Origin of the sequence: Psychrobium sp. 1_MG-2023 (assembly GCF_030689115.1) — a bacterium.
Classification (GTDB): domain Bacteria; phylum Pseudomonadota; class Gammaproteobacteria; order Enterobacterales; family Psychrobiaceae; genus Psychrobium.
Genome location: NZ_JAUYVJ010000004.1, coordinates 1 through 115343 on the forward strand (window position 1 = coordinate 1; position 115343 = coordinate 115343).

Below are 115343 nucleotides of genomic sequence, written 5' to 3' on the forward strand. Positions count from 1 at the left end.
GAAGAACGTTATCAGCTACGACAAGAAAAAGCGCAACCCGTGCTTGATGATTTTAAAGAGTGGCTTGATAAAACGAATGAACTGCTGACCAAAGATAGCTATATAGGCAAAGCGATACGCTACACACTCAATCAATGGGAAAAGCTTATCCGTTACATTGATGATGGTGAACTTGGCATTGATAACAATATCACCGAACGCGATATCCGCCCGTTTACCACGGGACGAAAGAACTGGATGTTCTCACAATCAGTTCAAGGAGCAGAGGCAAGTGCGATACTCTATAGTCTAGTGATGACTTGCCGAGCAAACGATATTAACCCCTATAATTACTTCCTTCACTTGTTCAAGGTGATACCGACCTTGGATGATAACGCAGACTTAACGGCACTCATGCCGTGGAATGTGCAGCTCGATTACACGTCAGGCTAGGCACAACGGGTTAGTTGCGCGTTTACTTTTATATGACTACATATCAAACCAACAACGTTCATAGATTATTTTGTTTTTATTCAACACGACAACTTTGTGCACTTGGTTAAACTTATCAGTAGCTGTTGAGTCAGTTCCATGGCTATATTTGAAAAAAGAGCTTTCAACTAGAGAGTCGTCAATTTTTACAACAGCTAAATTTCTCAGTAAACTTTTTTCAAAAATGGCCTGATACCCAATCACTGTTTGAATTGCTACTTCATAGTTTTCTTGTGGTATTTTGTCTGGCCAAGACCACAGGCTTTCACTATCTATAAGCTCATCAATCTCAATATCATTCAAAGAGTTTAATATATTTGTTTTAACCAGTTTTAAAATGGAATTGGCATTATTAATATTTTCTTTTGTTAATTCAATGGCATCCTTAACAGGAACAATTACAGTTGAATTATCTTTTCGATAATAAATAGCTGGAAGGGAATATGAAGGTGGGTGGGTCAATTTTCGACTGTTTTTTATCGGGTAATTATTCGTATCACAAGGGTCTTCACTTGCAGAGGATATGAAGGCTAAAAATGATATGAAACAACCTAGAACTATACGCATAAGTATCCTTAGCTAATGCTTCAATAATAAGTGAGCCAAATGCTGGCGGGTGATTTTCTACGCAAATGGCATGAGAGATTTGCGAATGTTAATTGATTGACTTGTGAGTATCCAGCTTCTGGTGAATCGTAACACCATTACACTGCCCACCATAAGCCGCTAAAATCGTCATGTTTTTTGGTAACTCTTTATAAAATACGCTAGCGCGAAATGATTTAGCGTCATCTATTACGTTTACCCGTAAAGGTATCCATACTTCTGGCATAGAGTAGTCTCCGACAAGAAGAACTAGATCACCCAATTTAAAGTCATCTATTTTCGCTGGAACTTTAATATAATACCACTGACCAAAACTATATCGTTCTACCACAATAGTAGCGCCTGTTTTTATCATTTTTCGTTCCGCATTTTCTGTGCAAGCTATTGTTGTAGAGGCAACAGGGAATGAAAAACAAAATAAAAGCGAGAGTAATAATTTCATAATGGCGAAGCCGCGCTGCGTTTGTGTCCCAGCGACCGAAGGGAGCGAGTTTAGCGCCTTGCTATGTTTCATGCTTATACAACCTCGTAAACGTATGCAACGAATGTTTTTAGTAAATAGACTGAGTAAAGGATGCAGCCTAAATAGGGAAAAAATAATACATAGCCAAGCCAATGTACTTCCTCTCTTTTATCGTGTCTTGAGGGAATAAAAAACTTCTTCCCTACAACCTTAAGGCATAATTTATTGCACAAATAAAAATATGCAAAAGAAAACCAAATGAAGCTTACATAAGCCCCTTCTGGACGCATGAATGCAAATAGGATGCAGCAAAGTAAGAAGCCCCACTGAAAATACGGATAGGGTTTAAATGGAATCAAACTTGACCTCAATTATTCCTTTGAAACATAACATTATATTATAGATGGGCATAGTAATCACAGTAACCATCACAATTGAAATTTCGAACTAATATTCCATCTTTTCATGTGGTTATCAACCTAAATCTATGGAATTAAAGTATTAAGAACGTAATTGCTATGACGGCATAGTAATTATAATGCCAAGCGAGATAAGAAATGGTTTTACAGTCAATTAATCAGCTCTCTTAATTAAGTCTACTCTCGTTCATTTATGAGCGTTACTGTACGGTCAAAATAACACGCAATCCAATGTGCATTAAGTAAACGCATTAATGAATGTGAATTTAACCGTTCGATGCAACACTCTGGTTAAATCGTTGAACAGGTGCTTAAGTCTCCTTCATCCACATCTCATATTTTCAATCCCTATTCTGATTGCCAACTTTTGAAGTGAATCTACTATCTCAGAACCAACTCTCCTAACTCAGAATAAAAGGTTCAAAGATTCTCACTGTTTCTCAGAATGGCGTGGAAATAAGGGGGGTTAGACTTGTGCTTACAATTCTGAATGCTAAGAGGCAGTATAGGTCACAAAATGGACGTTGGTGAATTGATATTAACACCGCAGTCTCCTTTGGGTAATTATCTACCGTATGTATCTACGCATTTTATAGATATTTTTGATGCATGCGAAAGTTCACATTGCTTGAATACTTTAGCCATTAAGCTTGGTTCAGTAGAGCTATCATAAATAATTAATACATTTATAGCTTTAAATGTCTTGATAAAAGACAGCAGATCACGTTTTGTTTCAAAGGTTCTATCATTGAAACAATAAGAGCTACAAATTAATGATATTGCATTAGTTCCATTTTCAACCCATTCCTCATCTTCCAATGAATGATACTTAATTGCTAACTCTTTCCCTGACAATGCCATCATACTCCCTAAGGCCCTTTTAACAGAACTAAATATAGTTGGCTAGTAAGCGACGAAGGAGCAAAAGCCAACTGTATTTTGCCCTTTATTAACAGTTTGTTAACTGCTATTGCTAATGATTACCACCGTTTCCTGTCAACATTAAATTGTACCGTGCTAGCTGCCACCACAAGTGCAATCGCCAGTACGGTCAAAAGGCGAGAGGTTTTCCTGTACAAATGTTCGTTATTCCGTTTGTCGAAATGGTCGATGATGGTGACGAATAAATTGGCCCCGCCGATCAGTGCTGCAACAATGAATAGTAATAATGCATCCCCTACAAAAGTAATTCCATCTGATGATTCTTTATCCGGAAGGTGAAGCGATTGTTCAGTTTATCCCACATAAGCGAGGCCAAGTAATACAAACCCCCAAACAAAATTGAATATACGCTCTCTTATTGGTATGTGGTTAGCCTTGTAATTATCCATGTGCTCCTTGGCAGTTATATTTTTTATTAATTGGGGCAGTTAGTCAGGTACTGACTGAACTAATTTAATTAAACGTGAAATGGCTTCGGCATTTGAAATTACACCATCAGCGAGGTCTTCTGCAATTCGAATTGTTTCGTTGCGTGAACCAAACGGTATTGCTTCTAATGTATTTACATCGCCACCTACTTTTGAAAAAGCGTCATAATAGTTATCAAATTTGTCAGAAGCTAATATTCTAAGAATTTTTACTTTTCGGTCACAGTTTTTCATATTCGTCCTTTGTTGAGGCGCTTGTTAGTTACCATTTTCACGAAACTCAACTATTCTCTGCTTTGCAAGTTCGAGCGAATTACCTTCCCAGACATCTACTTTGCTGCCTTCAGCAAAATAGTTTTCAAGAAAACTCTGAGCAAAATGCCAAGGGTGGTATTCCCAGCCGTTATTTTTAGCATTGGCGGAATTACGAATCCATAGATCCCAAATTGCCACTTCAATTGTGTTTGATAAGTTAAGCTTTTGTTTTACGTAAGCTCTCCAGCTTCCATTAGTTGATTCGAAAAAGCTTGGATGCTTCTTATTAAACTCTTCGAGTGCAACTTTACTGCAATTCGGCAGTTTTTCTAACACCCTAATGATATAGAGTTCAAAAAAGTAGTCTAACGGTCGCTCTGCTTGATAATAAGGGGCGAACGTAGCCATAACACCTTCATATGACTCAGGATAAGCTGGCATTGATGGTGGAATATACTGCTCTTGGTTCAATTGATTCCCTTTTTCAATAGCTTCAACACTGAAGATAAAAATTGCAAAGGCTAAAAATAATACTCGTAGTTTTAGCATGAGCTTCCTTAGTTAACTAACGCTTGCCGTAAACGACACAAAATAGCAGACTAAAATTGGCGACGAAGGAGCACAAGCCTGCTGTTTTGTGTCCATGGTTTAACGGCCTTGTTAGTTGCCGTTAATCAAATTTTTTACTGTTATTCCTTTGGTGAACTTATTGAATAACATATAAATAGGATATCCAATTGTAATATGTAAACCAAAAAGGAGTGAACAACCCAATGGTAATAGTAATACTAAAACTACGGGTGGTGTTTCACCGGGAAATAAACCAAGTAACATAGCTACACCCAAAAGAATCATCCACACTATTCCTGTGCAAAAGCCAAATAAAAAAGCTAGTTTTACTACAGAAGTAAAACTGAGCTTAAGTTTATAAGAGTGCATCAAAACTTCCTTGGCAACTAACATTATATTATGTGATGGGCATAGTAATCACAGTCACCATCACAATTGAAATTTCGGACTAATATTCCATCTTTTCATGTGGTTATCAACCTAAATCTATGGAATTAAAGTATTAAGAACGTAATTGCAATGACGGCATAGTGATTACAATGCCAAGCGAGATAAGAAATGGCTTTACACTCAATCGATTGAATTACTTATTTAAGTCCATTCTCATATATTTAGGAGTGTTACTATCCGGCCATAATAACATGCAATTCAATGTGCATTGAGTAAACGCATTAATCAATGTGGATTTAACCATTCGATGCAACACACTGGTTAAATCGCTGGGCTGGCGTTTAAAGCACCGTCATCCACACCTCATATTTTCAATCTATGTTCCGATGGCTAACTTTGAAGTGAATCACCTATCTCAGAACCAATCCCCGTATCTCAGAATAAATTCCCCGTTCTGGCTCTCAGTGAGAATCTCTACTCGCTCAGAATAAATCCCTTGTATCAGTTAAAAAAAACGTTAATATACCTAAACGTAATTTTATATGTCGTTTAGTTATATCTAATTGGGGTTAACCAGTCATGTCGAAACAAAGTTCTAATACGGGCGCTTTAAGCCAAATCTATCTTGATTCAAATGCCACCACACCTGTGTTGCCGCAGGCGGCCGAGGCGGCGTTAGCTTGTATGGAAACATTATTTGGTAACCCAAGTAGCAGCCACATCACGGGGCTGCGGGCTAAACAAGTGATGGATAACACTCGCCGAAATGCTAAAGAGGTCATTGGTGCGGGTCAAGGGGAGGTTATCTTTACTAGTGGCGCTACTGAAGGTATTCAAACGGCGATTATCTCGGCATTGCACCAAGCTAAACAATCGTTAAACCCCGAGACAGATTATTGTGTGTTGTATGGCGCGACAGAGCATAAAGCGGTGCCTGAGTCTTTAAAGCACTGGCTTAAAGTTCTTGAAATTGACGCGACGTTGATGGCGATCCCTGTAGATAAGCAAGGCTTACTCGACACTGAGTTTTTAGCGCAACATGCCCCGAATGCGTTACTTATTTGTACCATGGCAGTGAACAATGAAACGGGGGTGTTTCAAGATCTAGAACTGATTGAGCAAGTGATTCGTGCCAATAACCCTGATGCTTTTTGGATGGTCGACTGTGTTCAAGCGCTAGGTAAGTTAAATCTTACTTTAGCTGATACAACAATCGATTACGCGCCATTTAGTGGCCATAAACTTTATGCACCAAAAGGGATTGGTTTCGTTTACATTCGTGAAAACGCACCATTTACACCGTTTATCGCTGGTGGCGGTCAAGAAGGGGGTTTACGCTCAGGCACAGAAAACCTACCGGGCATGGCGGCACTTAATGTGGTGTTTGAAATGTTACTGGGCAAGCATGAGCAGCAGTTTGCTTGCCATGAGGTGCTAGCTGGTTTTCGCCAACAGTTGACACAAGCACTGCGCACGGCGTTTCCGGCGATCGTGTTTAACCATAACTTTGATGTATCAGTGGCAACCACACTTAACTTTTCAATTGCTGGTTTTAGCTCAAAAGAGATGATGGACTTATTTGATGCCGCTAATATTCGAGTGAGCTCAGGCTCTGCATGTAGCTCAAAGGTCACACGTAGCTTCGTGCTTGATGCGATGGGGCTTCCTGCTTGGCAAAGTGAGTCGGCAATTCGTTTATCATTTGGCCCTGCGATGACTCAGCAAGACGTTGATGCTGCTTGTCAGCGCATTGAGCAGTCAGCAGCAGCGCTAACCCATAGTTGCTTGGCACTAGCTGATGATGCACAAAATATGACAGACAAGGCTGAGCTTAATGGTTTGATGCAGTTTAAAGTGGGTGGTAGCTGCACTTGGCTTTATGTTGATCAGCAGCATAAGCAAGCGGTGATTATTGATCCGCTACCGCAAATTAGCGAGCGTTTAGCAACCCTATTGCAATGTCAGGGGTTATCGTTAGTTGCAGCCATTGATACTCATGGTCATGCCGATCATCAATCAAGTCGGGGTGAGTTATTAAACTTGCTTGGGCTAGAACAATACACCGATCACTTAGGCTGGCCCGAGCAAACTAAAACGACTTGTTTAAATGGTCAGCGTTATCCTTATATCACGGTTGGCGAGCAGCAACTGATTGCCGTGCCGAGTAAGGGGCACACCAGTGATAGCATTAGCTTGTTATTAACCGCACCGAATCATAAAGAGACGGCAACTAAGCTACGTTATGCCTTTTGCGGTGATACCATTTTAATGGGCACCTTAGGTCGCTCTAATTTTGAGTGCAGTGATAGTGCAGCGATGTATCAGACATTAATTCAGTTGGAGCACTTGATTGGTCAAAACACCTTAATTTGTCCAAGTCATGATTATAATAATGAATTTACCACGACCATTGGCGCGGAAATGGAACGAATCCCTTTACTAAAACAGGTTATTGAGCTGAAAATTAACCAAGCACAGTTTGTGTTACAAAAATCACAGCTTGATCAACACATTGTTGACAGTGCCCATAGTGAAATCATTTGTGGTGCATTAACAGGGCAGTGTCAGCAACAGCACATTACAGAATATAATGCTGAGACGCTGGCTGCTGTGATGGATAAGCCAAACAACTTAATGTTGATTGATATTCGTGAGCCTCATGAGTTTGCGCTTCAACATAATGCTTCATTTGATCATAATGTGCCTTTAACGCGCTTAGTTGATTTTATTGAGCGTCAGCAGCTCAACAAAACGCAGCCCTTTGTGTTGGTGTGTCGCAGTGGCAGTCGCTCTCACGTGGCGGCACAAGCGTTATCCCGTTTGGGCTTTAGCCAAGTGGGGCATCTTAAAGGTGGCTATGCGTTGAGTGCGTAATTGCCCCGTTGATATATTTTAAAAGTGATTGAAAGCCAATAGTTTTTACTGTTGGCTTTTTTGTTTGAGATACCTACATGCCGTTAGTCGGTATCTCTTTGTGAGTTAAAAGCGAGGTCCTGAATAAAACACTTTCAGGACGACGATTGGTGGGTAAAGCGAGGTCCTGAATAAAATACTTTCAGGACGACGAAATCTTGTGATCGGCTATGCTTAAACAAAGTGTATTTAATCAACAGGAGAAGATATGGGCTTAAAGTGGATAGATTCTTTAGATATCGCGTTAGATTTAATGGAGCAGCACCCTGATGAAGACCCAACGCAGCTTCATTTTACTGAGTTAATGCAATGGGTGTTGGCATTAGATAACTTTGATGATGACCCTGCACATTGCGGTGAGCGTGTCCTAGAGGCGATTCAGCTGGCGTGGATAAGTGAAATGGATTAACCGTTTTGAAGTTTTAGACACAAAAAAGGTGGTTAAGTGAGAGCGCTTAACCACCTAGTGAGTTGTTCGGTTATGAAATGAATCTTAACCTTTGCTGTTTGGTACCAAGTCTAGCGGGTCAAAATCATCAACGTTAATTGATTTTAAGCGACCTTGCTCGGTCTTACGTAAATGTTCCGCTTCTTCTTCAGTAATACAACCAATTTCAAGGGCTCTGTTAGCAAGCTTATCTAAGAAAATTAGCTGCTCTTTTTGACCTGTGGCTTTACTGATTTTAGCGATAATTGCTTCAGCAGCAATCACATCAAGCAGCGTTTCTTCTTGAATACCTACCGTGTTGTATTGAGTTGGTTTCCAATATTGACCTGCACCTAAACGGTCACGAGTCACGCCTGGTGCTTGTAACAAGCGAGAGATCTCGTGGTCTAGTTCGTCATACGGTGCCACTAAGGTAATACCAGTAGGGTACATGACATAGCGCAATAGCTTACCTACCCATTTGATTGGGAAGTTACGTAATAGCTCATCGAGTGCCGTTTGTGCTTTAAATAATGAATCACGAGCCGCCCAGTGAACTAAGGCTAAGTCACCTTGTTGACGACCTTCATCATCATAACGCTTTAGTGTCGCACTAGTGAGGTATAGTTGACTTAAAATGTCGCCAAGACGCGCTGAAATACGCTCTTTACGTTTTAAATCGCCACCTAAGCTAGCCATTGCAATGTCAGATAAAAACGCTAAATTAGCTGAGAAACGGTTCATGTGCTGGTAATAACGTTTCGTTTCATCTTTAAACGGTGCTGCAGAGAAACGGCTGTTGGTCAAACCAAGCCATAAGCTGCGTGCAAAGTTACTAATTGCAAAACCGATGTGACCAAATACTGCTTTATCGAACGCTTCTAGTGCAAGACGATCATCTTTTTCGTTTGCAGCATCAAGTTCAGCTAACACGTATGGATGACAGCGGATAGCGCCTTGACCATAGATGATTAATGAACGGGTTAAAATGTTCGCCCCTTCAACGGTGATCGCAATTGGCGCACCTTGATAACCACGGCCAACGTAGTTATTCGGACCTAAACAAATACCTTTACCGCCGTGAATGTCCATTGCATCGATGACACAACTTTGCATACGGTCGGTTAAGTGATATTTAACGATGGCAGAGACAACCGATGGCTTTTCGCCTAAATCAATGGCTCCTGTTGTCATGGTTGTTACCGCATCCATTAGGTAGGCGTTACCACCGATACGAGCTAGCGGCTCTTCAACACCTTCCATTTTACCGATTGGTAATTTGAACTGACGACGAATACGGCTGTATGCACCACTTGCTAGTGCCAGTGTTTTAACACCGCCTGCAGAGTTTGACGGTAGGGTAATACCACGACCAACCGATAAACATTCAACTAGCATTTGCCAGCCACGACCCGCCATGCTTGGGCCACCAATGATGAAGTCTAATGGGAAGAATACATCGTTACCGCGTGTAGGCCCGTTTTGGAACATTACGTTTAATGGGAAATGACGACGACCAATTTCAACACCTTCGACATCTGTCGGAATGAGGGCACAGGTGATACCAAGATCTTTCTCATCACCTAATAAGTTGTCTGGGTCGTCTAGTTTAAAGGCTAAACCTAATACCGTCGCTACAGGCGCAAGGGTGATATAACGCTTGTTCCATGTAATACGCATACCTAGCACTTCTTCACCGTTCCACATGCCTTTACACACGACACCGCGATCGGGAATCGCACCAGCGTCTGAACCCGCTTCTGGGCTGGTTAATGCAAAACAAGGGATTTCACGGCCATCTGCTAGGCGAGGTAGGTAATGATCTTTCTGCTCTTCCGTACCATAGTGTTGTAAAAGCTCACCCGGGCCTAATGAATTAGGCACACCAACAGTTGAGGCTAATACGGTGCTAACACCTGATAGCTTTTGTAATACACGTGATTGTGCGTAAGCAGAAAACTCTAAACCGCCATATTTTTTCTTGATGATCATGGCAAAGAAGCCATTGTCTTTTAGAAATTGCCATAATGGCTCAGGTAGGTCGGTTTGTTCATGACAAATTTCATGTTCGTTTGCCATCGCACAGGCTTCTTCAACAGGGCCGTCGAGAAAGGCTTGTTCGTCAGGGCTCAAACGTGGGGCTGGATAGTTATGTAGTTTTTCCCAGTTTGGTGAGCCCTTGAATAAATCAGCTTCCCACCACGTTGTTCCGGCGTCAATTGCTTCTTTCTCGGTGCGAGACATTTCAGGCATGATTGAGCGGTACAATTTAAGTAGGTGTACGCTGATGTACTGTTGGCGAAATGAAGTAATATTAAGTGGCACAGCGATCACAACAAATGCAATCCATACCAAGTTATTTACCCCGTGGGTAAAGGTTAAGACACCCAATGCTAATGCAATGGCCCCAGTAAATGAGATTAACGAGGCACGCTTATAAGCTAAAGCGCCTAAGCCCACGATAACCGCTAGGGTGAATAATAGAGTCGACACGTGAAATTCTCCTATAAATTGTCACTATTTTGATCTCGTCGTACCAGTTTAACCTAAGTTATAAAAAAAGCGCTAGTAGAAATCGACAAACTTCGCTAAATTTTTGTTTTTAAGAAATAAAGCTTAATTAAAACATGTGTTTGTATCGATTGTTTAAATTAAAATAATTTTACCTAATGTTAATAATGTTAACCAAATTGCTAATTGATACACCATACTGTTTAAAAAAGCGCCACTGTTATCATTCTTTATTGTAGACCCTTGTTAGTAATCGACACCGAGCAATTGCAGTCGTTGTTAGTTTTTTATTCAATTGTTACGATTTGGCTCAGTTATTTTGGTTCGATGATTGAGTCTTAATAAAAAGTCCGTATGATGCACGGCTTGTTAAATTCTCCACCATCATTTTAGGTGTTGATCATAGGATTCTGTTTGTGAAAAAATTGTTAGTCTCTCCGTCTCAAATGTCGCTCTCTGCTCATGAAGCAGCGCTTTATCAAAACGCTCTAAAACATGTGGCTGAGTTAAGCCTTAATCTGATGGCGGTAAAAGTCACTAACCACCCAAGTGATTTTAATGGTTGGTGCTTGGAGCTAATTGATGTCTGTAAAAATAGAATCAACTTTGATTTGCTTGATGACCATCAATTAAAACCATTAAAAAAATTAACAGAATTATTAGCCAGTGGGATTGGGGTGAGTCAATTTCGCATGGCAGGCATTGCACCGTGGCCGTTTTATGTTGAGTTTTTAACAGGTCAACAAACCAATCATGCTTTAGAAGAGCGTTTGCGTCTGCTTAACTTTATCAGAGGGATTAAAACTCAGCCGCTTAATTCGCTAATTAAAGAAGACCGTTTAGCCTTTGTCGGTAAGCATACGGCAAACCACGACCCTAAAGTGTTTGACTTTGATGTTGAATGGTTTGGTGCGACTAAAGGCGCTAAAGCTTTCCAACAGATTATTGATACAGACGCTTCATTGATCGAGCAAGCACTTGAACACATACCATTAGAAGGTGAGGTTAATCGCGAGCACTACCAAGCGTTTGTTGATGATTACTCTAAAGCGTTTACTGCCATCAATGAAAAGCCATTGTTATACCCGGCAACACGTCTGCTTGCGATGCGACGTCCTGATCAGTTTGTGGTTTTAACGAGCGCTAAAGTTGATGATATTTGTCAGGGTTTAGGTATTAGTAAATTATCGACGACAGATTTTTCAGGTTACTGGAGCGGTATTGTTTCTGCAATTCGTGCTATGCATTGGTGGCGCAGCGAAGAGCCTGAGCTTGAAGAAGAAAAAGCGTTATGGCACCACCGTGCTATTTTACTTGATATGCTGCTTTACGCTGATGAAGCAACAGCGCAAAAATCAAATTATTTAAAACTGCTAAACAAACCGACTCGTGCTAAGGCTTCTGGCGGTTCTCGTACTGTGAAGAAAACCAAAGAGTCGGCTGAAGCGATGGTCGATCGCGTGTTGGCCGATGAGGAAATTCCTGATTTTATCAAAGCACAGCGTGATTCAATCGTTGCTCAAGTGCAAGCTGGTAAGAAGATTGATGAGATCATTGCATTGCTGAATAAGATTTTCGGTTAATACATTTCGCAAACGGAATCTTATTTTGCATTAGTTTTACTTGATTAAAAACTAATGTAGATCATTTAATGAACACATAAGCCGATAAGCGTAGTTTCGCCTATCGGCTTTGTTACTTTTGGCTTAAAACCGAGCCAAAAATTGACTTAGATTAAGTTATTCCAAAGTCTAACTCTATATCCTTGCCTCATTAAAAAAACATAGAAAAAGAAGCACTTTTTCTATGTTTAATTTTTAAGATACAAGGATTCACCACTATGTCACACCGCCATTCAACAAGCAGAAAGCACAACGGCGCGCACAAAGTTTATATTTCAAATAACTCTCGAGACAATCAATATTTATTAGCTAATATTGATATTACAGATGAATTAATCTTATCAATCGATCCTGAGTTTTCGCTTGATAACCCACAACCATATAAAACATTTTATAAGCAAATTCGTAATAAATTGTTCTCGCTATGCCAAAAGCATGAAGTGACAAACGTTAATTATCTGGCTAACGGTAAAACGCCAATGGTTCGTTTTAACTACGAAGCAGAAGCCATTGAAACAGAAGATAAGGTGATATTTTTCTATCATCCAAAATTTCATCAAAGTCAAAAGTACTTCTATGATTTTGATAAGCGTGTAAAACGTATTTCAATTTTATTTTTAGCCAACGGTGAAGAGATTCGTAGTAATGCTGCGAGCTTCCATCAGCAAGTCTCAAATGTGTTAACTGACTTATCAGCACATTTTAAATTAAGTGAAGGTACGATTCGAATTCGTGACCATCAGCATCTCACTTATGATTTGTTGGGACAAACGAAAGACCGAGCGAATACGCAAGCGCACAAATTCCGCCCAATGCATGTGCGCTACCATGCCAATGATGTAGAGCTACCTGAAACACATCGTGCACTAACTTATGTCATTGCTGATGTATCGATTAATGCAAAAATCCGTAAATTAGCGAATGTCGATTATGATGCGCCAGCACCGTATAATCCGTTGTACACAATGATTACTGACACTTTTGTTATGGCGATGAAAGCAAACAACCTGCAAAACGGTGCGGTGATTGCTAATGGCTTAACTCCATTGGTTCGTTTTAGCACTAACGAAGAAGTATCGGTTAACAAAGGTTGTCAAATGCTAGGGTATGATCCGGCGCAAAGCGGTGGTGGCATCATCAGTAAATGGAACCCTGATGAGTTTGTGGACACTGTACGTTTAGTCTTCATGGCAACAGATAACGACTGTACTGACCGTGGTTATGGTAAATACGTCAATCAAATTACAAAAGTGTTAGAGACTATCGCAGATAAACTAGAAGTTGATGCGCAAAGTGAGCAATTGATGGTACGTGTTCATCAGCACATTGCTTATGATATGTAAGCTGTAAAGCTACTGTACTAGGACTCTCGTTCTATTTACTGTAGATATTTAGCGACGATTTTATCGAGCTCCCCAGCATCTTTTAACTCAAGGATTGCTTGGTCCATTTGCTTGATAAAGTCGTCTTTGTAAGTAAAAAGGTAGCTGGGGCTGTTGACATAGCCTATGTGAGCAGTTCTTTCCATCACGACAAATGATTGCTCTATTTCGTCGAAGTTCATTTCAGGGCTGTCTTTTTGTAGCTTCTTTAATATCCATAACGTCGATAGGCTATCATTGATATAACAGTCCATCCGCTTAAGCATCAGCTTATTGACATTCGCTTGTGTATTTTTGTGCTCCCATACTTTTATTTTGTTGTTGTGTTTAGCACGAATTAATCGATCGTTAAGAATAAGATAGCCAGCATTGATGCCGATGTTTATGGGGCGATTTAGTGCAGTGGTGTTTTGTTTTATCAGCTCGATTAAATTAATGTCCTTGTGGCAAAAAGCCACGACTTTTTCTGAGAGTAAAGACACCGAATATGGCTTGATATAGCGCCGACTTTTTAGGTGTTGATAAGGCGGGATTATCGCAATATATTTCCCATTTTTAATCTCATTTAATGCACGCTTCCACGGTAGCGGCTTTATTTTAACGTAATACTTATCTGCTATTTTTTGTGCTGCTTGGGTGATTAAATCAACGTAAATACCAGTTACACGCCCATCTTTGACATAAGAATAGGGTGGATAACTATCATCTGCGAGAATGATCACCAATCGAGGAGAGTCGGCCTGACTGTTTATGGGCCAGAGTAGCAGTAAAGCAATAAACAGAGGGCGTATTTGCTTCAATTGGCTTATATCGCCCATATAAGTTTAAAACGTCCATTGTTTTGAATAGTCATAACGAAAACCAATTGTCCATGAAGAAAAATCACTTTGATGCGTTTTATCTCGCTTTAAATATTCAAGATGAAAACGCAAATGAGGGGCAGGTTGCCACTCAAGTGTCGTATTAAAACCATTAAACTCTGCTGTTGTTTGCGTTTTATTGCCATCGTCAAACTCGAAATAACCAACCTTTAATTTATAATGCTCTGCTAACTGATAAGCTGATGAGACATCCAATGTAGATCCCTTAAGCTCATTTTCTGCTTGATGTTGATAGGTACGGTCTTGGTAGCCAAATGCTAGATAAAAGTTATTGTTAAATTGATAGGCTAACGATGCGGCATAAACTTCATCTTCACCCGATTTCTTACCGTCACTGAAGGTATCTTGGGTTAAATAGGTGATGGCACTATGCAAGCCTTTGTGATCATAACTCACACCAGCATTAACTAAGTCGCTACTTTCATTACCACTATATTGTGCGGCAGCCATCCAGGTTAAATTACCAGTGTTTAATCGATAAGTTAATAAATTATTGACGAAAAACAAGCTCTCAGGGTCATACGCAAACGGACTGTTGCTGTGATTAAAGATATCAGTGTATTCAGCGATAAAGAGGTATTGAACAGGTCGTTGCTTGCCAATACCAAAGCGACCTATTGGACTGTTTAGTGCAACATAGGCGCGGCGTGCCTTACCAAAGTCGCCATTGTTTGATAGATCAACCCCCCATTCGCCATGAAGTTCAGCACTCCATTGTTGTCGAAACTGTGACGTTGCCTTGATGCCGACATGCGAAAGTGCATCCCTGACATCGTAGATATCTTGATCATTTTCATCAATGTAACCAAAAGTTGGCCTAATGGTGGCATAGGCCTTGAATGTGTTGTTTTGCACTTTGTTGTTATTGACGATAGAGGTGCCTGTTGTCGGTTGTGTCTTTTCTAGGTTGTTTTCTAAATTTTTTAGTTGCTTTTTCAATGTTTCAAGCTGCTGTTTTAACGAGTCGGTTTCTGAGGCACTGGCAGGTGAGACAACTAAACTGGCAGAAATGATACAGATTAGATAATGATAAATACGCATTTCAACCTCGTTAGAGCATGTATGGCCCTGTGTTGTCATTGATGAAAATACAGCAAAATAAATCTACTGATTTAGTGGTAATTAGCAATACAAATTAAAGTTTAGACTATCTTTAATGGGTGACATTAAATTTATTGATAAGAAAGCCATTATTGATTAAGTAGATAGTTAGGAGAAAAAATGAATATAAGAACTAAGTTTTCTATTGCCTCTGGGGTTGTTGTTCTTGTCGTTATTTCTCTGGTGTCGTTGTCTACTTTTGTCTTGGTTAATAATACGGTCGAACAAAAGACCAAGGCTTATGTTGAAGACAGCGCACAATTGCTCGCTCAGGGTATTGACCATTGGCTGTCTGGACGGGGCACACAGGTAGATGTACTAAAAAGTGTTATCGAGAGCGACTTCTCAAGTGATAACTTCCAGGCTGCGTTGCAATTAGATGTTTTTCGTGATGATTTCTTATTGATGTTTGGCACACTAGAAAATGAATCAGATTTACGTTCTAACGATCCTAATCGTAAAAATCCACCGAATGTGGACTTTAGGCAGCGCCCTTGGTATTCCTTTGCCAAAGAGCACTCTGGCGTTTCTTTTACTGCTCCTTATCGCGATGCTGCAACGAATGAATTGTTATTATCTGCTGTGGTGCCTATTTATGACGGAGACACATTCAAAGGTGTTGTTGGTGGGGATTTAAGTCTTGATTTGATAGCTAAAAGCGTTAATACCATCAAGTTTAATAATACAGGGCTAGCGTTTATTGCTAATGGCCAAGGCGAGTTTATTACTCATCCAAACAAGGCGCTTAACGGTAAAAACACCAAAAGCACTTATCAGTTGTTACCAACAACACATCATAAGTTATTTGAGATTGAACATGAGGGCATTGATAAGCTTCTCTATTTTCATCCTTTAGAGAAAAACGCTGGGATGGAGTGGTATTTGGGGATTATTCTAGAAAAAAATAAAGTCTATAAGTCATTACATGACTTAATGATACGAAGTGTGATCTTTGCGGTAGTGAGTATCATTATTTGTATTTTCCTATTAAGAAACTTAGCTAAACGGTTATTACAGCCGTTAAATACGCTTGGGTCGGCTATTGCTCAAATAGCCTCTGGTGGCGGTGACTTAACACAACGTTTACCGATTAAAAATGACGATGAGTGTGGAGCTGTTGCAAATAATTTCAATCAGTTTCTATCATCTTTACAAACCCTAGTGAAAGATATTAAGTATCGCGCTAGTAGTGTCGTTGATAACAGCGATGTTTCTCGAGGTTTATCGACAGAGACAAGTGAACAACTACGCGAGCAAATTACCTTAATAGAAAGTTTAGCCACAGCAATGAATCAGATGAGTTCTACTTCCAATGAAATTGCTTCTAGTGCACAAGATGCTGCAACAACCATAACTGATGTGAATAATAAAACGGAAGAAGGGCAGTCGTTGTTTGCTACAACGAGTAATAATGTCATTGAACTCTCTAGGGCCATTGAATCATCAGAAGTGATGAGTGATGAACTGGCTAAACATAGCGCGCACATCGAACAGGTGCTATCTGTCATTAATGGTGTTGCTGAGCAGACTAACTTATTAGCGCTAAATGCGGCTATTGAAGCGGCAAGGGCAGGTGAACAGGGTCGAGGCTTTGCCGTTGTTGCAGATGAAGTTAGGACGCTAGCATCGAGAACACAAGAGTCAACCACTGAAATTCGAGCGATGGTCGAGCAGATCCAAGGCTCATCGGGTCAGGTGCAACAAGCAATGACTGAGAGCCGACAAAAAGCGGAGTTGTGTGTTGAACATACACAAATAGCCAGCCAATCACTGGAAGATATCTCAGAGGCAGTAAAAGGTATTATGGATCGCAACATTCAAATTGCCGCTGCTATTGAGCAACAAAGTATCGTTATTGAAGAAATTAACGTCAATACCACCCATATTAATGACATTAGTGTGCGTGTTGGTGATTTCTCGCAAAAACAATTCGACTCAAACCAATCACTTGTAGTCGAAGTGAACGCCCAACAACAGCTGCTCAATAAGTTTATTGTATAACGAGAGCACTAACATTCGTTGTACTGGCGGAGGTTATTCAGCACCTTTGCTTGGTCGACCGTTCAATTAGCTGTAAAACGAGATTCCGGCTAAAAGCCTGCCGGAATGACATGTTGGAGATGTGGCACATAGTCGCCCTTAAGTTATTTTATTCAGGGCTTTGCTTTCTCATCAAAGTCACTGACCGCGATGTCCATTAAGCCCTTTAAACTTAGTTGCTTTACCGTGAACTTTATGTTCAACCCCTTTTAGTGCCCTTGGACGGTAGCCGTTCATCTCGATAAAGCGTTTGATGACAGTAGGGTGAAGTACTGGTAAAGCGTCGTCAGCATTTTTTACACGTACAGTGCGAGTACTTAAGGTGGCTTTTTGAATTGGCCACCATCGATCTTGCGCATGACTTTTACCTAAATGATTGGGCAAAATAGTTAAGTCTTCTTCATCCACTTTATAGGAGCCGTCAGGGGCGACTAATACTGAGAAATCGATATCGGCGACAGGACTAAGTTTCACATTGCCGTGATTTGATTTTATCCAATCGAGCATAAATTTTAATGCAATATCCGATAACCCGTCATACCAAAAACCGCCGCCGACATCGGCATGAGCGCCAGCAAACCAAAGCTCAGTAACTTTATCTTCTTGATTCATCAACGTGGGTAAAAAGGCGGTGCGTTTTTCATCAAGGGCTAACAGGTGTAGGGCACTTTCAATACTTGTAGCTATGGTGTGGTTTTCAAAGACTACATCGGAGATGGGTTTATCATCATTGTCTAGATTGGGGATGCCAATAGAAGCGACGGTGTCAAAAACGCCAAGAAATTTAATCGGCGTTTTATCGGTGGTCTCGATGTAGTCACTAACTAGCGTTGCAAAACGCCTTGCAATAGCTGCACCGCGGCTAAAACCAAAGATATAAATACAGTCGCCTTGTTGGTAATGTTGGATTAAATCTTGTTTAGCATTCTTAATAATACGGCTTACATCAAGTTTTTGTGGTGCAAAGCCAGCGTTAAAAATACGCTGGATTTTATTACCATAGGTTCCAACGCCTGAATAATAAAAGCTCTGCTGTGCAAGGTGGCCGTTGGTTTTATCGGCTTTTAGTTTAGCTTGGTTTTGCAGATCGCCACCAAAGAGTAGGTGTAACTTGAGAATGTTAGTGATGCCATTATCTTCAATGTCACCATAACCAAACCATTTACGCTCTTGTTTGGCATCTTTGGGGTGGTTACAAGTACCATCAAAACAAATCATGATATTTTTAGCCATGAGTTCTCTCCTTGTGATGTTATATGCTTCACGGTGTCCAGAAAAATACTTCGTACTAATGATTGTTAATCTAGTTCAACGTGTTGTTTGTTCGGTTGTTGTGGCAAGGCATCTCGAAAATAGCCGCAGCTCCACAATGTGTTTTGAAGAATAATGACATCGGGGTCGGGTTGTAATTGCTTTAATGTTTTCATGTGTCAAACCGCTTGGTTAATTGGCAAGTATACAATCAATAAACACACTTGCGCTTGCCATCATTAAACGTAGAGCAAAAAACTCAACTTCGCCAAAAGTCGAGTAAAATAGTTGCCTAAACAGATTGTGCGGTTTATGCTGGCGCCACTTTTTTAGGTAGTACAAGGCAGCATAATGGCAGCATATCCAATTGGCACTCCAGGTGAAGTTTGGGGTGAAACAGAAAAGCAAACGTGGCTAGCGCAACAACATATCAAGCGATCTTATTTAGAGCAAGTGGTGTCTAAAATCACCACATTAAATGACAGCCTTGATGTTGAGCAGTATGGTGCGCTTTCTTATGATGAAGCGAAATACCCACTGTTTGTGATTAAAACTAAACACTGGGATAGTGCCAAGCCTGTTGCCTTAGTCACTGGCGGTGTGCACGGTTACGAAACCAGTGGTGTTCATGGTGCTATTGCTTTTGCAGCCACCAAAGCAGCAGCTTATAGCAATGATTTTAATGTGATTGTTGCACCTTGTGTCAGTCCTTGGAGCTACGAAACGATTAACCGCTGGAATCCTGACGCGATTGATCCAAACCGCTCATTTTATCAAGACAGCCCAGCCCAGGAATCGGCGAAGTTAATGGCGTATGTCGCATCGCTTAATGTTGATATTACCGTGCATGTTGATCTTCATGAAACAACCGACACGGATAACAGCGAGTTTAGACCGGCACTGGCCGCGCGTGATGGCGTGACTAACGTCAATTGGAATATCCCAGATGGTTTTTATTTAGTGGGTGATACCATTAAACCGCAACCAGCATTTCAAACTGCAATCATAAAAGAAGTCGAACAAGTGACTCACATTGCCCCAGCTGATGATGAAGGTAAATTAATCGGTGTACCACTTGAACAAGAGGGCGTGATTAATTACGCAACAGTTGAGTTAGGCTTATGTGCAGGTTTTAGCAATAGTGAGTTTTGTACCACCACGGAAGTCTATCCAGACAGTCCACTAGTGGATGATGAAAACTGTGTTAACGCACAGGTTGCTGCGATTGTTGGCGCGCTTGATTACGTTAAAACAGCGCTTAGCACTTAATCACCGTCTTTTATGAGTAAACTAAATCGCAATGTCCGTAACCATAATCCTCTGAACATCGAAAGCCGTGATGATTGGTTAGGACTGGCACCACAGCAAAACGATTCTCGTTTTGCTGTATTTAATTCCCCTGAATATGGGTTTCGCGCCGCTTACATCATTTTATTGCGTTATCTTGAACGTAATGACGATACCGTTATTAAAATAATCAACAAGTGGGCTCCCGCTAGTGATAATAATCATGTGGGAAATTATAGTCAGTTTGTCGCTAAAAGAGCGCAGTTGGATGTTAAAAGCCGTATTACTGTGAACGAATTACCACAGGTTATCTTAGCGATGGCAGATTTTGAAGGCGCTCAAGGGGCCTATAGTTTAAGCCAAGTGTATCTCGGTGTTGAGCTTGCTCATCAGGAGTCTTTTGTACAAGCGCGCTTAGCAAAACTTGGACAAGGAATTAACACCGCGCCATTGGGCAAGCTAAAAAAAGCAAAGACTAAGTTCTTTCACGATAAAAAAGACAAAAGCAGTAAAAAGCGCAAAAAACCGTGGTGGCAAAAACTGTTTTCTTAAACAAAACTTTTAGCAACGAACTAACGGTAACTAATAAATATACAATCAGATTAAAAGTGGATTGTTTTAATTGAATCTTTCGTTTAATCCTCTGTTTTTTAAGGTATAGTGGTTGCCTTTTTATAGTAACCAACTTCGCAAGGATAGCCGTTGACCATTCAAATTAGGCACTTAGAGCAAGCTGACCTTAGTGACATTGCCACCATTTACAGTTTCACTTCTGTTAATGAAAATACATCGCAGTTGCCATACATTAACAGTACCACCGTTGAGCACCTGTTCAGCAATAGCAACAACTACACACTGGTTGCTGAACTTGATGGAAAGGTGGTGGGGCATATCACCTTAATATTAAGCACCAAGCCTCGCGAAAAGCACAGTGCGACTATCGCTATTGCCGTTCACCCTGAAAGGCAAGGGCAAGGTATTGGCAAACACTTAATGCAAAACGCCATCGACCAAGCCGATAATTGGCTCAACTTAACTCGCCTCGAACTTGAAGTGTTTCCAGATAACCAAGCGGCCATCGCTCTTTATGACCAATTAGGTTTTGAACGCGAAGGTGAAAAGCGTTGTTGTACTTTTAAAAACGGCAAATTGGCTAACATTGTGATGATGGCGCGGCTGAAGTTGTGATGATTGTGTTTTATTTTAAATTATGTGAAAAGAGGTAAGTTTTGTTTAAGTATGTAGTTTTATGTTGTGTATTAATTCTTAGCGGCTGTAGTACAACGGGCGACTCTCCAGATTGGAAAACACCTTCGGCTGAGCTTTATGATGCTAGAGTTAAATTTAAAAACTCTAACTTTCAAATTTTATTCTTATTGATGGTTAATAACCGTGGCGATGTAATCAAGTCTCGAGTTCTAAGTTCTAAAATTCAAGATGATAGAGCTGTTAATATGTTTAAAAAGCATACTCGAAATGTTCGTTTCCCAACAATTTCAGACACCAAAGAGCAATATCGTGAAATTATTTACCCTTATCGTGTCAATACCATTATTAATATATAGAGGAAGTTAAATGATGGAGACATTCAACAGGCTATTTATTTTATTTGTTATTATTACCTTATCTGGTTGTGCAAGTCGTGAAACGTACCACGCGAGAGATGGTGGTGAGGGCTATAAGGATAAGGCGTTATCTTCACCGCATAATGCCTATAACGTTGTCTATATTGGCCGCCCTAAAACTGATTTGAAAACTAATGCTGATATGGCGTTATTGCGTGCAGCGACGATTGCTAAGCGAAAAGGCTTTGAGTCATTTACCGTCAAGTATCTAAAAAATGATCACTCTTTAATTTACACGAAAACTAGCTCTGACAGCGGAGAAGAACAGGTAATGTTTGTTAGTAAGCCGTTAACTGAAATTGAAATGGTGTTGCTGTCAGATGAAAATATTGAAGCGACAGTGATTAAGACTCAAGAAACAATTGATAGGCTTGCTCCGCAATTTATTATTGATGACGCTGAGTCATGTGTAATTTTAGATTGTAGAAATTAGCTCAAGGGGGTTTTATTAGCTGGCCGCTGTTTTTACGATAATGTTAAATATGAAACTTCAACACAATATCAAGAGACAGTCTTAAATTTCCGTGCGCAAGGCAATAATTGGCTCAACAGAACTCGCCTTTTTTTGAAGTGTCTTGCTTCATACTCCCACATACTCCAGCATCAAAAGATGATGCTGGAATGTGTCTGCCTTTATCTTTTTAATTCATGCGATTCGCTAAAAAGATATTTTAGGCTGAGTCAGTGATTTACAAAAATCTTGATTAACGGCTGGTAAGAAATAATCTCGCGGCATCACGGGGTAGCCGCCTGCTTGCACTTGACTGATTGCTTTGGCACTAAACGATAGTCCGAACATTTCAAGGTATGATTGCAGATTGTATTTTAAGATAAAACTCATACTCACGAGTAAGAAATCATTGCGGCTTAAGCTACTGAGCTCTGAGCGTGCGTATTGGCTAAAACCTAACTTTGCTTTGCCGGCCTCCCAGTCTGTGTCATTACCATCGATGCGGTCCAATTCACGTTTTAGGATATGTAACATCGGGTATAGTTGCCAACCATCGACTAATACGCCTTGATGTTGTGCCGACATGAGCACCTGAATCATCAATGCGACTCCTTTGTTCCAATCGTTCATGTTTAAACTCGCCATATATGCATGAGGGTCAGGCTCTGATTGCGCCGTGACGAGTGAGGCATGAATCTCGTCGAATTTAACATTTTGGCAGTTGGGTTCGATACCTTGTTCAACCCAAGCGCGGTGTTTGGTGTAGTATGAATAGGGATTAGTGGTTGCATGGCCTTCGCGGCCATCAAAGCGAAACCAGCCATTCTCAATGGTATGGCCAATTTCATGAAGGTCGCCATGACCAAGAGGCGAGAAAGACCAGTTAGCATCGTAAGGATTACCCGAACAGCCACTGCCACAGGTGGATTGATCTAATACTCCATGCTGTACACGGTCACGTGGTGTTAATGGAATGCCCGATGAATTAGCAAAGTTGGTGACTTCATCGGTTACTTGAATGCCCGGGCCAGTAAAGCCTGCTAAGGCCATTACATCACCGTGGGTATAGGTTTGCATCATGGCTGCGAGTGTTTCAACATCTGGCGAGATAGGGCTAGATAAGGTGGTTTTTACTTTCTCTAAACGAGAATGAATTTCCATGTGCTCTGCTGCTATATCGACCCAGTCATAATGATTATCATCAAGGGCTTTGGCAAAAAAATCGCTATCTTCTGGGCCATTCCAGTAAGGGTGTTGGCCGACTTGTTCAAAAGTAAATGACGCTTCAACACCGACATCGTCATAATTAATATACAGTGGGCCGCCATAAGGGGAAGTGAAGGTAATGGACTCACCAGCGGCGATGGTCATACTCGCACTTTTTAGATATTTTGGTCGTTCAAACAATCGGTTGGTAAAAGGTTTGCTAGAGCCTGAGCGCTGCGCGTTAATAAAGATGCTGGTGGAAAGTGCATTATTTGTATCGGTGCGAGTGACTTTTACCGTGGTGCCAGGCAGGGCATAGACACCAGCTGCTCGCATGTAAGGCTTACTCTGCATGGTCATGTTAACGGTTTTAGGCGTAATATGATTAAAGTTAGTTCGGCTAAAATCACCTAAATCGACCTGCACTGGATTGACTAAACGCGAATTATAGACGGTAAAGTCAGCAAAAATACCTTGTGACCAGGCTAAAACGTTAGCCGTTGCTTTATCCATCGGCAGTGCGATATTTTGTCTAAATCTGTCGCCAATTAACGCTAATAGTTTTAACACCTCAAAACCGTCAGCGCCAAAGATTTGAGTGTTGTTGCTATCTAAATCGATAAATTGATGACGAATGACCTCAAGCCCAGTGGTTAACTGCGTTTTATAGTTAGGATCGTTACTGCAATCAGACTCGTTACATGCTGGTAAATTATATGAAAAGCTGTTTTCTTTAAAACGGCTGACCAGATTTTTAGCGATAAGTGGAAGGCTTTTTTGTGACACTTGTTGCTCAAACATCGCGTTAAAATCTAACCAATTGGCATGGCGATCCTCATCGCTAACAAAGTAATTGCCCGGCCCGCCAGGAGACTGCATTGAATAACCGATGCTATCTAAAATAGCATTGGTCCAAGTCTTGGTATTCCATGAGTGTGCATGGGTATATAACACAGGAACGCGTAATGTTGAGGCTGTGGGTAGAGCCGTGTTGATTAATGCCGAGCTGTCATTTTCTGCTGCAATAATCAGTAGATCTGTGTCATCGTTGACACAATGTTCAATGTCTAGTTCGGTCACGCAATGTGAAACCGTGACCGCCGACGAAAGCGTGTCAAACCACGCATTGATTTGATTAAACTGCCAAGCGCTGACATTCGCGACTTTGATATCTAATTCAGTCAATGGCTCGTTGGCAGCACTTTTGGTTAGCCAGCTGATTAGTTGAATGAGTGCAGGGCTAAAGGCTTCAAGTTCTTGACTAGGTCGTGATGATGCAAAGATCCGTGTACCAAAAGCGGCATTTCTTTGCTGGTTAATTTCGCCAAACATGGCATGCACGCGGCCGCCATTGCCCACGACTAACGGTGCATTATAATTCGCCGCCCACGGCTTGGCCGTTACAAATTGGCTAGCGCGATGGACTGGATAGGTGATCGCGCCGTCAAAAATGCTGTTTAAATTAGCTTTGTAGTCAGTAACAAAGGTATCTGCAAGACGAATCACTTCATCATAAGCAAAGGTAATGTCTTGAGGTAAATGCGCCACATTGCCCGTTTGCATTGCAAGGACTAATGTCGGGGTGACCGTAATGGTAAATTGCTGTGTTGCAGGAGTTACTTCGTCTTCACCGCCATCAGCGACTTGTAATGTGATGACTCCTGTAGTGAGCACGCCATTGGCTGGCGTCCAAGTGATCAGGCCGCTAGGTGACACATTCATGCCGTCAGGGGCATTGATTAATTGCCACGTTAAGTCAGTGCCATTGTTGCTATCATCGCTATCGGTGACGGTTGCAGTGTATTGATACAGTTCGCCCTCTGTTGCCTTGATTGGTGCTGTACTGGTAATAACTGGTGCAGTATTAACAGGAGTCACAGTGATGGTAAATTGCTCTGTTGCAGGCTGCACTCCACCTTCTTGGCCATCACGCACGTGCAAAGTGACTTGTCCTGAGCTTAACACCCCATTAGCAGGCGTCCATGTTACAACCCCAGTGCTTGAAACATTCATACCAGCAGGTGCATTGATTAATTGCCACGTTAAGTCCGTGCCATTGTTGCTATCATCACTATCTGTAACCTGTGCAGTGTATTGATAAGTTACACCTTCAGTTGCCTTAGTTGGCGCAGTGCTGGTAATGACAGGCGCTGTATTGGTGGGAATAGTAATCACGGGAGGAGTATTAACGGAAATGACGCTGATGGTAAACTGCTCTGTTGCAGGCTGCACTCCATCTTCTTGGCCGTCACGCACTTGCAAAGTGACTTGTCCTGAGCTTAACACCCCATTAGCAGGCGTCCATGTTACAACCCCAGTGCTTGAAACATTCATGCCAGCAGGTGCATTGATTAATTGCCACGTTAAATCCGTGCCATTGTTGCTATCATCGCTATCGGTGACGTTTGCTGTGTATTGGTAAAAAACGCCCTCAGCTGCGCTAGTTGGCGCTATGCTGGTAATGACAGGCGCTGTATTGACGGGAGTAACGCTGATGGTAAATTGCTCTGTTGCAGGCTGCACTCTATCTTCTTGGCCATCACGCACTTGCAAAGTGACTTGTCCTGAGCTTAACACCCCATTAGCAGGCGTCCATGTTACAACCCCAGTGCTTGAAACATTCATGCCAGCAGGTGTATTGATTAATTGCCACGTTAAATCCGTGCCATTGTTGCTATCATCGCTATCGGTGACGTTTGCTGTGTATTGGTAAAAAACGCCCTCAGTTGCGCTAGTTGGCGCTATGCTGGTAATGACAGGCGCAGTGTTTTTGTTATCTACAACAGACGTTGGTTGGCTTTCACCTTCTCCACCACCACAAGCTAATAACATCAGACTCAAACTACATGGAATAATCTTTTTCACAACTGCCTCTAAAGCTCAATGTACTACATAGGTGTTAAGTGCTATTTATAACTAGTTGTTTAGTATTAATCAAGAGCTGCGAAAAGTGATTGTACAATTTGCGACGGTGAGCATTTTATTGTCTTTAATCTGGTGGCCAAGGGTAAAATCTAGAGAGGCTACAAGTGCCTTTGAATTGGCAGAGATGTTTGTGTTGGCCGAACTGTTGGTAGTGGAGTCGAGAAGTTTCAAGTAATGGGCAATCATTTCAGACGCAACCCACAATGCATTTAAAATGATTAACCCACCACCTGAAAACGTCGGATTTGCTTTAGTTATCTCTCTCTGAAAAACAAACCGACAATGCTCTCAGATAAAAAGTATCGAAGTTATTATCTGAGTTCCATAGATGAAGTATAACACCGTAAAATGAACAAAAACTAAACGACAGTGTGTGAACGAATATTCAGTATCAGCTAATCAAAAATCAATATCAGAGAGCGTGGTGATCATGTTGTGCCGATGACACCAAGTCAGCTCATCACAACACTATTAGCATTACTTATCCTCGTTGGTGTGAAAAACACAACATGCCTAAGTTTTCACCAAAAATGCTACAATCAACGTGTAAAACATTAATGATTAAAGCGGGTTTTCCAATACATACCCGTGACATACTGAAGCAGCATAATAAACGTGATGTCGCGACGGTTCATTATGATCGTTTGACTATTTGAATGAGAAGAGGGAAGGGATGAAAGTTTTAGGAGAATTATTAATGCAACTAGCTGTAATACATTAGAAAAGTTAAGGAAGTTCTATTTTTTTTGTTTCGCTCTTATGATTGGTAATCACAAAGGTTAAACTTGATTTTTATATTGAATGGTCTAGTATAAAGTGTATTAAACACAAAAAAATAAAGTTGAGTTATAATGGCTAAGCCACTAGTTGAGAGAGCACCAAAATTTGATATTGGAGAAGTGAATTTTTCGGACGTCTCACCGCATATGAATACATATAACGAGACAGATGAAGAGGGGCGTTACCTACATTGGAACCAGCTTAAGTGGCGTGTTCCTACTGCTGAAGCTAAGGCTATTTGGGCTACTATAAAGTTCAAAAGAGCGTTGCAGATGAAAACCCTTAATCTAGTCGATGACAAAGGTAGTCCGTTTGTCTATTCAACGCCCCACTCGATGGAAGCTAAACTTCACTCTGTAATACAAATTGCTGGGGGTAGTGTAGCAACCGTTGCTGGTCATGTTGCGTCTGATCAAGTTCAAAAAAAGTTTTTGGTTTCTTCTTTAATTATGGAAGAAGCAATTACTAGCGCTCAACTTGAGGGGGCTTCGACGACTCGTGCTGTAGCTAAAAAGATGCTGGAAGAAGGTCGGGAAGCTGAAGATGAAGATGAGAGAATGATTGTGAATAACTTCTTACTTCTAAAACAAGCGGAAAGAATGAGCTCTCAGCCCTTAACCATCGATTTAATATTAGAGTTCCATCGAATTGCAACAGAAAACACTACAGAAAATAATGTTATTCCCGGTGAATTTAGAGAGGACAATGATATTCATGTTGTGGATAGTAGGGGTGATATCGCTCACCAACCTCCATGTTTCACAGAAATAAAAGATAGGCTACAAGCGTTTTGTGACTTTGCTAATGCAAATCATGATGGTAAGAAAGGTGGTGATTTTATTCCTCCTGTAATCAAGGCTATTATTCTCCACTTTATGCTCGGTTACGAACATCCTTTTCGCGATGGTAACGGCAGGACCGCAAGAGCATTATTTTACTGGTTTATGTTGAAGCATGAATATGACCTTTTTAAGTACATTTCTATAAGTAAATTACTTAAAGATGATCCTAAGGGGTATGGTTTGTCATTCATATATACAGAGAAGGATCAAAATGACTTGACGTACTTTATTGACTTTCAACTGGATATAATTTTGTCTGCTTTTGAGGAGCTACAGAAATACTTGCAAACTAAAACTGACGAGTTCAATCAAGTTTTGGAAATGCTCGATGATTCTAAATTTAGTGGAAAGTTGAATTTTGTACAAAAAGATATCATCAAGAAAGGAACAAAAGAACCTGGTAGAATCTTTACTGTGAAAGAGATTGCCAGTTCTTATGAAATTGGGGAGACTTCGGCACGTACGTACTTAAAAAAATTGGTAGAATTAAAGCTTATTCTTAAAACGATGGACGGTAGAACCACCTTGTATATCTCTCCTTCCGACTTAAGAGATAGGTTAAAAGATAACTAGCATGTGAGTTAGTACATTTTATTTAAAGAGATAAACAAAGTATTCGTTTATTTCTTTAAATTTTTCATCAAAACTATTCCATCTGTTAATTTCAAGTGAGAGTGGGTATCCAATTTACAAGAAAGCACAGCCGCTAGCTATTCGCAGCTGTGCTTTGTCCCTGTTATTTATTAAACAGTCGACTAGACCCAAATTAACTAGATCTGATATTATGACGCTCAGAAACGTTGATTTACATGTTAGCTTTCGTCACAACTGACATGTTGACGGAGACTGTAAAATCAATAAAACTAAATCACTGTTCTATGTGGTTGTAAATAAAAGGAATAGTAATTTTGTGTGAGTTGTTGGGTATGAGCGCTAATGTGCCGACTGATATTGTATTTAGCTTTACTGGCTTAGTTGAACGCGGTGGTGTAACTGGTCCGCATTCTGATGGTTGGGGCATTACTTTTTATGATGGCAAAGGGTGTCGTTCGTTTAAAGATCCGTTGCCGAGCTGTGAATCAGAAGTCGCGAAGTTGATTAAGAGCTACCCGATAAAAAGTAAAGCGGTGATTAGTCATATCCGTCAAGCGAATCGTGGGGGGGTGTGTCTTGAAAATACCCATCCATTTACCCGCGAACTGTGGGGCACTAATTGGTGTTATGCCCATAACGGTCAGTTAAGTGACTATGAAGAAGCATTAGCGACGACACGTTTTCAACCCATTGGCCAAACGGATAGTGAATTAGCGTTTTGTTGGATCCTTGACCAGCTCGCTAATCAATTTGATAGCATGCCAGAAGATACCCAATTGATTTTTGATTTCATTAAATCACTCGGTGATAAGCTGAAAAGTTTCGGTGTGTTCAATATGCTACTGACCAACGGCGATTATGTGATTGCCTATTGTTCAAATAACCTTAGCTGGATCACCCGTCGTGCACCGTTTGGTAAAGCAACCTTAATTGATACTGATGTGGTTATTGATTTTAATAAAGAAACCACACCACATGATGTTGTTACCGTGATTGCAACTCGCCCACTGACCAATAATGAGCAGTGGCATATTATGCGTTCGGGTCAGGCGGTGATGTTTAAGCTGGGTGAAAAGCTTCACGAGTATATTCCGCCTGTCGAGTCGGCAGAAGAGCAGGCATCCGCTTAGATATCAAAGCGAGATGCTGAATAAAAGCATGTCAGGACGACGCGTGGGAACAAGCAGTAAATAAAAAAACGCCCAGCTATTGTATTAGCTGGGCGTTTTTTGTGAGCCGTTTAATTTGGTAGTCTATTTACCGTTATCAAACTTAATCCAGTTCAGCTGCATTTGTGCTTGTTCGCTGCCATCTTTATGTTGCACCAGCTTAACGACACTGTAGTTAAGTGATGGCGCTACCCAAATGAAGGTTTCGCGTGATGACTTTTTACGGATACGTTTGATCTTGATTGCTTCAACACGGCCGTAAGGCACGTTGACGGTCTCTTTGCCGACGCGCTCAAATTGGTAATGAGTTTGTTTTCCTCGGCGCACCATGTGATAAGACAATAGCTCTTTACCATCAATTAAGTCTTGGCGGAGGGCTAGTTGGTAAAGCAGTGGGTCAAAGGTTAGTTGAATTGGTCGAATCGTTTTTTGATTACTTTTATAAACCGTCTCTATTTTCTCACCTAAGAAGTCAATGCTCTCTTCACGATCACGACCTGTACCCGTGCGAACAAAGTGGTATTGTTTTGGAGTAAAAATGCCATCGACAATACTAAAATCGCTACGCTCTTTGCGAGAGTCAGACAAGAACATCCATTGAATTTTACTGTGAGCTTTTAATGAATAACCGCTCTGTGTAGCGGATAATTCACGATACCCTTCACCGAGTTCATTGCCTTGGCGAAATAATTTATAACTGGCTTGATATAGCTTTAGGGAGTCAGCTGGTGGTACATCACTTGTAGTGTTGTCATTAGTTGTAGCAACACTAGAGAAGGCAACGCTTAATAATGCACATAAAAGAAATATTCGTTGTTTTATCATTTTTATTTTTATCCACGATCTGTTGTTGAAAGCATAGGGATATAACTAACATATATTCCAATACAAGATTGACCATGAGTATGCGATTAAGTTTCGTTAATCTAACAGGACAAAATCACAAACTTATCGGAATTGGTGTTAAAAGTCGTTACAATACTTTCTCTATTAAGAAGATATATGGTTTTATGTTAGCTATGCAACAGTGGCGAAGTGATTTTTTAGAATTATCTCCTATTTTTCGTGACCTTAAACAAATTTTGAACGATTTTACTTGGTCAGACTGGCCAAGTTGCCAACAATTAAATCAAATACTACCGACTGATATCGCTAATACTAAAGGACAGTGCTTAACCTTAGTTGAACAAACCGACGAATTACTTAGCGATGGCCTTTATTATGAAGAGCGAATTTATCGTGATGGCGTTGTTCCAACACGTGAAGCTAATTGGCATGATTTCTTTAATGCTTGGATGTTTTTGCTGTTTCCCCAAACCAAAAAAGAGATGAATCGATTACATGTTGAGCATATTGAGCTTTACGGTCAAAAAAAACGCTCAAAGTGTCGCGATGCTATTACGTTGCTCGATGAATGTGGCGTGTTGATACCTTATTGTGATGCTTCTTTTAAAGAAGCCTTAACTGACCACCAATGGCGCGAAGCGTTTGTAAATCAGCGTGAAGGGTGGGGGAAAAGTATTGATGCGATGATTATTGGCCATGCTAATTACGAAAAAGCCCTCGACCCTTACATTGGTTTTACTGGTAAAGCGTTGTTTTTACCTGTTGAATCTGACTTTTTTAACCTTTCGCTCTTCGATAAGTATTCGCATCTTGATACAATGCTCGCCAATAATTTAGCAGATTTAATGCAAGATAATAGCAACCTTTCCCCACTACCGATGCTTGGTGTGCCGGGCTGGTGGCAAGAGAATCAGAATGACCAATTTTATGACAACACCGATTACTTTAGGCCAAAACGTCGTTCTAACCGAGTTAGGTAGGTCTTAGTATGAGTGTTGAACGTTTTATTTACCGCGCCCCTTTTAGCTGGCGCTGGTTACATCCAAAATATATTGGCACTTGGTTTGCGGTATTATTGCTAATTATTTGTGCGTATATTCCTCCTCGTATTCGCGATAAGTTTGCGTTAAGTCTTACTTCATTAGTCCTTAAAATAGCCAAAAAGCCTGTTCGGATCATTGATACTAATTTACGTCATTGTTTTACTCATTTAAGTGAGGATGAACGTAAAGTCATTATCCGTAAAAATATTGGTGTGTTTTTGCAAACTATTCTGGGGCAAGGTGAACTCGTTTTTCGCTCGAAAAAGTATATTGAGACCCGTTTTGATGTTGAGGGCTGGGAACATTTTCAGAAAATACTGGATAATAATGAGCAAGCGATCTTTTTGATCCCGCATCAATGGGGGCTTGAATATGCTGGCACTTATTTTTTAAGCCAAAATATTCCATTAGTCGCTTTTGTTAATCAACATAAAAACCCAATCTATAATTGGCTGTCTGTGAAGCAGCGCACTCGTTTTTGTGACCGCGTGTTTGTACGTGAAGGCGGTATCCGAGTGATGATATCGGGGATTAAAGAGGGTAAACATTTATTCTATTTACCTGATGAAGATCATGGCGCTGAAATCTCAGAATTTGCCCCATTTTTTGATACTGAAAAGGCAACCTTGCCAGTACTTAGTCGTATCGGAAAAGCTACGGGTGCAAGAATTTTACCCCTCTCGATTGCCTATGACGGAGAACGTCATCGATTTAAACTAGAAGTTGAGCCTCCGTATGATTGTAGTGGTGCAGACTGTAAAGAGTCGGAAGCGCTGTTTTTGAATTCGCAGATGGAGCGCTTGATAGCTCGAGATTTAAGTCAATATATGTGGATGTTACGTATTCTAAAAACACGTCCACCGGGCCAAGAACGTTTTTATTAAGTTTATTTTTTGCTGATGCTATTAATAATCAGCTTTTTACATGGAACCAACCAATGAAACCAGCTTTATCTTTATTAACGCTAGCGATTTTAGCTACGCCTGTGTTTGCTGAACAAAACAAAGACATTGAAGTTATTGAAGTGACCTCAAACTTTAGACAAGCCAACCTAATGAAAACTGAAGGTAGTATTTCAGTGATCGGTGCTCAGCAAATTGCTGAAAAAAACGCGCTACATAGTGAGCAATTATTAGGTGCAATGGCCAATGTTAATTTCTCAAGTGGTGCGTCACGTGGTAATTTTGTCCAAATCCGTGGTATCGGTTTACGCAGCCAATTTGTCGATCCGGTTAACCCGTCAGTCGGTTTGATCATTGATGGGATCAACTATTCAGGGCTTGGCGGTGCGGCGATGTTATTTGATATCGACTCTTATGCGCTTTACCGTGGCCCTCAGGGAACGCAGTTTGGTAATGATGCTTTAGCAGGTGTGATCAAACTAGATTCAACACCAGCAGGAGACCACGATAACCGTGTCATGTTTGGCTATGGTAACTACAACACGATTCGTACCGGTGTGGCTGTCGGCACTGAAGTCACCGATAGTGTTGGTGTTCGTGTCTCTGCTGTTAAGCAAACGAGTGATGGTTATATCACTAACGATTTTTTAAAAACCGATGACACGAATAACATTGATGAAAGCAACGTAAAGCTTAAGCTTAATTGGAAAGCTACAGAAGATTTAACCATCGATACTGTGATGCATTATATCGATGTTGATAATGGTTACGATGCCTTTAGCTTAGACTTTAACCGCCACACTCTGTCTGATGAGCCTGGCCGTGATGCACAGCGCACTAAAGCTTTTGGTGTATCAGCACTTTATACTGGTCTGGCACAAACTCATGTTGAGCTATCAGTATCAACATTAGACAGCGATATTCATTATGGCTATGACGAAGATTGGACGTACGATGGTATTCATGACTGGGGTTATAGCTCAACAGATACATACCTTCGCGATCGTGGTCAAGATACGTTAGAACTGCGTTTCTTATCTGACGGGAAAACGTTATTTGATAACAAAGCGTCATGGGTCGCAGGTGTTTACTTAAACCAACGTGATAGTGGTTTAGTGCGTCAATACACTTGGCAAGATCAAGACTTTACTAGTCAGAACGATCATCAAGATGTTGCTGTTTATGGTCAAATCGCTTATGACTTATCTGAAAAAACCACATTAACGGTGGGTGCGCGTGTTAGTGAATACGATATAGACTATAACGATAACGCTGGTGTTAAAGAGAGCGTGTCTGATAATTTATACGGTTTTAATATCAGTATTAATAATCAAGTTAATGAACAAGCGATGACATACCTAACACTGGCACGCAGTGAAAAGGCCGGTGGCATCAATGGTGTTGCATTAGCGAAAAAAGACGATATCGAGTCACCTGAATTACGTGACCAATTGCTGGCAAACAGTAGCTTTGATCCTGAAACATTGTATAGCGCTGAGTTTGGCGTTAAAGGTCGTAGTTTAGATAATGATTTAAACATTAAATTAGCGGCCTTTTACCATTACCGTCAAAACCCACAACTTAAAGGTTGGGTGACGGATAAAGTCGATGGTGAAGCAGAAACTTTCATCGGTTACATTGATAACGCTGGCGGTGGTCGAGGTTATGGTATTGAGTTAGAAACGCGCTATAACGCGAATGACAACTTAGAGCTTTATTACAACATCGGCTATTTAATGACTCGTATTAAAGATTACGTTATTGCTCAAGAAGAGGGTGATGATCGTAATATGCATAACCGTGAAATGGCTCATGCACCTGAATATCAGTTTAATGCAGGTTTAAACTACCAAAGCGATAACGGTTTTTATGCTGGTGCTGAATTAGCAGGTAAAGACTCGTTCTATTTCTCTGATAGCCATGACGAACAATCAAACTCTTATGTGTTAACTAATGTTCACGTGGGTTATCAAGGTGAGAGCTGGAAAATTAATCTGACCGGTCATAATATATTCGATAAAGATTATTCTGTACGTGGTTTTTACTTCGGTAATGACCCGCGTGACGGTTATGAAGCTCATAACTATGTTCAGTTTGGTGAGCCGCAAACGGTTAACTTAAGTGTCGAGGTAAATTGGTAATGATGTTATCTGTTGAAATCAGTAACTATCCGTTAAACGAGCAATATATTCCGCCAATCAAAGATTTTATTGATCGTTTAAAGAGTAACCCTGATTTGCGTATTAGCTGTAATACGATGAGTACGCAAGTATTTGGTGAGTATGATGTGGTGATGGCAATTTTAAATCAGGAAATTAAAGACTCGTTTAGGCGCTTTGGAAAAATGATTTTTGTATGTAAGTTCATCAATGCTGATTTAGACCCAGCATTAAATCAATAATCTATTATTGTGATGGAATTCATACAAGCAGTCCTTGGTGATTTGCAGGCAAGCTCTCCTTGGGAGCTTGTTGCTGTTGTGCTCGCTATTGCTTATTTGTTATTTGCAATGAGACAAAGTCAGTGGTGTTGGCCAGCAGCTTTCTTTAGCACCATGATTTATACGGTATTGTTTTGGCAAAGTGCATTGTTAATGGAGTCGGTGCTTAACGCCTACTACTTAGCAATGGCGGTCTATGGTTGGTGGGCATGGCGCGGTAATGCTGAGGCTGCTGAGCCTAGGCCTATCGTTAGTTGGAGTCTGCTTACCCACTGTAAAGTGGTTGCCGTCTTGAGTGCGATTACGCTATCGCTCGGTTATGTGATGGATAATTATACCCATGCAGACTTTGCTTATTTAGATACTGCGACTACTGTCTTTGCTGTGTTTACAACATGGATGGTCACTCAAAAAGTACTGGAAAATTGGCTTTATTGGATTGTTATCAATAGCGCGTCGATTTACTTGTACTTAGAGAAGTCATTTAACCTCACCGCTGGCTTATTTATGCTTTATTGCGTGATGGCTGTCGTAGGCTATCTACAGTGGCGAAAAGCCTCACAACAATTAGTTAAAGCCTAGCAATGTTGTTTGCTGCTGCCCCATTGATTAGTGCGTTAGATTTCTTCCAGAATAAACGTATTATTAAGCAGCAGCAATTAACGCGTGGTCAAAGTAATATCAGTTATCAAGTTGTGTGTCAGCAAGGTACCTATTTAGTAAAATTTCTTGCTGACGTTCAACACTTCCCATCTAGCGGCTTAGCTCGAGAAAGAGAATATGCCGTACTAAATTTAATTCAACCATTGTGTATTACACCTGCATTATTAGCCATTTATGCTGATCAGCAGGGGGTGTTGTCATCGGGTGACGACCAATTTGAATTTAACGGGGTAGTGGTGTGCGACTTCATCAAAGAGGTGAGGGAGTTTGTGCATGATAGAGACACTTTTGCAGACCTTGCTGCGCTGCTTGCAAAACTACACACGTGTGACATCAGCAAGCTGAGAGCTGATGACTATCAGTTATTCGTATTTAAGAAACCTGTTGAGTTATTACAAAACTACTGGCGTCTTTGTGAGGCCCACTGTTCTGTTAATCATCGGGTTATTAACCTTGATATCAAAACATGTTTTAAACACCTCTTAGATCGGATCAGCAACCTTGTGTTAACGAGTGACACATTAATTCATGGTGATCTGAATCGAGAGAACATCTTGCTGTCTCAAACTCAGTTATATTTCATTGATTGGGAGTATGCGGGTATTGGTGATGTGTATTTTGATCTGGCGAGTATTCGAATCGAATATGGCTTGACTGAAACGCAGCTCCAGCATTTTATTAGCTGCTATCAATTACAACGGCCGCACTTTATTTGCGACCGTGCTAAGCTGGATTTAATGTCGTTATACTACGCGGGTATTTGTTGGTTATGGCAAGCCAATGATAGTCACTTTGAGAGCGAACACAGCCGTCGATATTATCAACAGCTGACATTGTTACTTTAAATGTTCTTGCTACAGGGTATTTTGTTAAGCGAAGGTCGTTTCATTTAATTTCTGGTAGATGCTACTTATCGCGTCTCGCAATTTATCACGATGATGATAGGCTGACGTCTCGCTTGCCACATCACAGTAGTGATATGGGCCACAGACATGCTCATGTGTCGAATGGATTAACACGGCGTCAGGCAGTGGCATATCAGTCATGGTATTAGTCCAACCTAAAAGCTGCTTTCGTGTAATTTTGCCCGCTGGACTATCTTCAGCAATCAGGTTACTGATATAAATTTTCTTGGCTTTACTATTCACAATCGCATCACGCAATTCTGGCATTAATAACGGTGGAACTAAGCTTGTTAAGAAGCTGCCAGGGCCAATTAAGATTAACTCGGCTTTATTGATAGCGTCGATGGCCTCAGGCGTTGCGGCGACCTGCGGTTCAAGACAAAGCTTCTTGGGCATAGTTACCATCTTATCGACGCCAATTTCGCCAAAGACACGACGTTCATCATGGTCATAGGCAACGAGATGCGTTGGAAGCTCGGACATTGGCACAATATTACTTTTAACATGCAACATCTCTCTGATGAGTTTTATTGCATCAAGAGGTCGGACACTCATCTTATCAAGTGCGAGTAACATTAAGTTGCCTAGGTTGTGCTGGGCTAATTCGCTTTCACCACCAAAACGATACTCAAACATTAAACTGGCTATGGTAGGTTGAGTAATAAGTTGATGGATGCAATTACGTAGGTCACCCCACGCGATACAATTTTCAGTTTCACGTAAGCGCCCAGTAGAACCACCATTGTCAGTGGTAGTAACAATGCCTGTTAGTTTGCCTTCAAGGTGACTAAGTGAGGATAAAACTCGACCTAAACCGTGACCACCACCAATGGCGACAACGCTGTCAATCTGTTGGAGTGAATCGTTTTTAGGGGGAAAGTGAAGAAGTTCGTTAAAATGACTTGCTGAATCCATTGCAAATGGCCTTAGAACATCGCATTTGTATCTTTAATTCTAGTTGCTTAGCGCATTCGATTCAACTTATTACGTTAACAAATTGGTCACAATCGACCAATTGCTAAGCATAAATCGTGCTGAGTGTGGTAACTGTGACCGAGATCAAGTGACGATGATACTCAAGCCTGCTTTTAATACTGACTAGTGATGTCAATATCTGAGGTTGGTTGAGAGCAACAGGTAAGGATCTCACCATCACGGATGTAGGCGAGAGGCTCTATGGTGTAAACAACCGAGCCGTAATTAAGTTTACAGCGACAGGCACCGCAGGTACCATCACGGCAATGGTAGTTCACTTTTACACCTTGTGCTTCAAGGTATTCAAGTGTGGTTTGGTCACTGTGCTGGGTGAATTTTTCATCACACAGCACATTGTTGTAGGTTACTGCTTTCATATCTTAATTATAAATCAAAATCATCAAACTCGTCACTGTCGAGTTCGCTGTCAATTTGACCGACTAAGTAAGACGATATTTCACTTTCTTGAGGTGCAACTTGTACGTTGTCACTCACTAGGTATGAATTAATCCATGGTAGTGGGTTAGTAACGGTCGCAAACGGTGGTTTATGACCAATGGCGATTAGGCGTTGGTTAGAAATGTACTCAACGTATTGCTTTAAGATTTCAGCATTTAGGCCGATCATTGAGCCATCTTTAAATAAGTACTCAGCCCATTGCTTTTCTTGCTCGACCACATCAAGGAATACTTGTAAGCCTTCATCTTTCATTTGTTCGCTGATTTCTTTCATTTCTGGGTCGTCTTTACCTTCAGCCCATAAATTAAGAATATGCTGTGTGCCTGTTAAGTGAACAGCCTCATCGCGCGCAATTAACTTGATGATTTTTGAGTTGCCTTCTAATAATTCACGTTCAGCAAAAGCGAAAGAACAAGCGAAGCTTACGTAAAAACGGATAGCTTCTAATGCGTTTACAGAACAGATACATAAGAATAAACGCTCTTTTAACTTACGTTGGGTCACTTCAATAGTGCGGCCTTCGACGTCATAGGTGCCTTCACCTTGTGCTTGTAGCAATTGGCTTGTGACAATAACGTCATCAAAGTATTTTGCGATATCGCTAGCACGGTTCAAGATATCTTCGTTAATCAGAATATCGTCGAACACTTCACTTGGGTCAGTAAATAGATTACGTAAAATATGGGTGTATGAACGAGAATGGATGGTCTCAAAGAAACCCCAAGTTTCAATCCATGTTTCCATTTCTGGCAAGGATACTAATGGAAGTAATGTCACGTTTACACTGCGTGCTGCAATCGAATCAAGTAGCGTCTGATATTTTAAGTTACTGATGAAAATATGCTGTTCACTTGAGGTTAGCTTTTGCCAATCCATACGGTCTTTTGAAATATCAACTTCTTCTGGACGCCAGAAAAATGAAATTTGTTTCTCGATTAACTTTTCAAAAATAGGTAATTTTTGTTGGTCAAAACGTGAAACGTTTACCGAGTTACCCAAGAACATTGGTTCAAGGAGTGGGTTATTTTTAGTTTGATTGAACGTTGAATAAGTCATGTCATACCCTAGAATGTTGGTTAAAAGCCACCGCAGTAAAAAGGCGGTGGCTTTTTATATTGATTGCTAACTGTTTGTTAGTATGTCGCTGCGTGATTAGATTTTACACGCGCCGCCTGCACAACCGTCATCTTCTTGTTCGATAACGATATCACCTTGTGCATCATCTGCACCATCACGGGTATTGTGGTAGTACAAGGTTTTAACCCCAAACTTATAAGCAGTTAGTAAGTCTTTAATTATTCCTTTCATTGGCACTTTGCCATTGTCGAACTGGTTTGGATCGTAGTTGGTGTTAGCCGAAATCGCTTGGTCAACAAACTTTTGCATTAAACCAACTAGGTGTAAGTAGCCATCATTTGATGGGATCTTCCACAACAGTTCATAATTATCTTTCAATGTTAAATAGTCAGGTACTACTTGTTTTAAGATACCATCTTTACTTGCTTTAACGCTAATTAACCCTCGTGGTGGCTCAATACCGTTGGTCGCATTTGAGATTTGTGATGATGTCTCAGATGGCATTAGGGCCGATAGTGTTGAGTTACGTAAGCCGTGTGTTTTAATATCTTGGCGTAGGGCTTCCCAGTCTAAGTTCATTTCGTTTGAACAAAGTACATCAAGATCTTTCTTGTATGTATCAATTGGCAAGATACCTTGCGAGTAAGTGGTTTCGTTAAACCAGTCACAGGCACCCACTTCTTGCGCTAACTTATTAGACGCTTTAAGCAAGTAATATTGAATTGCTTCAAATGTTTCGTGTGTTAAACGGTTTGCTGAACCGTCAGAGTATTTTACACCATTTTTAGCTAAGTAATAAGCGTAGTTAATAACACCTATACCTAATGTACGACGAGCCAAGCTTGATTTTTGTGCTGCAACAATTGGGTAATCTTGATAGCTTAATAAGTTATCCAATGCACGCACTGCAAGCTCTGCTAGCTCTTCTAAATCATCAAGCGACTTAATCACACCTAAGTTAAAGGCTGATAAAGTACAGAGTGCGATTTCACCGTTTGGATCGTCAAAGCTTTGTAGTGGTTTCGTCGGTAAAGCAATCTCTAAACATAGGTTAGATTGTTTTACTGGCGCAACACTTGGAATAAATGGGCTGTGTGTATTACAGTGATCAACGTTTTGTAGGTAGATACGACCTGTGCTAGCACGCTCTTGAGCAAATAATGAGAAAAGCTCCACCGCTTTGATGGTTTTCTTACGAATAGAGTCATCTGCTTCATATTGCGTGTAAAGCTGCTCGAATTTCTCTTGGTCAGCAAAAAATGCATCGTATAAACCAGGTACATCACTTGGTGAGAATAAAGTAATGTTTTCGCCTTTAATTAAACGCTGGTACATAACTTTATTAAACTGAACCCCGTAGTCCATATGACGAACACGGTTTTCTTCAACACCACGGTTATTTTTAAGTACTAGCAGCGACTCTACTTCAAGGTGCCACAATGGGTAGAATAATGTAGCTGCACCACCGCGAACGCCACCCTGAGAACAACTTTTTACAGCCGTTTGGAAATGTTTATAAAATGGGATACAACCAGTGTGATTGGCCTCGCCACCACGAATTGGGCTGCCGATTGCACGAATACGACCTGCGTTAATACCAATACCCGCACGTTGACTAACATATTTTACGATTGAACTTGATGTTGCATTGATAGAATCAAGGTTATCATCACATTCAATTAATACACATGAGCTAAATTGGCGCGTTGGGGTACGCACACCAGCCATAATTGGTGTCGGCAGTGAAATCTTAAATTGGGATACTGCATCATAAAAACGCACGACGTAATCCATGCGTGTGTCTTTAGGGTATTTAGAGAATAAGGCAGCGGCAATTAGCATGTATAGGAACTGCGCGCTCTCAAAGATTTCACCGGTTGTACGGTTTTGTAATAGATACTTACCTTCTAACTGCTTAACGGCCGCGTAGCTAAAGTTCATATCACGCCAATGATCGATTGCATCGTTCATTACGTTGAATTCTTCACGCGTGTAATCGGCTAATAGGTGGTCATCATAACGCTTAGCTTCACACATCTTGACCGTGTGATCATAAAGGTGCGGTGGCTCAAATTGGCCGTAAGCTTTTTTGCGTAAATGGAATACAGCTAAGCGCGCTGCCATGTATTGGTAGTCAGGCGTTGTTTCAGAAATTTGATCCGCTGCTGCTTTAATAATAGTTTCATGAATGTCTTCGGTTTTCATTCCCATGTAAAACTGAAGGTGCGCTTTGATCTCAACCTGTGATACTGAAACGTTCTCAAGATCTTTGGCTGCCCAGTCGAGAACTTTATGGATCTTATCTAGATCGATAGGCTCTTGTTTTCCACTACGTTTAGTGACTAGGAGGTTTGTATTCATTCTTATTATCCATATTTGGGTGGCGCTAGAGTACAGGCATTAAATAGGGCAACGAAAAGGGTCATTATGCGAAACTGCATGACATAATTAATGTAACACAACACAGAAAAACAGTATCCATTGTTTTAGTGTTTGTTGTTGCCAAAATACACAACATCTAGGGTTGTTAAATTTTATGTGCTACAAGATAGAGGGGATAGGCTGAATTTGCAAGTACTAATAAAAGGAATAAGTTGTGGATAAAGTGTGATCTTTTTTATAGGTTAGTGGCGACTATCATTATGGCTAGTATTTCTATCGTATGCCTAAAAAAAGCAATTTAAAATGGGCTTTTTAATTTTTTTTTTACCATAAATTATTGGCGATTAAATTGCTTAATTTTTGTCAGCTATTTGTCAGTAGATCACAAAGCTCATCGCAACGATCAACGATCATATCAGCTTGCCATTCATGACAAGGATCTTGGTGTGGGATATAACCATAGTTCGCTGCAACACTATGCATCTTTGCACTGGTTGCTGCTTCGATATCTGTTCTGGCATCTCCAACATAAATGATCTGCTGTGGTTCAATCGCTAGAGATTTAGCGGCTAATATCAATGGTGCGGGTGACGGTTTACGCTCTCGCATGGTATCTCCACAGACAGTGACATGCGTTGTGGCTAGTAATGGAAAACTGTTCAGTAACTGCTTGGTATAGAAATAGGGCTTATTGGTGACGATCCCCCAAGGAATCTTTTGATCGTTTAATTGGTTGAGCAATTGCTCACAGCCACCAAAATAGCGCGAGTGGGTGGCTACGTTATTTTCATAATAGTCTAAAAACTCTTGGCGTAATCGCTGATAGTCATCCTCACTTAGGGCATGACCATAACCAGCTTTAATTAACGCTAGTGCACCTTGAGACGCCGTGTGAAAAATCGTGTCATCACTTAATAGTTCGAGACCGTCACGAGATAATAGTGCATTGGCGGCAGCACCGAGATCTGCGGCGGTATCGAGTAGTGTGCCATCAAGATCAAATAGCATGGCATTGACAGTGTGTTGCTTAAATTTAAATGAAAATGACATGCTAGTGTCCATATGAATTATTGAGCAGGGTTAGGCTGACAATGTAAGATATAGTTAACTGATAAATCGTTATTCATCTTAAATTGTTCTGTTAGCGGGTTGTAGTGAATACCAACAGCATCAAGACAGCGTGCTTGATGGTTATCCACAAAGCGGATTAACTCGCTAGGGCGAATAAACTTTTTATGTTCGTGTGTACCTTTTGGTACTAACTTAAGTAAATGTTCTGCGCCAACGATTGCTAATAAATACGCTTTGTTGGTTCTATTGAGTGTAGAGAAGAACAGCTGACCGCCAGGTTTTACTAATTTGACGCAAGCGGCAACAATTGACTCTGGATTTGGTACGTGCTCTAACATTTCCATACAAGTGACAACATCAAATGAATGAGGTTGCTCTTCGGCGAGTTGTTCTACGGTTACTTGTCGATAGTCAACGTTATCAACTTTGGCTTCAAGGCTATGTAGTTTAGCCACATTAAGCGATTCCTCAGCCATATCGATACCTAAGACATCACCACCAAGTTTCGCCATCGATTCTGCCAAGATGCCGCCACCACAACCCACATCGAGCACACGCTTATTGAATAAACCATCACTTTTACTGGCGATGTAATTTAAACGGGTCGGGTTCATTAGATGTAGCGGTTTAAATTCACCGTGTAAGTCCCACCAACTTTGGGCGAGGGCAGCGAATTTTTGTATTTCTTGGTGATCGACATTGTCGTTTGACTGATGAGTATCTTGAGTTTGCATAGCCGGAAAAGTCACTTACGGAAAAAAACTCATTATACGGGGCTTACTATCTTTTACACAATGATTAATTCACCAGAAGCTCTGGGTTAAAAATCAACAGGTAAATGAGTGTTTTCAGCTTCATTTGTACGAATTTAAGACAAGTACAATAGTCTAACGTTGAGTTTTATTGGGCATTGGCAAATTAAAGCGCTAATAGGCTAGCTTCACTCGGTAACTATGCTAGAATCATGGCCTATTTTGTGCCTCTGTTGCCTGATTATAATTACAATGTCAGTGGCGGTGGGGGTTGTTGTTTTACTAAACACAGGGATCTTAGCGATTTATGACTGAGTTGGCCAATAGTGTATCGCCGATTAATATCGAAGACGAATTAAAGAATTCGTACCTCGATTACGCCATGAGCGTAATTGTAGGTCGTGCTTTACCTGATGTTAGGGATGGATTAAAGCCCGTACATCGTCGTGTACTTTTTGCAATGGATGTTTTAGGTAACGACTGGAATAAACCGTATAAGAAATCAGCGCGTGTCGTTGGTGACGTTATCGGTAAATATCACCCGCATGGTGATTCAGCAGTTTATGACACCATCGTTCGTATGGCGCAGCCTTTCTCATTGCGTTACCCACTTGTTGACGGCCAAGGTAACTTTGGTTCTGTTGATGGTGATTCTGCCGCGGCAATGCGTTATACCGAAATTAGAATGAAAAAAGTCGCTCATGCTTTATTAAGCGACTTAGAAAAAGACACGGTAGATTACGCGCCAAACTATGATGGCACTGAACAAATTCCAGTGGTATTGCCAACTCGCATTCCGAACTTACTGGTTAATGGTTCATCGGGTATCGCGGTAGGTATGGCGACTAACATTCCGCCACATAACCTTAATGAAGTGATTTCAGGCTGTCTTGCGTTAATTGAAAATCAAGACTTATCAATTGAAGACCTAATCGAGTACATTCCTGGCCCAGATTTCCCGACTGCGGGTATTATCAGTGGCCGTCAAGGGATCATCGATGCGTATAAAACCGGTCGTGGTAAAGTTCGTATCCGTGCTCGTGCTGAAATTGAAGTGGCTGATAACGGTAAAGAAACGATTATCGTTCATGAGTTGCCGTATCAAGTCAATAAAGCTCGCCTAATCGAGAAGATGGCTGAGCTTGTACGAGATAAGAAAATTGAAGGCATTAGCGCACTACGTGATGAGTCTGATAAAGACGGCATGCGCATGGTTATCGAAATCAAGCGTGGTGAAGTGGGCGAAGTTGTTTTAAATAACCTATATGCTCAAACGCAAATGCAAGTTTCTTTTGGTATTAACATGGTGGCGCTGGAAGATAATCGCCCTAAATTGTTTAATCTAAAAGAAATGTTAATGAGCTTCGTACGTCACCGTCGTGAAGTGGTTACCCGTCGTACCGTATTTGAATTACGTAAAGCGCGCGAACGTGCTCATATCCTTGAAGCATTAGCGATTGCATTAGCTAATATCGATCCTGTGATTGAAGTGATTCGTAACTCACCGACCCCAGCTGAAGCTAAAGTTGCATTAGTTGCGCGCGGTTGGGAATTAGGTAATGTTGCGCCAATGCTTGAAAAAGCCGGTGATGACGCTGCTCGCCCAGAGTGGTTAGAGCCTGAATTTGGTATTCGTGATGGTCAATATCACCTAACTGAAACGCAAGCCCAAGCAATTTTAGATTTACGCTTACATAAGCTTACTGGCTTAGAACATGAGAAAATCTTAGGTGAATACCAAGAAATCTTAGATCTAATTGCTGAGCTGTTACATATCCTAGGTAGCCCTGAGCGCCTAATGGAAGTGATTCGTGAAGAGCTTGAAGCGGCTCGTGATGAGTTTGGTGATGAACGTCGTACTGAAATTACCAATGCGTCTCATGATTTATCTCTAGAAGACTTAATCAACGAAGAAGATGTTGTTGTAACCTTGTCACATGAAGGTTATGTGAAGTACCAACCACTGAGCGAATATGAAGCCCAGCGCCGTGGTGGTAAAGGTAAAGCGGCGACTAAGATGAAAGATGAAGATTACATCGAACGTCTATTAGTTGCTAATACCCATGATACGATTTTATGTTTCTCTAACCGTGGTAAGATGTACTGGTTGAAAGTTTATCAACTACCATTAGCGTCTCGTCAAGCGCGTGGTAAGCCAATCATCAACTTATTACCTCTTGAGAAAGACGAGCGTGTTACAGCGATTTTACCTGTTCGTGAATACACAGAAGATAAGTGTATCTTAATGGCAACCGCTGCTGGTACCGTTAAGAAAACTAACCTGACAGCGTACTCTCGCCCTCGTGCTAACGGTATTATTGCTGTTAACTTACGTGATGATGACGAGCTAGTTGGCGTAGCGCTAACCCAAGAGGGCAGCGAAATTATGCTATTCTCTGATGAAGGTAAAGTTGTACGCTTTAGCGAAGATCAATGTCGTGCGATAGGCCGTACTGGTACAGGTGTACGTGGTATGAAGCTTAAAGAAGGGCAAAAAGTGGTATCACTGATTGTTCCTCATGGCGACGGTTGTATCTTAACAGTGACCGAGAATGGCTACGGTAAGCGAACTATCCTTGAAGATTACCCAGCGAAGAGTCGTGCGACGCAGGGTGTTGTATCAATTAAGGTTAGTGAACGTAACGGCCTCGTTGTTGGTGCTGTTCAGGTTGATGAAAACGATGAAATCATGCTTATCTCTAATCGTGGTACGCTTGTACGTACACCGGTTGATGGCGTATCGACTGTTGGTCGTAATACGCAAGGTGTAACGTTGATTCGTACTGCCGATGAAGAGAAAGTAGTCGCGCTACAGCGTATCGAAGAAGTCGAAAATGAAGAATTGCCAGAGGGTGAAACTGATGGTGAGACGTCTGCGGTAGATGCTGCTGAAACGACTTCAGATGTGGCACCAACAGGTGACGCACCAACAGAACAAGAGTAATCGCCTTTAAGCGACTTTAAACTGTTCTGTTTATATTAAAGCCCATAATCATTGATTTGATTATGGGCTTTTTTTTGGGGCTTTAGAGGCGCTTTTTGCCGGAATCGTTGTTTTATATTGAAAAAGTCACTCATATCATTTAAAACGTATTAGTAATTAGTCTGATATCCTCAGCCTATGCTAGCTTACCAACTTGAGCGCGGTATGATGTACAGTCAATATTTTCTAGGAGAAGTCGTTAAATGAAACCGGTATATAATTTTTGTGCAGGCCCTGCAATGTTACCTGCAGAAGTGATGCAAAAGGCACAACGTGAATTTGTTAATTGGCAAAATCATGGCATATCGGTTATGGAATTTAGCCATCGTGATAAGCACTTTATGGCTGTCGCCGAAGCTGCAGAACAAAATCTGCGTAAGCTAATGAATATTCCAGATAACTATAAGGTGCTGTTCAGCCATGGTGGTGGTCGCGGACAATTTGCTGCTGTACCGCTTAACTTAATTGGCTTAACGGGTAAAGCAGACTATTTAGTAACAGGCTCTTGGTCGAAAGCGGCCGTTGCTGAAGGGAAAAAGTTTGGTGAAATTAATGTTGTTGCGCAGCCAAGTGTAGTGGGTGGCCTAAATGCCGTTGCTAGCCCAAATGAATGGCAGTTAAGCGATGACGCGAGCTATTTCCATTACTGTCCAAATGAAACAGTCGACGGCATCGAGATGTTTAATGAGCCAGAAGTTGGGGTTCCATTAGTTGCGGATATGTCTTCAACGATCCTGTCACGTGAGATCGATGTTTCTAAGTATGGCGTTATTTACGCGGGCGCTCAAAAGAATATCGGGCCATCAGGGTTATCAATCGTGATAGTTCGTGAAGATTTATTGGGTCATGCTCTTGATGTCACCCCATCGATTATTGATTACAAAACGATGAGTGATAATGATTCTATGTATAATACACCACCGACATACGCTTGGTATCTCGCTGGTGAGGTTTTTAAGTGGTTATTAGACCAAGGCGGTGTGCCAGCTATTGAAGCCCTGAATAAGAAGAAAGCTGATTTACTGTATGATTTCATCGACAGTAGTGATTATTACCGTAATGGAGTCGAGCCTAGCTTTCGTTCACGAATGAACGTGACGTTCCAACTTGCTGATGAAGCCGATAATGCCGCTTTTTTAGCCGGCGCGGAGGAAGCTGGTTTAATGGCGCTCAAGGGTCACCGTAGTGTTGGTGGTATGCGAGCGAGTATTTATAATGCAATGCCCCTTGCAGGAGTCGAAGCATTAGTTCAATATATGGAGCAATTTCAACAACGTTAATTGATTTAATGTAACGTTGTTAGCTTAATGTCACAAAGCGAGACCGTTTAGCGTCTCGCTTTGTTGTATTTTATGGACAGTTTTCTCGCAGGAGCGATGTATGATCTTGGCTTGGGCAAAAAGCCTTTTTAATCAACAACCCACGATGGATTTATCTGAAGAGGGTTGTGTCAGTGAAAAGAAGTTTTTTGCGTATGTTTTCACTTTAATTCTAAAACCTATCTCGTGTGTAGGGATTGTCTGCATTGCTGCGATTTGGATGATTGAATTTAATAGTGGACACTTAACCGCCCTTGACCAATATGCATACCCATTATTAATTTTTACTTTCTCCTGCTCTTTCGTCACTTTACTGTATTTCCCTAGTCAGGCGAATGCAGTTGCCAGCGCATTAGTGTTTTCAATCGCTAGTTATTTTCTTGCCTCTTATCATTTCATCTTTATTGTGCTTGAAAGGAGTTCCCTAGAAAATAATTTTTATAATCTGGCATCAATTTCTCAGTGGCTGCCATCTATCTATATTGCAATTTTTTTACTTCACCATATCGAACGTGCGATGTTTTACTCAATTGCGTTCTATTTAGCTCTGCTGGGTCCTGAAGCTTATTATATATTTGCTGGGAGTCACCATTCGGATATTGCACATAATCTATTGGTTAATATTGTTCTCTCACACCCCGTTTATATTTGTATCTTGCTCTGTTTGAGTTTTATGAAAAAGCAAGGCTATGCGTCTTATGTAAGGGCTCAGGATATGGAGAGACTAGTAAATATTGACGATTTGACGAAAGCTCATAATAGACGAGGTATTGAAGAGAAGATTATTAGTTTAATTGAAAATAGGCAACGAGCAGGGGAAGAGTTTTGTTTAGTGATGTTCGATGTTGATCACTTTAAAAAAATCAACGATAGTTATGGCCATCCAGTAGGTGATGAGGTTTTGGTTAAGTTGGTTGAGCAGACAAAACGTGAACTGCGTCAAGATGATAGTATTGGGCGATGGGGCGGTGAAGAGTTCATCCTTTTACTGCCAAGAACAAATGTTGAACAAGCAAGCGCTTTTGCTAATCGAATTAGGCTATTGTTCCCTAGCATTAAGTTTAGTGCCCCTGTGACATTAACCGCTAGTTTTGGCATCAGTTCGTATCGTATTTCTGACTCGAGTCCTGCAGCTGATAAGATCAGTGCGATTTTAATTGCAAAAGCCGATCAAGGCTTGTATCAGTCAAAGAGTTCTGGCAGGAATCAGATTACAGTGATTTAGCCCAGTGATTAGTTGGAAAATATTAACAACAACATTGGTTTAAATGATTTACTTTGCTAAGTTTAAATACTCTGGTTCAAAGTGTGTGTTTTTGTCATGATGATGTGCACAATACAATAAAATTTACCGTTTGATGCAGAGTTTTGTTATCTAAAGCAAATAATTGTATAAAATAACAAATTAATTAAGACGGTGTGATTACTTTATAGACATATTATGTCGACAAGCCAGTTGCTATCACCTAATATGTTGGCTTGTTTATTTTTGGAGACGTTAAATGACAGCAATTGAAGAGTTTATTAAAAAGGAATCTTCAGCCGGGATTGTCTTAATTTTTGTAACCGTTATCGCGTTACTATTGAAAAATACCGGACTCTCGGATTTTTATGATGCATTTCTAAATACACCAGTCGAAGTTCGATTCGGTGCATTACATATCGATAAACCATTACTGCTGTGGATTAACGATGGTCTGATGGCAGTGTTCTTTTTACTTATTGGTCTTGAAGTCAAGCGAGAGATCATTGAAGGACACTTATCTTCACCAGCTCAGGTGGTGTTACCTGGCTTTGCAGCCGTCGGTGGTATGGTTGTCCCTGCTGCTGTTTATTTGTATTTTGTTGGGATAGATAGCCCGGGAACACAAGGGTGGGCTATCCCTACGGCCACTGATATCGCTTTTGCGTTAGGTGTTTTATCCTTACTTGGTAAACGTGTGCCAGTATCACTTAAAATCTTTTTAATGGCATTGGCGATTATTGATGATTTAGGCGCAATTATTATTATTGCCCTGTTCTATACCGTTGAGCTATCCACGTTATCGATTGTTGTTGCTGCAGCCGCGTTGACAACTCTGGTGGTGATGAATAGGCTTGGGGTTGATAGAAAAGCTGCCTACGTTATTGTTGGTGTGATTTTATGGATTAGTGTGCTTAAGTCTGGTGTTCATGCAACGCTTGCTGGTGTCGCATTAGCCTTTACCATTCCTTTAAAACAACGCCCGGGCAAGATTGTTGGTCGTGAACGCTCGATGCTTAAATCGATGGAACATGATTTACATTATTGGGTCGCATTCTTTATTTTACCGTTATTTGCTTTCGTAAATGCAGGGGTGGACTTTAGAGATATTTCTGTTGAACAAATCTTAACTCCTGTACCTCTTGGTATCGCTGCGGGTTTATTTATCGGTAAGCAGGTTGGGGTATTCTTCTTTAGTTGGATTGCCATAAAACTTAAATTGGCGAAGATGCCTGATGACAGTAATATGACCCAAATCTATGGTGTGTCCATTTTAACGGGGATAGGTTTTACTATGAGTTTATTCGTAAATTCATTAGCCTTTACTGACCCAACACAGTTTATGTTTGCTGATAAGTTGGCAATATTAGTCGGTTCGTTTGCCTCCGGTGTTATCGGTTACCTAGTGCTAAGGTATTCAACACACTCAGCGAAAGGTTAATACTAAGTATTGATAACGGTGCCTATACTTATTTTGCGCATCGTTATCACCCCTCTCAAACCGTCTACTTTTTCATCTCTTAGTTCCCTCGAACATTACATTTTAGTTAAATTGAATCTTATTTGAGCACTAGCTTTTATTAAGGCCAATTAATACTTGACTATATCTTCTTTCAGTAGCTATTCTAGATTAAATACGCAGCTATCAATGGCATAGCTAGGCATATAGATGATTCAGATGCACTCTGTGCAACAGGACTGTGAATGGACGCGAATACATTAAGCTTACCTCAATCAATTGATATCTCTTATGTCACAGAGTTTCACCCTCAACTCATTTCGTTTTTATCTGAATTTACAGAGTCTAAAAATGACATTCTTGTCATTAATGCTTCGGAATTAGAACGCATTGATACTGCCGGTATTCAGCTTCTTATTGCATTCGTTATCGAGGCAACTAAAATGAATGTTACTATTCAATGGCAGTCTATTTCTACCGAGTTAGAGAACACCGCTAATGAGTTAGGGCTTGCGCAAGCACTTAAATTAAATTAACAAAAAATTATTATAGGACCTCCCATGGCAAAGATCTTAGTAGTCGATGACTCTGCTTCAATTCGAAATATGGTTTCATTTACCCTTAAACAGCAGCAGTATGAGATTGTTGAAGCTGCTGACGGTAAACAGGGACTTGAAAAAGCAAAGACAGGTAAGTTTGACTTAGTTATTACAGATGTAAATATGCCGGTAATGGATGGTATTACGTTATGTAAAGAGCTACGTCAATTGCCTACATTCAAATTTACACCGATCTTGATGTTAACCACGGAAAGCTCAACAGACATGAAAATGAAAGGGAAGGCGGCTGGCGCGACAGGTTGGTTGGTTAAACCGTTTAACCCAGAGAAGCTTGTTGCGACAATTAAACGCGTCATTAGGTAATCATTTATGAGTATCGATCTCTCACAATTTATTCCAACTTTTTTAGAAGAAAGCTTTGAAGGCTTAGAGCTAATGGAGTCCGGCTTGCTAAATTTGGAGCAAGGGGATATTGATACTATAAATGCTATTTTTCGAGCTGCACACTCCATTAAGGGGGGCGCTGGTACCTTTGGGTTTAATCGAGTAACTAACTTCACACATGAAGTTGAGACCTTACTTGATGAAATGCGTGATGGCAGACGAGAGGTTAATCAATCTGATATCAACTTACTATTAAAGTCGGTTGATTGTATAAAATTACTAATTGAAAGTGCTAGGGATGGTGTCGAGTGTGAAGATGACGCTATTAATGAGACCCATCTTGCACTTGAGCAGACATTGAGCGGGAAAGCTCATGGTGATAACGATAGCCAGGATGTTTCAGAAGTTGAACAGCTTTTAAGTGAAGTTAAAAGTAAGAAGCAATGGCTTATTGAGTTCGTGCCTAAACATGAAATTATGCAAACGGGTAACGATCCTCTTCACCTTCTTAATGTGTTGGCTGAATTAGGCTCGATGAGTATTGAACCTAACCTTCAAGATATTCCTCCTTTAGGTGACATACACCCTGAGGAGTGTTACCTCTATTGGCGTTTAACCTTAGTGTCTGACTGTAGTGAAGAGGATATTATAGAGGTCTTCGAATGGGTCGAAGATGAGTGCTCATTAACTATAACCTTGAGCGATTCAGATGAACCAAGCCCAGCCATAGAATCTGTTGAACAGCCCAGTCTGCAAGTCGATCAAACGCCACCCTCTCAGCCACCAAGTCAAGTACCACAAAAATCGCTAAAAGCACCAGATGAATCGGTGAAAGCTAAACCAACGACCGAAGGTGGCTCTATTAGGGTCGGAATCGATAAAGTCGACACCTTGATAAATCGTGTTGGTGAACTAGTTATAACTCAAGCCATGCTTAAACAAATAGGCAGCGAATTGGCTGAAGATGAAACCGTTGATAAGCTACGTGAGGGTTTAGTTCAACTTGAGAGTAATACACGTGACTTACAAGAAGATGTCATGCGTATTAGGATGTTACCTATTAGCTTTGTGTTTAATCGTTTTCCACGAATGGTTTATGACGTAAGTTCGAAACTGGGCAAGAAGGTTGAACTGAAATTATCAGGCGAACAGACTGAGTTAGATAAAACGGTGATGGAAAAAATCGGTGACCCACTTGTTCATCTGGTCAGAAATTCATTAGATCACGGTTTAGAAATGCCTGAAGAGCGCAAAGAAGCGGGTAAAGACGAAACAGGAATCGTACACCTCAACGCTTATCACCAAGGTGGCTATATTGTCATTGACATTATTGATGATGGCCGGGGCCTCAACACCGAAAAAATTTATGATAAAGCAATAGAGAAAGGACTAATTAGCGCCGACCAAAGCCTTTCTGACCAAGAAATTAATGAACTGATCTTTGCGCCAGGCTTTTCCACTGCCGATGCCGTTAGTGATCTATCAGGCCGTGGTGTCGGCATGGATGTGGTTAGACGAAATATTGAATCGTTAGGTGGTCATGTCTCTTTATCTTCTCAACAAGGTGAAGGATCAAAATTTTCAGTTAGTCTACCACTGACCTTAGCTATCCTCGACGGACAATTAATTAATGTGGCCGGGCAAATATTTATCGTTCCTTTAGTATCAATCGTTGAATCTGTTCAAGTGAATAAAAGCGCCGTCAAAGCGATTGCTGGTCAAGAAAACCTTTATTTATTTCGTGATGAATATTTACCTATTTATAACATTCGTTCTTTATTTTCTTTACCCGGAAAAGTTTCGCCTGCTGATGAAAATATGGTGATCATTGTTGAAAGTAACGGCAATAAATATGCCTTGGTTGTTGACGATTTACTTGAACAGCAGCAAGTCGTCTTAAAAAGTTTAGAGTCTAACTATATGGCCGTCGAAGGAATCTCTGGCGCTACCATTTTAGGTCATGGTGGCGTAGCCTTAATCATTGACATAAAAGGTGTCAGCTCTTTAAATCATAAAAACAGTCGTTCAAAGAAGTTTTCCCGGGAACGGTCGGTAGCAGAGGCAACTACATGAGTTTAACGATTCACCAAGACATCGATACGCTGGTTGAAAGTAAACAGTTTTTGTCATTTATATTGGCGGGTGACGAATACGCAACAGATATATTGAAAGTTCAAGAAATTAGAGACTGGACATCAACGACGTTAGTCCCGAATAGCCCGACTTATATTGAAGGTGTATTAAACCTTCGTGGTGAAATTATTCCAATAATCAATCTGCGGACCCGATTTGGTTTACCTGATTTACCAGATAAGAAAAATAGAATTGTTATTGTATTGAATATTGTAAGTGATCAAAAAAGGCGTTTAATGGGACTTCTCGTTGACGCATTTTCTGAAACTTATGATATCCCATTAGAAAAAATTAAATCGGCCCCGAATAATATCAGCGTGATAGACGATGACTTTATTTCTGGGTTAACGACAGTGGATGAAAAAATGGTCATTTTGTTAGATGTTGATGAGTTAATGAATTCCAATGAACTATCGACTGACTGCAGCGCAGCAACGGCATAAATAGCGACCTTCCGAGGAGAAGAAAACAATGAGAACGAATACACCTGTGACAGACCGTCGTGTGTTACTAAAGCCCGGTCAGGATCTAGTTACAAAGACAGATCTTCAAGGACGCATTACCTACGTTAACCCGGCGTTTGTTGACGTTAGTGGCTTTACTGAACAAGAGTTAATGGGCGAGCAGCATAATATTGTTAGGCACCCTGATATGCCTCAAGCTGCATTCAAAGATTTATGGTCTACATTAGAAGCAGGACGTCCTTGGGTTGGCTATGTAAAGAATCGTTGTAAAAATGGCGATTATTATTGGGTAATAGCGAATGTAACTCCGTTATTTAAAGATGGGCGTTTAACTGAATATATGTCGGTTCGTACTGCACCAACTGATTTGGAAATCGCCGACGCCGAACGCTTGTATGGTCAGCTATCAAGAAACGAAACCACTTTACCCGGCCCTGATACCGTTAAGTCTAAAAATATTAAGTCATCTTTAAATAAGTGGATTGGTATTTCAGCCTTAACCATGCTTGCTATTGATATCCCACTGACCTTTATTGCACCCATGTTCACTGTTCTGGGGCCTTTAGCTGGATTAGGTGTGTTAGCCTATGGTGCTCATCGTGTGTTATCAAATAATGTCGTTTCAGGTATTGATAACGCGATAGAAGAGATGCGTCAGATAACGCAGGGGAACTACACTAAAAATATTCCGGTAAATCAGGATGGGGAAGTTGGCGATTTACTGCGGATGGTCAAATCAATCCAGATTAAATTAGGTTTTGAAGTTAACGATGCTAAAGAGACTGCGCAACGTGCTGAGCGCGTGAAAGTTGCTTTGGATAATGTCTCGTCAAGTGTCATGATGGCTGACCCCAATGGTAATATCATTTATGTCAATGATTCTGTTGTTAAAATGCTGTCGGAAGCTCAGGAAGACATTCAAACCGAGTTACCACATTTTGATGCTTCTAAACTCATTGGTAGTAATTTCGACTCTTTTCACAAAGACCCATCTCATCAGCGCCGCTTACTTGATGCGCTTAAATCAACGTTCAAGAGCCAAATTAGTGTTGGACCGCGTCGTTTTGTGCTGACCGCTGCCCCAGTAGTCGATGAGCAAGGTACTCGTTTAGGTTCTGTAGTTGAGTGGGCCGATGTCACACAACAGCTAGCGGCTGAAAGTGATGTAGAAAACATGATACGTGATGCTTCTCGTGGAATCCTAGACTCTCGTCTAGACCCAGAGAAATATGACGGATTTGTCGAGACAGTCGCCATCGGTATTAATGACATGTTAGATGCCGTTGTTGCGCCAATTACCGAAGTTAAGCGAGTGGTTGCTGATTTATCTCAGGGTAACTTGACATCGAAAATGAATGGTGATTTTGAAGGTGAGTTCGCAGAATTAGATGATTCGCTTCAATCGGCGATGTTGAAACTCGAAGATATTGTTAGTGAGATTCGAACTTCGAGTGGCTCGATTGCTTCGGGTGCTGAAGAAATATCTAAAGGTAATACAACGCTGAGTGGCCGCACCGAGGCACAAGCCGCAAGCCTAGAACAAACGGCGGCTAGTATGGAGCAGATGACGGCTACGGTACGTCAAAATGCAGACAGTGCGGCTCAAGCAAATGATCTTGCTGAAAATGCGAAGAAACTAGCTGAGAATGGCGGCGAAATTTCAGAGCGAGTTGTTCACTCAATGAGTGAGATTAGCCGTTCTAGTACACAGATATCAGAGATTATTGGTGTGATTGATGAAATCGCATTCCAGACAAACTTACTAGCATTAAATGCTGCGGTTGAGGCGGCTCGAGCAGGCGAACAAGGTCGTGGTTTTGCAGTAGTTGCAGCTGAAGTACGTAACCTTGCGCAACGAAGTGCAAGTGCTGCTAAAGAAATCAAAGGCTTGATCAGTGACAGTGTTGCTAAAGTGGAAGAGGGCGGTCGCTTTGTTGATGAGTCCGGTAAAGCACTAACGGAAATAGTTGGTGCCATTCATGAAGTATCTAACATCGTTAGTGAAATAGCCTTAGCAAGTAAAGAACAGGCAACAGGCATCGATCAGGTTAATGTTGCTGTCTCGGACATGGATGAAGGCACACAACAAAATGCAGCCCTAGTTGAAGAGGTTGCCGCAGCATCTGAAGGTATGGAAGAGCAGGCGGTTCAATTGCGCCAGTTAATGGGGTTTTTCTCATCATCTAATTCCCAAGTGATACATTCATTGAATGATAAGAAGACAAATTTAACCCCTGTGCCAGCAGCTGTTACTGCAAAAAAATCTAACAGGGCACCGATGGCTGCACCTGATAGCAATGATATGGAATGGGAAGAGTTTTAATGGATAAGCTAGGGCGAGCTAATGGCTAGGTTGACGACAGCCTCGAAACGGGAAATTTGCGAGGAGAGAGAGCGTGAATTTCCTTATACCAAACATGATTTTGAGCGAGTTAAATCACGTATTTACGCTCATGCAGGTATATCCTTGGCTAGTCATAAGAAGGATCTAGTTTACAATCGGTTAGTCAGGCGTCTTCGTCAATTAAAGCTTGGTAGCTTTTCAGAGTATCTTGCATATGTGGACTCATCTGAAGAAGAGTTTGGTCATTTCGTGAATGCATTAACGACGAATCTTACCTCATTTTTCAGAGAGTCACATCATTTTGACTTTCTGACAAAGCAATACCTACCTTCACTGGAAAAGCGAGGGCAGCGAGAACTAAAAGTCTGGTCCTCTGCCTGTTCCATTGGTGAGGAGCCTTATAGCATAGCTATTAGTATCTTTGAGTCAGAGGTAGATATTCAATCATGGGATATCAAAATTTATGCAACTGATATCGATACAAATGTTTTACAGACAGCAAAGACGGGTGTTTACCCAATAGAGCGTTTGGATAATTTATCAAAAGCTAGAAAACGAAATAATTTTTTAAAGGGGGTCGGTCCGCAGGCGAATAAAGCTCGGATTAAACCTCATTTACAGAATCTAGTTGAATTTCAAGTATGTAACTTGATGAAGGAGTGGCCTGTAACAGAAGCTCTCGATATTATATTTTGCCGTAATGTGATGATTTATTTTGATAAAGAGACGCAGAATATACTATTGGAAAGAATGACTCAGCTGCTTAAACCCGGAGGGATCTTGTGCCTAGGTCACTCTGAAACGCCTGCAAGGTCGATGAATGAATATAAACTTTTAGGTCGAACCATGTATCAAAAAATACATGATTAACGTGGTAATGTTTTTTTTATGGTTGTAAATGCAGAGCTGGGTGTCAGCCCATTTAAAGAATTTAAACATATTAGACGCTTTTGGATGCCCAGACATCAGAAATATGGTGTAAAGATTGTCGCGGGTGATTATTACGTTAGCGATTGTGATGAAATGATCACGACTGTATTGGGCTCATGTGTCACGGTATGTATTCGCGATCCTGCAGTTGCAGTTGGTGGAATTAATCATTTTATTTTACCAGACAGTGACTGCGATATCTTGTCTGCGTCAAATCGCTATGGGGTATTTGCGATGGAACAATTGATCAATACTATTGTAAAATACGGCGGCAATAGAAACAATTTTGAAATTAAGCTTGTGGGCGGTGGCAATATGTTAGGGGGCACTAATCATATTGGTCAGCGTAACATTGATTTTATTAGAAGCTTTTTGAAATTAGAAGGTTTTAACGTGATTGCTGAGGATCTCGGTGGAGATAAGCCTCGCAAGATTATGTATAACGTGGTTAATGGTAAATTATTAGTAAATAAACTTAAGTGTCAACACCACGATAAATACCTCGCACTGGAACTTGAAACACAACGCAAAAATCGTCAGTTACAGTCACATGATGATATTGAATTATTTGATTAAAGGAATGTTATGCAACAACCGATTAGAGTGTTAATTGTTGATGATTCAAAGTTAGTGAGAGAGATTCTCAAAGAAATCTTAAACCAGTTTCCTGATATTGACGTTATTGGGGCAGCATGTGATGCCTACGAAGCCCGCGAATTAATTAAAGCGCTAAACCCTGATGTCATAACATTAGATGTAGAAATGCCAAAAATGGATGGTATTACGTTCCTTAAGAATGTCATGCGTTTAAGACCTATGCCCGTTGTCATGCTTTCAACGTTAACAACTAAAGGCGCTGATGTGACTTTTGAAGCGTTAGAAGTTGGTGCTGTTGATTTTATTGCAAAACCCAAGTCAGAAAAAATGATGGGAAATGTTGATAACTTCTCTCACATGCTTTACGAAAAAATTATTGGTGCTGCATCTGTTGATATTCGCGCCCTTAAAAAGCGCCATGTTGAATCTCAGTCTGTCGCTTATCGCGGTTTAGATGCAAATAATACGATTATCGCTTTAGGTGCATCAACTGGTGGAACAGAAGCACTACGAGAAGTGTTAAAACAACTACCGATTAATTCTCCTCCGGTAGTGGTGACTCAGCATATACCTGAAAGCTTTAGTTTACGTTTTGCCAAACGGTTAAATGAGCATTGCAAAATGGCGGTAAAAGAAGCTGCTGATGGTGATGTGCTTAAAGCGGGGAATGTCTATGTTGCCCCTGGAAATAGACACCTTTGTATAGATTTAGTGAGAGGCCAATACTTGTGCCGTCTTGATGATAGCCCTGCAATGAATCGTCATAAGCCTTCAGTGGATATGATGTTTAACTCATTAGCTGTCATTTCTGGCACAAAAATATACTCAGGCCTGCTGACTGGGATGGGTGCAGATGGTGCCAAAGGTATGTTGGCACTTAAGCAGAATGGTGCCTATACCTTGATCCAAGATAAAGCATCTAGCATGATTTGGGGAATGCCAGGCGCAGCATTTAAACTGAATGCTCATACAGACCAATCTTCCCTTGCTAATTTTGCAACGACGTTACTCAACAAGGTTAATGAAGGTGCAACAGTCAATATTGACTCGAGGAAACACAATGCTTCAATTCGAACATAAGAGTACGTGGCTTGGTTTAATTTGTTTAACCGGCTTAGGTTACAGTCTACTCGCGTCTGTATCGGTATTAGTGCAAATTGTATTGCTCTTATCTATAGCCGTGATATTTATTCTGCAGTCTTTAAAGTTACAGGCTACACAGACTCATAATTTGGCAGAGCAAAAATCTGAAGGACGCTTTTCCGCTAACGTCACCAAAGATAGCGAGCACTGTATCTCTGATATCTATACAGAATTAGAGCAAACATTTGCTTTTGAAAGAGATATCATCAGTAATGAAGTCACACGAGCAAACACTTTTGTGTCGAGTGCAGTTGTTGGTATGAGTCAATCTTTTCATGAGATGAAAGATATCAGCGACAAACAACATGCTTTGCTGAATGAATTAATTGCTTCGAACGATAACCGTATGGGGGAACTCTCGACTGGTGAAGATGAATCATTAACTATGCAAGAGTACATTTCAGAGTCTGGTCGTCTTCTAGAGGAGTTTGTCCAAGTTGTTGTCACAACATCCAAACAAAGTTTAAAAACGCTTAATCATATTGATGACATGGTTGTTCAAGTAGATAGTATTTTTAATCTATTAGAGAATGTTGAGGGTTTAGCTAGTCGCACGAATTTACTAGCGTTAAATGCGAGTATTGAGGCCGCCAGAGCTGGAGAGGTTGGCCGCGGCTTTGCCGTAGTGGCAGATGAAGTTCGTTCGTTATCAATTAGTTCTTCTGAATTAAATGAACAAATCCGCAATAAAATTGATGCCGCGAAAAGTACCATTGATGATCTTAGAGAGTCGGTTGAGCATATGGCGTCAACAGACATGTCTAATACATTAAAAACAAAAGCAAAGATCAGTGGTATGACGGGCAGTGTGTCTGACATTAATAAGAATATGCGAGAGACTATTTCATCACTGGAATTAATGAGTGATGAGATGGACAATGCGATGGCGCAAGCCGTTCGCTCTTTGCAATTTGAAGACATGACAACACAGTCATTGCAGTCTATCAGCATCAACATTGATCAATTTAATGCGATTAGTGCTGAGTTGGCTCAACTGAGTCATAGTAATGAACCGATTGAAGTTCAGTTGCAACATATCAAAGATGTTTGTGCCAAAGTACGTGAGAAAAGCTCTCAGGCGTCAAATAATAGGACCGTTTCTCAGGAAAGCTTAGATGAAGGTGATATTGAGCTTTTCTAATCGTCATCAACAAAGTTTATTTAAGGGGATTTGATGTCAATTGTCAGCCGTGTAGCAAGCAACAATAAAGATATTGTTATTACCATTTCTGAGCGATTTGATTTCTCGCAATATAAGATCTTTCGTGAAGCTTACTGTGACTGTAATGGTTCTGGAACCGATTTTTATGTCGACCTCAGCAAGGCCAATTATATGGACTCTTCTGCATTGGGTATGTTGTTGTTGCTAAAAGAGCATGCGGATAAGCTTGCAGGAAAAGTGATTATTGAGCGTCCTAATGATGCTATAAATAAAGTGCTAGAAATTGCACAATTTCATCACCTAATGACTATTGTTAGATAATAATGGTCTTTTCTCTTTGAAAACCGGCATTGAAAGTCAAGTCCTGATCATTGACTCAAACCCTGATCAGCTTGAGCGTCTGGCCAAGGCCGTTAATGACGAAGGCTTTAAAACGATTCTCTCCCACGACGGGATGCAGGGGATGGTTAAGTTTTATCAAGAACGCCCAGATTTAGTACTTATCGACTATCACGCCATTGGGATGAATGCGATAGACTCTTGTCGGCAAATTAAAGCCCTTGCAGCTGATGTATTTGTGCCTGTTGTTATCATCTCCGATTACCTCGATGAAAAACAAATTAGCGAGTGTGTAGCCGCTGGGGCAGATGATATTATTTTTAAGCCTTTTTCGTTGGCCATCTTTTGCTCTAAAATTTATGCCATGTTCCGTATCGCAGACTTATATCGTGAGTTGCATTCATTGACCTCGGAACGCCAAAATGATGAAGAACTAGCAGAACAACTATTTAGTGATGTGGTCGAAAAGGGAAATGTTGCGAAAGAACACATTAAAATCTTTAAACGTTCAGCTAAGACATTTAGTGGTGATGTTCAACTAACGGCATTGTGCCCTAGTGGTGATGTGAATGTATTGTTAGGTGATTTCACTGGGCATGGTTTAAGTTCCGCTATCGGAGCAATTCCGCTGGCTGATATTTTTCGTGCTATGACCGATAAAGGGCACGCCCCTTTGGAGATAATCAGGCAAATTAATCGTAAAATGCATCAGCTACTGCCAACACATATGTTTCTCGCGTTGTCGATGGTGACGTTGTCGGTAAGTGAAAAAGTGGCCTATGTTTGGAACGCTGGAATGGAAGATGTATTGGCATTTAATGGTGGTACTGGCACATTAAAGCACCGAGTTAAATCATTTCACCCCCCATTAGGTATCTCTAATCAATTATTACATGAGATGAAGCCGAAGATTATCCCACTTGAAGCTAATGATCGAATCTTGCTTTATAGTGATGGCATTGTTGAGGCCAGAAATAGAGCAGGGGATTTTTTTGGTGAAGCGAGATTGATTGATTCGACTAAACAAGGTTTTATCAATCGGGACGTAACAGGTCATATCATTGCTGCAGTTGAAGTTTTTTGCGAAGACTTACCCCAAGATGATGACATATCACTAGTCGATATCAATTGTGATTTAAGTCATTATCAGAGTTTGTCTCCCGTCAGATCACGTGAATTAGACTTCTCGGTGGTTGAAGATGATTTGAGTAAGCAAAGTGGCTCTTGGGGCTGGCAAATGTCATTATCAGGCGATAAGTTATCTGCAGTTGACCCTATTCCAATTATTATTAATCAACTCCAAGAAATAGAAGGGCAAGGAGAGCATTGGCATAGTTTATTTACTGTTTTAACTGAGCTATTTGTTAATGCACTTGACCATGGGGTGCTAGCGTTGAGTTCAGATCTAAAATCATCTCCAGAAGGCTTTGCTCATTACTTTAGTGAAAAGCAAAAGCGCCTTAAAGAAGTCGATAAGGGATTCATAAAGATCAAACTTGAGCATAGCCCAACCGAAAATGGTGGGTTGTTGACTATTGTGATCAAAGACTCAGGGGGCGGCTTCGACTTTGAATCCTGGTTGACGACTGCTGCTCAGCAGTCACCAATTAGTAGTGCGTTAAGTGGTCGAGGCATACAGTTAGTGCAAGAGTTGTGTGAGCATTTAACTTATCTTGATAATGGATCGACCGTCAAAGCTGTTTATTGCTGGAGCCGTGATCGTTAACGGCCAACCCATAGTCCAAGCGGTCTTGTTATTCCTCTTCGCTTACCGTACCCAATTGAGTTAATTGATTGTCAGTGAGTAACTTATCTACGTTCAAAAGCAAAACGAGTTTTTGTTCTATTTCAACAAGCCCTGATAGGTATTGAGCATCGATGATGCCGCCTATCGCTGGCTTAGGCCGAATATCTTGCTGATTAACGCTATGAGTATCTGAAACAGAGTCAACCACGACACCAATCACTAGTTCAGTATCTTGATGGTTTACGTTAATTAAAATGACAACAGTTGTTGGGCCATATTCTTTAGCCTCGATAGAGAAACGTTCTCTTAAGTCTATAATGGGAACAATATTACCCCGAAGGTTTATTACTCCTTTAATAAAACTGGGAATATCAGGAATTGTTGTGATCGGCGCCCATTCCCTTATCTCATTCACTTTCAGTATATCTACCCCGTATTCTTCATCATCGAGGTGGAAGGTAAGAAATTGTTGTGAGCCTTCCTGCATCCAATCATCACTTTTATTGGATGAACCTTGTGGGTTGGTGACCATAATAAACCTTGCTTTTAGTGTTTGTTCTATTCAAACAATAAATTAAAAAAATCTCAATAGTTTCCTGTTGTATTCTACCATTTAATCTGACTATTATAGGATTTATGAACTACACTATTTAATATTATCAAGCTTTGACAAGGAAGGATGCTCTGTTGCATGTGTCTAAGCTACTCAAGTCAATATGGATGTTTTTAATATGAGTTCAATAAAACACTTTTTAATTGTTGATGACAGTCGTTTAACCAGAATGATAATTGCTAAGATTGTCAGCGAACACTATCAACAATGGCAAATCTCACATGCTCACGATGCCCAATCTGCTGTTGAGATGGTGAAGTCTCAGAGTTTTGATTTTATTTCACTTGATCACAACATGCCCGACGTAACGGGATTAACCATTCTCCCCGATATACAGCACCATCAGCCTAATGCTCATATTGGTGTTTTTACCGCGAATATACAGCGAGTCATGCGACAGCGTGTAGCATCACACGGAGTGTCTTTTTATCCTAAACCAATTAATGAAGCCATGGTGCTTCGTTTTATTGGGGAGGCGAACTAATGAATCAAGCACTCCTGTCAGATGAACATAATGATACACTTTGTGAATTATTTAATATTGGTATGGGCCGTGCAGCTAACTCCCTAAGTGAGATGGTTCACGAAGAAGTGATTTTGTCAGTACCGCAATTAAATACAGTGAAGGCTAGCCCAACTTCATTGGCTCTTAGTTTAGGCCAAAGTCGATACTTGCATGCTATCGAGCAATGTTTTTCAGGGGATTTATCTGGGCAAGCCTACTTAGTGTTCGATGACTTTAGTGGTGTTGACTTAGTTCGTCAGCTACTTGGTGAAAGCGCTATGTGTCAGGATCTTGGAGAGTTAGAGCAAGAAACGCTTACTGAGGTAGCGAATATCATTCTTAATGCTTGTTTTTGCTGTATAGCCGAGGTTTTGGAGTGCGATATTGAAAGTGATGTGCCCTTATTACTCAAAGGTACACCCAATGAGTTGTTCCATTTACAATTCTCTAATGCAGGGTTAGCGCCTTACTTATTAACAGTCTCCATGACATTTCAGTTACCCAGTAAGTCGATTAAGGGGCAAGTCTCAATTTTAATGGCGACAGAGTCATTACAAAAACTTATAAAAGAGCTTGAACGTTTTTCACTGATTTATACATAGGCGATGTATATGCTTGATAAAGAACAAACACTGTCAGATATTGTACTTAATAATGCTCAATGTGGCTTATTGATCATTGATAGTGATTATCTAGTAGTTGATTCCAATTCTTGGTTCTTAAACGCTGCGGGACTGTCTCCAGATGGTTGCCTTGGTGAGAAAATCTTTACTTTGTTTGCCTTTGAACAACCTAAAACACTTAAGCGAGTTATTGATCAAGCGTGTCAATATGGGATGGCTTCGGTTTTATCTAGCTCATTACACCCACGTTTATTTCCACTTAAAAACAGGCATCATCAGCCAATAGAACAATTGTGCTTTGTAACCTCGATTAAGTATTCAGGCCGCCGCTTTTGCCTCATTCAAGTTCAAGATGTAACCGACCCAACGGCACGTGAAAAAAAGCTCAGACACATTACCACTCAACTGGATAAATGCTCTCTAGCCTTAAAGTATAGTCCTAGCTCAGTCGCGATTTTTAACTCAGATGGTCTAATCGAGTTTATCAACCCAAAATTTAGTGAGATGACAGGGTTATCAGAATCTAAAATATTGAATATGAATTATTTTAGTTTGACCTGTATTAGTAGTTATCAGCTTGAGACAGAAGTTTGGGCATTACTAAGAGATGGACAGGAATGGGTTGGAGAGTGTTTAAAAAGAAATATAAATGGCCAAGAATATTGGACGCAAGATCATATTTATCCCATTCAAAGCCATGATGGCACTATTAGTCATTACGTGGCAGTACAAAATGATATCACTCAGCTTCGCAACATTACTCATGAGATTTCTTTTAAATCGACCCATGATAGTTTAACCGGTCTCATTAACCGACAAGAATTTGAAAGGGTTGTTACTGCAACAGTAGCGCAGGCGGAGCTAGCAACCTCAAATTATTTAGTGTGTTTTTTAAATATTGATAAGTTTAAGTTAATCAATGACACCTGCGGCCATGCTGGAGGTGATGAACTTTTATACCAGTTTGCGACAATTTGCCAAAGCCATTTTGATAAGAGCCATGTCATTGCTCGCCTTGGCGGAGATGAATTTGCTACTCTAATAACCTCTGATGACTCTGAGTCTGCGATTAGGCGAATGGAAGCTCTCATCGATACTATCGCTTCATTTAGATTTCGTTGGGGGGAGAGTGTTTTTAGTTTGGGAGTTAGCATCGGTTTGACGATTATCGATGAGACCATTAAAAATACAGACGATGTCATTAAACAAGCGGAGAGTGCTTGTGATATTGCCAAAGATTTTGGTGGCAATAGGTTACATATTTATCAAGCTGATGATAAAGATTTAATTCAACGACAAGGTGATACTTATTGGGCTGCAAAAGTCAATCAAGCACTGGAAGCCGACTCATTCGTATTATTCGCCCAGCCAATTATACCGCTGCAACAACAAGATAAAATAAGCTTTGAAGTGTTGGTTAGACTCAAAGATCAAAGTGGTCAGGTCATAGCACCTGGTTTGTTTTTGCCAGCGGCGGAGCGGTTTAATCTCTCCCATAAAATTGATAAATGGGTTATTGATCACACGTTAGATTGGTTAGCTAATCACGAGCACGAGCTATCCGAAATTGATCATTTGGCTATTAACTTATCGGGCTTAAGCTTAAATAATCACGTATTATTAGCACACATTATACAAGCGATAGAAGCTAGGAAGATTGAACCGTCAAAGATATCTTTTGAGATAACTGAAACTGCAGCGATTGCTAACCTAGAACAAGCGCAACAGTTTATTGATGTCCTGCGTTGTTATGGTTGTAAATTCTCATTAGATGATTTCGGCAGTGGGTTGTCTTCATTTGCTTATTTAAAAAACCTCAAAGTCGACATATTAAAAATTGACGGAATGTTTGTTAAAGACATTTTAAATGATGTGATAGATGAAGCTATGGTCCGTTCCATTAATGATATTGGCCACGTTTGTGGCATGAAAACTATCGCTGAGTTTGTTGAGAATGCGCAAGTTAAGCAACGTTTAACAGAGATTGGAGTGGATTTTGGTCAGGGTTATGGCCTCGGTAAACCAATGCCTATCGACGACATATTACTGTCTAAACTCGATGTGGCATAGTGCGATACTATGTTGATGTCTGTTTCAGTTATCGTTCGTTGTTAATAGCGAACACTTTTGCCATAGACAACGCTTAATGTTGCATTGATGAGTGGTAGTGGATAATCTATCGCATCATGAGTTTCATCGAGAGATCGTTGTGTTTAAATTTTTTTCTCCTGCTCCAATTATTGAGCCTGATGTCAGTGATTGGATTTTCAGACAGTATGAGCAGCTATTTCATGCCTTAGGAAAAGAAGCATTTATTAATTCTACCGAGTTAATTTTACCTACTAATGATTACTTCCCTGCAAAGGCAACATCGGCGAATGAATTGGCGTATGAAAGCTTTAAAGCGGTACAGCAACATTTAGGGTTGGCTGCTTGGCCTTTAGATTTAGTTATTGTGCCAAAGCCGACAGGGTTAACGTTACCTCAATTAGAGTTTAACCAAGCGTTGTATGGCAAAGAATGTGTGGTAAAAACTAATTATAGTGAAAATAATCGTATTGCTATTCCTTTAACACCGCAAAGTTTTGGTAGTGCTCAAACTGCGGTTGCAAATATCGTCATGAGCCTCTGTGCTTCAGTGTATTATTATGCTCCTATTGAGCTAGAGCAAACCACTGAGTCTGCGCAGATTGAGTTATTAGCGACTTTCATGGGCTTTGGTTTGATGTTAGCTAATACGACTTATCAATTTCGTGGGGGTTGTGGAAGTTGTTATAACCCTCAAGCAAATAGGCACAATAGCTTGAGTGAGAATGAGATGGTTTTTTCACTCGCATTATTTTGTCAGTTAAAAGGGATACCAGAGCGCAAAGTGCTGTCTTTTCTTAAAGCTTACCTTAAAAGCCCTTATAAGAAGAGTGTAAAACTGATTAAACAATCGGAGCAGTTTCATTCCTTGGTGCAACAACTGAACTGAGAAAAGCGGCACGAACAATGAATTGATAGCGCCACTATTATCAAGCGCTGCTAACGGCGGCGCTTCTTTTTTGGTTTCTTCTTTTTCGTCTGTTCAGAGAGTGCCGCTTCTGCCATTTTTTGTTCAACAATTTCTTGCTCAACGACAGCCATCTCAGGGGTTTCTAGACAGATATCACCGATCATCCCTTGACGGAATTCATGGAGTAATATCTCACAGGTTTTGTGCATGTCTACGCGGCCGCCGGCGCGTTTAAAACCTCGTACAGCACCAATTTCTTCCACTAGCTCCCACTCTGTTTGAGGTAATTGTTCGAGTTTATAGCGTGCTTTTATCAACTCAGGGTAAGCTTGCATTAAATATTCAGCAGCGTATGAGGCAATATCTTCATATTCAAACGCTGTATCTTTAATGGCTCCAGTGATGGCTAAGCGATAACCACTGTGTTCATTGTGAACCTTAGGCCATAAGATCCCGGGGGTGTCACATAACACAATGCCATTTTTAAGGTTGATACGTTGCTGGCGTTTGGTTACGGCTGGTTCATTTCCTGTTTTGGCGATAATGCGCCCAGCAAGTATATTGATAATGGTTGATTTACCCACATTAGGTATTCCCATGATCAATGCGCGAATATCTTTACCTTGTTCGTCACGATGCGGAACAAGCTTACGACATAAATCAAGAATCTTATTCACTTGTGTAGGCTCACTAGCGGTGATAGCTAGCGAAGAAACGCCACGTTGTTGATCTAAATGCTCTTGCCATTGAGCGACGACAATGTCATCGGCTAAATCGCATTTATTCAGCACTTTAATTAAAGGCTTATCGCCCCGTAGCTCTTGAGCAAATGGATTTTCACTGGAATAGGGGATTCGAGCGTCAACCACTTCAATGATTATATCTATTTGTCCCATTACCTCAGACATTTCTTTGCGGGCTTTATGCATATGCCCCGGGAACCATTGAATTGAGTTTCTACTCATTTGTTTTCTAACCTTTTAATTTAAAACTATCGATTTTATTTGCCCTTAGGCGAGTAATTCAATCGATTGTAAGCATGCGGACAATTTAATGGTGGCTAGTGTACTACATTCTGCTGTATTTGACTTGCTTGATGTGGTTTTTATCACAGACTTCCTCCGAATATCGGTCTAAGATCTATACTTTAAAGGTCAGTGTGCCTGAAACAATGGATAGGTTAATGATTAAAGCATTCCGTGGTGAATTACTTCACTTTTTGGCAGACCCAGCAAAGGGATCTTTGGAACAGAGTTATCAATATTTTACTGATGGTTTATTAGTAATTAAGGATGGGTTGGTTGCGAGCGTTGGTGAGGCTTCAACACTTGCTGCCACATTAGAGCCTGATGTGGAGATAAAACATTACCCTCAAGGTTTAATTATTCCCGGTTTTATTGATACCCATGTCCACTATCCGCAAACTGAAATGATTGCATCTTATGGGGAACAACTATTAGAGTGGCTAGATAATTATACTTTTCCCGCTGAACGTGAGTTTTGTAATTTTGAACATGGCCAGCGTGTTGCACAGTTTTTTATTGAGCAGTTACTTGAGGCTGGCACGACAACTGCCTTAGTCTTTGGCACTGTTCATAAAGAATCAGTGGATGCATTTTTTTCAGTGGCGCAGCAACATAAACTTAGAATGATTTGTGGCAAAGTGTTAATGGATCAGAACTGTCCTGATTATCTACAAGATAGTGCTGAATCTGGCTATAACGACAGTAAAGCACTTATCGAAAAGTGGCATCAAGTTGACCGCTTACAATATGCGATAACCCCAAGATTTGCGCCAACCTGTTCTACTGAACAGTTACAAAAAGCTGGGCAACTGCTCGCTGAATACCCTAGTGTTTATTTACACACCCACCTGTCTGAAAATAAGGATGAAATCGCGTGGGTTAAGCAGTTATTTCCAAATACCGATGGGTATTTGGATGTGTATGACCAAAGTCAGTTATTAGGTAAACGCAGTGTTTTTGCTCACGGTGTTCATTTACACGATAGCGAGTGTCAGCGGTTAGGGGAAACACATTCATCCATTGCATTCTGTCCAAGCTCTAATTTATTTCTAGGGAGTGGCTTATTCAATTTAAAACAAGCACAACAATTTGATATTACTGTAGGTGTCGGTTCTGATATTGGGGCGGGTACAACATTTTCTATGTTAAGTACATTAAATGAAGGTTATAAAACACAGCAGCTTCGGGGTGATAAACTAAGCCCTTTTCAGTCATTCTACCTTGCCACTTTAGGGGGGGCTAAAGCGCTTGACTTAGAAGGAACGATCGGAAACTTTACCACTGGCGCAGAGGCAGATTTTATCGTTCTTGATTACCATGCGACTCCTTTGATGTCTCGCCGTATGGAGCACTGTAAGACACTAACGGAAAAATTGTTTATCCTCAGTATGCTAGGTGATGAACGTCATGTTTTGGCTACCTACATTATGGGGGAATGTGTCTTTAATACCCAAGATAAAACTTAAATACCAGCGTAGTCTATAATTAGATAGTTATTACAATAAGTTGGCTTATAGTTATCGATTAAGGGTGTTCTAAGATGAGATTATTGACGTATATGCAAAGCGTTTCTTTTGGCTTGTTGTTCTTTACAACAATCACGCTGGGCGCCAATTGGAGTAATACTGAACTGCAAATTCAAACTGGTGGAGAGTTGAGCGTTCCCGGTGGTGGTGAGTCAACCGCTCACATTTTGACTTTTCAACACGCCAGTGCTTGGGACTATGGTGATAATTTCTTTTTTGTAGATCATACACGTTGGTCTGGTGGGCCTGGTGATGAAACGAGCGAATTTTATGGTGAGTGGTATTCACACTTTAGTTTAGGCGCAATCAGTGGCAAGAAATTGGGATTGGGACCTGTTAAAGATATTGGTATTGTGGCTGGAATAAACTTAGCCCCCGAGGTGGATAGCTCTTGGTGGTTACCTGGGGTTCGGCTATCACTTGATTTGGACGGTTTTACGTTTGCCCAAGTGGACATCACCGCGTATTTGCATCAAGGCGGTGGTAATACAGATGCAGAACAATTTACCATTGTTGATGAAGAGTCGAGCTATATGATTGATTTTTCATGGGCTTATCCATTTAAACTAGGGGATTTAAATTGGAGCATTGAAGGGCATCTTGAGTATATCAATGGACGTGAGCAAGTTAACAATTTCCAAAAGATAGATTTGTCATCTTGGCTACTCTTTCAGCCTCAGTTGAGGTTAGATGTTGGCGACTTACTTATTGGAAAGCATGAACAGTTATTTTTTGGCGTAGAGTACCAATATTGGAAACATAAATTAGGCACAAAAAATCAAGATGATAATGCGCTCCAGCTATTGTTGGTCTGGCGTTTCTAAACTGGGTGTCAAAACGATTAACCTCTTAACACCCATGATGAATTTAGTGACCAGCACTTAACGCTGATGGGCGACGTGGGTCAGAAGCGCCATAAACACCTGTCGATGTTTTCATGATTGTTTGAGTACTGCCCATTGATGATTTAAGTTTGATTTGATGGCCTTTTTTACGTAATAAATCTACAGTATCTTTACTAATACCTTGTTCAATTCGTAAAACATCTGGTAGCCATTGGTGGTGGATGCGTGGTGCAGCAGAGGCTTCAGCTATATTCATATTGTGATCGATAACATTAAGAATTAACTGTAGTGTCGTGGTGATTATACGTGAACCACCTGGACTGCCCGTGACGATGTACGGCTTATTATCTTTTAACACAATAGTGGGTGTCATAGAGCTCAAAGGGCGTTTATAAGGAGCCACTGCATTCGCTTCCCCCCCGATTAGGCCAAAACCATTAGGTGTACCGGGTTTTGCTGAAAAGTCATCCATTTCGTTATTGAGTAAAATGCCGGTCCCTTTAGCAACAAGCCCTGAACCATAGCTAAAGTTCAATGTATAAGTATTAGAAACGGCATTGCCAAACTTATCGACGACGCTAAAGTGTGTGGTTTCGTTACTCTCAAAAGGTAACTTTTTAGTCGGAGATATCTCGCTGCTAGGCGTCGCTTTTTCAGGGTTAATTTGTTTCGCAAGTTGTTGGCCATAAGCGTCACTGGTTAAGCTTTTTGTCGGTACGTCAACAAAGTCAGGGTCACCTAAATAGTGGCTACGATCAGCATAAGCACGGCGCATCGCTTCGGTCATCACATGAATAGTGGCAGCTGAATTATGGCCCAGTGTACTTAGTGGGAAATGGGATAGTGTATTGAGCATTTGGATGATATGGATGCCACCAGAGGAAGGCGCAGGCATAGAAACAATTTTATGCCCTCTATACTCGCCTATGACAGGCGCTCGCTCAATGGCTCGATAAGCAGAAAAATCATCTAAGGTGATAATTCCTCCAGCTTGCTGAACCGCTTCAATAATACGCTTAGCTGTTTCTCCTTGATAAAACCCTTGACTCCCTTGCGTCGAAATCTTAACTAGGCTTGCTGCCAAATCTTGTTGTATCAGCCGATCACCAGGCTCGAAAAATGATCCGTTGTCTTTGTTAAAAATTTCAACACTGCTTGGCCATTGTTGAAAACGGCGGTTCATTACTCGTAACGAATTGGCGAGATCGCTTGTCACTATGATGCCATCCTGAGCGAGTTTAATTGCCGGCTCCATTACTTGTTTACGACTCATTGTGCCGTACTTGGATAGTGCTAATTCAAAACCCATGACTGTGCCCGGAATTCCCACGGCTAGTCCATGAGAACGTGAAAGCTTCTTAACAGGGTTTCCTTGTTCATCGAGGTACATATCACGATGAGCTTGTTTGGGTGCCATTTCCCGATAGTCTATTGCGATTGTCCGCTGTTCTTTAGCTAGGTAAACCAGCATGAAACCACCTCCGCCAATGTTGCCAGCTCGAGGCAGAGTGACTGCTAATGCATATCCTACCGCCACTGCAGCATCAACAGCATTACCGCCTTGTTTTAAAATATCGACACCAATTTGGGTTGCTAGTGCTTCTTGGCTAGCGACCATACCATGTTGAGCCCAAACCGGGTGATGTCTGGCGTGGTGACTAAAAATAGCTTTATCTTGATCAAATTTTCGAGTGTTTGGATCTGCCATTAGCGGCATTGAAGAAAAACAACTAATAACCGCGACACAAAGCACGGCTTTCTTTAATAATGGCTTTAACAAGGGAGCTCCAAGGCTTAACGAGAGTGAAAGACTAATTCACTGACATTAGCATAGGGCTCGTATTACTGACTAGTCTATGTGGTTAAAAAGGGGTGGGAAAGCTTGTTTATTAAGCAAGATAAGGCTGTGAAATCAGCATGTTCGACATGCTCAATCGCCATATTAAGTATTGGTTTAGTGAGTACAAAGTTTGGATTACTTTTCATCATTAATTGGTGACGCTGACAAGTGCTGATTTCTCCTTGTTCTATTCGCATCTGATAGCGCCTTAACCAGTGTATTAGTTGATCGGTATTAGCTAATGTATGTTGGTGGATATCTGTCGCTTGAATTCTGTTGTTTTTGTTAAGTAACTGTAATGAATCTACTTGACTAAGCCATTGAAAAAACAAGTTATAGTCAAGTTTGTTATCATACAAACACTGAAGTAATTCACTAAGTAACTGACGATCAGCTGGTATAAAATCATTCAGACCAAGTTTAGCTAACATCAACATTGAATAATGCTGATAATAGCTTTGATAGAACTGCTTGAGACTATGTTGCTGCTGCGTTGGAGAAAGAAACAAAGTTAGACACTGTGCCAATACGTGTAAATTAAATAGACATTGGCGTGGTTGGTTTTCAAACGCATAGCGGCCCTGTTGATCAATCGCGTTAGGAGTCATGCTAGGGTCAAACGTTGACATGAACTCTCCCGTTGCACTATCAAGGGTCAATCCGGCAATCGACATGTTATCGCTATTGAGTGTACCATGACAAAATGCAGCGCTTTGCCACTTTGCGGCAAGATAAGCAGTCTTCTCTACGACGTTATTTAATAACATTTGAGCTTGTTCTTTGACTGCGAGAGTGTCTAGCGTTTTGTTTAAACCTAAATCAGTTGCGCTAGCGGCTAAACAATCAGTAATAAGCACCCCAAGATCATGCTGCTTGTCTTCGGTTGAACTACTGGCGTATAAAAACTCAAAGTGACCTATTCTAGTAAAGGTCTGCGCTGTTCTTAGCAATAAACTGCTGTGCTGTAATTGCTGTTGCTGGAGACGTTCGGATGAAAAAGCAAGAGCCAAACTTTCAATCGTCGGAATGCCTAAGCCTGCTAATGCAATATTAGTTAGATATTCTTTGACTGCAGAACGCAGCGCTAAGCGCCCGTCATTACCATAAGAAAAAGGAGTTTGCCCGCTACCTTTAAGCTGAAAAGCGCATAAGCCAACGGAATTAACGTCAAGGTTAAGCACACGCCCATCTCCCAAAGCTGGGTTAAAGGTTCCAAATTGGTGTCCACTATAAGCGGTGACTAGACCAGTAATAGTGCGCATATCGAAACCTTTCGAGCAGACTTGATTAAATAACGTTAATACATCGTCAAGCTGGTGAGTTGATTTGACCTGATGGATGATTTGTAAATCGGCTAAAGGGGCGAGCTGATGTTGTTGTATAAAAGCTTGATTTGTATAACGTGATAAATTCATTTGTGGCCTTGAAATCGAGTCAGTCTGTTAGCAACCGATAGTAATAGATATCTAAATATTGATTGTTTTTAACACAACATCAGACAAAAGACTCGCCTAACTCAAGATATTTATACTTGAATTATGATTTGGTTTCGCTCTATACTTCTGCCCATTAGCTCATGGAAATGGGCTAACTATAAATAATAACGATAATTTGACACAATGATTGTGTCCAAGTTAACACTATATCTTGTCGGAGTGCCACTGGCTGAGACCGCATTGCGGGATCCGTAGAACCTGATCAGGCTAATACCTGCGAAGGGAAACAAGAGGAATATTATCGCCATTCTTTGGTGTTTAAAATCATTGCTATAGTACCATTACGTCATTTTCGTGTGGGTTGTGGCTTGATCTATGATATCCACTCTCTTGCCACTTCTCCTGACAAGCATTACTCCCAAATTTAAATAGGTGATGTTTGCATGGCTAGAATTAACAGACAAAAAGCGCAGCAGTTTATTGATGAAATCTGCGGCCAACCCTTTCCAAATTCCGAAAAAGTGTATGTCGAAGGCTCAAGTCCTGACATCAAAGTTGCAATGCGCAAAATAACCTTATCGGACACACTTGTTAGTGGTACAAAAGATAATCCTGTTTATGAGCCAAATGAACCTTTGTATGTTTACGATACATCGGGACCCTACTCAGAAACTAATGCTGATATTGATTTACGCCGCGGTCTTAACGGTATGCGTAATGAGTGGATTATTGCTCGTGATGATACTGAAGTTCTTGATGGCGTCAGTTCTGACTTTACCCAACAACGTTTGGCCGATGAAGGCTTAGATCATTTACGTTTTGAAAGTCTACCGAAACCAAGACGCGCTAAACCGGGCAAGTGTGTCACTCAAAAACACTATGCAATGGCAGGTATCATTACTCCTGAAATGGAATATATTGCCATTCGCGAAAACTTAAAACGCAGTGAAACAAAAGATGCGGTTTTAAATCAACAGCACCCAGGTGAGAGTTTTGGTGCAAGCTTACCTGAACAAATTACACCAGAGTTTGTCCGTGAAGAAGTTGCTCGTGGCCGTGCGATTATTCCAAATAACATTAACCATCCTGAATCCGAACCAATGATTATCGGGCGTAATTTTTTGGTTAAAGTTAACGCTAACATTGGTAACTCATCGGTGACTTCATCGATTGAAGAGGAAGTTGAGAAACTAGTGTGGTCGACTCGTTGGGGAGCAGACACGGTCATGGACTTATCGACGGGTCGATATATTCATGAAACACGTGAGTGGATTGTCCGCAATTCACCAGTACCCATTGGTACCGTACCAATCTATCAAGCGTTAGAGAAAGTCAATGGTGTTGCTGAAAACCTTACATGGGAAGTGTTTCGCGATACGCTCATAGAACAAGCCGAGCAGGGGGTTGATTACTTTACAATCCACGCTGGTGTCTTATTACGTTATGTGCCAATGACAGCAAAACGGGTTACAGGTATTGTTAGCCGTGGTGGTTCTATTATGGCTAAGTGGTGTTTATCGCATCACCAAGAAAGCTTTCTATATACTCATTTTCGTGAAATCTGTGAAATTTGTGCAGCATACGATGTTAGCCTATCGCTTGGTGACGGTATGCGTCCTGGCTCAATTGCTGATGCTAATGATGAAGCACAATTCGCTGAACTAGAGACCTTAGGTGAGTTAACCAAAGTTGCTTGGGAATATGATGTGCAAGTCATCATCGAAGGCCCTGGGCATGTACCGATGCACATGATCAAAGAGAACATGGAAAAGCAACTGGAAGTGTGTGATGAAGCGCCTTTCTATACCTTAGGCCCACTAACGACAGATATTGCACCAGGTTATGATCACTTCACCTCAGGTATCGGTGCCGGCATGATTGGTTGGTACGGTTGTGCCATGCTTTGTTACGTGACCCCCAAAGAGCATCTAGGCTTACCAAACAAAGAAGATGTTAAAGAAGGTTTAATTACTTATAAAATTTCAGCCCACGCTGCAGATTTAGCTAAAGGTCATCCAGGCGCACAAATTCGTGATAACGCAATGTCCAAAGCGCGGTTTGAATTTAGATGGCACGATCAATTTAACATTGGTTTAGACCCTGATCGCGCACGTGAATTCCATGATGAAACTTTGCCACAAGAGTCGGGTAAAGTCGCACATTTTTGTTCAATGTGTGGTCCAAAATTTTGTTCAATGAAAATCTCACAAGAAGTACGTGATTATGCCGCTGAACAAGAGAGCATTACTATTCAATTGCTCGATGAGACGGTCACTATTGATGCTGAGATGGCGAAAAAATCGCAAGAGTTTAAGGCCCAAGGTAGTGAGATTTACAAACTTGCGGAAGAGGTTCAGTAATGAATCAAGCTGTGTCCACAACTGAAGTAGTTTGGGCGATTGGCGGGGTCGATTCTCTTGCGTTAGCTGGGATTGCGGCCGATATGCGCGCAGTGGCGGTTAGTGGTGCGCATTGCGCCACTATCGTTAGCTGCGTGACAGCGCAAAACTCGCAGCGACTAATTGCCTGTGAAGCGACTCCTATAAGTTTAATGGAGCAACAATGGCTCGCCTTAAGCCAGCAAACGACCCCTGCGGTAGTTAAGGTGGGTTTATTGGCTAACCAAGCTCAAGTGGTTTGGCTGGCCAACAAGCTTGAAGGTTTACGTCAACAGGTTGCTTCAATTCGCGTCATTTATGATCCTGTGGTTAAAGCATCAGCTGACCGTAGCGATCAAGATGTTGAAATACTTCATGGAATTGTTAATCATTTATTACCTCAAGTAGACTTACTAACGCCTAATGCTGATGAAGCCTGTGCTCTGCTGGCCATTCAGAATGAAAAATTGACTGATGGAGCCATTGACGATCCTAAAGTGCTCGTGCGACAACTCAGTGATCATTTTAAAGTCAATGTGTTATTAAAAGGTGGTCACCTTACCCCTGTTAAAGAGCAAGGAGTTGTTCTTGCACTAGATTATTACTCTGGATTAGAACCAACACAGCATCAAAGGTTTAGAAGTGAACCTACAGCTGAATTTGCATTAGGGCTGCCGTGGTGCCATAACATTAATAGCCGAGGAACTGGCTGCACATTAGCCAGTTTAATCGCAGGCCTTGTCGCTAAGCAGTATACCTTTTGTGATGCTATTGTTATCGCCAAGGCTGTGTTGGGGCAGGCACTAACACAGAGCCAATCATTAGGCAGCGATCGAGGCGGTTTGTTGTCTTTAACATTGCCTACAAGCTTTGAACAGCTCCCGTTATTATTGACTGACACTAATTTAGTTAGTTTGGAAAACGAGTTTGCTTCATGTCCGGATAAATTGGGCTTGTACCCTGTTGTTGCAGATTGTCAGTGGTTAGAACGTTTGTTAAAGCTCGGGGTTAAAACAATCCAGATCCGCGCAAAAGACTTTGCTGACGCAGATATCGAGCCGCAAATCGTTAAAGCTGTTGCTCTAGGTCAGCAATATAATGCGCGTGTGTTTATCAATGACTACTGGCGTTTAGCGATTAAGCACGGTGCTTATGGTGTTCACCTTGGGCAAGAGGATATGGTTGAAGCTAATCTTATTGCAATTAAGCAAGCAGGACTAAGACTGGGCTTAAGTACTCATGGTGTATATGAAGCGTTGGTGGCTAATCAACTTGCGCCAAGCTATATCGCGTTAGGCCATATTTATGCCACCCAAACCAAAGATATGCCATCTCGGCCACAAGGGCTCGAAAAGTTAGCGCTGCAAGTCGAGCTGTTGAAAACACAACGTGCACTTGTTGCTATCGGGGGTATATCCGCTGATCGTGTTGACGATATCTTAAGTTCTGGTATTGGGAGTGTCGCTCTAGTGACCGCGATAACCTTAGCAGAAGATGTTGCAGGAACGACTGAACAGTTGCTCGAGTTGGTGGGGGCGGGTGAATCGCTTGTAGAAGCTTCAGTGTGTGAGGACGAGCATGGATAAACACGTTAAGCTAAGCGATCAGGCCTTTATTCAATACTCACGGCAAATTATGCTCAAAGGCTGGGGGGAACAAGGCCAATTAACTCTGCTTAATAAACACGTCGCTATTGTTGGTTGTGGTGGGCTGGGGAATGTTACGGCAACCTATTTAGCCGGAGCAGGTATTGGCACATTAACTTTAATCGATGATGATGAAGTTGAATTGTCGAATTTACCGCGTCAATTTATGTTTGATCATGATTCGATAGAAAACGCCAAAGCTTTTGAGGTAGCTAATCGCCTGCAAGAGCAACATCCAAGCTTGCAGCTTAATCAACATGCCCAGCGATTGACAAGAGACAATACCACATCATTACTTGGCAATGTCGATCTAATACTCGATTGCAGCGATAACATGCCAACGCGATATTTGATTAATAGTTTCTGTGTAGAGCAGTCTGTGCCATTGATTAGTGCTTCGGTAGCTAATTGGCATGGACAGCTGTTGTTAGTTTCTCCGGATAGCCCGGAGTACGGTTGTTATCAATGCTTATTTCCACAAGCACCAAAAGAAGCTAATTCCTGCAAAACCTTAGGAGTTAGTGGCCCTATGGTGGGTGTCCTTGGCAGCTTTCAAGCGAATGCTGCGTTGCGATTTTTGCTTAACTTACCCAGTGATTTAAATCGACAAATACACCTAGTCGACGGTGAAACTTTCTCTATGCAGCCCTTGAACCGCCAGCGTAATGAACAGTGCCCCGTTTGTCGGCAACCTAACTAGAAGAATTAAATTATGCTTAAAGATAAACCGCAACATGCCGTGTTAATTAATAATAACCAATGGTTAGAAATCGAGCCGCAAGGTTTGATGCTTTCGGCTGTGATTAATCAGCTTTCTTTGGTTGAGTCCAGTATTGCTGTCGCAGTAAACAATAATATTATAAACAAAGCGCTTTGGCATGAGTATGTATTAGCCGATGGCGATCAAATTAACGTCTTTTCTGCGATTGCAGGCGGATAAAATGAAAACAAATATTGAACAAGATAAACTAGTTATTGCAGGGCATCAGTTCCAGTCACGGTTGTTTACTGGTACCGGAAAATTTGCCACTTCAGACCTCATGAGTCAGTCGCTGGTTGCGTCTCAATCAGAGTTAGTGACTATGGCATTAAAGCGCGTCGATTTAATCAATCAATCCGATGATATCTTAACGCCATTGCTAGAAAATAACATGAAGTTGCTCCCTAATACCTCGGGTGCTAAAGATGCAAAGGATGCTGTATTTGCTGCGCATTTAACTCGTGAAGCTTTAGGCACTAATTGGGTTAAGCTTGAAATTCATCCTGATCCTAAATATCTCATGCCTGATCCTATTGAAACACTAAAAGCGGCCGAAGCGCTCGTTAAAGATGGTTTTGTCGTATTACCTTATATGCATGCCGACCCTGTTTTAGCACGCCAACTCGAAGAGGTGGGGTGTGCCGCTGTGATGCCATTAGGTGCACCCATTGGCAGTAATAAGGGTTTAGTGAGCCAAGACTTTCTCGAAATCATTATAGAGCAGGCCAATGTGCCCGTTGTCATTGATGCTGGAATTGGTGCGCCGTCTCATGCGGCTTTAGCGATGGAGTTAGGCGCAGATGCGGTACTTGTTAATACGGCGATGGCAGTGTCACCAGACCCTATTGCTATGGCAAAAGCCTTTGCCTTGTCTGTGGAGTCTGGCCGCTTAGCTTATCAAGCTGGCTTAGGAGCCGTGAACCAACAAGCGATTGCTACGAGTCCATTAACATCCTTTTTAGACTAGTGAACTTGCTGATAGGGGAAGTGTAAATAATGAGTGGTTTTGAACAGGTACTTGCTCGCTATGAGTGGGATCAACAGCAGCAACGGATTGAAGCTTGTACCGAGACACAGGTTGTGAGGGCTATTAACCGAGCTGCGCAAGCTAAAAAGCTTTCGCTCGATGACTTTCAAGCGTTAATCTCACCTGCGGCGGAGCCCTACTTGGAACACATGGCCAAAGTGAGTCAGCAATTAACTCAACAGCGTTTTGGAAAAACGATGTTGCTATATGTTCCTTTATATCTCTCTAATATGTGCTCAAATATCTGTACCTATTGTGGTTTTAGTATGGAGCATAAGATTAGGCGTACTACTCTCACCATGGAGCAATTAGCCGAAGAAGCTCAAGCGATAAAAGAACTTGGCTTTGATCATATCTTATTAGTGACCGGTGAGTCTGAGCGAAAAGTGGGTATGGCGTATTTTGAGCAAGCGATTAAGCTGCTCAAGCAATATTTTAATCATATATCAATGGAAGTTCAGCCTCTAGACACCGATGAGTACCGTCGATTAAGTGAGTTGGGGGTTGAGTCTATTTTAGTGTATCAAGAGACCTACCATCGCGAAAAGTACGCAAAATATCACCTGAAAGGGAAGAAGTCAGATTTCGATTATCGTTTAGCGACACCAGAACGAGTGGGTGAAGCGGGCATCAACAAAGTCGGAATAGGCTGTTTGTTAGGGCTCGAAGATTGGCGTACTGATGCTTTTCATGTTGCGATGCAGTTAACCTACCTGGAGAAAAAGTATTGGAAAATGCGTTTTTCGCTTTCGTTTCCTAGGTTGCGTCCTTGTGAAGGTACTGCGGAGATTAACTCACCAATGACTGATCGGCAGTTGGTGCAGTTGATTTGCGCCTACCGCCTGTTTAACCCTCAAGTCGAACTGTCACTATCAACACGTGAATCCGCATTATTTAGAGATAATATGCTTGCTCTTGGAGTAACCACTATGAGTGCTGGGTCAAAAACACAGCCAGGTGGTTATGCATCCGATGATAGTAATCTTGAGCAGTTTAGTATTGATGATAACCGTTCGGTTGCACAGGTTGCTCAAGCAATCACCGACAAAGGTTATCAGGTCGTATGGAAAGATTGGCAGCAGGGGCTAAATACCTAAGGTGGAATAGCCTCGTTGTTTGTTAGCGTATGAGAATAATTACATACGCTATCGATATAGATGTCGGTCGATGTTAAACGTCTTTGTGTAGCCTTAGGGGGCAATTTATGTAGGGAGTCGAAGGACGCTAACTGAAGATGACATTAGTGGCATACGTTCGATTTACGGCTTTACCCCAATTCCTGTGTCTGAACCAACGCTTGTCACTTTATTGGGGTTTGTCCTACTAGGGGTAACTCTTGGTAAACGTAAAAAAAGTTAATTCCCCTAGTTGTTAGCTAAGTGGTAGTTATTCTACCACTTAACTATGTCATCGGTGTTTTCATCAAGATGATGTTCACGATAGCGCTCAACCCATAAAGCCGTTGCACCACAAATCGCAACCGGCATCACGACTAAATTGACGATTGGGATCATTGAAAATAATGTTGTCATCGCGCCAAAAGAAAAAGCACAGCCTTTATCTTGTTTTAATTGTGACTTCATCATCTTAAAATCACGTTTGTGGTTATCAAACGGATAATCACAATATTGAATCGCCATCATCCACGCACTAAATAAAAACCAAAGAACGGGCGCTACGGTTTGTCCAACAATTGGAATAAAGAATAAAATAAGACAACCAATTGCCCTTGGTAAGTAGTAAGCAAGTTTAGTCCATTCACGATGTAACGTTCTCGGTATATCTTTAACAACATCGGCTGTAGTAGTTGTTGGTGCTGGTTGCCCTGTTAAATGACATTCGACTTTTTCAGCGAGTAGTCCATTAAATGGAGCTGCAATCCAATTTGCGACAGAGCTAAATAAGAAAGAAAAGACCACTAATAATGAAATAACGGCTAAAGGCCATAAAATAAACTTTAACCAACTCAAAAATTCAGGCAGATAACCATCAAGGTAGACGAAGAAGCCATCGAGTTGTAAAAATAAATAGTAAAAAGCGGAAGAAAATAAAAGCACATTAACGATAAGAGGAATTAAAACAAAACTTCTTAACCCTTTGGTTTGTATTAAGTCGAAACCTTTTAAAAAGTAGCTAGCTCCGCTACGCGATTTATCAAACACGATATGTTCCTTGTAAAAAAGTTAGCAAATAAGCCCGCTAACTAAATAGTAAACTGAAGATAGGCTCTAGTATATTGCGATAAATTGAACGAAGCATAGCTAATTTGTTACAAAATTAATCAAACGGGTGGTTTTTGTCTGCTATTTGATTTATCCCTATGCGATAATGCGAAATCTGCTAATTAACTACTGAGCGAAATGCGCCTTAAACACCTTAAACTTTCTGGGTTTAAATCGTTTGTCGACCCCACTAAAATTCATTTCACTGATGCCATGAGTGCCGTAGTTGGGCCAAATGGTTGTGGAAAATCAAATATCATCGATGCGGTGAGGTGGGTTTTGGGTGAGTCAAATGCCAAACATCTTCGCGGTGATGGTATGACTGATGTGATTTTTAATGGTTCTAGTGCCAGAAAACCCGTATCACAAGCCAGTGTCGAATTAATGTTTGATAACAGTGAAGGTAAGGCATCTGGGTCGTGGGCCACATTTAGTGAGATTGCGGTTAAACGCCAAGTTAGTCGTGATGGTCAGTCTGATTATTTCGTTAACGGTCAAAAGTGCCGTCGCCGGGATATTAGTGATTTGCTTAGTGGGACAGGGCTTGGGCCGCGCAGTTATTCTATTATTGAACAAGGCACAATTTCTCGTCTTGTTGAGTCTAAACCAATGGAGCTTAGAGGCTTTATTGAAGAAGCGGCTGGCATTACTAAATATAAAGAACGCAAGCGAGAAACTGAGAATCGCATAAAGCACAGTAGAGAAAACCTTGAAAGGCTTGCTGATTTGCGTCATGAGCTAGCACAACAAATAGCTTCATTGGAACAGCAAGCAACACAAGCTGAGCAATATACTGCATTAAAAAAGCAGGAAAGGCAGTTACATCAAGATATCATTGTTTTTCGCTGGCAGACATACACCAGCGAGCTAACCGCAAAAACGAACGAGTTAACTCAACAGCAAAGCTTGCAGCTACATGCAAATGAGCAGGCTGAAGCAAGCCAGCAAGTGATGTCCACGATGAAACAACAGATAGAACAAAATCGAGTTAAATTATCTGGTATTGAGAAGCAAGCCCATGAGCTCGACGCTCAAGTCGCCCGTTGCCAACTCAATATCGAGCACGTTCAACAAACAGCACAACAGTTGACTAATAAAGTCGATCAATTAGCGGTAAAAAGAACCAGTTTACAACAGCAAGTTGAATTACAGGAGCAAAGCGAAAAGCTCTCCTATAAAAATTTTAAAGAAGCCAATGACGCACTACCACAGTTACAGCTAGCGTTTGAAAAGCATACAAATGAATTAGCCGCAATACATGAACAACGTGAACTGATAGAGTTACAATTCCAACAGCTAAATCAAGAGCAGCAGAGTATTTCTAACCAATCGTTAATGATCAAGCAAAGTATTGCTCGAATTGAACATGACAAAGTGCGTTTAGACACGCAGACTGAGGTGTTAAACCAAAAACGATTAGACTTTTTGCAACAGCAGCAACAATTAAGTCCGACCAAATTATCTCAAACGTTTGAGCAACAGCAGCAACGTAGCCAAAGCTATCAACAGGATTTAGAACAGAAAAATACCGATATTAATACGCAGCAGCACCTTATTACGTCGGTACAAGAGCAGCTTATTGAAGTGCAAAAAGAGTATCAAATGTTGCTGAATGAACAAGGCACGCTGAGAGCTCTAATTTCAGAACAAACTACAACCAACGACGGTGATGTCTTTTTGAGCGAAAAAATGCAGCTGTGGGAAGCGCTTGATGTCGATATCAAGTGGCAACCTGTCGTTGAATTAGTGCTTTCGCTGTACCTGAAGAGTTACCTGGTGCCCGAGATGGCTAATGTTATGGAAAAATGGCGGGGCACTTCAGCGGTTGGCTTTATCGACATTAGTAATAACGAGCTGCAACCTGACTCGCCAAAGGTGGTTGCTGCTGAGCTTCACGCGTTACCTACACTTAATTCCTTTATAACGATGAAATCAGGAGGTAGTGCTCCAGCGCTTGTTAACTTACTTAGCAATGTGTTTTGTGTAGAAACGCTTGAACAAGCCGACTCGATAAAATCATTATTAAGCAAAGAACAGAGCGTTGTGACATCACAGGGGCATTGGCTGGGGGACGGTTTTTGCTTTACCAATGTTAATTCGGATACGCTTAATGCTAATCACGGTAGTTTAATTAGTCTCAATGAAAGGTGTAATCGATTAGAAGCTCCCTTATTGGCTGCCAAGGAGCAGTTGCTAGCTCACCAAACACGATTGGATGTGGAGGGGGAACAATTAGCATTGTTAGAAGAACAGCGGGAACAGCTAACAAATAGATTGGATAATTCAAACCAGCTATTGACTCAGGCCAAACAAGATTGGCTACTTGAACAACAACAGTGGCAGCATTGCCAGCGACAGCTCGATGATGTGAGTTTTCAGTTGAATGAGTTAAAGCAGTTAATCGAGCTTGAGCAACAGCAATTAATGGAAGCAAGCGAGCAAGCAAGTCAGCTATCCTCTCAAGGCTTAGTCGTTTCTAAGCAGTTAGAGGTCGTTAATAATGAACGTGCATCGATAAAAAAGCAGTTAAAAGTACACGAAGCAGCGTTACAGCAATCGCAACAAGCTAACCATCAACAGCAATTATTAGCGCAAAAAAGTCAGTTACAACATCATTCAGCGAGTGAGACACTAGCGGCAACGAGCCGTCTTCTTGATGAAATAACACAAGAGATGTCTGTTTATCAGAGTGAGTTGGAACAACAAACGGCACCAATGCTTGAGTACCAAAATCAACGCGACCAACAACAAGTCCTCTTGTCAAAGACTCGAATTAATCAACAACAGTGTAATGAAACGCTTACTCAACTTGTTGCTCAACATGCGGAACTTGAAACGAGTTTACTTAATGAACAACAAACAGCGTTAAGACATAGTAAAAAACTAGAGACACTGACCGTCGCTATCGAAACACTTAAAGTTAAAGTCGAAACGCAAGAACAGGCGATAGAGTTAAGCCCCAGAGAAGTGGCTATGTTATCGAACGCTTTAGAATTTAATGCCCAGAGTGAACAATGGCCGAGCCAATTACTTGCAGTCAAAGCGCAACTTGATGCTATGGGGGCAATAAACTTAACGGCGATCGAACAGTATAATGAGCAAAAGCAACGCCTGGATTATTTGACTAATCAAACAAATGACTTAGAAAATGGTCTAGTTACACTCGAAACAGCAATAAAAAAGATTGACCGAGAGAGCCGTGATAAGTTTAAATTAACCTTTGATTCGGTTAATAAAGACTTTCAAACGCTATTTCCGAAAGTCTTTGGAGGGGGCAGTGCTCAATTAACCCTAACGGAAAGTGATTTACTTATCGCGGGTGTCAGTATAATGGCTCAGCCACCGGGTAAGAAAAATAGTACAATTCACTTGTTAAGTGGTGGCGAAAAAGCGCTAACCGCATTATCATTAGTGTTTGCAATTTTTCAGTTAAATCCAGCGCCTTTTTGCATGCTTGATGAAGTTGATGCGCCATTAGATGACGCTAATGTCGATCGCTATTGCAACTTGGTGAAAGAGATGTCTGAAAAAGTACAGTTTATATATATTACTCACAATAAAGTTTCCATGGAGATGGCTAGTCAATTAACAGGCGTTACAATGCAAGAAGCAGGTGTTTCTCGTGTCGTTGCAGTTGATGTTGATACCGCTGTCTCATTAGTACAATAATAACGAATTTGGTTGAATTGATGGATTTAGAATTACGAAGTGTTTTACTTATCTTAGGTGTTTTAGTAATAGCCGGTATCTTAGCGCACGGCCTAATCACCATACGTAAAGCAAACAAACCCGTAGATATCTCACATTTAGATTTAAATGATACGGACGAAGATGGCAACCTATTAAGAGACGGTGCTGGTTTTGATCGCTTGGGGGTTGGCGAAGCCAGAGTGATAAAACAAGATAATTCTGATGAGCAAGCACAAGCTGATAAAGATTCGCCAACGCCTCCGAGCCAACAACTAGAGGCTACTGAACAAAACGACGCTGATAAAGATGGTGAGCACGCTAAAGTAGATGATGTTCAAAACTGCGATGTTACACAAGAGAGTCAAGGTAGTTCAAAGGCGGGGATTAATTTTGACGTTGCTTTAAATGACAACGAAGCTAGCCACTCCGTTAACTCGTCAAGCGCTCCTGTGTTTGAGTCTCCTGTTGTTAAGAGTAAAGAAAACTACTTAGCAGCAAAAGTAACTGAAAAACCGGCAACGAAAGAAAGCAATGTCAGCGAAGGTGCTACAACGAAACCAGAGCTTAAAGAGGCTGCAGAGCCACAGATTGGTGCGATAGAAGACATCGACACTGACTCAACTAGCTTAGTTGACGATGAGAAACAATATGAACCGATGGATGTTCTTGTATTGAATGTGGTCGCTGGTGAACATGACTCTCTTGATGGCGCGAAACTATTACCATGCTTACTCACTTTAGGCTTTAAGTTTGGTGAGATGAACATATTCCATCGTCATGTTGATGCGACAGGCCATGGCGAAGTGTTATTTTCGCTAGCTAATATGGTAAAACCTGGTGTGTTTGATATTGATAATATGGAGCAGTTTTCGACGACAGGGGTGTCGTTATTTATGACGTTACCTCATCGCCAAGGGAATATGGAAACCTTTAATACAATGCTTAATGCTGCGGCTAAAATTGCCGAAGAGTTTGATGGCCAAGTCCTTGATGGTGATCGTTCTACGCTGACAAAGCAATCAACTCAGCACTATGTTCAACGTATTCGCGAAGTTGAACGTAAGATGTTATTAATTAAGTCTTAACTTAACCATTTCCCTACCTTCTTAATGCGTGCTTATTTAAGCACGCATAGCAAATCAAGAGCACCCCATGAGTCAAACGCTATCCCCAAATGTGCGAGTTACGCAATTAACTGAACAACTTAATGAATATAATTATCAATACTATGTATTAGATAACCCAACGGTTCCTGATGCAGAATATGATCGTTTAATAAGAGAGTTACAACAACTCGAATCTGAACATCCTGAGCTTACCTCTCCACAATCACCAACGCAACGAGTTGGCGGTGAGGCATTAACAGCGTTCTCGCAAATTACCCACTTAAAACCGATGTTATCACTAGATAATGCTTTTGATGATGATGAAATGCAGGATTTTGTGCGTAAAATCTCAGAGAAGGTGGTATCTAAAACTCAAGCCTATTGTTGTGAGCCAAAGCTTGACGGCCTGGCAGTCAGTCTTTTGTATGAGCAAGGCCAGTTAGTGCGCGCTGCTACTCGTGGTGATGGCTTGGTTGGCGAGGATATTACAGTTAACGTCAAAACGATAGCGGCAATACCGCTAACACTTCGTGGTAATGATTTCCCTGATCAGATCGAAATCCGCGGCGAAGTATTTATGCCTTTTGCTAACTTCGATAAGTTAAATCAACGCGCATTAGAAAATAATGAAAAACCTTTTGCAAACCCACGAAATGCCGCAGCTGGCAGTTTACGTCAATTAGACTCTAAAATTACTGCTCAGCGCGGCTTGTCGTTTTATGCATACTCTACTGGAGTCGTTAATGGTGAGCGTGCAGCAATGGCAAACTCACACTTTGAGCAACTACAACAACTTAAAATGTGGGGGGTGCCTGTTTGCCCTGAAATACAACAGGTTGATAGTCTAGAGAAGATGATAGCTTATTATCAAGATATTTTAACTCGACGTGCCAGCTTGCCTTATGAGATAGACGGCGTTGTAAATAAATTAGACTCGATTGAAGGTCAACAAACGATGGGCTTTGTGGCTAAGGCTCCTCGCTGGGCGATAGCCTACAAGTTTCCGGCTCAAGAAGAATTGACTCAATTGCTTGATGTAGAATTCCAAGTTGGACGTACGGGCGCCATTACACCTGTTGCACGTCTAGCCCCAGTATTTGTGGGTGGGGTTACGGTGAGTAACGCTACGTTACACAACCGCGATGAAATTGAACGTCTTGGAGTAAAAATAGGCGATCATGTAGTGATTCGTCGCGCTGGTGATGTGATACCTCAGATTGTTTCTGTGGTAATGGCGAAACGCGATGAATCTGTAACAAACATTGAGTTTCCAGAGCGTTGTCCCGTTTGTGATTCTGAGGTTGAACGCATTGAAGGTGAAGCCGTTGCCCGTTGTAGTGGCGGATTATTCTGCGCTGCTCAACGCAAAGAAGCCATTAAACATTTTTCTTCACGTAAGGCGTTAGATATTGATGGCTTAGGGGATAAACTCGTTGATCAATTGGTTGATGCTGAGCTAATTCAAACCCCTGCAGACATCTTCTCATTAGATAAAGAGCGACTGTTAACATTAGAACGGATGGGTGAAAAGAAAGCTGATAAACTTCTCAATGCCGTTGAGCAGGCGAAGCACACTACCTTTGCAAAATTTCTATACTGTCTTGGAATTCGCGAGGTTGGTGAAGCAACCGCTGCTAATCTCTCACAGCATTACCAAACGTTAGATAAAGTGGCAACAGCGTCGACTGAATCATTACAGCGTGTTGATGATGTCGGTGAGATCGTTGCGAAACATATTTTCTATTTTTTCAAGCAATCACACAATCAAGAAGTCGTGGATGCACTACTTGGTGCCGGAGTTAACTGGGCTGAGGTACATCAACGCAGTGAAGATGAGCTTCCTTTAAAGGGACAAACGTGGGTAATCACCGGTACGCTCAATCAGATGAAGCGCGACGAAGCTAAAGCTAAAATTGCCCAACTTGGAGCCAAAGTGGCGGGCAGTGTTTCTAAAAATACTACAACATTAGTTGCGGGTGAGAAGGCTGGCTCGAAATTAACTAAGGCACAGGATCTTGGAGTTAATGTGTTAGATGAAACCGGCTTAATTGAGTTATTAACACAATATGAATAATGCGCTATAACCCTTTTGCGGATTATGACAAGCATGGCAGTTTAAAGCTGCCATGGACGCTGTTGCTTGTGATGTCATTTCTCTTACGTAGCTATATTGTGTGGATTGTAGCTTTATCGTATCGACAAGATACAGCAGGCCTTCTTACTCTTTTTTACCCAGAGCCAGCACAGTTTTATACAGCACTAGGTTTAGCTGTGCCTTCGTTATTCTGTTTAGTCATCATTTGTGCTCGTCGAGTTGGAATGCCACAGTCGATTATTTGGCTATGGAGCAAAATTCGGTGGTTAGTTGCATTAAGTGCTTCTATTCAGATGGGGTATTTAGTAAGTCAGGGCTATGTGTCTTTACATAACTTGCGTCATGTCTTGGTAACATACCCTAAGCTCATTGAAGTTATGGCGTTAGTAGCGGTGATAATATACTGTGGTATCAATCAACGATTGATTGATACCAGTAATGACTTTCCGCAACATCAGGATGATGTCAGTTAACGCCTCTTGAAATGAAGGCTTCAATATCTGTTATAAACTGTCAATTTTATTTTTCAGATCATAACCTTCGCCAGTCACAATCGCTTCTAAGTTGATAACTCGAGATTCTAACGATTTTACTTTTGTGTTTAGCTGTTCGTTAATAGCAATCAGTTTGTCTAGCTCTTCACCGCCGATTTGCTTTTTCTTATTCTTATAATCGAAAGCTCGTTTGAATACATCGCCAATCACACATACAGTAACGATGATGACAACCATAGTGAATACATTCATGTTAATTCTATCCTTAATCTTTATTTTGTTATAGCTAAAGCAGATTATATGCCAAAATATAAGTTATTGTTTCTTATGTGGTAAAAAATATAGTTCGTTAAGGAAATAATCAATACCATCATTTTTTGGTCAATTTACTTAGTCAACATTGTTATAGAGGCTAACGGTTGATAGTGAGTGCTTGAAGCTACCTTTAGTTTCTTTTGTAGAATAAGAAAGGTAGAGTAACGAGTTATTTTCTTTATCGTAGATGCGTCGTACTTTTAACGTTTTAAAAAGAATACTCAACGATTCACTAAAAATCACTTCACCAGATTTAGATTGGTCAACAGTTGCCAACTCCGCAGATGTGATCGGGCCAGTTTGGCGACAGGCAATTGATGCATTCGAAGGATCTGACAAGTCAAAATTAGCCTCAACGTGACTAATATGGCAGGTCACACCACTTAGTTTAGGGTCTCTTTTCGCGTCAATAAAGATGTCTGATGTGGTCAATAGGCCAAGACTAACTTTACCAACGTCGTCTGAACAACCGCTAAGAATAAGTGGGGCTAGTAATGCAGTAACAAGTAAATAATTTCTTTTCATTCAATGGCTTCTTGTAATTTATGTGATAAGTGAACAAACGCTAATAACTCCATTTAACCACTGCTACTCTTTAAAAACAATCGCCAGATACCGAAAATTTAGCGCCTCGGTGATTATAGGTTCATTTATTCTACATTATGAAAGTTTATGTTGACGTAATCGTAAACTTTGGTTAATTTAAACGGATGTTTCATTTGGTCGGCAACAATGTCGATCTTCACTACAGGTTAAAGGATAACGTTTATGAAAATTCTTGTGCCGATTAAACGCGTCGTTGATTACAACGTAAAAGTACGTGTTAAATCTGACAATACAGATGTCGATTTAAGTAACTTAAAGATGTCTATCAACCCTTTTTGTGAAATTGCGGTTGAAGAAGCTGTAAGATTAAAAGAAGCGGGTGTAGCGAGTGAAGTTGTTGTTGTTTCAGTTGGAGACAAAGCTTGCCAAGAACAGATTCGAACAGCACTTGCTCTGGGTGCTGATCGTGGTATCCAAGTGGACACCGATCAAAAACCCCTACCATTATCAATTGCCAAACTGCTACACAAAGTTGTAGAGCAAGAAGATCCTTCAATTGTTTTACTTGGTAAACAAACTATCGATGGTGATAATAATCAGACTGGCCAAATGCTGGCTGCATTAGCAGGAATGGGCCAGGGCACCTTTGCTTCAGAACTAAAAATTGACGGTGACAAAGCATTAGTCACTCGTGAAGTTGATGGTGGTTTAGTAACTGTCGCTTTATCTCTTCCGGCTGTTGTTACCACTGACTTGCGTCTTAATGAACCACGTTATGCTTCATTACCAAATATTATGAAAGCGAAGCGTAAACCGATTACAGTAACAACCCCTGAAGAGTTAGGTGTTACTATTGAATCGACGGTTGAAGTATTAAAAGTTGAAAGTCCTGCAAGCAGAAGCGCAGGTGTCATGGTTGACTCTGTCGAACAATTAATTGAGAAACTGAAAACAGAAGCGAAGGTGATCTAATGACTATTTTAGTAATTGCTGAACACGATAATGCATCACTTAAGCCTGAGACCCATAAAGTTGTTGCTGCAGCAACAGCGATTGGCGGTGATATTGAGATCCTAGTTGCGGGTCATAACTGTCAAGATGTTGCAGTTAACGCTGCAACACTTTCTGGTGTCAGCAAAGTACTTGTTGCAGACAATCAAAGCTATGCTGACCAATTAGCAGAAAATATCGGACTACTTGTCGCTGACTTAGGTAAATCATACAGTCATATTCTGACAGCAGCTTCTACAACAGGTAAAAACTTTCTCCCTCGCGCTGCTGCCTTACTTGATGTTAATCAAATCTCAGATGTTATTCGTGTTGAGTCTTCAGATACTTTTGTTCGACCATTTTATGCTGGTAATGCCATTGCTACGGTTAAGAGCCAAGATACAATAAAAGTATTGACCATTCGTACTTCTGCATTTGATGGTGTTACGCAAGAGGGTAGTGCCGCAGTTGTCGCTATCGATAACGCTCATGATGCGGGTGTTTCTTCTTTTGTGAGTGGTGAAATGACTGAGTCTGAACGCCCTGAGTTGGGAAGTGCTCGAGTGATCGTTTCTGGTGGTCGTGGTATGCAAAATGGTGAAAACTTCGCCATGCTTGAAGAGTTAGCTGACAAATTAGGCGCTGGTGTTGGTGCCTCTCGTGCTGCAGTAGATGCAGGTTTCGTCCCTAACGATATGCAAGTAGGTCAAACGGGTAAAATCGTTGCTCCAGAGCTTTATATAGCTGTTGGTATTTCAGGTGCTATTCAACATTTAGCGGGTATGAAAGACTCTAAAGTGATTGTCGCTATCAATAAAGATCCTGAAGCGCCAATCTTTCAAGTTGCTGATTATGGCTTGGAAGCGGATTTATTTGATGTTATTCCAGCACTAAACGAGCAGTTATAAAACCTGCTGTGAAATAGTTCTTTTTAAGCCCGTGTTTCACGGGCTTTTTTTATGCCGTTAAAGTCAGGTGTGAGATTGTTTGTTTATGGCATCGCGACTTTAGGGTAAAATGACCTTTTGCTTTTGAGAATACATTTTGGCTCAGCTTTATTTCTATTATTCTGCAATGAATGCAGGAAAATCTACTTCATTACTTCAATCTGCTTATAATTATAAAGAGCGGGGCATGGAGTCTGTGATTTTAACAGCCTCAATAGACAACCGCTTTGGTGTCGGGAAAGTCACTTCTCGTATCGGTCTTAGTCAACCAGCAGATATATTTTCCCGTGATTGTGATTTATTTTTGATGATTGAACAGAAGCTATTAAATGGGCCAATTCATTGTATTTTGGTCGATGAAAGTCAATTCTTATCTAAAGAGCAAGTTAAACAACTCAGCCAGGTCGTCGATAAATTAAATGTACCTGTATTATGTTATGGCTTGCGAACTGACTTCATGGGGGAGCCTTTTGAAGGCAGCCTCTATTTAATGAGCTGGGCCGATAAACTCGTTGAATTAAAAACAATTTGCCACTGTGGTCGTAAGGCAACTATGGTTGTCAGAACGGATGAGAAGGGCAATGCACTGAGCTCAGGATCGCAAGTGGAAATTGGCGGCAATGAGCGTTATGTCTCGATGTGCCGCGGTCATTTCAGTGAACTGGTCTGGGGCTAGTTGCGCAATGCAATCATTTGAGCAGAGCTTGTAAATGCTGCAATATCATCTAAAAGGCTGCCATTAAATGCGGTAGGCTGTTGATGATGACTCAATCCTTGGCTAGATAGAACGAGGCGATCGACCGCTCTATTTAACAGTGTTTCTTTGAGGAACTCTAATAACTGTTTCTTAGTTACTTGTTCTAGTTGTTCGAGTATTAACTGCCGGTGATTAAACTGGTGGTCTTGGTTGCCAATACTGACCCAATAACGTTGTGCAGCTGCATGCTGGGTTGTGTCTGGCGTTTTAACTTGGTTTTTTAGCCCAATGAGTGCTTGTTGCCATTGCTTGTCAGACATTGACTCAATATAGTTTTCAAAATCGAGAATGACGTTATCAATAGCATCGAGTAGCTGCATGGTTCCACACACAGGCGACTGAATATAAAACATCATACCCGGATGCCGATTTAAGGGAATGTATGAACTGCCACAAAGGTAACCTAACTGCTGTTTCGTTCTAATTTCAGCAAAAAAACGTGGACTCACTAGTTGGTTAAGTAGGCTATACATAGCGACCTGTTGCGGGTTACCTTGAATACCTTGATAGTACACTATAATCGCTGAATCGTTATGCTGGTTATCAAACAATCGGTAGAGTGTTGCTTGGTTGGCAATACTGATGATGTTTCGAGGTTGTTGGGGGCAAGGTTTTGCAAGCGCTGATATTTGACGATGAATACTATCACCAAAAAGTTTCACCTCGCTCTCCTCCCAATCACCTTGGACAAACGATTCGAGATGAACTTGTTCAAATAGTTCACTGATATAATTACCTAACTCAGTCAGAGTGATGGTTGAAAGCTCATTAGCAAGCGATTGATAATCATATTGTTTGGGCTGTAAGGTCGTGCTTAACCCTTTAAATAATATGTTAATAGGCTTTGCTTTATTACTGTTAAGCCAGCTTTTATGTAGTTGATACTTTATTTCATCAAAACGGGCGCTGGAGAAGTCTCGCTGCCGGATTTTACTAATTAACATTTCAAAAAATAGAAAAAGCTTTGGCGTATAGCCACTAAGGTGCATAGTAACCCCTGCCTGATGGGGGTAGATGTCATAGTGCATCCCTGCTATTTCAGCTGGATAGGTCATCTCGGCTAACGAGTCGTGAATCATCTCGACATAGAGGCGACATAACGCGGCGCTGCGAGCATTTTCTCCAACCACTGGGCTATCAATGGCGGTATAGATATGGCCTTTAGGGATTTTAAATTGGCTTTCTGCAAGATGCCATAACCGCATACCATTTTCATTTATTAACGCACGTGGAAGGGTCTGTGGTCGTGCTGGTGGTGTGTAAACCAAGCGCTCGACAACAAAAGGATTTGGTGGGGGTAAAGTAAGCGAACCATCATCGATAGTTGATAACCAGCTTTTTTTACGCTCAGAACAAATAGACTGACAGTGAAACGGTGTATGGTACCAGCGGGCTAATTTGTCTGTTTTATAGTTGAGACTGACGCTAATGATCCTGACTGTATCAACGGTCATTAAACTAAGACATTGATTAATGATATTGGGCTCAAAACTTTCCATGGCGTAGTCACCAAAAACGATATCATTGACGTCATAGTTGAACATGTTAATCACCAAATGACTTGTTGTATCAATGGCGCGGCTGCTCTCTTGAAATTCAAATGCGGCTTTTATGATGTTATGTTTTTCCGTGTAGCGCCACGCATCTATTCCCTGTGTTTTAATTAAGTTTATCTGGTTGAAAATTAAACCAATAATCGAATCTTGCTCCCTCAGTCCTTTATCAGTAATTGATAGCGAGATTGAAAACTCTTGGTAGTTATAACCGCTTAAGCCGATTCCCGCTGATAATGTGTTGGCTAGTCCCTTCTTTTTTAGTAGCGATAATAAGCTACCATCACCTTCATGACCGAGTAAATATGCGATATAAGCTAATGGTTTGCTGCGATAATGTAGTTTCTCTTTAGGCATGCTAAAGCTTAAGGTTAGCTTTTTGATATCTTTATCAGGTACTACTCGGATATCGACATTTTGCTGACTTGGCGTATAAAGCGGTATATCGGGGTAGTGGGTTGTCAGTCCACGATTTTCTATTGGGTTGAAGTACTGCTTAGCCACTTCAATTAAAGCGTCTATTGGTTGGTTCGATAATAAAACAAGTTTCATTTTGCTGGCGCAATATTGATCGAGGTAAAACTGTCTAACGAGTGACTCTAACTCGTTATCAGTTCCGCTTAGCGTTTGTTTGTTACCCACAGAAAACTTGCTGAAAGGGTGTTGTTGATTAGCACATTCTTTTAACACCGCCAGTGTGCGTCTGTTTTCATCTTTTAGTTTTAGTTGATATTCTGATTCAACGGCTTCAATTTCTTTTTTTATCCATTTCCCATCGAGTAAGGGGTTGATAAAAAAATCGCTGAAGCGGATTAGCGCAGGGGCAAAGAAGTCATTATTGATGGCGAAAAAGTAATTGGTATGTTCACTACTCGTCCACGCATTATGACTACCGCCATGATGACGTATAAATTCATGGTATTCGTTAGGGTCTGGAAATTGCTCGGTACCTAGAAACATCATGTGTTCGAGAAGGTGAGATAAACCTTGATGGCTGTGAGGATCATCATAGTGACCGACATTTACGGCTAAGGCAGCAGAAGATTTATCCGCCTTAAGATCGCTAATGAGCAATACATCTAAGCCATTAGGCAGTTGAATGTGATGGTAATCTTTATGGTCATTAGCTGAGATGATCAAGCGAACCTCCTTATCTAGTTAGTTACTAATTATTAGCGTCTTCAGATAAAGAAAGCAATCAATTGGAGTAATCATCGTAATATTATTCAATTTCACTGTTTTTTTTTATAGAGATTGGTCACATTATTCATATATATCTGTACGTTAATCAACCAAAGTAGACCTTTGCCCAATTGCCAATCATGACTATTTTGTAAAAATACTTTTTTAACAAGATTATTTCTAAGGGAATACTTAATGAAGCTGTATATTATGCGCCATGGACAGGCACAGCCCATTGCTCAAACTGATAAACAACGCTCATTAACGGATACTGGCCGTGAAGAAAGTATTAATATGGCTAAGTGGTTAGCACTGACTGAATCACAATTTGATCTAACGTTTGTTAGCCCGTACCACCGAGCGCAGGAAACATTTGATTTAGTGAGTCAAGAATTTGAGCAAGCGCAACAGCATTTGGTGCTTGATGAGCTAACGCCTAACTCATCCCCTGAAAGCTGTGGTGATACGTTATTAGCCTATTGTGCTCAAATTAAAGCCAAAAGTGCTTTAGTCGTATCCCATCTTCCTTTAGTTGGCTTACTCGTTGCCGATTTATGTGCAGGTTCTATGATGCCAAGTTTTGCCACTGCATCAATTGCTTGTATTGAGATAGACCTTGATAGCTGGCAAGGGGAGTTGCTGTGGCATAAAAGCCACCATGAACTTACTTGAACTTAATCTATTTTAGCGTTCTCGTCTGGCTCATTATCGAGTAGGACTAATAATGCTCCCTGGCCCCCCCACTCTAATGGTGCTTGGTGAAACGCTAACAGCTCAGGATACTGAGAAATCCAGTAGGGTGTTCGGGTTTTTAATGTACCACCACTGACCCCATGAACGATACAACAGCATTGAATTTGTGTTTTTTTACACTCTTTGAACATGGCTAATATTTCTTGCTTAGCTTCATTTTGAGTTAACCCATGAAGGTCTAATACGAGCTCAGGAAAATAATCGCCGCGGCGAAGTTTTTTTAACTCATATTTCTCCACGTCATCACGGCAATAACGCATGGGCCCTTCATCGGGTAGGTTAGGGATGAAGCCATCGGAAAAGTAAAATTCGGCTTGTTTTTGTTGTGACTGTACACGCTGGCGACGTAATACCGTTTTTGGCTTAGTTAATTGCACTTTGTCTTGAACCATCGGCTTGATGTTGTCACAGCCGAGGAGGTCACTCATTGATGGGGTGTCTTTGTCGCTCATCTTTTACACAGTCAGGGTGGCTAAATAGATTCTGGTTATTTTAAATGCTTTAATGCCATATGAACAAGGGATAGCTTAAGTTACAATGAAATTAATTAATGCTATCCGTACTAGTTTGTTATAACAGGCTGTTGTAGTAGCTGTTTAGTGATGTTTTGGAGAAAGCGCTTGGAACAAGCAAATAATAATCAATATGAACTATCGTCGACATTGATTGATGAAGCCATTAACGAGTTACGCACGGTAGGGGATATGCTGCGATGGGCAGCAACTCAGTTTAATGCGGCAGATATCTTTTACGGTCATGGTAATGATAATGCGTGGGATGAAGCTGTGGCCCTGGTATTGTATGCCCTGCATCTACCCGTTGATAGTAAAGAATCGATTGCTCATGCAAGGGTTACTACCAGCGAACGAAGTGCAATCGCAGAACTTGTTGCAACCCGAATCAATCACCGTGTACCAGTTGCTTATATTACTAATACGGCCTGGTTCGCTGGGTTGCAGTTTTATGTTGATGAGCGAGTACTTGTACCCCGTTCACCAATATCAGAACTTATTGCGCAAGGTTTCGAACCATTTTTAAACCAAAAAACTGTTCATAGAGCACTTGATTTATGTACGGGTAGTGGTTGCATTGCGATTGCCTTAGCCAGTTATTTCGAAAACGCTGAAGTTGACGCTATCGATATCTCATTAGATGCTTTAGATGTAGCAACAATGAATATATTTAATCATGGCTTGGAAGAACGCGTGATACCGCTTCAGTCAGATTTGTTAACCGAAGTGATGCGCGAAAAGTATGATTTAATTGTGTCCAATCCTCCGTATGTTGATCAAGAGGATATGGACTCACTCCCTCAAGAATTTACTCATGAGCCAGCATTAGGCTTAGCGGCAGGTTTTGATGGGCTAGATTTAGTGAAGAAAATGCTAGTGGACGCAACTGAATGCCTTAACGATGATGGCATTTTGGTCGTTGAAGTGGGGAACTCACAAGTTCATATGCAAGCACAATTCCCTCAAGTTGATTTTACTTGGATAGAGTTCGCTCATGGTGGTCATGGTGTCTTTATTTTAACAAAAGAGCAATTAGTGCAATATAAAGCAATATTTGAGGCGGCTCTAACTGCCTAATTATTAAATTAACAAGGATTATTCATGTCGGGTAATAGTATCGGTAAGCTGTTTAGTATCACTACATTTGGTGAGAGTCATGGCATTGCATTAGGTTGTACGGTGGATGGTTGTCCACCTGGATTAGAAATTTCAGAAGCTGATCTTCAGATTGATCTTGATCGTCGAAAACCCGGCACGTCTAAATTTACCACGCCACGTCGCGAAGCTGATGAAGTAAAGATTTTGTCTGGTGTATTTGAAGGGAAAACTACAGGGACTCCGATTGGTTTATTGATTGAGAACGGGGATCAACGTTCAAAAGATTACGGCGAAATCAAGAATCAATTCCGCCCAGGTCATGCTGACTATACGTATCAGCAGAAATACGGCATTCGTGATTATCGAGGGGGCGGACGTTCTTCTGCGCGTGAAACTGCGATGCGTGTCGCTGGCGGTGCTATAGCTAAGAAATACTTAAAACAACAGTTTGGTATTGAAATTCGTGGGTACCTGTCTCAAATTGGTGATGTTAGCATTGAAAAAGTCGACTATGACTTAATTGAAACAAATCCGTTCTTCTGCCCCGATGCTGATAAACTTGATGCCATGGAAGCGTTAATCCGTGAGCTGAAAAAACAGGGAGACTCGATTGGCGCTAAGGTGACCGTGGAAGCGATTAATGTACCTGTAGGTTTAGGTGAGCCAGTCTTTGATCGCCTTGATGCTGAAATTGCTCATAGCTTAATGAGTATTAATGCGGTTAAAGGGGTTGAGATTGGCGACGGTTTTGCTGTTGTCAATCAAAAAGGCTCTGAGCATCGTGATCTAATGACCAAAGAAGGTTTTATGTCTAATCATGCTGGTGGTGTATTAGGCGGTATTTCATCTGGCCAACCGATTGTGGCACATTTAGCATTAAAACCTACCTCAAGCATTACCACACCGGGCGTCAGTGTAGATAAAGAAGGTCAAGAAGTAGAGCTTGTGACTAAAGGTCGTCACGATCCATGTGTCGGCTTACGTGCTGTACCAATTGCAGAAGCAATGTTAGCGATTACGCTAATGGACCATTTGTTACGTCACCGAGCACAAAATTATGATGTTGCACTCACCACTCCAGCGTACCAATTAGCAGACAACAAATAAAAGTGATGGCTATTGTATAAACAACTAAGCAGCAGAGATGCTGCTTAGTTGTTTATAGCTCACGCTGCCTGATACAATAGCGCTTTAATGCCCCAGGCAATTTTGTGTTAACTATGGACTAACGTTACCACCGTTGGTCAAACTCTAGGTATTTAAGTGTCTCAAACCAATGACTCTTTCGATTATAACCACCTGATCGAGATTTTTAATCAAACATTTTCTGAAACAGAATCGACTCTACTCGTTAAAGGGGGCGATGAACCAATCTATTTACCTCAAGATGAAACTCATGATTATCATCGGATTATTTTCGCGAGAGGTTTCTATGCCAGCGCTTTACATGAGGTTGCACATTGGTTAGTTGCTGGGCCTAAACGTCGCTTAATTGAAGATTATGGCTATTGGTATTGTCCTGATGGGCGTGATAAAGAGACCCAGCTCGCCTTTGAACAGGTTGAAGTTAAGCCTCAAGCGATTGAGTGGGCACTTTGCTTGGCTTGTGGTTTCGACTTTAATGTCAGTAGTGACAACTTAAACGGTTGGCAATCAGATAGGTTTGCTTTCCAAGATAAAGTGTATATGCAGCTTGTTTCATTGATTGAACAAGGCTTTAACTCACGAACTCAAACACTGCTTAATGCGTTACAACATTATTATAAAACGCCTACAATTGCTGTTAAACAGCTCGACTACAGATTAAATCAAGGTTGTTATGAAAATTAAATTCGGTCTCATTATTAATCCCGTTGCTGGCTTAGGCGGTTCTGTGGCCCTTAAAGGCAGTGACAATGTCGCTGAACAAGCATTGATACTTGGCGCACAAGCAAAAGCAAACTCTCGCGCAGAGCAAGCACTGGCACAGCTGGTGGTTGACAAAGATAAGTTTGAGATTATTACGGCTGCTCACTTGATGGGGCAATCGCTTTGTCAATCTTTGGGGTTATCACATCAAGTTATTGACTTTGAACAAGACTCCTTAATAAGCGATGATCTGTTAAGTAGTGATAGTAAACATACTATCGACGCTGCGATGGCAATTAAAAAGGTTGGTGTCGATTGTTTAATTTTTGTCGGTGGTGATGGGACTGCCCGTAATATATACAGTGCTGTTGGTGATGAGTTTCCAGTGTTAGGGATTCCTGCTGGAGTTAAGATTCACTCAGGTGTTTATGCCATTACGCCTAAAGCGGCCGGGAAAGTGTTGAGTTTAATTCTAAGTAATCAACTTGTGAGTTTGATGGAACGTGACGTTATGGATATAGATGAGTCACTATTTCGCCAAGGTATCGTAAAAGCGAAGCGTTATGGTGAAATGACTGTACCTGCAGAGCTACGTTACATGCAAGCGGTTAAAATGGGTGGTAAAGAGTCGGATGAACTTGTCTTAGCTGACATCGCTGCAGATGTTATTCGAGAAATTGATGATGGGATGGCAATCATCGGTTCTGGCTCGACCACGGCTTTTTTGATGGAAGAAATGGGGTTAGATAACACTCTTTTAGGTGTTGATGTAGTGAACGACCAACGTTTAATTGGCAGTGATGTTAGTGCAAAAAAACTACTTGAGATGATCGAGTCTTATCAGTCTCAAATGCCTAGCAATCCAATCAAACTCGTAGTTACGCTCATTGGTGGTCAAGGTCATATTTTTGGCCGAGGTAACCAGCAACTCTCCCCACAGGTAATTCGTGCAATAGGCCGTGAAAATATTATTGTTATCGCAACTAAAACCAAATTAGAGGCATTAAACCAACGGCCACTGTTGGTTGATACTGGCGATATGCGTCTTGATGAAGAGCTTTGCGGTTTAATTAAAATCACTACGGGGTATCAAGATTACGTGATGTATCAAATTGCGAATCCAGAGCATTTGTAATTTTCAACCTGTCGTAAATTTCGACTAGGCTTTAAGTTTGATGTAAATCAAATTGAACACAACTTAAGTACTGTTTTTGATTGTTGAGTTGTGTTCAGTGAGTGTAAGCGTTACCCTGTGCGCCATTACATTATAGCAATGGATTATTGTGCTTAAGTTATAAGCTTCGTGTTTCAGAAATGGTATGTACACAAATGTAATGTGATTTTTATTTTTATTATGATGTGTGTATGTATTCAACAGTTTCTCTAGACCTCCCGTCTAATACAATTTTTCAGCAGCTTTATCAATACTACCTTGAACCGGTCTTTGTAATCCAAGACGGCAAGTTTGTTTATTGTAATCAAGCGACTCAATCGTTATTTAAACTTACTGATGGACTAGATAGAGATAACTTTAGGCTTGGTCAGTTGTCGCCACCGTTTCAGCCAGATGGTGAACCGTCAAATGTTAAAGCTCAAAGAATGATAGAGCAATGCTTGTCTTTAGGGCGCTTTGAAACAGATTGGTTACATGTTGACAGTGCTCATAATTTAATTCCGACTCGCTTGGATTTGAGAACAGTTAAATTAGGCAATGAAATATTTATTATTACTATCATCAAACGTAATGATGATAATCAGCAACATACCAGTCGGAGCTTGTTGAATCAATTTAATTTGCTGACCCAGTATAAGGGAGCGATAGATACCAGTTCCATCGTTTCAAAAGCAGATTTAAACGGCCTCATTACTTATGTTAACGATAATTTCTGTCAAGCGTCAGGCTATAGCAGGGAAGAGTTATTAGGTAAAAGTCATAATATTATTAATCACCCAGATGTACCTAAATCCTTTTTTAAACAAATGTGGCAAACACTAAGGTCAGGGCATGTCTGGCAAGGTGTTATTGAGAATCGTCGTAAAGATGGGTCGAGTTATTTTGTTGAAAGCACCATCACCCCAATTGTCGATATTAATGGTAACACCTGCGAATATATTGCGATAAGAAATGATCTCACTTGTTCTTATCAGAAAGATAAAACAATTTTCTTTCAAAACACTGATAGCGTCACCAATTTACCGAATCGTAATAAGTTTTTTCATGATATTACGCAATCTCCACAAAGCCACCTCGCCATCATTGAAGTGCCAGAACTAATCGATATTCACCATGTTTATCCCGAGCAAGAATATCAACAACTAATGCTCGCACTCACTAATATTCTAACGGCAAAAAAACCACAGCACATGACGTGCTACCGTGGTAATGAAAACCAATTTTTTGTTTCGGCTAATGCTAAGATTGCGTTTAGTGAGCTTGAAAAGTTCTGTCGTACAATAGCGACTTTGTTTGAAAAACAATTTATTAAAACGCTGGATAACAAGTATTCACTGAGCTTGTTTATTGGCTTAGCAAATAACATCAAATCTGGCCGTATCTATACTAAGGCCTCAATGGCACTAACCAGTGCTAAACAAGAAAACTGTACAATTAAACAGTATCAAAGTGATAATAAAATTCAGCAACAATTGACTCAAACTATTTCTTGGGTTAATAAATTAAGGCATGCAATATTAAAGGAAAATATAGTCATCTTTGGTCAGCACTTAGTTGAACGTGATGGCTCGCACTATTCAACGGAAGTGTTGATGAGGTATTACGACCCGCAAAGTAATAGCTACATTTCTCCGACAGAGTTCCTTAAACATGCTAAAACGGCGAAAATTTATCCCCAGTTATCACAAATTGTAATCGAGCAGGCTTTCGCGTTTTTCTCACAAACACAGAGTCGTTTTTCTATAAACCTGACACAATCTGATATTGATGATAATCATGTGTCACAATTCTTTCTCGATAAAGTCGCTCAATATCAACTAGGTGAGCGAGTTATTATTGAAATTGTTGAGTCTGAAAGCTTAGATTTGGAAAGCGAATCTTTGGCTAACTTTTTATCTAAAGCAAAAGAGTATGGTTGTAAAATTGCCATAGATGACTTTGGTAGCGGTTATTCGAACTTTGAATACTTAACCGTTTTACCTATCGATCTAATAAAGATTGATGGCTCATTGGTCCGAAACATTCATCAGAATGAAAAGCATCTACTTATCGTTAGAACTATTGTGGAATTTTGTCACGCTCTTGGTATCAAGGTTGTCGCAGAATATATCACCGATCGTGAAGTGTTTGAAACAGTCTATTCGTTAGGTGTTGATTATTATCAGGGTTATCACTTTCACAAGCCTGTAGCATTGAGCTAGTAAAGAATGCATGTGATAATACTCAGCAAATATTTTTAAATTTAGGAACCCTCATGACCCTTGAGCAAACAGAACAAATAATTGACCAATTCGTTGCTAACATCCTTGCTAACGGCAGTGATGATGAGCTTTTTGCTAGTGGTTACTTGCAAGGTCATTTAGATTTAATTTTGAAAGGCTCACAGCAAGCACAACACAGCTTTGAACAATTTATGCAGCGTATGGAGCAGAGCCTGAGTGATGCTTATGGCAAAAATGAACTGAGCCAGATTGATAGAAAACTAGTCGAGCATTGCTGGAGTGAGCTGAAAGTTAAAATCTGCTAACTTAGCGATCCTGGAGTCAATCGGCTCAAAAACTTGTCATTGAAGGTATACCTGATGCGTGCTCTGCTTCTTACATTTGTATCACTATTTATCTTATCAGGTTGTAGTGAGTCTTTGCTTGATGCTTCTGGGAAGATAAAAGAGCGAACTGACTCTAAAACTCATTCCATAGATCGTTTTGATGATGGCCCTTATCTGTTGTTTGATGGTGCCGAGATTCTTGAGTATAACATTAAACAAAATCGACTTTCTGTGATGCCATTTCATGGGGTGTTAACGATTAATGATGTTGTGCCTTCTACCAATGACACATATCAAGGTGTGAGCAAAATTGCAGCCATTAGTGATATTCATGGGCAAGTAGGTATATTCAAGCAGTTACTAAAAGCAAATGGTATTGTTGATGCTCAATATAATTGGCGGTGGGGACAAGGGCATCTAGTCATTACAGGTGATATCTTTGACCGTGGTGATACCGTCACCGAAGCATTATGGTTGGTTTATAAACTGGAGCAACAGGCCATTGACGCTGGCGGTAAAGTGCATTATTTACTCGGTAATCATGAATATATGGTTCTAAGGGGAGATGAGCGTTATATCCACCCCAAATATGCATTTACGTTAAAAGCTATGGACATGAGCCTTAAGCAACTCTTCAATGATGATAGCGTGTTAGGGCGTTGGTTAAGAACAAAATCAACCGTAATTAACATTAATGGTTACGTCTTCTTACATGGTGGTATTCATCAAGATTACCTCGATCTAAAACTCAGTCTAGAGCAAACAAATGCCCTATTTCGTCAAAGCATTGGCTACAGTAAGGCACACTTAAAGCAGCAACCGACAACTGCTACCTTATTTGGACGTACTGGTCCTATATGGTATCGAGGTTTCTTTAAAGACGACACATTAAGCCAAGCAAGCGTTGAGCAATTACTTAAGCAATTAGGGGCACACCATATTGTTGTGGGTCATACCTCACAGGAAAAGATTGAGACTCGATTCTCACAGCGTATTTTAGCTATAGATACTTCTATTAAGCGTGGTGAAAAAGGGGAGCTATTGATCATCAAAGACGCCGCTAAAGAAGAACATCATCACCGTTTGTTACGTGGCTCCTTAAATGGTGTGATCACGCCGCTCGTACAGTCTTAAATTTTTAGTTACATCACCTCTAAAGTGCTTGCACTATCGCTGCAATAAGTGATAATTCGCCACGAATTTTTTTGTAAGTAAAAAGGGTTGATAGTGCAACTGTTAACAATCGATTGTTTAGGGAAACCTCTTCGTCTTGAAGGCTCAATGGCTGGGTGGCAGCAGCTGTTTTGGGGTGACCAGTGTGTTTCACAAATTCCCGCGAGTGGTGATACACCACCGACTCAGTCACATGAGTTTCAACTAGAAAGCGAGCAGGGCATTATTACTGTTCGGTTAGATGTAGGATTGACTTGGCAACCATTTTCTTTGGATTATCATCTGACTGTTAATGATGACAGTCTGTCCCAAGGTCAACTAACTGAACGAGATATAGAACAACGAGCCGTCAGTGGAAAACCATCTACGGCAGCTAAGTTTAGCCTAATTGGGATGGCTGGCTTAGGATTAAAGCTTCTTAAAAGTGCTAAAGTCGTTAAAGTGTTGTTTGCTGCAGGAAGCTTAGCCGCATACAGTTGGTTGTTTTCCATTGAGTTTGCCATCGCTTTAATTCTTTGTTTAGTGTTCCATGAGTATGGCCATATTCGTGCAATGAAATACTTTGGTTTAAAAACTAAAGGTATTTACCTTATCCCATTTGTTGGCGGACTTGCGTTATCAGATGATAAAATTAATACCCGTTGGCAAGATGTCGTAATCTCCATCATGGGGCCGTTTTTTGGTTTAATTCTGTCTGTTGTAAGTTTGATTGGTTATTGGATCACTGATTTAGAGATTTTAGCAGGGATTGCTGTTTTTAATGCGTTATTGAACGTCTTTAACCTATTACCGGTGCTCCCTTTAGATGGTGGTCATATACTTAAAAGCATTGCGTTTTCAATCAATTCAAAATTGGGCATTATTGCTTGTGTGTTAGGGGCCGTGTTTGGCGTCTATATCAGCTACCATTTTGGTTTAGCCTTACTAGGTTTCTTGTTAGCGATTGGTAGTATAGAGATCTTTTTTGAATACAAACGACGTCACATGAGTGAGTTGTTACCACTAGATCGTTACGGACAGATCGTTTCAACAATATGGTATATACTCACGTTAGGTGGTTTAAGTGCTATTATTTGGATTGTTGGTCAAACAGATAATGGTGCTTTATCACTACCGCTGAAAATACTTGGCAGCTAATGCGGCTCGCTAAATTTATTAGTGCGGCGGGCTATTGTTCGCGGAGACAAGCTTCTCGCTTGATAGAGCAAAATCAAGTAATCGTCAATGGAGATATCGCGGATCACATTCGCTTTATTTCCAGAGTGGATACCGTCACGGTTGCAGGCACCCCCCTTAATTGGCCGCAGGAGAGCGTGTATTACCTCTATCATAAACCTGTTGGCATTGATTGTAATTCAGATAAAAATAACCCCCAAAGCATCGCGCATATCATTGAAAAAATTGGTCAAGGCACACACCTTTTTGCGGTCGGCCGACTCGATAAAGACTCTCATGGCTTACTAATTATTACCAATGACGGGGATCTGTGCCACAAACTGCTCAGTCCTGACTACAACCATCCAAAGACGTATCAAGTGAAGGTGAAGCCTAGTTATCGTAATCTACAGCAAGGTCGAGAGTGTATTGACTCTCAATATATTGAACATCTCGAACGAGGCGTCATAATTGATGGGCAAATGACGCTACCTTGCCGGATAGAGCAAACGGGTCAGAATCAATACACAATCATATTACATCAGGGACTTAACCGACAGATAAGAAAGATGGCACAGAGTGAAGGGTTCATTGTTGTCGACCTTAAACGTATCTCAATAGCAGGCTTGAGTATTGAAGGGATTAAACCTGGTGGTTACCGCCGTATTAACTCGATTGAACAGCAAAAAATCAGTATTAAATAAACCTTAATTATTGCTATAATAAATTAGTTAAATGTAATATTTGTGTCATTGCGGTGGATAATTGATGGTAAAAATTCGACATTGTCTGTTACTGATTTGTTTATTGAGTAGTTATTTCACGACAGCTCATGCTAGCTGTGTATTGACTATGGGCTATAAGGAAGGCGATAAGTTACCATTAATTGGTAAGAGTCCTGATAATAGCGGCGTTTACCAAGAGCTATTTAGTAAAGCGGCACAACAGATTAATTGTGAGTTAAAGATTGTACGCCTGCCGAAAAAGCGCTTACATAATAAATTAGCAACGGGAGAGATAGATTTTTATCCTGGTGCGTCATTTTCTCATACTCGTGCAAGCTATCTCTATTTTGTTAAGAATGGACTCCACACCGCGCAATATGGCATAACCTTACCAAGTGTTCCTGAAATAACTGAATACTTTCAGGTGAAGGCATTTAATTTGCAATGGTTGATGGAACTCGGTAGCTCTAAATACGAAATTGCTAAAAGGATCGGAGCTCGTACACAAATTGTTAAATTCGTTGATATTGATAAGGCGAGAAAGCTATTGGAGAAAGGCCGCAACAATTTTTATGTGGCGGATAAAGAGCTGATTGATTATTACTTACTCAAGCATGGTGTTGAGACATTATCTGAGCTTGGCTTAAAAGTACATCATCATTGCTGTGGCGGTGATTCTCCGATGTATTTGGGGTTTTCTCGTGAATCTAAATACTTCGAGGAGCGGCCGAATCCAAATTATGACCCCTCTGCATTAATATCGCCGCAAAACTTCCCTAGTACCATTAAAGTTGGAACTATTGCGCATCAGCTTCAACAGGCATTAAATCAATTGGAGATGGCTGGCGAGTCACAGCAATTGTATCAACGACGGTTTCATATGCCTTAAAGCTCGTTAGCTTTTCTATATTGGCCATGATAGTCAAATATCTTCTCTTTGATTTGCCAATAATGCTTTTGTTTTTTAGCAATAACGAAATCTGGTGCGATTAACACATTGGTAACGTTGAGTACCTGCTCGACCGTTTCGAATGACATCGGCGTGGTTGCTTGTCCAAGACGTCGTCCAAATTGTTGATTAAAAGCCCTGATGGCACCGTTGTATTGAAAGTCAAAGCTTTCTGATAAACTGGCACCATCTTCATCATAATAAATCACTTTTAGTTTAGTAGTGGATTTAGTATCTTGACGCCACTCCATACCACTACAGCGAATGACCATCGAATCTTTAAGTTTTAACGCATTTTTTAAAAGCTGATCTGGGTCGATGATCGCTTGATCACATTGTGTACAGACTCTAGCCGCTATATCATTTTCAGCGCCGCAATGACCACACTCTTTAAAGCGAAATCGATAGTCACAGCGTTGTTTTTCGCCGTGCTCACCATACTCAATGCCCCAGCAGCGGCGACCATAGTGCTCAATAATCGCACCATCATCGTCAACCTTCCCCCAAAATGTATTGCCAAATTGGCAAATAGGGCAGTTAACCAGTACTGGGACACTGTCACTGTTTGGTTTAGAACTACCAACTTCCGGGCTAAAGATATTAAAGCCACTATTGGCGTAATCTATAATTAAACAGTCGTTCTTATCAGGAGCAAGGCGTAAACCGCGCCCAACAATCTGCTGAAATAAACTCACTGACTGAGTCGGTCTCAGTAGGGCAATAAAATCGACGTGAGGGGCATCAAAACCGGTGGTTAAAACAGCAACATTAACTAAAAATTTCAATTCTTTACGCTTAAATCGCTTTATTAAATCATCACGTTGTTCGTGAGGCGTAGTCCCAAGGATTAAACCGAAACTATGTGGTTTGTCGGGGAGGTATTGTGCTAAGTAATCGATAATCTCTTGTGCGTGCTTCGTGGTTGCTGCAAAGATCATGACTCCTTGTCGCCCACCTGCGAGTTGTACAATTTGTTCGACAATTGCTTGAGTTACCCGCGGGTACTTGGTCAGCAGGGTGTTGACCTCCCGTTCTGCTAATTCCCCTGACGGTTGTGCGCAGAGACTACTGAAGTCGTAATGTGCTATCGCGGCATCCACTAATGATGGTTTGGTTAGGTAGCCTTGCTTAATCATTAATGATAACGGCATCTCATAGATGCATTGTTTAAACACTGCTTGTTCATTACGGCTAAACCCATGGTAATGATCTTGATAAATCCAGCCTAAGCCCATGCGATAAGGCGTTGCTGTAAGCCCCAATACCTTTAATTTAGGGTTCGTTTTTGTTAAGTGTGTGATTATCTGTTGGTATTGATTTTGCTGGTCTTGTTCATTATTGCTTAAACCAATGCGATGACATTCGTCAATGATTACTAAAGAAAAGAAGTCGTTAAACTGTTCTAGGTTAGGTGCAACTGATTGCACACTGCCAAAGGTTACTTGATGGTTAAGGTTCTTTTGCTTGAGCCCCGCTGAGAAAATTCCCGCCGTTAATTCATAGCTTTGGTACTTGGCGTGGTTTTGTTCAACAAGCTCTTTAACGTGGGCTAATACTAAGATTTTATGCCTCGCCAATCGCGCTAATTCAGCGATTACTAGACTCTTACCACTACCTGTTGGAAGTACAATGACAGCAGATTCATCTGTTTGACGAAAATGTTTAATAGTGGCTTGTACAGCTTGTTGTTGATAAGAGCGAAGTTGGAATTTCATAGGGAAGCTTGAAAGGAAAGAACCGAAAAAATTATACCAATTATTAATGGTCTGTACATCAACTTTTAGTTGAGTTTAAATGTGATTTACGTGTAAATTGTATCTATGATAACTAGTCCTCGAGTGTAAAATGGGTCAATGGCAAATATGGGTTGATCGTGGCGGTACTTTTACTGATATTGTCGCGAAAACTCCAGCACAGCAGATTGTCAGTCATAAACTGCTATCTAATAATCCTACGCAATATCAAGATGCAACGGTTGCAGGGGTTCAGCAGTTACTGGCTAAGTATGCTGATCAGGGCTCTGATATAGAGCAAATACGTATTGGCACGACTGTTGCGACTAATGCATTACTTGAGCGAAATGGTGAACCGACCGCACTGGTCGTTACAAAAGGGTACGCTGATAGCCTATTAATCGGCTATCAGCATCGTCGTGATTTATTTGTGTTAGATATTAAAAGGGCTGAACCGTTATACGATTGTGTCGTTGAGATTAATGAGCGTGTCTTAGCTGATGGCCGTCAGTATATCCAGCTGGATGAAGCTGAAGTCACTAGCCAGCTACAGGCGTTGCATCAACAAGGTATTCGAAGTTTGGCAATAGTCTTTATGCACGGTTATCGCTACTGTGAAAATGAACAACGCGTCGCGCAAATTGCGCGATCGATAGGTTTTAGCCAAATCTCAACGTCCCATCAAATTTCCAAGTTGATTAAGTTTATCAGTCGAGGAGATACGGCGGTTGTTGATGCCTACTTATCACCCGTATTAAACCGATATATTGCTCAAACACAACGTGAGTTTACCTCTGTGTCACTGAAGTTTATGCAAAGCAGTGGTGGGCTTGTTGATAGCGAGCACTTTAAAGGGAAAGATGCGGTATTGTCTGGGCCAGCAGGAGGGGTGGTTGCGATGGCTGAAACGGCTAAGCAATTAGGGCATGAGCGTGTTATTGGTTTTGATATGGGCGGCACTAGTACCGATGTCTCATTATACAACGCAGGCTTTGAGCGTTGTTGGGAGTCTGAAGTTGCTGGCGTGAGGCTACGAGCTCCTATGATGAAAATTCATACTGTAGCAGCGGGTGGTGGCTCTGTATTAGGCTTTGAACACAAACGACTAACGGTGGGGCCTGATTCTGCGGGTGCTTACCCTGGGCCTTGTTGCTATCGCAATGATGGCCCATTAACAGTCACTGATATCAATGTGTTACTAGGAAAAATACAACCTGATTTGTTTCCGCACATCTTTGGGGGATCAGGTCAATTACCGTTGGATATTGAACGAACGCGCGAAAAGTTTTTACATTTGACAACCAACGTTAACCAAGTGACTTCACAGCAATTATCAGCAGAGCAATTAGCGCAAGATTACTTAACGATTGCTATTGAGCATATGGCAAATGCTATCAAAGAAATTTCGGTGGCTAAAGGGCATGATTTATCGACGTTTGTCATGACTTGTTTTGGTGGTGCCGGCGCTCAACATGCATGTTTAGTCGCGCAAGTTTTAGGGTTAGAGAGTATTCTAATCCATCCGTTATCCGGTGTGTTATCGGCGTATGGGATGGGATTAGCACAAGTGCGCTGTGTTCAACAAGAATCAGTCGAGGAATTACTTGCGAACTTATCACTACAGCAAATAAAGGAGCGCGTTAAACAACTGTCAACAGAAGTGATTAACGAGTTAGAAGCACAGCAAGTTCAGCGTTCTCATATAAAATCAAGCGCTAAACTACTTATTCGTTATCAAGGAAGCGACAATTCTATAGCTATTAACGTAACAGAGCTAGAACAGTTGAAAGCACTATTTGCGACACGCCATATGAGTCAGTTTGGCTTTATAAATAGTCAACAGCCCTTGATCATTTCAGCGATTGAGTGTGAGGCTTATACCGTTGACTCATGTGATGACGCTTGCTTCAACGTAGAACATGCTGGCCGTTTTACATCATTAGCGCCAGTACATGGCCTACGAAACGTTTATTTCAATGGAGTTAAATTCAACGCGCCATTTTTTGCAAAATCACAGTTAAATCTTGGTCTAAACCTAAAAGGGCCAGCAGTGATTGTTGATGAGGCAACTACCATCATTATAGAGCCCGGTTGGGATGCCGTGTTATTAAAAGATGGAACGATAAAGCTTGTTCACTCTGGGGCTAAGCATGTTCAAGCTTATGATACCCAATGTCAGCCAATGCTGCTTGAAGTGTTTAATAATCTGTTTATGCATATTGCTAAAGAAATGGGCTTAGCATTACAGGCCAGTGCATTATCCGTAAACATTAAGGAGCGTTTAGATTTTTCTTGCGCCATCTTCGATAAGCAGGGGGAGCTGATCGCAAACGCGCCTCATATGCCAGTGCACCTTGGTTCAATGGATCAAAGCGTTAAGAGTATCATTCAACAGAATGGTCAGATGAAATCGGGTCAAAGTTTTTTAATCAATAGCCCGTATCATGGTGGTACGCACCTTCCTGACTTAACTGTTGTTACACCTGTGTTTGATCAAGATCAGCCGCAGCAGCTATTGTTTTTTGTTGCGAGTCGTGGCCACCATGCTGACATCGGTGGTATCTCGCCAGGGTCTATGCCAGCACAAAGTACTCATATTGAACAAGAAGGGATCTTATTTGAAAACTTTCTATTAGTTGATGATGGTGAGTTTAATGAGCAGGCTTTGATTGAAGCTTTAAGTAACGCAACATATCCAGCGAGAAATATCGCCCATAACATTGCTGATCTTAAAGCGCAGCTTGCGGCAAATAATAAAGGTATTGCAGAGATGCGCCGAGTGATCACACAGTATAGTTTTGATGTGGTTGACGCCTATATGCAACACGTTCAAGACAATGCGGAGGATACGGTCCGTGAATTAATTAAGACTCTCGATGACGGCAAATTTAGTTATCGGTTGGATCAAGGCAGTGTGGTTAATGTATCGATATCAATTAATAAGAGCTGCGGAGAGGCTACCGTAGACTTTAGCGGTTCTAGTACAGCACAACGTGACAACTTTAATGCACCTTATGCTGTGACACGTGCGGCTGTTTTGTATGTATTTAGATCCCTAGTGGAGCAAGATATTGCACTTAACGCAGGGTGTTTACGACCGATAAAAATCATTGTAGAAGATGACTCGATGTTGAATCCATCATTTCCTGCTGCCGTTGTTGCAGGTAATGTCGAAACCTCACAAGTCGTCACTGATGTTCTTTTAGCCGCACTAGGTAAACAGGCAGGCTCGCAAGGAACAATGAATAACCTCACTTTTGGTGATGATAACCACCAATATTATGAAACAATTTGTGGTGGCAGTGGGGCAGGCCCCGGGTTTAATGGTCAAAGCGCAGTGCAAACGCATATGACTAATTCACGCTTAACTGATCCCGAAATCTTAGAGTCTCGTTTTCCCGTAGTGCTAAAAAGGTTTGAACGACGACAGGGCAGTGGTGGGCAAGGTCAGTATTGTGGCGGGGATGGTGTGATACGTGAATTGGAGTTTTTAGAGCCAATGGAAGCGTCAATTTTATCTAACCGACGGAGCGAGGCGCCCGTCGGTATTCTGGGGGGACAGCCGGGCCAACTTGGTGAAAATTATTTGGTCACATTCGGTGGCCAACAAAAAACGATTGCTGCTTGTGCCAAAGTCAATATGAACGTTGGTGATTGTCTAATGATAAAAACGCCGGGCGGAGGTGGCTTTGGTCGAAAGTAAGCAGATAAGGTTTAAAAGTGAAGGCCATTGAGTATTAAAATACTGATGGCCTAGGTTTTTATTGTTGCGGTAACTTATTTTTGGCTTCAATCCATTGTGCCATGTATTTTGTACTCTTATGGGCATGGTGGCGGAGCATCATGCCAGTGAAATTAGCTAAACGGTGTTGTTCTAGTGAATCAATTGTTTGGCTGATAGCTCGGATCAGTTTATTGCCCAATGTTGTTTTATTATATTGTTGATAAATAATGCTATCGCCGTGGACTACCGCTTGCTGCCAAGCGTCTAGGTTGTTGTATAAATGAACGGCAAGATAGGCAAATGTTTGTGGATCGTTACTAATAGCACCTGACCACGGGAGGTTGTGATGCATAGCTTCACTGCCAATACTAGTGGTAACAGAGGGGGTACCATTAAGCATGGAGTCGGCAAGTTTACCTTTGATGCCTGCGCCAAAACGAATAGGAGCAAGGCAAACTCGTGCTTGACCAATTACTTCGTGGGCATCTTTAGCCCAACCTTTAACATGAAAACCTTGTTTTGGGTTATGAAGTGCTGTTGCTTTGGGTGGGGGGTAAGCGCCATAGATATGTAAGTTAGCTTGTGGTAACTGCTGTCGGATCAGCGGCCAAATACTTTCTTTAAGATAACGCACAGCATCCCAGTTTGGTGCATGTCTAAAATTACCGATGGAAACGAAGTCTACGCGTTGTTCGAAACTAAGGCGTGGACGCTTTAAATGTTGCGGATCGAGCATAAACGGTAAGTGATGTAATAGCGCCCCATCGACTTTATAGTGGTTTTGTAACAACTCCATCTCATATGATGAAATAATTAATGATAAATCACAACGTTGTATCGCGGCTATTTCTCTAAGTGCAATATCACTGGACAAATCTTGTGCAGTGACTTCTCGACTCTTTTTAAAAGCGGTATGTCTTGCATCACGAAGGCTATGCAAGTCTTCAGTATCTAAAATACGTAGAGCGTTAGGACAGCATTGTTCAACTCGCCAGCCAAATTGCTCTTCCATCATAAAGCGATCAAACATCACTATATCTGGCTGAAGCTCGCTAATGTAATGATCAAAGCTTTCATCATTTAGGGTGATACTGACTTTTTTTACACGAAGGGATGCCAAATCGGCCATATGCTCAGAATCTTGTGCCGGACTAGCGAAAGTGACCTGCCATTGTTGTTGCTGAAATAGCTCAATAAGCTCCATCATGCGAGTACCAGCGGCTGATGAGTTAGGCTCTGGCCAAACGTAACCAATAATTAATACTTGAGTTTGCTTCATATACAACTTTTTTATAACTGAAGAAATACCAATTATAACTAAACTGAATAGTATGAACAGTGAAAATTACATGAGGGTAAAACGATGGTGATACCCAGAGGGGTAAACCTTATCAGTGAGTTAGCCTCCGATAAGGTTTATGTATTTATTCGCTAGTGGTGTTGTTTAAGTAACGACTGATAACCACCACCGTTATGTAACTGAGTATAGCCTTGCTTAGTTAGCGCTTTAAGGGCTTTTCCAGAACGGTTACCAGAACGGCAATATAAGACAACTTTGCGGTTTTTACGAACTTCAAGTTGTTTAAACAGCGTGACAGCTTGGTCAAACGGGATATTAATTGCACCTTTGATATGCCCTTGGGCATATTCTTGGGCTGTGCGCACATCAATCAGTAGAGCACCATGATTAATTTTAGTCCAAGCTTGCTGCTCTCGTGTTTGATGCGTATGTTCGCTACCGCCGTGGGCTATTGCAGCTGTTGTTGTAAACAAGCCCAGCACAACGAGTGCTAAACGCAGGGAAGAACAAATTTTCATAGTAAGCCTTAATTATTTATTACACTCAGATTTTAACCCTATCTTTTTGAAAAACCAAGCTGCAGGACAAAAACCAGTAATTGAGTACTGCACTAGATTGAGCCCGATAAACACACTGAACCACATAAATAAAGGGCTGAAAAAATGGGTTAATGCAAGTGAAAGTAATACCATCATTCCTGCAAATGCCAATACGGCACGTTGATAAGTCATGTGAGACCTCCTGTTAGTAAAAGTAGGTTATGCGGGCAAATGCATTGTCATTTTCAGCGAGTTGCCCGAAAAATGTATTGCTCATGCCATTAATCACATTAACACCAGCACTAAGGGTCAAATTATCATTGTATCGGTAGCTTGTGACCGTACGGAGGTAACTATCGTGATGATTTGTAGAATGAAAAATCATAGCTTGATGCTGCCACCTGTTATCAATCGATAAATAGTTAATGCGTAAGCTGACCAATTTTCTATCGAACAGTGGTAGCTCGACTTGAGTCGATTCCTTAATATTGTCATGCTCAATATAGACTTGTAATCCCATACTCAGACGGGGGACTACCTCACGCTCATAACCAAGTAAAAACCTGCTGTGCTGGTTTTCATAGCGATGGTTGTTGCGATTGCTTTTAAGACGGTATGTGGCCAATTCACTATTGAACAACCCACCGCTAAACGGGGTAACAATACTGGCTCCAATTGCTTTTAAGTGAGGGTAAAAAGCGATCCCATTTCTAGCCACCACTGTAGGAGTATTGAGCTGACCATGATTAAAGTAAATGGCATAATCAGTTTTCTGGTGAGTGGTATAAAACCTTGCCGCGTATTCCGTTTGTGGTGAGTGATGTATGGCCTTAGGCTGCGATGGTAAATGAAAGTCGGCCGCTGTGGTTAAGGTGTCACCACGATTGCTCTTTAAAATAACAAAGTCGCTGTTGAATGTGTCACCAAAATAGTTAAGCTTAATACTATCTTGAGCGTCTTTGAGGTATTCATCAGTTTGGCCAGAAAACATTGCCTGCCAGTTTTTATTGAATAAATCATTAATAAACAACAACTCCGCAGTTCCCCAGCTGAGTGGTTGGCGGCCAATTTTTATGGCTGTTCGGCTCAAGGCGTGTTGATTTATCCATGACTGTTCGAA

Annotated in this window: 98 protein-coding genes and 1 riboswitch (1 of these 99 running past the window's edge); of the genes, 65 read left to right on the forward strand and 33 right to left on the reverse strand. The window is 41.1% G+C overall.

Going from position 1 to position 115343, the window contains the following annotated elements:
• A partial coding sequence (locus Q8W26_RS02960) for a transposase (RefSeq protein WP_305472222.1) occupies positions 1-432 on the forward strand: 432 nt, incomplete at its 5' end.
• Between the two features lie 36 nt (positions 433-468).
• On the opposite strand, the gene Q8W26_RS02965 is transcribed toward Q8W26_RS02960, so the two are convergent.
• The 6 genes from Q8W26_RS02965 to Q8W26_RS02990 form a co-directional block, all read right to left on the reverse strand.
• Positions 469-1038, reverse strand: coding sequence for a hypothetical protein (locus Q8W26_RS02965; protein WP_101214013.1), 570 nt, complete (start codon positions 1036-1038; stop codon positions 469-471).
• An 88-nt stretch (positions 1039-1126) separates the two neighbouring features.
• On the reverse strand, positions 1127-1591 hold the full coding sequence (locus Q8W26_RS02970) for a hypothetical protein (protein WP_101214014.1): 465 nt from the start codon (positions 1589-1591) through the stop codon (positions 1127-1129).
• Between the two features lie 932 nt (positions 1592-2523).
• Complete coding sequence (locus tag Q8W26_RS02975) at positions 2524-2823, reverse strand: hypothetical protein (protein WP_153071482.1); 300 nt, start codon at positions 2821-2823, stop codon at positions 2524-2526.
• Between the two features lie 506 nt (positions 2824-3329).
• Positions 3330-3563, reverse strand: coding sequence for a hypothetical protein (locus Q8W26_RS02980; RefSeq protein WP_101214016.1), 234 nt, complete (start codon positions 3561-3563; stop codon positions 3330-3332).
• 24 nt (positions 3564-3587) lie between these two features.
• Positions 3588-4133 carry a hypothetical protein gene (locus tag Q8W26_RS02985; RefSeq protein WP_305472226.1) on the reverse strand — a complete coding sequence of 182 codons (546 nt, stop codon included), beginning with the start codon at positions 4131-4133 and terminating at the stop codon, positions 3588-3590.
• Positions 4134-4244: 111 nt separating this feature from the next.
• Positions 4245-4523, reverse strand: a complete 279-nt coding sequence (locus tag Q8W26_RS02990; RefSeq protein WP_101214017.1) for a hypothetical protein — start codon at positions 4521-4523, stop codon at positions 4245-4247.
• Between the two features lie 600 nt (positions 4524-5123).
• On the opposite strand from Q8W26_RS02990, the gene Q8W26_RS02995 reads away from it, so the two are divergent.
• Both Q8W26_RS02995 and iscX read left to right on the forward strand, forming a co-directional pair.
• A complete protein-coding gene (locus Q8W26_RS02995) occupies positions 5124-7418 on the forward strand; it encodes an aminotransferase class V-fold PLP-dependent enzyme (protein WP_101214018.1) in 2295 nt (764 codons plus the stop codon).
• 247 nt (positions 7419-7665) lie between these two features.
• On the forward strand, positions 7666-7866 hold the full coding sequence (iscX, locus tag Q8W26_RS03000; RefSeq protein WP_101214019.1) for a Fe-S cluster assembly protein IscX: 201 nt from the start codon (positions 7666-7668) through the stop codon (positions 7864-7866).
• 84 nt (positions 7867-7950) lie between these two features.
• Here iscX and fadE read toward each other — a convergent pair whose 3' ends face one another.
• Positions 7951-10377 (reverse strand): acyl-CoA dehydrogenase FadE, encoded by a 2427-nt coding sequence (fadE, locus tag Q8W26_RS03005; protein WP_101214020.1) that lies wholly within the window; start codon positions 10375-10377, stop codon positions 7951-7953.
• 434 nt (positions 10378-10811) lie between these two features.
• Between fadE and Q8W26_RS03010 the strand changes: the two genes are divergently transcribed.
• A complete protein-coding gene (locus Q8W26_RS03010; protein ID WP_305472229.1) occupies positions 10812-11978 on the forward strand; it encodes a hypothetical protein in 1167 nt (388 codons plus the stop codon).
• Positions 11979-12235: 257 nt separating this feature from the next.
• Positions 12236-13360, forward strand: coding sequence for a DUF3083 family protein (locus Q8W26_RS03015; protein ID WP_101214021.1), 1125 nt, complete (start codon positions 12236-12238; stop codon positions 13358-13360).
• 35 nt (positions 13361-13395) lie between these two features.
• Here the strand turns inward: Q8W26_RS03015 and Q8W26_RS03020 are convergent, their stop codons facing one another.
• Positions 13396-14199, reverse strand: coding sequence for an ABC transporter substrate-binding protein (locus tag Q8W26_RS03020; RefSeq protein ID WP_305472232.1), 804 nt, complete (start codon positions 14197-14199; stop codon positions 13396-13398).
• Positions 14200-14223: 24 nt separating this feature from the next.
• Positions 14224-15321 (reverse strand): porin, encoded by a 1098-nt coding sequence (locus Q8W26_RS03025; protein ID WP_101214023.1) that lies wholly within the window; start codon positions 15319-15321, stop codon positions 14224-14226.
• A gap of 180 nt (positions 15322-15501) precedes the next feature.
• Between Q8W26_RS03025 and Q8W26_RS03030 the strand changes: the two genes are divergently transcribed.
• The gene (locus Q8W26_RS03030; protein ID WP_101214024.1) at positions 15502-17382 is read left to right on the forward strand and encodes a methyl-accepting chemotaxis protein; all 1881 of its coding nucleotides are present in this window, start codon (positions 15502-15504) and stop codon (positions 17380-17382) included.
• Positions 17383-17559: 177 nt separating this feature from the next.
• On the opposite strand, the gene Q8W26_RS03035 is transcribed toward Q8W26_RS03030, so the two are convergent.
• The gene (locus Q8W26_RS03035) at positions 17560-18654 is read right to left on the reverse strand and encodes a DUF2235 domain-containing protein (protein WP_101214025.1); all 1095 of its coding nucleotides are present in this window, start codon (positions 18652-18654) and stop codon (positions 17560-17562) included.
• A 65-nt stretch (positions 18655-18719) separates the two neighbouring features.
• Positions 18720-18848 carry a hypothetical protein gene (locus Q8W26_RS03040; RefSeq protein ID WP_305472235.1) on the reverse strand — a complete coding sequence of 43 codons (129 nt, stop codon included), beginning with the start codon at positions 18846-18848 and terminating at the stop codon, positions 18720-18722.
• 175 nt (positions 18849-19023) lie between these two features.
• Here Q8W26_RS03040 and Q8W26_RS03045 point away from each other — a divergent pair, with 175 nt between their 5' ends.
• From Q8W26_RS03045 to Q8W26_RS03065, 5 genes are all read left to right on the forward strand, one after another.
• Positions 19024-19941, forward strand: a complete 918-nt coding sequence (locus tag Q8W26_RS03045; RefSeq protein WP_101214026.1) for a M14 family metallocarboxypeptidase — start codon at positions 19024-19026, stop codon at positions 19939-19941.
• A 12-nt stretch (positions 19942-19953) separates the two neighbouring features.
• On the forward strand, positions 19954-20511 hold the full coding sequence (locus Q8W26_RS03050; protein ID WP_101214027.1) for a structural protein: 558 nt from the start codon (positions 19954-19956) through the stop codon (positions 20509-20511).
• A 150-nt stretch (positions 20512-20661) separates the two neighbouring features.
• Positions 20662-21147: a GNAT family N-acetyltransferase gene (locus Q8W26_RS03055; RefSeq protein WP_101214028.1), complete on the forward strand. Its 486-nt coding sequence runs from the start codon at positions 20662-20664 to the stop codon at positions 21145-21147.
• A gap of 41 nt (positions 21148-21188) precedes the next feature.
• Positions 21189-21524, forward strand: coding sequence for a hypothetical protein (locus tag Q8W26_RS03060; protein ID WP_101214029.1), 336 nt, complete (start codon positions 21189-21191; stop codon positions 21522-21524).
• A 10-nt stretch (positions 21525-21534) separates the two neighbouring features.
• Positions 21535-22017, forward strand: coding sequence for a hypothetical protein (locus Q8W26_RS03065; protein ID WP_153071483.1), 483 nt, complete (start codon positions 21535-21537; stop codon positions 22015-22017).
• A gap of 225 nt (positions 22018-22242) precedes the next feature.
• On the opposite strand, the gene Q8W26_RS03070 is transcribed toward Q8W26_RS03065, so the two are convergent.
• A complete protein-coding gene (locus Q8W26_RS03070; RefSeq protein WP_153071484.1) occupies positions 22243-26106 on the reverse strand; it encodes an ImpA family metalloprotease in 3864 nt (1287 codons plus the stop codon).
• A 911-nt stretch (positions 26107-27017) separates the two neighbouring features.
• Between Q8W26_RS03070 and Q8W26_RS03075 the strand changes: the two genes are divergently transcribed.
• A complete protein-coding gene (locus Q8W26_RS03075) occupies positions 27018-28361 on the forward strand; it encodes a Fic family protein (RefSeq protein WP_101214032.1) in 1344 nt (447 codons plus the stop codon).
• 335 nt (positions 28362-28696) lie between these two features.
• Complete coding sequence (locus Q8W26_RS03080) at positions 28697-29512, forward strand: class II glutamine amidotransferase (RefSeq protein ID WP_101214033.1); 816 nt, start codon at positions 28697-28699, stop codon at positions 29510-29512.
• 123 nt (positions 29513-29635) lie between these two features.
• Here the strand turns inward: Q8W26_RS03080 and Q8W26_RS03085 are convergent, their stop codons facing one another.
• Positions 29636-30376, reverse strand: a complete 741-nt coding sequence (locus Q8W26_RS03085) for a DUF3108 domain-containing protein (protein WP_101214034.1) — start codon at positions 30374-30376, stop codon at positions 29636-29638.
• A gap of 74 nt (positions 30377-30450) precedes the next feature.
• Here Q8W26_RS03085 and Q8W26_RS03090 point away from each other — a divergent pair, with 74 nt between their 5' ends.
• From Q8W26_RS03090 to Q8W26_RS03115, 6 genes are read left to right on the forward strand one after another with little or no spacing between them, the layout of a single operon-like run.
• Entirely contained in the window at positions 30451-31377 is a 927-nt protein-coding gene (locus Q8W26_RS03090) for a DUF3025 domain-containing protein (RefSeq protein WP_101214035.1), read from the forward strand.
• Between the two features lie 8 nt (positions 31378-31385).
• Positions 31386-32324: a lauroyl-Kdo(2)-lipid IV(A) myristoyltransferase gene (locus Q8W26_RS03095; RefSeq protein WP_101214036.1), complete on the forward strand. Its 939-nt coding sequence runs from the start codon at positions 31386-31388 to the stop codon at positions 32322-32324.
• 53 nt (positions 32325-32377) lie between these two features.
• A complete protein-coding gene (locus Q8W26_RS03100) occupies positions 32378-34483 on the forward strand; it encodes a TonB-dependent receptor (RefSeq protein WP_101214037.1) in 2106 nt (701 codons plus the stop codon).
• Positions 34483-34743 carry a hypothetical protein gene (locus Q8W26_RS03105; RefSeq protein WP_101214038.1) on the forward strand — a complete coding sequence of 87 codons (261 nt, stop codon included), beginning with the start codon at positions 34483-34485 and terminating at the stop codon, positions 34741-34743. The genes Q8W26_RS03100 and Q8W26_RS03105 overlap by 1 nt, the downstream gene beginning before the upstream one ends.
• Positions 34744-34755: 12 nt before the next feature.
• Positions 34756-35364: a nicotinamide riboside transporter PnuC gene (pnuC, locus tag Q8W26_RS03110; protein WP_101214039.1), complete on the forward strand. Its 609-nt coding sequence runs from the start codon at positions 34756-34758 to the stop codon at positions 35362-35364.
• A 2-nt stretch (positions 35365-35366) separates the two neighbouring features.
• Positions 35367-36290, forward strand: coding sequence for a phosphotransferase (locus Q8W26_RS03115; RefSeq protein ID WP_101214040.1), 924 nt, complete (start codon positions 35367-35369; stop codon positions 36288-36290).
• Between the two features lie 24 nt (positions 36291-36314).
• On the opposite strand, the gene yvcK is transcribed toward Q8W26_RS03115, so the two are convergent.
• The 6 genes from yvcK to ubiG all read right to left on the reverse strand — a co-directional run bounded on the left by yvcK (position 36315) and on the right by ubiG (position 43048).
• On the reverse strand, positions 36315-37265 hold the full coding sequence (gene yvcK / locus Q8W26_RS03120; protein WP_101214041.1) for a uridine diphosphate-N-acetylglucosamine-binding protein YvcK: 951 nt from the start codon (positions 37263-37265) through the stop codon (positions 36315-36317).
• Between the two features lie 173 nt (positions 37266-37438).
• Complete coding sequence (gene yfaE, locus Q8W26_RS03125; protein ID WP_101214042.1) at positions 37439-37702, reverse strand: class I ribonucleotide reductase maintenance protein YfaE; 264 nt, start codon at positions 37700-37702, stop codon at positions 37439-37441.
• Between the two features lie 7 nt (positions 37703-37709).
• Entirely contained in the window at positions 37710-38840 is a 1131-nt protein-coding gene (gene nrdB, locus Q8W26_RS03130) for a class Ia ribonucleoside-diphosphate reductase subunit beta (RefSeq protein WP_101214043.1), read from the reverse strand.
• Between the two features lie 96 nt (positions 38841-38936).
• Positions 38937-41222, reverse strand: a complete 2286-nt coding sequence (nrdA, locus tag Q8W26_RS03135; RefSeq protein WP_101214044.1) for a class 1a ribonucleoside-diphosphate reductase subunit alpha — start codon at positions 41220-41222, stop codon at positions 38937-38939.
• 384 nt (positions 41223-41606) lie between these two features.
• Positions 41607-42293 carry an HAD-IA family hydrolase gene (locus Q8W26_RS03140; protein ID WP_305472246.1) on the reverse strand — a complete coding sequence of 229 codons (687 nt, stop codon included), beginning with the start codon at positions 42291-42293 and terminating at the stop codon, positions 41607-41609.
• 17 nt (positions 42294-42310) lie between these two features.
• Positions 42311-43048: a bifunctional 2-polyprenyl-6-hydroxyphenol methylase/3-demethylubiquinol 3-O-methyltransferase UbiG gene (gene ubiG, locus Q8W26_RS03145; protein ID WP_101214046.1), complete on the reverse strand. Its 738-nt coding sequence runs from the start codon at positions 43046-43048 to the stop codon at positions 42311-42313.
• Between the two features lie 325 nt (positions 43049-43373).
• Here ubiG and gyrA point away from each other — a divergent pair, with 325 nt between their 5' ends.
• The 15 genes from gyrA to Q8W26_RS03220 all read left to right on the forward strand — a co-directional run bounded on the left by gyrA (position 43374) and on the right by Q8W26_RS03220 (position 61852).
• Positions 43374-46010, forward strand: coding sequence for a DNA topoisomerase (ATP-hydrolyzing) subunit A (gene gyrA / locus Q8W26_RS03150; protein WP_101214047.1), 2637 nt, complete (start codon positions 43374-43376; stop codon positions 46008-46010).
• A 242-nt stretch (positions 46011-46252) separates the two neighbouring features.
• Positions 46253-47329, forward strand: a complete 1077-nt coding sequence (gene serC, locus Q8W26_RS03155) for a 3-phosphoserine/phosphohydroxythreonine transaminase (RefSeq protein ID WP_101214048.1) — start codon at positions 46253-46255, stop codon at positions 47327-47329.
• 100 nt (positions 47330-47429) lie between these two features.
• Positions 47430-48593: a GGDEF domain-containing protein gene (locus Q8W26_RS03160; RefSeq protein ID WP_101214049.1), complete on the forward strand. Its 1164-nt coding sequence runs from the start codon at positions 47430-47432 to the stop codon at positions 48591-48593.
• A gap of 277 nt (positions 48594-48870) precedes the next feature.
• Positions 48871-50052 carry a Na+/H+ antiporter NhaA gene (nhaA, locus tag Q8W26_RS03165; RefSeq protein ID WP_101214050.1) on the forward strand — a complete coding sequence of 394 codons (1182 nt, stop codon included), beginning with the start codon at positions 48871-48873 and terminating at the stop codon, positions 50050-50052.
• A gap of 263 nt (positions 50053-50315) precedes the next feature.
• On the forward strand, positions 50316-50606 hold the full coding sequence (locus Q8W26_RS03170) for a lipid asymmetry maintenance protein MlaB (protein WP_101214051.1): 291 nt from the start codon (positions 50316-50318) through the stop codon (positions 50604-50606).
• A gap of 24 nt (positions 50607-50630) precedes the next feature.
• Positions 50631-50993 carry a response regulator gene (locus Q8W26_RS03175; RefSeq protein ID WP_101214052.1) on the forward strand — a complete coding sequence of 121 codons (363 nt, stop codon included), beginning with the start codon at positions 50631-50633 and terminating at the stop codon, positions 50991-50993.
• A gap of 6 nt (positions 50994-50999) precedes the next feature.
• Positions 51000-53087 carry a chemotaxis protein CheA gene (locus Q8W26_RS03180; protein ID WP_101214053.1) on the forward strand — a complete coding sequence of 696 codons (2088 nt, stop codon included), beginning with the start codon at positions 51000-51002 and terminating at the stop codon, positions 53085-53087.
• On the forward strand, positions 53084-53590 hold the full coding sequence (locus Q8W26_RS03185) for a chemotaxis protein CheW (RefSeq protein WP_101214054.1): 507 nt from the start codon (positions 53084-53086) through the stop codon (positions 53588-53590). Before Q8W26_RS03180 ends, Q8W26_RS03185 begins: the two co-directional genes overlap by 4 nt.
• 28 nt (positions 53591-53618) lie before the next feature.
• The gene (locus tag Q8W26_RS03190) at positions 53619-55934 is read left to right on the forward strand and encodes a methyl-accepting chemotaxis protein (protein WP_101214055.1); all 2316 of its coding nucleotides are present in this window, start codon (positions 53619-53621) and stop codon (positions 55932-55934) included.
• Between the two features lie 21 nt (positions 55935-55955).
• Positions 55956-56825, forward strand: a complete 870-nt coding sequence (locus tag Q8W26_RS03195; RefSeq protein WP_101214056.1) for a protein-glutamate O-methyltransferase CheR — start codon at positions 55956-55958, stop codon at positions 56823-56825.
• An 18-nt stretch (positions 56826-56843) separates the two neighbouring features.
• The gene (locus tag Q8W26_RS03200) at positions 56844-57461 is read left to right on the forward strand and encodes a chemotaxis protein CheD (RefSeq protein WP_101214057.1); all 618 of its coding nucleotides are present in this window, start codon (positions 56844-56846) and stop codon (positions 57459-57461) included.
• A 9-nt stretch (positions 57462-57470) separates the two neighbouring features.
• Entirely contained in the window at positions 57471-58562 is a 1092-nt protein-coding gene (locus tag Q8W26_RS03205; RefSeq protein WP_101214058.1) for a chemotaxis response regulator protein-glutamate methylesterase, read from the forward strand.
• Entirely contained in the window at positions 58543-59766 is a 1224-nt protein-coding gene (locus Q8W26_RS03210; protein ID WP_305472252.1) for a methyl-accepting chemotaxis protein, read from the forward strand. Before Q8W26_RS03205 ends, Q8W26_RS03210 begins: the two co-directional genes overlap by 20 nt.
• A gap of 33 nt (positions 59767-59799) precedes the next feature.
• Positions 59800-60108, forward strand: a complete 309-nt coding sequence (locus Q8W26_RS03215) for an STAS domain-containing protein (RefSeq protein ID WP_101214060.1) — start codon at positions 59800-59802, stop codon at positions 60106-60108.
• A 16-nt stretch (positions 60109-60124) separates the two neighbouring features.
• Entirely contained in the window at positions 60125-61852 is a 1728-nt protein-coding gene (locus Q8W26_RS03220) for a fused response regulator/phosphatase (protein ID WP_305472255.1), read from the forward strand.
• A 28-nt stretch (positions 61853-61880) separates the two neighbouring features.
• On the opposite strand, the gene Q8W26_RS03225 is transcribed toward Q8W26_RS03220, so the two are convergent.
• Positions 61881-62405, reverse strand: coding sequence for a chemotaxis protein CheW (locus Q8W26_RS03225; protein WP_305472256.1), 525 nt, complete (start codon positions 62403-62405; stop codon positions 61881-61883).
• Between the two features lie 199 nt (positions 62406-62604).
• Here Q8W26_RS03225 and Q8W26_RS03230 point away from each other — a divergent pair, with 199 nt between their 5' ends.
• The 4 genes from Q8W26_RS03230 (at position 62605) to Q8W26_RS03245 (ending at position 66591) form a co-directional block, all read left to right on the forward strand.
• Positions 62605-62970, forward strand: a complete 366-nt coding sequence (locus Q8W26_RS03230; protein ID WP_305472257.1) for a response regulator — start codon at positions 62605-62607, stop codon at positions 62968-62970.
• Entirely contained in the window at positions 62970-63593 is a 624-nt protein-coding gene (locus Q8W26_RS03235; protein WP_101214063.1) for a chemotaxis protein CheC, read from the forward strand. The genes Q8W26_RS03230 and Q8W26_RS03235 overlap by 1 nt, the downstream gene beginning before the upstream one ends.
• 9 nt (positions 63594-63602) lie before the next feature.
• On the forward strand, positions 63603-65684 hold the full coding sequence (locus Q8W26_RS03240; protein WP_305472260.1) for an EAL domain-containing protein: 2082 nt from the start codon (positions 63603-63605) through the stop codon (positions 65682-65684).
• Between the two features lie 97 nt (positions 65685-65781).
• Entirely contained in the window at positions 65782-66591 is an 810-nt protein-coding gene (locus tag Q8W26_RS03245) for a hypothetical protein (RefSeq protein ID WP_101214065.1), read from the forward strand.
• A gap of 50 nt (positions 66592-66641) precedes the next feature.
• On the opposite strand, the gene ylqF is transcribed toward Q8W26_RS03245, so the two are convergent.
• Complete coding sequence (gene ylqF, locus Q8W26_RS03250) at positions 66642-67577, reverse strand: ribosome biogenesis GTPase YlqF (RefSeq protein WP_101214066.1); 936 nt, start codon at positions 67575-67577, stop codon at positions 66642-66644.
• Positions 67578-67795: 218 nt separating this feature from the next.
• On the opposite strand from ylqF, the gene guaD reads away from it, so the two are divergent.
• A complete protein-coding gene (gene guaD / locus Q8W26_RS03255) occupies positions 67796-69103 on the forward strand; it encodes a guanine deaminase (protein ID WP_305472263.1) in 1308 nt (435 codons plus the stop codon).
• 74 nt (positions 69104-69177) lie between these two features.
• Positions 69178-69987 carry a hypothetical protein gene (locus Q8W26_RS03260; RefSeq protein ID WP_153071485.1) on the forward strand — a complete coding sequence of 270 codons (810 nt, stop codon included), beginning with the start codon at positions 69178-69180 and terminating at the stop codon, positions 69985-69987.
• A gap of 43 nt (positions 69988-70030) precedes the next feature.
• Here the strand turns inward: Q8W26_RS03260 and ggt are convergent, their stop codons facing one another.
• Positions 70031-71725, reverse strand: a complete 1695-nt coding sequence (ggt, locus tag Q8W26_RS03265; protein ID WP_101214223.1) for a gamma-glutamyltransferase — start codon at positions 71723-71725, stop codon at positions 70031-70033.
• A gap of 137 nt (positions 71726-71862) precedes the next feature.
• Positions 71863-73263, reverse strand: a complete 1401-nt coding sequence (locus Q8W26_RS03270; RefSeq protein WP_101214069.1) for a protein adenylyltransferase SelO family protein — start codon at positions 73261-73263, stop codon at positions 71863-71865.
• 226 nt (positions 73264-73489) lie between these two features.
• Positions 73490-73587, forward strand: a riboswitch (TPP riboswitch).
• Positions 73588-73727: 140 nt separating this feature from the next.
• Here Q8W26_RS03270 and thiC point away from each other — a divergent pair.
• The 6 genes from thiC to thiH are packed head-to-tail and all read left to right on the forward strand — an operon-like array spanning position 73728 to position 80192.
• Positions 73728-75644 carry a phosphomethylpyrimidine synthase ThiC gene (gene thiC / locus Q8W26_RS03275; protein ID WP_101214070.1) on the forward strand — a complete coding sequence of 639 codons (1917 nt, stop codon included), beginning with the start codon at positions 73728-73730 and terminating at the stop codon, positions 75642-75644.
• Positions 75644-77248 carry a thiamine phosphate synthase gene (gene thiE / locus Q8W26_RS03280; RefSeq protein WP_101214071.1) on the forward strand — a complete coding sequence of 535 codons (1605 nt, stop codon included), beginning with the start codon at positions 75644-75646 and terminating at the stop codon, positions 77246-77248. Before thiC ends, thiE begins: the two co-directional genes overlap by 1 nt.
• Entirely contained in the window at positions 77241-78008 is a 768-nt protein-coding gene (locus Q8W26_RS03285) for a HesA/MoeB/ThiF family protein (RefSeq protein ID WP_101214072.1), read from the forward strand. Before thiE ends, Q8W26_RS03285 begins: the two co-directional genes overlap by 8 nt.
• Before the next feature lie 12 nt (positions 78009-78020).
• Complete coding sequence (gene thiS, locus Q8W26_RS03290) at positions 78021-78248, forward strand: sulfur carrier protein ThiS (protein WP_101214073.1); 228 nt, start codon at positions 78021-78023, stop codon at positions 78246-78248.
• 1 nt (position 78249) lies between these two features.
• Positions 78250-79035 (forward strand): thiazole synthase, encoded by a 786-nt coding sequence (locus Q8W26_RS03295; protein WP_101214074.1) that lies wholly within the window; start codon positions 78250-78252, stop codon positions 79033-79035.
• A 29-nt stretch (positions 79036-79064) separates the two neighbouring features.
• Positions 79065-80192: a 2-iminoacetate synthase ThiH gene (thiH, locus tag Q8W26_RS03300; RefSeq protein WP_101214075.1), complete on the forward strand. Its 1128-nt coding sequence runs from the start codon at positions 79065-79067 to the stop codon at positions 80190-80192.
• 294 nt (positions 80193-80486) lie between these two features.
• On the opposite strand, the gene cysZ is transcribed toward thiH, so the two are convergent.
• Entirely contained in the window at positions 80487-81257 is a 771-nt protein-coding gene (cysZ, locus tag Q8W26_RS03305) for a sulfate transporter CysZ (RefSeq protein WP_305472272.1), read from the reverse strand.
• 198 nt (positions 81258-81455) lie between these two features.
• On the opposite strand from cysZ, the gene smc reads away from it, so the two are divergent.
• From smc to Q8W26_RS03325, 4 genes are all read left to right on the forward strand, one after another.
• Positions 81456-84986, forward strand: coding sequence for a chromosome segregation protein SMC (smc, locus tag Q8W26_RS03310; RefSeq protein ID WP_101214077.1), 3531 nt, complete (start codon positions 81456-81458; stop codon positions 84984-84986).
• Positions 84987-85006: 20 nt separating this feature from the next.
• Positions 85007-86092, forward strand: coding sequence for a cell division protein ZipA (gene zipA, locus Q8W26_RS03315; protein WP_101214078.1), 1086 nt, complete (start codon positions 85007-85009; stop codon positions 86090-86092).
• Positions 86093-86159: 67 nt separating this feature from the next.
• The gene (ligA, locus tag Q8W26_RS03320; protein WP_101214079.1) at positions 86160-88187 is read left to right on the forward strand and encodes an NAD-dependent DNA ligase LigA; all 2028 of its coding nucleotides are present in this window, start codon (positions 86160-86162) and stop codon (positions 88185-88187) included.
• Positions 88187-88681, forward strand: coding sequence for a DUF2919 family protein (locus Q8W26_RS03325; protein ID WP_101214080.1), 495 nt, complete (start codon positions 88187-88189; stop codon positions 88679-88681). Before ligA ends, Q8W26_RS03325 begins: the two co-directional genes overlap by 1 nt.
• 30 nt (positions 88682-88711) lie before the next feature.
• Here the strand turns inward: Q8W26_RS03325 and Q8W26_RS03330 are convergent, their stop codons facing one another.
• Both Q8W26_RS03330 and Q8W26_RS03335 read right to left on the reverse strand, forming a co-directional pair.
• Complete coding sequence (locus Q8W26_RS03330) at positions 88712-88954, reverse strand: hypothetical protein (RefSeq protein WP_101214081.1); 243 nt, start codon at positions 88952-88954, stop codon at positions 88712-88714.
• A 138-nt stretch (positions 88955-89092) separates the two neighbouring features.
• Positions 89093-89542 (reverse strand): CreA family protein, encoded by a 450-nt coding sequence (locus tag Q8W26_RS03335; RefSeq protein WP_101214082.1) that lies wholly within the window; start codon positions 89540-89542, stop codon positions 89093-89095.
• Positions 89543-89785: 243 nt separating this feature from the next.
• Between Q8W26_RS03335 and Q8W26_RS03340 the strand changes: the two genes are divergently transcribed.
• The 3 genes from Q8W26_RS03340 to Q8W26_RS03350 all read left to right on the forward strand — a co-directional run bounded on the left by Q8W26_RS03340 (position 89786) and on the right by Q8W26_RS03350 (position 92176).
• Positions 89786-90535, forward strand: a complete 750-nt coding sequence (locus Q8W26_RS03340; protein WP_101214083.1) for an electron transfer flavoprotein subunit beta/FixA family protein — start codon at positions 89786-89788, stop codon at positions 90533-90535.
• Complete coding sequence (locus Q8W26_RS03345) at positions 90535-91461, forward strand: electron transfer flavoprotein subunit alpha/FixB family protein (protein ID WP_101214084.1); 927 nt, start codon at positions 90535-90537, stop codon at positions 91459-91461. Before Q8W26_RS03340 ends, Q8W26_RS03345 begins: the two co-directional genes overlap by 1 nt.
• A 136-nt stretch (positions 91462-91597) precedes the next feature.
• Entirely contained in the window at positions 91598-92176 is a 579-nt protein-coding gene (locus tag Q8W26_RS03350; protein WP_101214085.1) for a thymidine kinase, read from the forward strand.
• Here the strand turns inward: Q8W26_RS03350 and Q8W26_RS03355 are convergent.
• Positions 92173-94950, reverse strand: a complete 2778-nt coding sequence (locus tag Q8W26_RS03355; RefSeq protein ID WP_101214086.1) for an insulinase family protein — start codon at positions 94948-94950, stop codon at positions 92173-92175. The two genes, Q8W26_RS03350 and Q8W26_RS03355, sit on opposite strands and share 4 nt — an antisense overlap.
• Before the next feature lie 237 nt (positions 94951-95187).
• Here Q8W26_RS03355 and sixA point away from each other — a divergent pair, with 237 nt between their 5' ends.
• On the forward strand, positions 95188-95664 hold the full coding sequence (gene sixA, locus Q8W26_RS03360; RefSeq protein ID WP_101214087.1) for a phosphohistidine phosphatase SixA: 477 nt from the start codon (positions 95188-95190) through the stop codon (positions 95662-95664).
• Between the two features lie 2 nt (positions 95665-95666).
• On the opposite strand, the gene smrB is transcribed toward sixA, so the two are convergent.
• Positions 95667-96173 (reverse strand): endonuclease SmrB, encoded by a 507-nt coding sequence (gene smrB / locus Q8W26_RS03365; protein ID WP_305472281.1) that lies wholly within the window; start codon positions 96171-96173, stop codon positions 95667-95669.
• Between the two features lie 192 nt (positions 96174-96365).
• Here smrB and prmB point away from each other — a divergent pair, with 192 nt between their 5' ends.
• From prmB to Q8W26_RS03415, 10 genes are all read left to right on the forward strand, one after another.
• Complete coding sequence (prmB, locus tag Q8W26_RS03370) at positions 96366-97334, forward strand: 50S ribosomal protein L3 N(5)-glutamine methyltransferase (protein WP_305472283.1); 969 nt, start codon at positions 96366-96368, stop codon at positions 97332-97334.
• A gap of 24 nt (positions 97335-97358) precedes the next feature.
• The gene (gene aroC / locus Q8W26_RS03375; RefSeq protein ID WP_101214090.1) at positions 97359-98462 is read left to right on the forward strand and encodes a chorismate synthase; all 1104 of its coding nucleotides are present in this window, start codon (positions 97359-97361) and stop codon (positions 98460-98462) included.
• 156 nt (positions 98463-98618) lie between these two features.
• A complete protein-coding gene (locus tag Q8W26_RS03380) occupies positions 98619-99185 on the forward strand; it encodes an elongation factor P hydroxylase (RefSeq protein ID WP_101214091.1) in 567 nt (188 codons plus the stop codon).
• Positions 99175-100338 carry an ATP-NAD kinase family protein gene (locus tag Q8W26_RS03385; RefSeq protein WP_101214092.1) on the forward strand — a complete coding sequence of 388 codons (1164 nt, stop codon included), beginning with the start codon at positions 99175-99177 and terminating at the stop codon, positions 100336-100338. Before Q8W26_RS03380 ends, Q8W26_RS03385 begins: the two co-directional genes overlap by 11 nt.
• A gap of 230 nt (positions 100339-100568) precedes the next feature.
• Entirely contained in the window at positions 100569-102578 is a 2010-nt protein-coding gene (locus tag Q8W26_RS03390; RefSeq protein ID WP_101214093.1) for an EAL domain-containing protein, read from the forward strand.
• Positions 102579-102631: 53 nt separating this feature from the next.
• Positions 102632-102904: a YfcL family protein gene (locus tag Q8W26_RS03395; RefSeq protein WP_101214094.1), complete on the forward strand. Its 273-nt coding sequence runs from the start codon at positions 102632-102634 to the stop codon at positions 102902-102904.
• A 54-nt stretch (positions 102905-102958) separates the two neighbouring features.
• Complete coding sequence (locus Q8W26_RS03400) at positions 102959-104059, forward strand: metallophosphoesterase (protein ID WP_101214095.1); 1101 nt, start codon at positions 102959-102961, stop codon at positions 104057-104059.
• Positions 104060-104152: 93 nt separating this feature from the next.
• Entirely contained in the window at positions 104153-105235 is a 1083-nt protein-coding gene (locus tag Q8W26_RS03405) for a metalloprotease (RefSeq protein WP_101214096.1), read from the forward strand.
• Complete coding sequence (locus tag Q8W26_RS03410) at positions 105235-105957, forward strand: pseudouridine synthase (protein WP_101214097.1); 723 nt, start codon at positions 105235-105237, stop codon at positions 105955-105957. The genes Q8W26_RS03405 and Q8W26_RS03410 overlap by 1 nt, the downstream gene beginning before the upstream one ends.
• Before the next feature lie 64 nt (positions 105958-106021).
• The gene (locus tag Q8W26_RS03415) at positions 106022-106867 is read left to right on the forward strand and encodes an ABC transporter substrate-binding protein (RefSeq protein WP_101214098.1); all 846 of its coding nucleotides are present in this window, start codon (positions 106022-106024) and stop codon (positions 106865-106867) included.
• On the opposite strand, the gene Q8W26_RS03420 is transcribed toward Q8W26_RS03415, so the two are convergent.
• A complete protein-coding gene (locus Q8W26_RS03420; protein ID WP_101214099.1) occupies positions 106864-108642 on the reverse strand; it encodes a DEAD/DEAH box helicase in 1779 nt (592 codons plus the stop codon). The genes Q8W26_RS03415 and Q8W26_RS03420 overlap by 4 nt on opposite strands.
• 130 nt (positions 108643-108772) lie before the next feature.
• Here Q8W26_RS03420 and Q8W26_RS03425 point away from each other — a divergent pair, with 130 nt between their 5' ends.
• Complete coding sequence (locus Q8W26_RS03425; RefSeq protein WP_101214100.1) at positions 108773-112363, forward strand: hydantoinase B/oxoprolinase family protein; 3591 nt, start codon at positions 108773-108775, stop codon at positions 112361-112363.
• A 58-nt stretch (positions 112364-112421) separates the two neighbouring features.
• Here Q8W26_RS03425 and Q8W26_RS03430 read toward each other — a convergent pair whose 3' ends face one another.
• The 4 genes from Q8W26_RS03430 to Q8W26_RS03445 all read right to left on the reverse strand — a co-directional run.
• Positions 112422-113663 carry a glycosyltransferase family 4 protein gene (locus tag Q8W26_RS03430; RefSeq protein ID WP_101214101.1) on the reverse strand — a complete coding sequence of 414 codons (1242 nt, stop codon included), beginning with the start codon at positions 113661-113663 and terminating at the stop codon, positions 112422-112424.
• Positions 113664-113815: 152 nt separating this feature from the next.
• Positions 113816-114202: a rhodanese-like domain-containing protein gene (locus Q8W26_RS03435; protein WP_101214102.1), complete on the reverse strand. Its 387-nt coding sequence runs from the start codon at positions 114200-114202 to the stop codon at positions 113816-113818.
• 12 nt (positions 114203-114214) lie between these two features.
• Complete coding sequence (locus Q8W26_RS03440) at positions 114215-114415, reverse strand: DUF2892 domain-containing protein (protein WP_101214103.1); 201 nt, start codon at positions 114413-114415, stop codon at positions 114215-114217.
• Positions 114416-114428: 13 nt separating this feature from the next.
• Positions 114429-115343, reverse strand: the 3' portion of a protein-coding gene (locus Q8W26_RS03445; protein WP_101214104.1) for a hypothetical protein. It continues 369 nt past the right edge of the window; 915 of the gene's 1284 nt are visible here — the last part of the coding sequence; the start codon falls outside the window, past its right edge; it ends in the stop codon at positions 114429-114431.

Excerpts from the sequence above, each read along its gene's own strand:
- Q8W26_RS02965 (WP_101214013.1), bottom strand. The coding sequence starts at position 1,038 with ATGCGTATAGTTCTAGGTTGTTTCATATCATTTTTAGCCTTCATATCC.
- Q8W26_RS02970 (WP_101214014.1), bottom strand. The coding sequence starts at position 1,591 with ATGAAACATAGCAAGGCGCTAAACTCGCTCCCTTCGGTCGCTGGGACA.
- Q8W26_RS02975 (WP_153071482.1), bottom strand. The coding sequence starts at position 2,823 with ATGATGGCATTGTCAGGGAAAGAGTTAGCAATTAAGTATCATTCATTG.
- Q8W26_RS02980 (WP_101214016.1), bottom strand. The coding sequence starts at position 3,563 with ATGAAAAACTGTGACCGAAAAGTAAAAATTCTTAGAATATTAGCTTCT.
- Q8W26_RS02985 (WP_305472226.1), bottom strand. The coding sequence starts at position 4,133 with ATGCTAAAACTACGAGTATTATTTTTAGCCTTTGCAATTTTTATCTTC.
- Q8W26_RS02990 (WP_101214017.1), bottom strand. The coding sequence starts at position 4,523 with ATGCACTCTTATAAACTTAAGCTCAGTTTTACTTCTGTAGTAAAACTA.
- Q8W26_RS02995 (WP_101214018.1), top strand. The coding sequence starts at position 5,124 with ATGTCGAAACAAAGTTCTAATACGGGCGCTTTAAGCCAAATCTATCTT.
- iscX (WP_101214019.1), top strand. The coding sequence starts at position 7,666 with ATGGGCTTAAAGTGGATAGATTCTTTAGATATCGCGTTAGATTTAATG.
- Q8W26_RS03015 (WP_101214021.1), top strand. The coding sequence starts at position 12,236 with ATGTCACACCGCCATTCAACAAGCAGAAAGCACAACGGCGCGCACAAA.
- Q8W26_RS03025 (WP_101214023.1), bottom strand. The coding sequence starts at position 15,321 with ATGCGTATTTATCATTATCTAATCTGTATCATTTCTGCCAGTTTAGTT.
- Q8W26_RS03030 (WP_101214024.1), top strand. The coding sequence starts at position 15,502 with ATGAATATAAGAACTAAGTTTTCTATTGCCTCTGGGGTTGTTGTTCTT.
- Q8W26_RS03035 (WP_101214025.1), bottom strand. The coding sequence starts at position 18,654 with ATGGCTAAAAATATCATGATTTGTTTTGATGGTACTTGTAACCACCCC.
- Q8W26_RS03040 (WP_305472235.1), bottom strand. The coding sequence starts at position 18,848 with ATGAAAACATTAAAGCAATTACAACCCGACCCCGATGTCATTATTCTT.
- Q8W26_RS03045 (WP_101214026.1), top strand. The coding sequence starts at position 19,024 with ATGGCAGCATATCCAATTGGCACTCCAGGTGAAGTTTGGGGTGAAACA.
- Q8W26_RS03050 (WP_101214027.1), top strand. The coding sequence starts at position 19,954 with ATGAGTAAACTAAATCGCAATGTCCGTAACCATAATCCTCTGAACATC.
- Q8W26_RS03065 (WP_153071483.1), top strand. The coding sequence starts at position 21,535 with ATGATGGAGACATTCAACAGGCTATTTATTTTATTTGTTATTATTACC.
- Q8W26_RS03075 (WP_101214032.1), top strand. The coding sequence starts at position 27,018 with ATGGCTAAGCCACTAGTTGAGAGAGCACCAAAATTTGATATTGGAGAA.
- Q8W26_RS03085 (WP_101214034.1), bottom strand. The coding sequence starts at position 30,376 with ATGATAAAACAACGAATATTTCTTTTATGTGCATTATTAAGCGTTGCC.
- Q8W26_RS03090 (WP_101214035.1), top strand. The coding sequence starts at position 30,451 with ATGAGTATGCGATTAAGTTTCGTTAATCTAACAGGACAAAATCACAAA.
- Q8W26_RS03095 (WP_101214036.1), top strand. The coding sequence starts at position 31,386 with ATGAGTGTTGAACGTTTTATTTACCGCGCCCCTTTTAGCTGGCGCTGG.
- Q8W26_RS03100 (WP_101214037.1), top strand. The coding sequence starts at position 32,378 with ATGAAACCAGCTTTATCTTTATTAACGCTAGCGATTTTAGCTACGCCT.
- Q8W26_RS03105 (WP_101214038.1), top strand. The coding sequence starts at position 34,483 with ATGATGTTATCTGTTGAAATCAGTAACTATCCGTTAAACGAGCAATAT.
- pnuC (WP_101214039.1), top strand. The coding sequence starts at position 34,756 with ATGGAATTCATACAAGCAGTCCTTGGTGATTTGCAGGCAAGCTCTCCT.
- Q8W26_RS03115 (WP_101214040.1), top strand. The coding sequence starts at position 35,367 with ATGTTGTTTGCTGCTGCCCCATTGATTAGTGCGTTAGATTTCTTCCAG.
- yvcK (WP_101214041.1), bottom strand. The coding sequence starts at position 37,265 with ATGGATTCAGCAAGTCATTTTAACGAACTTCTTCACTTTCCCCCTAAA.
- yfaE (WP_101214042.1), bottom strand. The coding sequence starts at position 37,702 with ATGAAAGCAGTAACCTACAACAATGTGCTGTGTGATGAAAAATTCACC.
- nrdB (WP_101214043.1), bottom strand. The coding sequence starts at position 38,840 with ATGACTTATTCAACGTTCAATCAAACTAAAAATAACCCACTCCTTGAA.
- nrdA (WP_101214044.1), bottom strand. The coding sequence starts at position 41,222 with ATGAATACAAACCTCCTAGTCACTAAACGTAGTGGAAAACAAGAGCCT.
- Q8W26_RS03140 (WP_305472246.1), bottom strand. The coding sequence starts at position 42,293 with ATGTCATTTTCATTTAAATTTAAGCAACACACTGTCAATGCCATGCTA.
- ubiG (WP_101214046.1), bottom strand. The coding sequence starts at position 43,048 with ATGCAAACTCAAGATACTCATCAGTCAAACGACAATGTCGATCACCAA.
- gyrA (WP_101214047.1), top strand. The coding sequence starts at position 43,374 with ATGACTGAGTTGGCCAATAGTGTATCGCCGATTAATATCGAAGACGAA.
- serC (WP_101214048.1), top strand. The coding sequence starts at position 46,253 with ATGAAACCGGTATATAATTTTTGTGCAGGCCCTGCAATGTTACCTGCA.
- Q8W26_RS03160 (WP_101214049.1), top strand. The coding sequence starts at position 47,430 with ATGATCTTGGCTTGGGCAAAAAGCCTTTTTAATCAACAACCCACGATG.
- nhaA (WP_101214050.1), top strand. The coding sequence starts at position 48,871 with ATGACAGCAATTGAAGAGTTTATTAAAAAGGAATCTTCAGCCGGGATT.
- Q8W26_RS03170 (WP_101214051.1), top strand. The coding sequence starts at position 50,316 with ATGGACGCGAATACATTAAGCTTACCTCAATCAATTGATATCTCTTAT.
- Q8W26_RS03175 (WP_101214052.1), top strand. The coding sequence starts at position 50,631 with ATGGCAAAGATCTTAGTAGTCGATGACTCTGCTTCAATTCGAAATATG.
- Q8W26_RS03180 (WP_101214053.1), top strand. The coding sequence starts at position 51,000 with ATGAGTATCGATCTCTCACAATTTATTCCAACTTTTTTAGAAGAAAGC.
- Q8W26_RS03185 (WP_101214054.1), top strand. The coding sequence starts at position 53,084 with ATGAGTTTAACGATTCACCAAGACATCGATACGCTGGTTGAAAGTAAA.
- Q8W26_RS03190 (WP_101214055.1), top strand. The coding sequence starts at position 53,619 with ATGAGAACGAATACACCTGTGACAGACCGTCGTGTGTTACTAAAGCCC.
- Q8W26_RS03195 (WP_101214056.1), top strand. The coding sequence starts at position 55,956 with ATGGCTAGGTTGACGACAGCCTCGAAACGGGAAATTTGCGAGGAGAGA.
- Q8W26_RS03200 (WP_101214057.1), top strand. The coding sequence starts at position 56,844 with ATGGTTGTAAATGCAGAGCTGGGTGTCAGCCCATTTAAAGAATTTAAA.
- Q8W26_RS03205 (WP_101214058.1), top strand. The coding sequence starts at position 57,471 with ATGCAACAACCGATTAGAGTGTTAATTGTTGATGATTCAAAGTTAGTG.
- Q8W26_RS03210 (WP_305472252.1), top strand. The coding sequence starts at position 58,543 with ATGCTTCAATTCGAACATAAGAGTACGTGGCTTGGTTTAATTTGTTTA.
- Q8W26_RS03215 (WP_101214060.1), top strand. The coding sequence starts at position 59,800 with ATGTCAATTGTCAGCCGTGTAGCAAGCAACAATAAAGATATTGTTATT.
- Q8W26_RS03225 (WP_305472256.1), bottom strand. The coding sequence starts at position 62,405 with ATGGTCACCAACCCACAAGGTTCATCCAATAAAAGTGATGATTGGATG.
- Q8W26_RS03230 (WP_305472257.1), top strand. The coding sequence starts at position 62,605 with ATGAGTTCAATAAAACACTTTTTAATTGTTGATGACAGTCGTTTAACC.
- Q8W26_RS03235 (WP_101214063.1), top strand. The coding sequence starts at position 62,970 with ATGAATCAAGCACTCCTGTCAGATGAACATAATGATACACTTTGTGAA.
- Q8W26_RS03240 (WP_305472260.1), top strand. The coding sequence starts at position 63,603 with ATGCTTGATAAAGAACAAACACTGTCAGATATTGTACTTAATAATGCT.
- ylqF (WP_101214066.1), bottom strand. The coding sequence starts at position 67,577 with ATGAGTAGAAACTCAATTCAATGGTTCCCGGGGCATATGCATAAAGCC.
- guaD (WP_305472263.1), top strand. The coding sequence starts at position 67,796 with ATGATTAAAGCATTCCGTGGTGAATTACTTCACTTTTTGGCAGACCCA.
- Q8W26_RS03260 (WP_153071485.1), top strand. The coding sequence starts at position 69,178 with ATGAGATTATTGACGTATATGCAAAGCGTTTCTTTTGGCTTGTTGTTC.
- ggt (WP_101214223.1), bottom strand. The coding sequence starts at position 71,725 with ATGCCGCTAATGGCAGATCCAAACACTCGAAAATTTGATCAAGATAAA.
- Q8W26_RS03270 (WP_101214069.1), bottom strand. The coding sequence starts at position 73,263 with ATGAATTTATCACGTTATACAAATCAAGCTTTTATACAACAACATCAG.
- thiC (WP_101214070.1), top strand. The coding sequence starts at position 73,728 with ATGGCTAGAATTAACAGACAAAAAGCGCAGCAGTTTATTGATGAAATC.
- thiE (WP_101214071.1), top strand. The coding sequence starts at position 75,644 with ATGAATCAAGCTGTGTCCACAACTGAAGTAGTTTGGGCGATTGGCGGG.
- Q8W26_RS03285 (WP_101214072.1), top strand. The coding sequence starts at position 77,241 with ATGGATAAACACGTTAAGCTAAGCGATCAGGCCTTTATTCAATACTCA.
- thiS (WP_101214073.1), top strand. The coding sequence starts at position 78,021 with ATGCTTAAAGATAAACCGCAACATGCCGTGTTAATTAATAATAACCAA.
- Q8W26_RS03295 (WP_101214074.1), top strand. The coding sequence starts at position 78,250 with ATGAAAACAAATATTGAACAAGATAAACTAGTTATTGCAGGGCATCAG.
- thiH (WP_101214075.1), top strand. The coding sequence starts at position 79,065 with ATGAGTGGTTTTGAACAGGTACTTGCTCGCTATGAGTGGGATCAACAG.
- smc (WP_101214077.1), top strand. The coding sequence starts at position 81,456 with ATGCGCCTTAAACACCTTAAACTTTCTGGGTTTAAATCGTTTGTCGAC.
- zipA (WP_101214078.1), top strand. The coding sequence starts at position 85,007 with ATGGATTTAGAATTACGAAGTGTTTTACTTATCTTAGGTGTTTTAGTA.
- ligA (WP_101214079.1), top strand. The coding sequence starts at position 86,160 with ATGAGTCAAACGCTATCCCCAAATGTGCGAGTTACGCAATTAACTGAA.
- Q8W26_RS03325 (WP_101214080.1), top strand. The coding sequence starts at position 88,187 with ATGCGCTATAACCCTTTTGCGGATTATGACAAGCATGGCAGTTTAAAG.
- Q8W26_RS03330 (WP_101214081.1), bottom strand. The coding sequence starts at position 88,954 with ATGAATGTATTCACTATGGTTGTCATCATCGTTACTGTATGTGTGATT.
- Q8W26_RS03335 (WP_101214082.1), bottom strand. The coding sequence starts at position 89,542 with ATGAAAAGAAATTATTTACTTGTTACTGCATTACTAGCCCCACTTATT.
- Q8W26_RS03340 (WP_101214083.1), top strand. The coding sequence starts at position 89,786 with ATGAAAATTCTTGTGCCGATTAAACGCGTCGTTGATTACAACGTAAAA.
- Q8W26_RS03345 (WP_101214084.1), top strand. The coding sequence starts at position 90,535 with ATGACTATTTTAGTAATTGCTGAACACGATAATGCATCACTTAAGCCT.
- sixA (WP_101214087.1), top strand. The coding sequence starts at position 95,188 with ATGAAGCTGTATATTATGCGCCATGGACAGGCACAGCCCATTGCTCAA.
- smrB (WP_305472281.1), bottom strand. The coding sequence starts at position 96,173 with ATGAGTGACCTCCTCGGCTGTGACAACATCAAGCCGATGGTTCAAGAC.
- aroC (WP_101214090.1), top strand. The coding sequence starts at position 97,359 with ATGTCGGGTAATAGTATCGGTAAGCTGTTTAGTATCACTACATTTGGT.
- Q8W26_RS03385 (WP_101214092.1), top strand. The coding sequence starts at position 99,175 with ATGAAAATTAAATTCGGTCTCATTATTAATCCCGTTGCTGGCTTAGGC.
- Q8W26_RS03390 (WP_101214093.1), top strand. The coding sequence starts at position 100,569 with ATGTATTCAACAGTTTCTCTAGACCTCCCGTCTAATACAATTTTTCAG.
- Q8W26_RS03395 (WP_101214094.1), top strand. The coding sequence starts at position 102,632 with ATGACCCTTGAGCAAACAGAACAAATAATTGACCAATTCGTTGCTAAC.
- Q8W26_RS03400 (WP_101214095.1), top strand. The coding sequence starts at position 102,959 with ATGCGTGCTCTGCTTCTTACATTTGTATCACTATTTATCTTATCAGGT.
- Q8W26_RS03410 (WP_101214097.1), top strand. The coding sequence starts at position 105,235 with ATGCGGCTCGCTAAATTTATTAGTGCGGCGGGCTATTGTTCGCGGAGA.
- Q8W26_RS03415 (WP_101214098.1), top strand. The coding sequence starts at position 106,022 with ATGGTAAAAATTCGACATTGTCTGTTACTGATTTGTTTATTGAGTAGT.
- Q8W26_RS03420 (WP_101214099.1), bottom strand. The coding sequence starts at position 108,642 with ATGAAATTCCAACTTCGCTCTTATCAACAACAAGCTGTACAAGCCACT.
- Q8W26_RS03425 (WP_101214100.1), top strand. The coding sequence starts at position 108,773 with ATGGGTCAATGGCAAATATGGGTTGATCGTGGCGGTACTTTTACTGAT.
- Q8W26_RS03430 (WP_101214101.1), bottom strand. The coding sequence starts at position 113,663 with ATGAAGCAAACTCAAGTATTAATTATTGGTTACGTTTGGCCAGAGCCT.
- Q8W26_RS03435 (WP_101214102.1), bottom strand. The coding sequence starts at position 114,202 with ATGAAAATTTGTTCTTCCCTGCGTTTAGCACTCGTTGTGCTGGGCTTG.
- Q8W26_RS03440 (WP_101214103.1), bottom strand. The coding sequence starts at position 114,415 with ATGACTTATCAACGTGCCGTATTGGCATTTGCAGGAATGATGGTATTA.